This is a genomic window from Streptomyces sp. NPDC051020 (assembly GCF_040683105.1).
Classification (GTDB): Bacteria; Actinomycetota; Actinomycetes; order Streptomycetales; family Streptomycetaceae; genus Streptomyces.
Genome location: NZ_JBFBCG010000001.1, coordinates 1 through 115,343, shown reverse-complemented (window position 1 = coordinate 115,343; position 115,343 = coordinate 1). Strand labels below are relative to the sequence as shown.

Sequence of the window (115,343 nt, the reverse complement as noted above, 5' to 3'; positions counted from 1 at the left end):
CGCCATCCTGGAGGGCTGGAGCTACCACTCCCTGCTGATGGAACTCCTCGGACATTACCGGCGGTTCCGCGACGGTGGCACACCGGAACCGTACGACCCGCCCGCGGTCCGATACGCCGACTACGTCGCCGCCGAACAAGCCGCGCTGGACTCGCCGGACGACGCGGAGCACTGGCGGCGGACCGTCACCGAGGGCACAAAGTTCGAACTGCCCGCGGGCTGGGGCGACCTGGACGCGCCGCGGCAGCCGTACCGGATTCCCGTGCCCTTCCACGACCTGGAGCCACGCCTGCGGGCACTGGCCTCGGAGGCCGGCGTTCCGTTCAAGAGTGTGCTGCACGCCGCACACCTCAAGGTGCTCAGCATGGTCTCCGGCGAGCGGGAGTTCTTCACAGGTCTGGTCTGCGACACTCGTCCCGAACGGCTTGGCGCCGACCGGGTGTACGGCATGTACCTGAACACGGTCCCGTTCGCATTCCGGCTCGCCGCGGGCACCTGGCGGGAGCTGGTAAGGGACGTTTTCGCTCAGGAGGTCGCACTCTGGCCGCACCGGCGCTTCCCGCTCTCCGCGATGCAGGCCCGGTTCGCCGAAGGGCGCCGGCTCGTCGACGTCTTCTTCAACTACCTCGACTTCCACATGGTCGACCTGGAGCTCGTCGACTACGCGATGAGCGTCGACGACAGCCCCAACGAGTTCCCGCTCTCCGTCGCCACCCAACTCGGCCACGTGGTGCTGACCACCGACACGTCCACCCTCACCCGCGCGAACGGCGAGCGGCTCGGTGCCATGTACCGTGCCGTTCTCGAATCCATGGCCGAGGGTCCCGGCGAGGACGCCCGGGCAGCGCTACTGCCACCCGGCGAGTACGACCGGTTGATCAAGGACTGGAACGACACCGCGACCCCGCGCCGGATCGCCTGCGTGCACGAGCTGTTCGAGGAGCGGGCCGCTGCGGACCCCGACGCGATCGCCGTCACCCACGGGGACACCGCCTGGACGTACGCCGAACTCGACGCCCGCGCCAACCGCTACGCCCACGTCCTGCGGGCCCACGGAGTCGGACCCGAACGGCTGGTCGGGGTGCTTCTGGACCGAGGTCCGGAGCTCGTTGCCGTGCTGCTGGGAGTGTGGAAGGCGGGCGGTGCCTACATGCCGCTCGACCCCACCTATCCTGGCGACCGGCTTGCGTACATGCTCAGCGACGCCGGCGCCACGGTGGTCGTCACCGAGAACCGGTATGCGCAACTGCTCGCCTCGGTCCACCCGGTCCGGCAACTGTCGACCGACAGCGACCGGGCGAGTGTCGACGCCGCCCCGGCGACCCGGCCCGAGCCTGCCGCGGACGTCGACCAACTCGCCTACATCATCTACACGTCCGGTTCCACCGGCAGGCCCAAGGGTGTGCTCGTTCCGCATCGCGGGCTGGTCAACTACCTGTGGTGGTGCGTGGAGGGGTACGCGGCAGAGGGCAGCGGCGGCGCACCGCTGTTCTCCTCGATCGCCTTCGACATGGTCGTACCCAACCTGTACACCCCGCTGATGATGGGTGAGCGGGTCCATCTGCTGCCCGAGAACGCCGGCGCCGGGGAGATCGGCAAGCTCCTCGCCGAAGGCGCGCCATACCGCTTCATCAAGATGACGCCCGGCCACCTGGACCTGCTGGCCGAGCATCTGACGCCCGAACAGGCCCAGTCGCTGGCCCCGCTGCTCGCGGTCGGCGCCGACGCCTTCCCGAGCCGGACCCTGGCCCGCTGGCAGGAGATCGGTGGCAGCACCCGCCTCCTCAACGAGTACGGGCCGACCGAGATATCCGTCGCCAACTGCACGTACCCGATCGAGGGCGTCCACAACAGCGAACTTGTTCCGATCGGCCGCCCCATCCCGAACACCACCATGTACGTGCTCGACGAGGATCTCCGGCCGGCACCGGTCGGCGTGCTGGGCGAGCTGTACATCGGCGGCGCGGGAGTGGCCCGCGGCTACGCCAACCTCCCGGACAAGACCGCCGAGCGGTTCGTCCCCGACCCCTACGGGGCACCGGGCGCCAGGCTCTATCGCACCGGAGACCTGTGCCGGGTGCTCGATGACGGGAACGTCGACTTCGTCGACCGGGCCGACCATCAGGTGAAGATCCGTGGCTACCGGGTGGAGCCGGGAGAGATCCAGACGGTCCTCACCCGCCACGACGGGGTACGGGACGCGCTCGTGGTGCCGCACAAGCTGCCCGGCGGAGACAAGCAGCTCATCGCGTACTGCGTGCCGGACGGGGACACCCTGCCGGACCGCGGGGAACTCTCCGCGCACTGCCGCACGGAGCTGCCGGACTACATGATTCCGGCCCTGTTCGTCGCACTGGACCGGATTCCGCTCAACCAGAACGGCAAGGTCAACCGGAGGGCACTGCCCGACCCCGACCTGGGCTCGCTCGCCGGGGAACAGCCGTACACCGCACCGCGGACCCCGCTCGAAGAGGCCCTGTGCCAAGTCTGGAGCGAGGTCCTGGGCATCGAACAGATCGGCGTCCACCACGACTTCTTCCGGCTCGGCGGCTACTCCCTGCTGCTGCTGAGGGCCGTCTCCCGGGCCCGCTCACAGGGCATCACCGTCACCACCGGTGACCTGCTGGAGTGCCGTACGGTCGGAGAGCTGGCCGCCCGTATCGAAGGAGCCCTGTACGCCGGAGAAGGCACCGGTAGATCCTTGGTGTGGCTGAGCCCCGACGACGGGCGGGACGCGCTGTTCTGCGTCCACCCGGTGGGCGGCAGCGCCCATTGGTACCTGCCGCTGGCCGAGCACCTGGCGGGCCGGACCCAGGTCGCCGCGTTCGAGGCGGCAGCCGGGGACGCCACCGTGCCGGAGCTCGCCGCCCGCTACACGGCCGAGCTGTTGCGGGACCGGCCGAACGGGCCGCACCGGATTCTTGCCTGGTCCTCCGGCGCGGCCATCGCCTGCGAGATGGCACGCCACCTCGTCGCCGAGGGCCATCCGGCCCCGGTGCTCACCCTGATCGATCCGGCGGCGGAAGGCGCCGGGAGCCTTGAGGACGACTATCTGGCAAGGGCGCGGCAGCTGCTGGCGGACCGGACCCCCGAGGCGATGGCGGAGCTCGGTGTCCTGCTGCACGCAGCCGGTATCGGAACGGGTTCGCCGGAACCGGGCGGCATCTCCGGCGAGACCCTCACCGAAGACCTGGCCGAGGCCCTCACCGAACGGCTGGCCGTCTGGCAGGCCGTCCATACGGCCACCTCCGCCCACCACTACGCCGAACTACCGGGCCCCATCGCACTGGTGGTCACCGACGAGGCCGCATCCGGTGGTCACAGCGTGACCTCGGGCCTCTCCTATCAGGACTACCTCGACCAGTGGCGCACTCTCGCACCCGCCGGAGTGCACGTCGACCGGATCGCAGGCAACCACCATGCGGTCCTCGAAGCGCAGCACATCGATGTGCTGGCCGCTCTGCTCGTGAAGGGATCGAGATGAACACCATGGATCTCGCGGTCTGCGGACCCCGACTCCTGCACGATCTCGCCGAACTGGCCACCTTCGGCGGCCGCGAGGACGGCGGTGTCGACCGGACAGCGGGTTCTGCCGCCGACCTGGCGGCCCGGACCTGGTTCGCGGGCCGGATTGCGCAGGCGGGCCTCGAGGCCCGTACCGACCACATCGGCAACGTCTTCGGCCGCCGGGCCTCCGGCAGCGGGCCCTGGCTGCTGGTCGGATCACACACCGACACGGTGCCCGCCGCCGGACGGCTCGACGGGGCGTACGGAGTGCTCGCCGCCCTCGAAGTGCTCCGTACCCTGCACGAGGCGGACCACCCGGCCGCGGACCACATGGAGATCGTCAGCTTCTGGGACGAGGAGGGCGCCTCACCCGCCTCCGAGGGCGGACTCACCGGTTCGACGGCCCTGTGCGCCGACCCGCACATCGACGAGATCGCCGGATTTCTGGAACTGCACATCGAGCAGGGCCCGCGGATGGAGGCCCAGGGGCTTCAACTGGCCGCGGTCGACGGCATCGTGGGTGTCGAGCGGTACACCGTCATCGTGCACGGGGTCGCCAACCATGGCGGTACCACCCCGATGGACGCTCGGGCCGACGCCGGACGGGCCGTCACCCGCACCGCTTCCCGGGTGGTGGAGCTCGCCGCGGCGACCGACCCGTCGATGATCACCAATGTGGGGTGCATCGAGTTCCTGCCGGGCGCCCCGAACGTGGTGCCCGGCGAGGCCCGCCTCGTCGTCGAGTTCCGGGCCGGCATGGAGGAGTCGCTGCGTACCGCCGCCCGCCGACTGGCCGACCTCGCCGCGCTCAACGCGGCGGACGAGGGCTGCACCGCACAGGTCAGCCGGATCTCCCGCAAGCCCGTGACCCGGTTCGACCCGGCGCTGTGCGACCTCGTTGCCGAGGCACTGCACACCGTGCACCCCGCCACCGGCCGGATGTTCAGCTACGCCGGACACGACGCCAGCGCGATGAGCACGCGGGTACCGACCGCGATGCTGTTCGTCCCCAGCACCGACGGCATCAGCCACTCGCCGGCCGAACACACCCCCGACCTCCAACTGGTTCAGGGCGCCCAGGCGCTCCTGCGGACCGTGACCGCCGCACACACCCGCCGCCCCGCCTTCACCGCCGCCCTCTGACCTCCGAAGCCTAGGACGCCCCTGCCATGGAACACACCGTGCGAAGCCTGATATCCATCGACGACCTGACCGACGACGACCTGCGCCATCTGGTCGCCCGCTCGGCGGAGTTCTCCGCGCGCGGCCGCGGTAACCGCGAACGCCCGCTCACCGGGGACATAGTCGGCATCTGGTTCAACAAGACGTCCACCCGCACCAGGACCGCCTTCTCCGCGGGCGCGCAGCGGCTGGGCGCCGACATCGTCACCTACGGCCCCGGCGATCTCCAGCTCAACACGGGCGAGACCATCGCCGACACCGGACGGGTGATGTCGCGGATGATCGATGTGCTGGTCGCCCGCACCGCCGCCGACCCGGCGGAACTGCGCGAACTCGCCGCTCCCGGCACCATGGCCGTCATCAACGCCATGACCAGCGACGAACACCCCACCCAGGCGCTGACCGACCTCACCACCCTGCGGCGGCACTTGGGCCGGACCGAACTGTTCAGCCTGCTGTACGTCGGTGAGGGCAACAACACCGCGGCCTCGCTCGCCCTGGCCCTGGCCCGGTTCCCGGGTGTCGCACTGGAACTGCGCACCCCGCCCGGATACGGCCTCGACGACGACATCCTGGCGCGCGCGAAGGCACATGCGGCACGCAGTGGCTCGTCCGTCGTCGAGCACCATCACATGGACGCTCTGCCCGGCGACTTCGACGCCGTCTACACCACCCGCTGGCAGACCACCGGAACCAGCAAGCCCGATGCCGACTGGCGGCGGATATTCGCCCCGTTCCAGGTCACGTCCGCCCTGTGGGAGCACAGCCCCAAGGCGCTGTTCCTGCACGATCTGCCCGCTCACCGGGGCGAGGAGGTTACGGCCGAGGTCCTGGACGGACCGGCGAGCGTCGCCTTCGACCAGGCGGAGAACAAGATGCACAGCGCCATGGCCGTACTGGAATGGTGCCGGTCGGGTGCGACGGCGGTCTCGCGCGGATGAGCCTGCTGGAGAAGTCCTCCCCGCCCCCCGGCCAGCCGGTGCCGCCACTGCGCCGCAACCGCGACTTCCTGCTGCTGTGGGCGGGCGCGGGCGCGTCCTTCCTCGGCTCCCGCGTCAGCCTGATCGCGTACCCGTTGCTGGTGGTCTGGCTGACCGGGTCCGCGAAGGACGCCGGGCTGGTGGCGTTCGCCGCCAACCTGCCCTACCTGGTCGCACAGTTGCCCGCCGGGGCACTGGTGGATCGGTGGGACCGGCGCAAGCTGATGATCATCTGCGATGCCGGTCGTATCGTGGCGATCGGAACCGTGGCCCTGGCCGTCTTCTCCGACCAGGTCCACATCGTCCATCTCGGTGTCGTCGCGTTCGTGGAGAGCACCTTCACGATCGCGTACCGGCTGGCCGAACGCGGAGCCGTACGGCATGTCGTCGATGCTGGCCAACTCGCCCCGGCCCTGGCCCAGAACGAGGCCAGGGAGCGGGCCGCCGGCCTCCTCGGCCAGCCGGTGGGCGCCCTGCTGTTCAGCGCGGTGCGATGGTCGCCGTTCCTCTTCACGGCCGCCTCCCATCTGCTGTCGCTGATCATGCTGCTGATGGTACGCAAGCCGTTCCAGGGCGCCAGGACCGCCGTTGGAGGCAACCTCTACAAGGAGGTCAAGGAAGGGCTCATCTTCGTCTGGCGGCAGCGCTTCATGCGGGCCGCAGCCGGGCTGATCGCCGGCAGCAACATGCTGTTCCAGGCCCTGAGCCTGGCCCTGATCGTCATTGTGAAGGAGCAGGGCGGCTCCGGTGCCACGGTTGCCGTGATCCTGATCGTCTCCGGACTCGGCGGCGGAGCGGGCGCGTTGAGCGCCTCCTGGCTGCTGCGCCGGCTCAGTCTCCCGGCGATCGTCATCGGATCCAATGTGGCCTGGGCGCTGCTGATGCCCGCCGTCGCCTTCGTGCACGGCCCGGTCGCGCTCGGTGTGCTCTTCGCGGCGATGGGCTTCGCCGGAGCGCTGTGGAACGTGGCGGCATCCGTCTACCAGATGGAGATCACGCCCGAGAACATGATCGGCCGGGTCACGAGCGTCGCCACCCTGGTGGCCTTCGGCACCTTGCCGCTCGGCTCGCTCGCGGCGGGGTTCCTCCTCGACTGGCTGGGCACCCGCGGCACCGTGCTGACGCTGTCGGGCGCGATGGGGCTGCTGGCGGTCGCTTCTGTGATCAGCCCGGCGATCCGCCGCACGAGACGACCGCAGGAGCCGGAGCAGGCCCGGACCATGCCGGACGAGGGGCTCGCTGCAGGGACGGCGGTGGCCGACTGAACCGACGGACGGGCCTGCTGTACGGCGCGTCCGGGAGCGGGGGTGACTTTCCCCGGACCGCACCGGTGCGCGCGGTCCGGCCGCACACGGATTCAGGACGTGTGCCCCCCCGCACCGGCATCGTGGATGCGCCGTCGTCGCCGCACCCGTGGACCGATGGGCGCGGCGACGCGTCGGATCACCGCCGCGTCCCGTGCCGGGGCCCCTCGTGGCGGCCATACCGCGTTCGGAGTACGGCGGGGAGTTCCGTACGCCCGGAGTAGGCTCGATCCTCCTGGCGGCGCTCCTGGCGCGGGAGCGGGGCGCTTAGGGTCGATGCATGCAGACCCCTACTCCATGGTGGCGACGCCACCTGCCCCGCCGCCGCGGCCGGTGGGCTGCGGGCCTCGCCGCGCTCGCCTTGCTGGCCGGTGCGGGTGCCTGGACCGCCGCGGCCGACGACAGCGGGCCCACCGTGCACCGCCAGGACCGGACGATGCGGATTGACGGGGTGTCCCTCGACACCTCGTACTTCGCCACCGGGGGCGCGGAACGCAGGCCCGCCGTGCTGATCGGGCACGGCTTCGGCGGTTCCAAGGACGATGTGCGGGCGCAGGCGGAGGAGCTGGCCGGTGCCGGGTACGCCGTCATGACCTGGTCGGCCCGCGGATTCGGGAAGTCCGGCGGGGAGATCTCGCTCAACGCGCCCGACCGCGAGGTCAAGGACGTGTCCGGGCTGATCGACTGGCTGGCCCGGCGCCCCGAAGTGCAGCTGGACGCGAAGGGCGACCCGCGGGTCGGCGTCACGGGCGCCTCGTACGGTGGCGCGGTCTCGCTCCTCGCCGCCGGGTACGACCGGCGTGTCGATGCCATCGCGCCGGTGATCACCTACTGGAACCTCGCCGACGCACTCTTCCCCGACGGGGTTTTCAAGAAGCTCTGGGCCGGGATCTTCGTCACCTCGGGCGGCGGTTGCGAGAAGTTCGAGAAGCAGCTCTGTGCCATGTACGAACGGGTCGCCGTCTCCGGGAAGCCGGACGCCGCCGCGCGTGCGCTGCTCGGTGAACGGTCGCCCAGCGCCGTCGGCGACCGCATCAAGGTGCCCGCGCTCATCGTGCAGGGGCAGACCGACTCCCTCTTCCCGCTCGGCCAGGCCGATGCCATGGCGCGGACCATCAGCGGGAACGGCGCACCCGTCGCCGTCGACTGGATCGCGGGCGGGCACGACGGCGGGGACATGGAGAGCGGGCGGGTCGAGAACCGGATCGGGGCCTGGTTCGACCGCTATCTGAAGGAGGACAAGGGCGCCGACACCGGACCCGCCTTCCGCGTCACCCGTACCGGAGGCATCGACTCCACGGACGGGGCGGCGCTCCAGCGCGGGGCGAGCAGCGACACGTATCCCGGGCTGTCCAGCGGCGACCGGGAGATCGCGCTGACCGCGACGAGCGGCGGGCCGGGCATCGTGGGCACAGGCACAGGCACAGGCACAGGCACAGGCGCAGGCGCAGGCGCAGGCGCAGGCGCAGGCACAGGCGCAGGCACAGGCGCAGGTACGCCGGCGAGTGGCGGATCCGCGGACCGCCGGACGCAGACGTTCCGCAACCCCGCCGGTGCCAACCCGCCCGCCATCTCCGCCGTCCCGGGCGTCGGCGGCGGCATCGCCCAGCTCTCGTCCCTCGGCGTCGGTCTGTCGATCGACTTCCCCGGCCAGCACGCCCGCTTCGACTCCGCACCGCTCGATACGTCGATGCGCATCACCGGGTCGCCCACCGTCCGCGTGAAGGTGACGGCCGGGCAGGGCGACGCGGTCCTGTTCGGCAAGGTGTACGACGTCGCGCCGGACGGGAAGCAGCAGGTGCTGCCCGCCCAGCTCGTCGCCCCCTACCGGATCACACCGGAGCAGCAGAACAAGACGGTCGAGCTGACCCTGCCCGCCGTCGACCACGCAGTCGCCGCCGGACACCGGCTCCGGCTCGTCCTCTCCGCCACGGACCTCGGCTACGCGTCACCGGCCGAGCCGACCACCTACAGCGTCTCCCTCGACGGCCCGCTGACCGTCCCCACCGGCCCCGCGGTGAAGACGGCATCGGCCGCCCTGCCGTGGTGGACCTGGGGGCTCCCGGCGGCGGCCGCCGTCATCGCTCTCGTACTGCTGCTCACCGCACGGCGGCGTACCGCGACCCCCGCCCCCGACCCGGTGCTCGCCGAGGTCCCCCTCCAGATCACCGGGCTCTCGAAGAAGTACGCCAAGTCCGCCGACCGGTACGCCGTGCAGGACCTCTCCTTCCGCGTGGAGAAGGGCCAGGTCCTCGGACTCCTCGGGCCCAACGGCGCGGGCAAGACCACCACGCTCCGCATGCTGATGGGGCTCATCACGCCCGACGACGGCGAGATCCGCGTCTTCGGAAATGCCATCCGGCCGGGCGCGCCCGTGCTGTCCCGGGTCGGCTCGTTCGTCGAGGGCGCCGGATTCCTGCCGCACCTGTCCGGGCGCGCCAACCTCGAGCTGTACTGGCAGGCCACCGGACGCCCCGCCGGGGACTCGCACATCGAGGAGGCCCTGGAGATCGCCGGGCTCGGTGACGCGCTGGCCCGCGCCGTGCGCACGTACTCCCAGGGCATGCGGCAGCGGCTCGCGATCGCCCAGGCCATGCTCGGCATGCCGGACCTCCTCATCCTCGACGAGCCGACCAACGGGCTCGACCCGCCCCAGATCCGCGAGATGCGGGACGTGATGATCCGTTACGCGGCCGGGGGCCGGACCGTCATCGTCTCCAGCCATCTCCTCTCCGAGGTCGAGCAGTCCTGCACCCACCTGGTGGTCATGGACCGGGGCCGGCTCGTCCAGGCCGGACCGGTCGCCGAGATCACCGGCTCGGGCGACATGCTGCTCGTCACCGTCGCCGAGGAGATCGCCGAACCGCTGGTGGAGAAGATCGCCGCACTCCCCGGGATCGGCTCGGCCGTCCGTACGGACGACGGGCTGGGCCTGCTCGTCCGGCTCGACGGCGCGAACTCCTCCCGGCTGATCGCCGAACTGGTCCGGCTGGACGTGCCGTTGACGGGGGTCGGGCCGCACCGTCGCCTGGAGGACGCGTTCCTCACTCTGATCTCCGGAGGCTCCGCATGAGTGCCGCAGTCGATGTCACCCACGCCGCCGAGGCGCCCGGCTACCTGGCCCGGCGCACCCTGCCGCTGCGTGTCGAGGCGGTTCGGCAGCTGCGCAGGCGGCGTACCCTGCTGATGGGCGGGGTGCTGGCGGCGCTGCCGTTCATCCTGATCACCGCCTTCGCGATCGGCGGCACCCCGTCCTCGCGGGGCGGCGGCGACCGGCTCACACTGATGGACACCGCGACCGCGTCCGCCGCGAACTTCGCCGCGACCTGCCTGTTCGTCTCGGCCGGATTCCTGCTGGTGGTGCCGGTGGCACTGTTCTGCGGGGACACCGTCGCCTCGGAGGCCGGCTGGTCCTCGCTGCGCTACCTGCTCGCCGCGCCCGTGCCCCGGGCCAGGCTGCTGTGGAGCAAACTCGTCGTGGCACTCGGCTTCAGCCTGGCCGCGATGGTGCTGCTGCCGCTCGTCGCACTGGCCGCGGGAGCGGCGGCATATGGCTGGGGGCCGCTCGAACTCCCCACCGGTGGTGCGCTCGCGGCCGGCGACACCGTGCCGCGGCTCGCCCTCGTCGTCGCCTTCATCTTCGTTTCCCAACTGGTCACCGCCGGGCTGGCGTTCTGGCTGTCGACGAAGACCGACGCCCCGCTGGGCGCGGTCGGTGGCGCGGTCGGGCTGACCATCGTCGGCAATGTGCTGGACGCCGTCACCGCGCTCGGCTCCTGGCGCGACTTCCTGCCCGCACACTGGCAGTTCGCCTGGGCGGACGCGCTCCAGCCGGACCTGGAGTGGGGTGGCATGGCGAAGGGGGCGGCGATCTCGGTGACGTACGCCCTGATCCTTTTCGCTTGCGCATTCCGCGGGTTCAGTCGTAAGGACATCGTGTCCTGACGTTGATGTTCCGCGGCGCCTCGCGCCGTTTCCGCCCGCCGTTGCCGCATCGAGACTGTTCCGCAACGTCTTCGTCTGCTCCCTGGCGCCGCCCCGAACGTCACATTCACAAGTGCTGACGCGATGGTTGGGGGTACGGGATGAAAAACCGGACGCATGGCCGGACTTATCGAAGGACGCTCGGACTGGTGCTGGCGGGCGGGATGCTGGCGGGCGGGGCGCTGCTCACCGGCTGCGGGGCGGGGGGAAGCGGGGACCACTCGTCCGCCAAACGTGCCGACGGTCCACAGGGGACGAGCGGGGGCGGCCAGGTCGTCCCCGCGCCCGGCACCGAGAAAGACGGTGCGCAGAAGGCGGAGGACCGGCCGGAGAAGCCCGTGGCGCCGGACTATCTGTCCACGTTCGCGCTGGACGTGGACACCGCCAGTTACGGGTACGCGCGCCGCACGCTCGGCGACGGCGAGCTGCCGGGGGCGGAGACCGTACGGCCCGAGGAGTTCGTCAACAGCTTCCGCCAGGGCTACCGACGGCCGACCGGCAACGGATTCTCGGTGACGGTCGACGGGGCACGTACGGGCGAAGGCTCCGAGGCCGGTGGCTGGTCGCTCGTGCGGGTCGGTCTGGCCACCCGTGTCGCGGACGAAGGCGGCGAACGCCCTCCCGCCGCGTTGACCTTCGTCGTCGACATCTCCGGCTCGATGGCCGGGACCGGCCGCCTCGACCTGGTGAAGAAGTCCCTCTCGATCCTCACCGACGAACTCCGCGACGACGACTCCGTCTCCCTGGTCACCTTCAGCGACAAGGCGAAGACCCTGGTGCCGATGACCCGGCTGCGGGACCACCGCGGAAAGATCCGCGACGCCGTCGACTCCATGGAACCCACCGACTCCACCAATGTGGAAGCGGGGGTACGGCGCGGTTACGAAGAGGCGGTCGCCGGTCACCGCACCGGCGCGAACAACCGGGTCGTCCTGCTCTCCGACGCCCTCGCCAACACCGGCGAGACCGATGCCGACGCCATCCTCGAACGGATCGACGACGCCCGCCGCGAGTACGGCATCACCCTCTTCGGCGTCGGCGTCGGCAGCGACTACGGGGACGCGCTGATGGAACGCCTCACCGACAGGGGCGACGGCCACACCACCTACATCGGCGACGAGACCCAGGCCCGCAAGGTCTTTGTCGACCAGCTTCCCGCCCACATCGAACTGCGGGCCCGCGACGCCAAGGCGCAGGTCGCCTTCGACCCGAAGAACGTCAAGCAGTTCAAGCTCATCGGATACGAGAACCGCAAGGTGGCCGACGACGACTTCCGCGACGACAGCGTGGACGGTGGCGAGGTCGGCCCCGGGCACACGGTGACCGCGCTCTATGCCGTACGGCTCCGGGACGGCGCCGCCGGACATGTGGCGACCGCGACGGTGCGCTGGCTGGACCCGAAGACCCGGGCGCCGCACGAGCGGTCGGGCACGGTCGAGACCGGCGCGATCGACGGCGGTCTGTGGGGCGATGACGGCAACAAGCGGCTCCAGGTGGCTGCGGTGGCCGCGTACTTCGCGGAGGACCTGCGCGGCGGCGCGCTGCCGGATCAGCCGGGGCTCGGCGAACTCTCAACCCGGGCGGCGGCCTTGGCGGCCGGCACGGAGGACAGCTCGGTACGGAAGCTGGCGACGGCGATCGCGCAGGCCGACCGGCTCCGGGGCGACGACAGGGGCCCCGGCGGCGGGGGCGAGCAGGAGGGAGAGATGGGCTGACCCGGCCGGGGGCACCGGATTCGGTCAAGGAACTCTCAGAGTTGGCTCAGGTTTGGGCAAGGGAACCGTTCACACGGTCGATCTTCGAACTCCGTATGAGAAAGTTTGCTGCTTCCGAGCCGCCTGTCTGACGCAGCGTCCAGCCGGCTCCGCCTTGTTCCCCGCTGCCCCGTACTCATCGTTGAGGTCTCTGTGTCGAATCACCGCATGTCGAAGAAGCGGCGCCGGATCGGAATGGCGCTGGCCGGGGTGGGCGTGCTGACCGGTGCGGCGTTCGCCGCCGAGGCGGCCACCGCGACCACCGTCACCCGGCCCGCGCCGACCGTCTTCACCGGCCACGCCTTCGACACCTGCACCGCACCGACACTCACCACCATGCAGAAGTGGCGAGCCACCTCGGTCTACCGGGCTGCCGCGGTGTACATCGGCGGGAAGAACCGCGGGTGCGCCCAGCCCCAGCTCACCCCGTCCTGGGTGAAGTCCGTGAGTGCCGGGGGCTGGAAGCTGATACCGCTGTACGTCGGCGCTCAGCCGCCGTGCCAGACCAGCAACAACCCCGAGAAGATGACCGCCGCCAACGCCACCGCGCTGGGCGCCACCGACGGCGCCGACGCGGTGGCCAAGGCGTCCGCGCTGGGCATGAAGACCGGCAGCCCGGTCTACCTGGACATGGAGTACTTCGACCCCGCCAACACGTCCTGCGTGAACACCGTCCTCGCCTACATCCGCTCCTGGGACAAGACGGTCCACGCCAAGGGGTACTGGACCGGCTTCTACGGCTTCAGCAACTCCAGCGCGGCTGTTGTCGCCAAGGCCACGACGCGCACCGACCTGCCGGAGATCCTCTGGTACGCGCGGTACGACGACATCTACTCCACGACCACCGGGTTCCCGTACGACAAGACTCTGTGGACCGGACACCGCCGCGGCCACCAGTACGCAGTCAACAAGAAGGTGACCCATGACGGGGCCACTCTCACCATCGATCGCGACGCGTGGGACGCGCCGGTGGCCGTCGTCGCCAAGTAGCGCCCGGCGTAGCGGCCCGACCCCCGACAGGGGGCGGGCTCCGGACGCCCTGCGACTCCCTCCTCCGCCTTGGACGGCGACGGAAGCGGGCCGGGCAGCGGCGCCTTGGTGAAATGGTGCCGCACAGCCCGCCCCGCCGCGCCATGATGTGCGCCATGGCCTCTCTGCTGCTCGCGCTCGCCGCCGTCACCACTGGTCTCTACGCCGGCTTCCTGGTGTGCTTCACCACCGGGATCATGCCCGGCCTGAAGCTATTGCCGGACGACCAGTTCACCGCCGCGATGCGCCGCTTCAACGAGACGGTGCCGAGACCGGTGTTCCTCGTCCTCTTCCTCGGGGTGATCGCCTTCCCGGTCGCCGCGCTCGTCGTCCCCGTCGACGGCCGGACCTCCGCCGAGCGGGCACTCGTCGCAGGCGGGCTGGTCTGCGCGGCGCTCAGCCACCTCGTCACCGTGAGCGGTAACATCCCGCTCAACTCGGCGCTCGCGGCCGCCGAGGGCGGCGACGACAGCGCGGCCCGCCAGGCATTCGAGTCCCGCTGGACCGCCCTCCACCGGATCCGCACCGTGCTCTCGGCCGCGGCCTTCGCGCTGCTGGTCGCTGCCACGGTGTAGCCCGCGCGGACGGTCCGAGTGTGCGCTGCGGGTCGTCCCGACCCGCCCCCTGGTCCCACGTCCACGGGATCGTTCACCTTCGGCCACGGCACGCCGGGCGCGGTCGCGAAGAGTTGCGGGGGTAGGCCCAGCCCTACCCCGGGACTCCGGCAGCACCGATGGTTCCGGTGCGGCAGGGTCTTCTACGGTGGGGCCATGCGCCCTCGCCTCCACCCCACCTATGCGCGCGGCCTCCAACTCCACGCCCCGTGGCCGTTATGCGTCGCCGCTGTGAGTGTGGGGCGTCAACTTTCCCGTGCAGTCGTCGATGTGTCTCCATGGTGCAGGGCGTACAGCTCCCGTATACATCCGTGACAGTCCACTACCGGATGCTGTGTCCGTCCCGAGCGAAGACCGCTGGGACAGTCGCGTTCCCTCACGGAGGAGCTCCCCATGCGCCGACGTATCACCGTCCCTCTGGCCACTGCGGCCCTCGCCCTGTCCGCCGCACTTCTCCCCGCCGCCGACGCCGCCGCCGCGCCCGCCGACAAGCCCCAGGTCCTCAGCAGCTGGACGCAGACGAGCGCCAGCAGCTACAACGCGTTCTTCGCGGCCAGAGGCAACCGGAGCGCATGGAGTGCGTACGGGTTCGACTGGTCGACCGACTACTGCACCACCTCGCCGGACAACCCCTTCGGCTTCCCCTTCGCCAACTCCTGTGTCCGCCACGACTTCGGCTACCGGAACTACAAGGCGGCCGGCACGTTCAGCGCCGACAAGGCCCGTATCGACAGCGCTTTTTACGCCGACCTGAAGCGGGTCTGTGCGGCATATTCGGGCGTCAAGAAGGCTTCCTGCGACGCGACGGCCTGGACCTACTACCAGGCGGTCGACAAGCTCGGCTACACGGCGGTGGTGGACGCCGCGTAGCGCGTCCCGCGGCCCGTCGCCTGCACATTCGCTGGTCCGCACCCGTACGTACACTTAAGAGGGCAAAGTCACTCATTCCGGGTGCCCGGTGTCCTACGCGGGTTCGCGGAAGGGAGCGAGCGATGGCTGAGCGGCTCCTGACGGACAAGGCCGGTGCGGCACGGCTTCGGATGATCATCGAAGCGGGGGTTGGGCTGGGAGGAGTCGATCTGCTCGGTTTCACCCTGGACCATGCGGTGACGGAGGCCGACGGACTGGGCGGAATGGTCCACGTGAGGGGCCCCGGGGGCCGGCTGTTGCTGATGGCGGCCAGCGGGATCGTCCGCACGGTGGCCCAGGACTGGGAAGAGATCGCGGTGGACGGCGACTCCGCGCCGGCGCGCGCGGTGGCCGCTGGCGCCTCGGTATGGATGTCCGCTCCGGGAGGGCGTACGGACGGCGGCGCGCGGCACGGCCGCCGGGGCCCCGACAGCCCCCTCGGCCACCACCCCCACGCCGGCCCCTGGTCGCCGCCCTCCGAGCTGCCCGCAGGCAGCGGGCTGCTGGCCGTTCCGCTCCTCACGCCGGACGGGGTCGCCGGCGCGCTGTCCGTGCTCACCGTCGGCGAGGGGCGGCCCACGCCGCAGCAGCGGTCCGCCGTCGAGACGCTCGCCGCCTGGGCCGCCCTGCGGCTGCGGGAGCCCTCGATGGGCTGGGCCAGGACCGACCCCGGGCGGCTGGGGAAGGAGCCACCCGTCACCAGGCTCCGGCAGGCGCTGGAAGCGATCAAGGTCGGTTCCTGGGAATGGGACCTGGCCACCGGGGAGCAGCTGTGGGACGAGTCGACGCTCGCCATCCTCGGCATGGCCGGGCAGTCCCCGAACCAGCGCTTCGACACCTGGAGCGGGCTGGTCCACCCCGATGACCTGCCGTGGCTCCTGGTCGAGACCGAGCAGGCGATTCGTAACCACGGGGTGTCCGCCGTGGAGTACCGGATCCGCCGCCCGGACGGGACAACGCGCTGGGTCAGCTCGCGGGGCAGGGTCTTGCCGGGGGAGGACGGCCGGCCCGGGCGCATGGTCGGCACCATGTGGGACACCACCGAGAGCCGGATCGCCCGGGACTCGGTCAGCCGCGCGCTGCGGCACATGAGCGATGCGTTCTTCGCGGTCGACAGCGAGTGGCGGATCACCTTCCTCAACATGGAGGCGGAGCGGCTCCTGGGCGCCTCACAGGAACTGCTCGGCCAGAACCTGTGGGACGTCTTCGCCGAAACCGGCATCGACGCCGTGGGACTCGGCCTGCATGCGTCGTACCGGCGGGCCGTCGACCGCGGTACCCCGGTCGGCTTCACAGTGCGGTGGCCCACCAACCGGCGTCAGTACCAGATGCGGCTGGTCCCGGTACCGGACGGCCTGACGGTGTACGCCACCGATGTCACCGAGACGCGGTCGCGTGAGGCCCGGTCCGCCGCCGCGGAACGTGTCACGGCCGACCGCAACGCCCGCATCACCGCACTGGCCGGCGCACTCGCCGAGGCCCTCACGGTGCAGGACGTCGTGAACGCCGCCGCCGAGCGGATCATGGCGCCGTTCGGCGCATCCGGTCTCGTCGTCCATCTCCTCGAAGGAGAGACGCTGCCCGTCGCCGGGCAGGTCGGATACCCGGAGACGTTCTTCCGTGACATCGACGGAATGCAGGTCGGCGACATGTCCCCGCTCGACGAGGTGTACCGCACGAGAACGGCCACCTTCATCGACTCGGTGGAGGAGTACGTCGAACGCTACCCCCGGATGGCCGACCGCCCGGCCGAGTCCCGGAAGGCATCCTGGGCGTTCCTGCCGCTGATCGCCTCCGGCCGCCCCGTCGGCTGCTGCGTCGTCTCCTTCACCGAGCCGCGGCATCTCGGCGGAGAGGAAAGGGCTCTGCTCATCACACTCAGCGGGCTGATGGCGCAGGCCATCGAGCGCGCCCGGCTGTTCGACGCCGAGCACATGAGGGCCCAGGAACTCCAGCGGGGACTGCTGCCGAGCGAGCTTCCGACGCTGTGCGCGGTCAGTACCGCCGCCCGCTATGTGCCTGCCAACGAGGGCATCGAGGTCGGTGGCGACTGGTACGACGTGATTCCGCTGTCCGGCGCCCGGGTGGCGCTGGTCGTCGGCGATGTGATGGGGCACGGCCTGGCCGAGGCGGCCACCATGGGGCGGCTGCGGACGGCCGTGCACACGCTCGCCGATCTGGAGTTCCCGCCCTCCGAACTCCTCACCCGCCTCAACCAGGTGGTGAACGACCTCGGCGACGACTTCTACGCCACCTGCCTGTATGCGGTGTACGACCCCGTCACCCGCAGGTGCAGGTTCGGCTCCGCCGGGCACCCGCCGCCGGCGGTCGTGTACCCGGACGGCAACACCGAGTTCATCGCCCACCGGCCGGATCCGCCGCTGGGCACCGCACGCCCGCCGTTCGAGACCACTGAGGTCGTCCTCCCCCAGGGCAGCTTGCTGGTGCTCTACACGGACGGACTGATCGAATCCGTCACCCGCGACATCGACCGGGGCATGCTCCACCTGACGAAGGCGCTCTCGATTGCGGCGGCCGCCGCACGGGAGGACGACGCGGCGGGCAGCGCGCTCGGGCTGGAGCGGCTGTGCGACGACGTCCTGGCCGAGCTGCTGCCGGGCACCCAGCTCATGGACGACGCCGCACTGCTCGTCGCCCGCACCTCTGCGATACCGGCCGACTCCATTGCCAGCTGGACACTTCCCGACGGCCCGATCGCCGCGAGCGAGGCACGTCATCATGTCCGGGACCAGCTGGAGGGCTGGGAGCTCGATGACCTCGCCATGACCGCCGAGCTCCTGGTCAGCGAGCTGGTCGGGAACGCCGTCCGGTACGGCAAAAGCCCCATCGCCCTCCGCCTGCTCCGCGCCGAGGGGCTGATCTGCGAGGTCTCCGACGGCAGCCTGTCCACACCCCGCATCCGTAATGCGGCGGAGACCGACGAGGGCGGCCGCGGTCTGCAACTGGTCGCCGCCCTCGCCCACCGCTGGGGCGCTCGCTACACGGCCACCGGCAAGTGCATCTGGACCGAACAACCGGTGACCTGACCGCCGTGCGGCGGGTCCGCGCGAACGGGCGGACGGTGCGGCCGGATCAACGGTGGTCCGTGACCGTGGCCAGCAGCTGTTCGGCTCGGGTCTCGGTGATCTCCAGCACGGCGAGCACGGCCGGCAGTGCGATGCTCGGCAGTACGTAGCGCAGCAGCATCGAGATCCGTTGCTCCACGTCCTTGCGTTCACACAGGACGTGGGACATCGCCTGGATGCCGGAGAAGGCGCCGGCCAGGAGCTGGGCGGCCTCCGCGGAGTTGACGTGGGGCAGGACCTCGCCCTGCTGCTTCGCCTCGATCAGGAGGGTTTCGAGCCGGGCAATCCAGGAGTGGAACGGCAGGCCGCGGTCCAGTTCGCCGCCGCCCTGCTCCATCGCCAGCCCGACGCTCGCGCGCACCAGCGGCTCGTGGCGGAGCCGATGGGCCAGCACCAGACCCTGGTCGACCAGCTCCTGGAGCTTCGTCAACTGCGTCGGCAGCGAACCGACGTCCAGCTGCGCCTCCATCACTCCGAGGGCCAGCTCCTCCTTCGAGGCGAAGTGGAAGTAGAGGGCCCCTTTGGTCACGCCGGCCCGTGTGAGAATTTCGCTGATGGTGGCGCTTCCATAGCCGCGCTCGTCGAAGACGGTGGCGGCGGCCAGCAGGATCGACTGCCGGGTCTGGATCGCTCGAGCTTGTTGGGCCATCAGCTGTGCGTTCCTGCCTCTCGTGGCGACGGGATCCCGCCTACGCCAGCCGGACTGTGGAAGAACCAGGGCCGTCGGTATCTTACCGTGGGGGAGCGAGGCCCTCCCCCACGGATGAGTTGGGGGTATTTCCATGGTTCACGTCGATGTGCCCGACACTGTCACCCTCACCGAGACCGAACCATCCGGTCTCCACGGGCCGGTGATCCCGCCGCAGAGAGGCTGGAGAACTGATGTCTCGCATGAACTCGTTCACCGGTCCGACCCCAGGGACATCTTTCCCACCGCCTGGTGCAGGCTGAGCGATACGGAGTTCTCCGTATCGGCCCAATGGCCGCGCCCGCACCACTTCTTCGCCGCCGCATCGGGTCACCACCAGGATCCCCTGCTGATAGCCGAGACCATGCGGCAGGCGACGATGATGCTGGCCCACGCGGAGATGGGAGTTCCGGTCGACGACCAGTTCGTGATGTGGGACCTGGCGTACGACACCGTCGTTCCGGGTTTTGCCCTGGAGATCGCGTCCGGAAAGGTCCTGATCGATCTGACCTGCTCGGATGTGCGGAAGCGGGGCAAGAGTATCGCCGGTATGCGGGTCGACCTGCGTTTCCGCCGCGGCGGCACCGTACTGGCGACCAGCTCGGGACGGATCAGCTGCACATCGGCGCGGGCCTACCGCCGCCTCCGCCAGGACAGTCTGGACAAGATGGGCCGTCCCGTACAGCTGTCGCCCGGTGCGGATCCGTACGAGGTGGGCCGGACGGCGGAGTCGGACGTCGTACTGACGCCGACACCTCAGCCGAACCGCTGGCGGTTGCGGCTGGACACCACCCACCCGACCCTGTTCAGGCGCCCGAACGACCATGTTCCGGGCATCGTGCTGCTGGAGGCGGCTCGCCAGGCAGCCGTCGCCGTCGCTCCGGGGCACGCGTTTCTCCCGACCTCGGTGGAGATCGCCTTCCATAAATATGCCGAACTCGACAGCCCGTGCTGGGTGGAGGCCGAGTTGATGCCCTCCGACGACAGTGACCGCACCGTGGTGCGGGTACGCGGACAACAGGACGGCGAGCCGGTATTCACCAGCGCACTCACTCACACACATGGGGGCGACCGGTTGTGACCACGCACATCCTCATCACCGGGGCGAGCGGTTTCGTCGGCAGGCACGTGGTGGCGGCCGCGGATGCCGTCCCCGGCGTCCGGCTGCGTCTGATGGAACACAGGGCGCCCGTGGACGTCCCCGCGTCCGGCGCAGGCTCCGGCATCGAAACCGTGCCCGGGGACCTCGCCGCCACCACGTCGTTGCGCGGCGTCTGCGACGGGGTCGACGCGGTGATTCACTGCGCCTCGCAGATCAACGGGGACGAACGAACGATCCGGTCCGTGAACGACCTCGGGACCCGGGCACTGGTGGAAGAGGCGGAACGCGCAGGCGTCGCGCGCATCGTCTATCTGAGCACGGCAGCCGTGTACGGACGCGGGCCGTTCACGAATGTGGCACCCGGCCGTGCACCGCTCGCCCCGGTCTCGCCCACCAGCGTCACGCGTGCCGCCGCGGAGAGCCATGTGCTGGCCGCGGGCGGGACCGTGCTGCGCCCCCACCTCGTCCACGGCGAGGGGGACCGCTGGGTGATCCCCGGTCTGGCCGCGCTGGTCCGGGAACTGTCGTCCGGTCTGGCCGGGTGCGCCGCCCGGCACTCCATGATCGATGTGCGGGTGCTGGGCCGGGCTCTGCTGGCCGCGGCGCTCTCGCCCCGGGAGACCGCCGGTGTCCACCACGTCAACCACCCTGACCCGGTGGTCTGTTCCGATCTCGTCGCGACGGTCTCCGCCGCGCTCGGACTGGAGTGGGCCGCCGCGGACATCGCGCTGGACGAGGCCCGGGCGCGGCTCGCCGCGTCACCGCGTCTCCTGCATGCCCTCCACTTGCTCACCGTGGACCACTGGTTCTCCGATGACCGGGTCTGGGAGCTCCTCGACTGCGATCCCGGTGGCGGCTTCAAGGCGGACTTCCCGCTCCATGCCGACTGGTACAGAAGCGTTCTGATGCCCGGCGGGCAGGCATGACGTGCCGGACCCGTCGATGATGTGCGGCGCGTCCGACGGTGTCGTTCCCGGGGCGCCTTGAGGAACAACCCTTCGCACGGTCCGACTCTTTGTAACCTACACAGATCAACCACCATAAGTACGCGCACTGTTCACGCTTTCATCATGTGTGAACGTCGGTGTTGACATGATCCAGCCATTGAATCTCCCCGAACCCACGCCTGCCACGGGCGTGATCGAGGGAGGGCCGCATGTCGACCGCAGAGGCGGGTCTGGAACCGGCCAGACCGGAGCCGGAGAGCGCCCCGCCACGCCCGAAGGACGCGGCCCGCGGCGCCGGTGACCGGATCTTCCGGCTCCAACTCACGGGCGCCGGCACGATCGTGCTCGCCATCATGGCCGCAGTCGGCATCTTCCTGCTGCTGAGAGCCGGATCGGCGCTCAAGGTGACCGGCCTGTCCTTCCTCACCACCGCCCAATGGCAGCCCGACGTCCACAACTTCGGCATCGCCGCGGTCCTCATCGGCAACCTGCTCATCGCCGCCGTCGCCGTCACCTTCTCACTGCCGCTCGCGCTCGGGACCGCGCTCTTCATCTCCGACATCGCGCCGCGCAGGCTGCGCCGCACCCTGATCGCGATGGTCGACCTGATGGCCGCCGTCCCGTCCGTGGTCTACGGCCTGTGGGGCCTGTTCTTCCTGCAGGGACACGTCGTCGGAGTGTCGCGCTGGCTGTCCGACTGGCTCGGCTGGATCCCGTTCCTGCACGTGGACGGCGCGCAGCCGGGCGATCCGCTTGCCTCCAGCAGCGTCTACACCGCCTCCTCCTTCATCGCCGGGCTCGTGGTCGCGTTGATGGTGGCACCGATCCAGTGCTCCGTGATGCGCGAGGTCTTCTCCCAGGCCCCCGTGGGCGAGCGGGAGGGTGCGTACGCGCTCGGGGCGACCCGCTGGGGCGTGATCCGGACCGTCGTCCTGCCGTACGGACGCGGCGGCGTGATCGGCGGCACGATGCTGGGGCTCGGCCGGGCGCTGGGCGAGACCATCGCGGTCTACCTGATCATCTCGCCGGTCTTCACGATCCAGCCGCACATCCTGCAGACCGGCGCCAACTCGGTCTCCGCGCTGATCGCCCTGCACTACGGCGACGCCTCCGAGTTCGGCATGTCGGCGCTGATGGCGGCGGGCCTGGCGCTGTTCCTGCTCACGCTGGTGGTCAACTTCACCGCCTCATCCATCGTGGCCCGCTCCCGTTCCGGCTCGCAGAGCGAGGCATGACATGACCGTCGTCGAAGAGACCCCCGCGCACGTCGTCGAGGACGTCGTCCCCGACACCCCGGGCACCGCTGACGTGCCCGAGCCGCCCGACCGGCCTCGCCGGATCGGCGGTGTCACCCGGGGCGGCGTTCTCGCCGTCACCGGCGCCGCCGCCTCCGGGCTCTGTGTCGCGATCCTGCTGTTCGGTGAACTGGCGCCGCTCTCGGGCTCGCTGGGCTTCACCGTGACCGCGTACCTGTGCTTCCTGGCCTCCTACGCGATGCTGACCGGCCTGGAGGACGACGGACCGGCTGTCCGCGACCGGGTGATGACGGTCGTGCTGTGGTCGGCGGCCGCGGTCCTGTTCTCCGCGCTCGCCCTCGTCGTGGGCTTCACCCTGTGGCGCGGCCGGCAGGCTCTGCCGCACGGCAACTTCTTCACCCACGACATGCAGGCGGCGGGTCCCCTGGACCCGCTGACCGCAGGCGGCATCGCGCACGCCATGCTCGGCACCCTGATCATGATCAGCATCGCGCTGGCCATCACCGTCCCCCTCGGCCTGGCCTGCGCGGTCTACCTCAACCAGATCCCGGGGCGCTTCTCGCGCTTCGTCCGTACCATCGTCGAGGCCATGACGGCGCTCCCGTCGATCGTGGCCGGCCTGATGGTGTACGCGACCTGGATCCTCGGCCTCGGCATGGAGAAGTCGGGCCTCGCGGCGGGCTTCGCGATCAGCGTGATGATGCTGCCGATCGTGATCCGCGCGTCCGACGTCGTCCTGCGGCTGGTCCCCGGCACGCTGACCGAGGCCTCGGAGGCGCTCGGCGCGCCGCGCTGGCGCACCGTGTGGCACGTCATCCTGCCCACCGCCCGCTCGGGCCTGGCCACCGCCGTCATCCTCGGCACCGCCCGCGGCGTCGGCGAGACCTCGCCGGTGCTGCTCACGGCCGGCTTCACCGCGGCCCTCAACGCCGACCCGCTGCAGGGCCCGATGGTCTCCCTGCCGCTGGCCGTCTTCAACTTCGTCAAGTCCCCGGAACCCACCATGATCGCCCGCGGTTTCGGCGCCGCCGCCGTGCTGATGGCCCTGGTCCTGGTGCTCTTCACGATCGCCCGGCTGCTCGGCGGCCGCGGCCCGGGTCACCACACCAAGCGCCAGGCGCGCCGCGCCGAGCGGGCCTCCCGCCGCGACGTGGAGCGCTTTGCCGAACTGCACGCCCCCGCCCTGTCCGTGCTCGGCGGTGCCCCCGCCGCCGCCCCTGGAGACAACGACTGATGCGCATCCCCTTCACTCGACGGTATGCGGCCGTCCGGGCCCGATGGCGCGTCCTGAGCGCGCTGGCCGCGCTGCTGGGCGTGCTGTCCGGCGTGGTCCTGCCCGCCGCGCAGCCCGCCACCGCCGACTCCGGCTACACCCCGATCGCCGGCGCCGGCTCCACATGGGCCGAGAACGCGGTGGACGAGTGGCGCCGCGGCGTGACCCAGTACGGCATGCGGATCAGCTACTCCGGCACCGGAAGCTCCGACGGACGCCGGCAGTTCCTCAACGGCCAGGTCGACTTCGCCGTCTCCGACATCCCGTTCCAGACCCACCCCACCGACGGCTCCGCCGCCGAGCGACCGGGCGCCGGTACGTACGCGTACATGCCGATCGTCGCGGGCGGCACGGTCTTCATGTACCACCTCACGATCAACGGCAAGCGGGTCAACAACCTGCGGCTCTCCGGTGACGTCGTCACCAAGATCTTCACCCGTGCCATCAGCTACTGGGACGACAAGGCGATCGCCGCCGACAACCCCGGGATCCGGCTGCCGCACCGCAAAGTCATCCCCGTCGTGCGCTCCGACGGCTCCGGCTCCACCGCCCAGTTCACGTTGTGGATGGCCAACCAGCACAAGTCGCTGTGGCAGGCCTACTGCGGGCGGGTCGGCCGCTCCGGGGCGTGCGGCCAGACCTCGTACTTCCCGAGCGTCTCCGGCATGATCGCCCAGTCCGGCGACCTGGGCGTGGCGGGCTACGTCGCGCAGAACTACGGCGAGGGCGCGATCGGGTACGTCAACTACTCGTACGCCCTCAACGCCGGCTTCCCGGTGGCCAAGGTCCTCAACCACGCCGGTTACTACACCGAGCCGACCGCGCAGAACGTCGCCGTGTCGCTGCTCAAGGCGAGGATCAATACCGACAAGCAGTCCACCGACTACCTCACCCAGCAGCTCGACGGCGTCTACAACGACACCGACCGGCGCAACTACCCGCTGTCCAGCTACTCGTACATGATCCTGCCGCTCAAGGAGCAGGGCACCTTCACCGAGGCCAAGGGCAAGACCCTGGGCGCCTTCTCGTACTACTTCATGTGCCAGGGCCAGCGGCAGGCACCCGAGCTGGGCTACTCGCCGCTGCCGATCAACCTGGTGCGGGCGGGCTTCGACCAGATCCGCCGCATCCCGGGCGTGAAGACGCAGACCATCAACATCAAGGGCTGCAACAACCCCACCTTCAGTCAGGACGGCCGCAACCGCCTCGCCGAGACCGCCCCGTACCCCAAGGCCTGTGACAAGAAGGGCGCCCCACCCTGCACCACCGGCAGCGGCGGTGCGAAGGGCAACGGCGGCTCGTCCGGCGGCTCGTCCGGCGGCAGCGCCGCCACGGGGGGTGCGAACTCCGGCGGCACGACCGCGTCCGGTGGTACGTCCGGCAGTCCTTCCGTGGACCCCGACACCGGGCAGGCCGTCGCCCCGAAAGGCGGGACCTCGGCCGGTGCCGGTGCCTCCGGCGGTGCCACCGGCACCATCGCCCTCGCCCAGCCGGTCACCGTGGCCGCCGGGAGCGGCTGGGGCGGTGCCCAGACGCTGATGCTGCTGGCCGTGGTGACCCTGCTCGGGCTCGTGCTGCTGCCCGCCGCCGTCTCGCAGGCGCTGCGAAGGAGATCACGATGAGCACGCGGAGCCGTATCAAGCGCCTCCTTCTGCGCGTCGCCGCCGGATCGGCGATCGGCGCGCTCCTCGGCGGCGTCGTGGCCCAGGCCGCGCAGCCCGCGGCCGCGGCGGACCCGAAGAGCTCGGCCGTCACCGTCCCCGGACGCGGCGAGTTCCAGGACATGGAGTTCACGGTCAGCCAGACCGAGGACCTCACCAGTCAGGCCGTCACCGTGTCCTGGCGCGGCGGCAGCCCGACCACCTTTGCCGGCACCCAGTTCAACACCGACTTCGTCCAGATCATGCAGTGCTGGGGCGACGACGACGGCACCGTCCCCGGCAACCCCGGCCCGCCGCGCACCCAGTGCCAGTACGGTGCCTCGCCGACCACCGACCGCAGCAGCTGGCCGGGGAACAACAGCGACGACACCCGCGATGTCATCTACAGCGCCGACCCGTCCAACTACGGGCAGGACGACCGTTACGGTGCCGGTGGCGTCTTCGGTCAGGGCGAGGTGCCCTTCAAGTCGGTCGACGGGACGCTGATCACCAGCGGTCTGCAGAACAACGCCCTGTACAACCGCAACACCACCAACGAAGTCGACTTCGCCCGCACCAGTGCCGACGGCACCGGCAAGGAGTTCTTCGAGGTCCAGACCGCCTTTGAAGCCCCCCACTTGGGCTGCGGCACCCCCGTCACCAAGAACGGCCGCACCACGCCGCGCTCCTGCTGGCTGGTCATCGTGCCCCAGGGGCACCTCGACCTCGACGGCAAGCCGTACGCCGACCGCACCCAGGTCAATGCGGGCTCGCCGGTCTCCTCCACCAACTGGAAGAACCGCGTCGCCATCAAGCTCGGCTTCAACAAGGTCGGCGCCACCTGCCCGCTCGGCTCCGACGAGCGAGCCACCAGTGGCAGCGAACTGGCCGCCGACGCCATGACCAGCTGGCAGGCCGCGCTCTGCCCCAGCGGCACCGTCTACGGCTACACCCAGCTCGGCGAGCCCGACGCGCGCGCCCGCCTCGCCCGCGAGGGCAAGAGCGGTCTTGCCTTCACCACCCGCGCCCTGGACACCGCCAACGACGTGACGTACGCGCCCGTCGCGCTGTCCGGCGTGGTCATCGGCTTCACGATCGAACGCCGCGCCAGGGCAGGTGCCCCGGACTCGGTGCGCAACCTCTCCGGCACCAAGGTGGAGTCCATCGACCTCACCCCGCGGCTGGTCGCCAAGCTGCTCACCGAGTCCTACCGCAACTCCCCGTGGGCGGCGGTGGTCACCACGTTCTCCGACGGTACGTCCAGCCTCACCGCCGCCAAGCACTACGAGTGGGCGAAGAAGAACCCGGCGGGTCTGGTCACCGACCCCGAGTTCCTCGCGTACAACCCGGAGTTCGCCGAGCTGTCGGTCTCCGAGACCCCCGCCACCGATACCGACCTCATCACCGCGCTCGGTCACTCCGACTCCGCGCGTGCGGTGTGGAAGTGGGTCACCGCCGACAAGGACGCCCGGCGCTTCCTGGCCGGCATCCCCGACGACTGGGGCATGACGGTCAACCCGTACTACAGCACGAACGCCGACCTGAACACCGACGGCGCCTTCGATCCGGCGCGCGACGACTTCCCCAAGAGCGACCGCTGGTGCACGATCCCGCCGGGGACGGGCGCCACGCAGAAGCAGTGCATGACCGACTTCCACCCGTACGTGGAGGACATGCACGCCGGAGCCCTGCACACCCGCCGCGCGGACACGCTGTGGAAGTCCTCCTGGGACGCGCTCGCGAGCCCGCCGGCCTTCAAGAGCCCCGGCCCGCAGACCGTCGGGTCCCGCTTTGTGCTGACCATCACCGACGCCGCCTCCGCGGCCCGGTACGGACTGCAGACCGCGCGGCTGCTCAACGCCGCGGGAAAGTTCACCGCGCCGGCCGACAAGACCCTCGTCGCGGCCGCCGCGAGCGCGTCGGGCGATTCCGTCCAGGAGATCGACCCGGCCACGGCCAAGGCCAAGAACGCCTACCCGCTCGCCCAGCTGGTCCACGCCGCCGTACGCCCTGCCGCGCTCAAGGCCGACGCCCGCAAGGACTACGCGACGCTGCTGACATTCGCCGCCGGCTCCGGCCAGACCAGCGGCACCGGCCCCGGCGAACTGCCGCCCGGCTACGCCCCGTTGCCGTCCAACCTGCGCGCAGAGGCCGTCAAGGCCGCGGCCGAGCTGGCCTCCTGGAAGCCCCGCGCCTCCGGCCGCGACGACAAGGGGTCCGACGGCAGCGGCGGCTCCGGCCCTTCGGGCGGCACGGACGCCGGGCCGACCGGCGGCGCCGGCTCCGACGCGACGCCCACCGGGGCGAGTCCGGTGCCCAGCGGTTCCCCGTCCTACGACGGCGGCGACGCCGTCCGGGTCACGGCGAGCGGAACCACCCCCGCCGACCCGTCCAACGCGCTGCGTTACGCCGTCCCGATCGGCGCGGCGCTCGGCGCCGCCGCCGGTCTGGGCGCGCCCTTCGCGGGCGGCGCGAGGCTGCCGCTGCGCGTGCCGCTGCCCGGCGGCCGCACGCTGACGGTGCTGCCGGAGCCGGCAGTCCTGCGGGACCGGTTCGGCCGACTGCGACGCCGCGTCGGACTGTGACCCGCCCGGCGGCTCAGCCGCCCCCACAGACGGCCGTCCGCCCCGAAAGGCAGTCGGGGCGGACGGTTGGCACCACCTTGCCAGATCCCTTGCATCCACCGGTTTCACGTTCATGAGCAGGAGACCTTTCATGCGCTCTGTGCGCCTTACGGCCGTGGCCCTCGTGTCCGCCGTCATGGCCGGCGGTCTGGCTCTCGCGAGCCCGGCCCAGGCCGATCCCGATGCCCGAGCCTTCCGCAAGCTCGTCGGCGTCGGCTCCGACACCACCCAGGACGTGCTCAACGCGCTGGCGGGCGACACCGTCAACGCCAAGAGCTACGCCGACACGGCCGTGACCGCCGGCGGCGCCGGCCTCGCCTCGTACGACGCGATCGAGCCCGGCACCGGCTCCACCACGTCCAAGATCACCACCCGCTCGGGCGGGCCGTCCTTCCTGCGCCCCAACGGCTCCGGCAACGGCCGCATCGCGCTGAGCATGTCATTGACCGGCAGCAAGTTCCCGAACAGCGACGGCGTCGGCATCACCGGCCAGGTGGACTTCGCCCGTTCCTCGGGCGGCCCGAGCGCGAGCGGCAACGCCCTCACCTACATCCCGATGGCCCGCGACGCGGTCGGCGTGGCCGCCCGGGGCTCCGAACTGCAGAACCTGACCGTCGACCAGCTGCACGACATCTACAACGGCACGCTGAAGACGCTGAACGGCCTGACCGTCAAGCCGTACATCCCGCAGAACGGATCCGGCACCCGGAAGTTCTTCCTGTCCGCCATCGGGCTGAACGACAACGACGTCGCCTGGGTCTCCACCGTCCAGGAGAACCAGGCCGACGACGCCCTCACGGCCGAGGGCGCCCTGGTGCCCTTCTCCGTCGCGAGCTGGATCGCCCAGAACAACGGCGTCGCCCCGGACCACAGCTCCACCGCGGTCGCCGCCGGCGCATTCCTGGCCAACGTCCAGCTGCCCGGGGGCGCCGTGCCCACTTCCCCGGTGACGAAGGTCGACGGCAAGTTGGCCCCGGTCGGCGACTACTACGACGATGCGACCTTCGGCCGCGACGTCTACAACGTCGTGCCGTCCCGGGCGATCGACCCGAGCAGCGCCTTCTTCGACAAGGCGCTGTACGACATCTTCGTCACCAACGGCAGCCACGTCGCGGCGCTGGCCTCGGACACGGCCGAGGACGTCATCGACGACTTCGGCTTCATGAACGAGCCCTACAACGGCTCGATCAATCCGGCCAAGCACGCCAAGTTCGGCGGTCTCGAGGACGGCGGTGTCTCCAAGAACCTGCCCGGCACCCCGGTGCTCAAGGCCACCCCCGGCAGCGGGAGCCTGAAGCTCAGCTGGACCGCTCCGGCCAGCACCGGCCTGGCTGTCACCGACTACCGCGTGGTCATCACCGGTCCAGGCGGCTCGGTCGTGGCGAACAAGGACCTGGTCGCGGGCACCACCTCGTACACCGCGAGCGGCCTGACCGCCGGCAGCTACTCCGCCACGGTCACCGCCAACAACCTCAACGGTGCGGGCAAGGCGGCCTCCTGGACCGGTTCGGTCAAGTACGCCAGCAAGACCGCTGCCACGGTCGCCACCACCGCGTACGGCCGCACCCCGAAGCTCGCCGTCACCGTCACCGGCAGCAACTCGGTCACGCCGAGCGGCACGGTCACGGTGAAGGAAGGCAGCACCACCCGCGGCACGGGCACGCTCGACAGCCACGGCAAGGTCACCGTCCCGGTGTCCAACCACCTGTCGGTCGGCACGCACACCCTCACGGTGTCGTACGGCGGCAACAGCAAGCTCTCCTCCTCCTCCGTGACCGTCAAGCTGACGGTCACCAAGGCCACGGCCTCGGTGACCACCAGCGCGCCCACCTCGGTGAGCCACACCAAGCAGGCCAAGGTCACCGTGAAGGTCACCGCCACGGGCACCACCCCGGGCGGCAAGGTGCAGATCGTCGAGGGCACCAAGGTCCTCGCCACGGGCACCCTGAGCGGCGGCAAGGTGACCATCACCCTGCCGAAGCTGAAGACGGGCAAGCACACCCTGCACGCGCACTACCAGGGCTCCTCGAAGGTGAACACCAAGAACGGCGCGAACTTCACCATCAAGTCCACCTGATCCATCTGCCGGGGAGGCCGCACACCGCGGCCTCCCCGGCACCCCGACCCCATCCGTAGGAGGCAGGCCGCCGTGACGGTCGTCGCACCGAACCCGCCCCGTATCCGTGACCGGGGCGCCATCGTAACGCCGTCCCGCACCCGGATACCCACCGCTCAGCACCTTGCCCGGGGCGCCCTGCTCACGCTTGCCGCGGTACTGCTGGGACTGACCACGCAGCTGCTGGTCGTCAGCCATCTGCAGCACCGTGCAGCCCAGCAGGGAGCGTTCGACGAGCTGCGCGCGAATCTCGCGCTCGGCACCGCGCCCGTCGCCCAGACGGACCCGCAGGGCAGGCTGCTCGCCCCCGGCACTCCGGTCGCCCTCCTCAGCATCCCGTCCCTGCAGGTGCGCGAGGTCGTCATGGAGGGCACCGACTCCCATGTGCTCACCGACGGCCCCGGCCACCGCCGCGACACCCCGATGCCCGGCCAGGCCGGCACGAGCGTTCTGCTCGGCCGCGCCGCTGCCTACGGCGGTCCCTTCGGACGGCTGTCGGAGCTGAAGAGCGGCGCTGCCTTCACGGTCACCACCGGCCAGGGCAAGGTCTCCTACCGCGTCATGGACGTCCGCAGGGCCGGGGACCCGGCGCCCGCGCCCGTCGCCGCGGGCAAGGGCCGCCTCGTCCTGGTGACCGCCACCGGTCCGGCCTACCTCCCGGCCGGCATCCTGCGCGTCGACGCCGAGCAGGTGTCCGCCACCGCTGAGACCCCGGCCGCCACCATCCAGCCCGGCACCTTGCCCGAGTCCGAGCAGCCGATGGCCGCCGGCTCCGGCGTGCCCTGGCCGCTGGTGATGTGGCTTCAGGGCCTCGCGCTCGTCTCGATCGCCGCCGTGTGGGCCTGGTACCGCTGGGGCCGCCACCAGACCTGGGTCGTCTTCGTCCCCGTGATGGCCGTCCTGGGGCTCCAGGTCGCCGCCCAGGTCACCCAGCTGCTCCCCAACCTGCTCTAGAGGAAACCGCCATGACCGATACCGTCGTACTTCCCGACCCCACCGCCGTCACCGGAGCGAACCCGGCCGCGCTGGAGGCCCGCGCCGTCTCCGCCTGGTTCGGCAGCCACAAGGTGCTGGAGCGGGTCTCACTGACGATGCCCGCCGGGGAGGTCACCGCCCTCATCGGCCCGTCCGGCTGCGGCAAGTCGACCTTCCTGCGCACCCTCAACCGGATGCATGAGCTGATCCCGGCCGCCGCCATGTCCGGCGAGGTGCTCTTCGAGGGCGAGGACGTCTACGCGCCCGGCCGTCGCCTCACCGACGCCCGCCGCCGGATCGGCATGGTCTTCCAGAAGCCGAATCCCTTCCCCGCGATGAGCATCTACGACAACGTCGTCGCCGGGCTGAAGCTCACCGGCGTCCGCGCCACGCGCCGTACGAAGGACGAGCTGGTCGAGGAGTGCCTGACCCGCGCGGGCCTGTGGAAGGAGGTCCGCGACCGGCTGCGCAAGCCCGGCGGCGCCCTGTCCGGAGGCCAGCAGCAGCGGCTGTGCATCGCCCGCTCGCTCGCGGTCCGGCCGCGCGTGCTGCTCATGGACGAGCCCTGCTCCGCCTTGGACCCCACCTCCACGCGGCGGGTCGAGGAGACGATCACGGAGCTGGCGGGCGAGGTGACCATCGTCATCGTCACGCACAACATGCAGCAGGCGGCCCGCGTCTCCGCGCAGTGCGCCTTCTTCCTCGCCGAGCAGGGCACGCCCGGCCGGATCGTCGAGCACGGCCCCACGGAGCAGATCTTCGGCAGTCCCACCGACCAGCGCACCGCCGACTACGTCGCGGGCCGCTTCGGGTGAGGTGCGGCCTTCGGCGGTCGATCATCTCCGGGGAGTCCAGCCTCTTCTCTCACCTGTCGCCAGAGGGCTGAGCCGCCGGGGAAGCGTCGACACGCGTTCGACAGGACTACCCGCAGAATCCCGGTGACAGCCGGACAGCGCCGGACCCTCCCCGCCGTGACCTGGGGAGGGTCCGGCGCTTACGCGTTCGCTACACGGCCCTCGCTACCGTGCCATGACCAGCAAGAAGGCCCTCCCGAGGGAGGGCCGGTGGGAGCTTGCAGCGGCGGTCACCCTCTCGGGTGACGATGAGCATGGTGACCCACTCGACCAGCGCACGGGGCAGGTCGAGTGCGCAGGACAGGAAACCAACGAGGCACCTGCGCTGACGAGTTGAGACTTCGAACATCTTCCTCAACGGCACGAGTGCCTCGGCGTTGCGCCCTCGCCGCCGTCACCCCATCGGTGGCCACCCTGAAAACGCTCACTCATCGCGCTGATGCATTTCCTGTCAGACAAGCAGGATCCGTACGGGCTCACTCGCAAGCTGGTCGAGGGATGCGTACGCGTGAGGAGGTCGAGCCCTTCTTTGAGGGCCTGGAGCTCGTCGAGCCGGGGTTGGTGACGGCGCCCGAGTGGTATCGGGAGGAACCCGCGCCGGTGTACGGGCGGAGCGGGTTCTACGTGGGTGTGGCGCGGGTCCCGTGACGCCGGCTGAGGAGAGGCAGTCGGGTGCGATCCGCTCGGAGGCGGCCCGTCACCGGTCACGGAGCAGGTTCGAGGTGCTCGTACACAGCCACTCGTCGGCCGCGGACCTGCTCGTCGGATACCAGGGTGAAGTACGTGCTCAGCACCTCGATCTTCGTGCGGTCCCGCTCCCCCTTCGTCAGCCTCGCCACCTGTGTCGCATCCGTGACCAGGAGTATCCGCCGCTGGGCGAGCATCGCCGTCCGGACCTGTGAGGGGCTCGCCTCCACCCCCTTCAGAGTTCCGGATTCTTCGGGTGTCTCGGCGAGGGCGATGTCCTGCAGGCCGGTGAAGGCATCGGGGGAGACCAGCATGGTGTCTCGTCGCGCCGCGGGTATGAACAGCACACCGTCTCCGTCCTGTTTCAGCCGCCGCGTCTGTTCGGCCGCTGCCAGGACGTCGTCGACCCTGCTTGCAGGGGACCTTTTGGCCAGCGACTGCGGAAGCAGCGAGATCACGGCGACGGCGATCATGACCGGAAGAACCCACCCCGAGGCCTTCCGCGAACGTCGCGCAACCTCGCGTACCACCGTGCCGATCAGCAGTGCCAGCCCGAGCAGGCTGAACAGGATGTAGCGGTCCACGAACAGCGGCTTGAAGAGGGAGAGTCCGATCAGGCCGATCTGCGGAACTGCCAACAGGGGCAGACCGACGGCGGCCACCGATAGTCGTCCCGCCCGCCGGTCCACCAGACTTCCGAGTCCGCCGATCGCCAGGAGTACCGCTGGCCCGATGAGCATGTGCCAGGTCAGCGGCGGCACCCAGGACACCTGGGCGGACTGGCCCATGCTGAACAGGATCAGGGGCAGGACGCCCGCCGTGGCGGCCGCCGAAGCCGCAGCCCAACGTACCCGGACCTGGCGCGGGGCTCGCGTCCACACCAGGGTCGTCAGGTGCGCGGGCAGGATCAGCAGCGCCAGCCAGTTCAGGTAGCCACAAATGAGGACGGTGCAGCCGTAGGCAATCCAGTACCTCCTCCGGTCGCGTCCTTGCAGCGCGGTCACGAGCAGCAGGGTCGAGATCCCAGCCCCGGCCGCCACCAGTGCGTAGGGGCGGCCTTCCTGGAGGTAGAACTGCACGGCCGGAAGCATCCCGAAGACCAGTCCGCCTCCGAGGCCGACGCATGTGCCCGCCAGTCGGTGACCGATCAGCGAGACGCAGGCGGCTCCCACCGCTACGGCCAGCACGGACGGCAAGCGTAAAACGGTGGTGGATGGCCCGAAGCATTCAAAGAGCGCGTGCATGAACAGGTAATAGAGGCTGTGCACGACGTCGACGTGCTCGAGCATGCGCGCGATGTCCTCGGTGGACCGCTGGGCGACCTGCCAGGTCGCAGCCTCGTCCCGCCAGACACTGTCCTGACGGGAGAGCCCCCACAAGCCGAAGGCAACGGTCCACACCACCGGAATCAGCCATATGAGGAAAGGTCTACGGAGAGCGACTGGAGCGGATTTCATGGACGTTTGCTCTGACCTCGAGTAATGGTGCTGCGGCGCGCCTTGCGATACAGGACGACGAAGAGTACGAAAACTCGCCAGCGGAAACTGGCCAGCCGGCTTCAAGTCGATCACCAGACTATTTTCAGCTATAGGTGGCGATGGTCGATATCGGGGCGCGATCGCTCCTTCCCGGAGCTCGTCGTCATAATTCGACACCCTACCTGCGTGGCCCATTCGGTGCCTCGCATCGGAGAAGATTCGCAGTGCGGCCCGGCTGGTTCCGACCCCCTGTGGCTGGATGGGAGCGATCCCTGGTTGGCGCGAGGCGCCTGTGTGGCCTGAAAAGTATGGCCAGAATTCACCTTTGGCTTGATCGGGTGTCCGAGATGACCCGAAGCGTGAGAGAAGTCGTATTCCTTAAATCGGAGTATACGATTCCGTACCCGCCAGGCCGAGTGGCTCGAGTGGCTTCTCTTCCACCTGAACGGGCGCGTAGACGAGCCCTGAGCTTGGGAATCACCGGGCAAACCGAAGAGAAGGAAGCTTTAACCTGTGGAAAGCGTTACTTAGCCAGTCGTCAGATGGCCTCTGCCGTGACCGCTAGTGACCGCGGCCCCCCGATTGTTCTGGCACGCGTCTGGCACGGGATCACTCCTCATCGCAGCGCTCCAGGACCAAGCTTGCCGATCCGTCTTCGAGTAGCTTCTGAATGTCTGATGTGTTCTTGCCGAGCGCATCGGACAGGGCGTCGATATTTCGATTCGCGGATGTGCTCAAGTGGTGCTCCAATCGCCACAGTTGGTGCTAGATTGCGCGGCATGAATTCAGAACCTGTGAAGGTAGTCTTGGCTTTGCCCGTGGAGCGGAAGTGGTACTTCGAGCCGCGGCGGAGGTCGTCCCTCGCTCACCAGGTGAAGAAATCGCTGGTGGTGGCCAAGCAGCTCGATGGTTGCGATGCTGTGACCGTGATCCTTTATGGGTGTGCGAGAACGGAGAATTCTGGTGGCGAGCCAGCAATCGTCCACGCGGAAGTGCGAAGGGCGGACCTGGAAGAGTGGGTGAACGACTGGGCCACGCTGCCGAGTGCGGAACGTCGCAGCGTTCTAGAAGATCCGGTTCCCGCGAATAAATTCGAGGAACGTTTCGGGATGGCGGGCCAGTTTCATGGCAGCAGCGATCCGATGAGTGTCGTGAATGAGATAATTCGGATCACTTCGCTATTCAAGGGTGACAAGTTCGTCATCCTGCGTCTCGATAATAGGAGAGGTATTACTGAGATGGTTCGAGCCCTGGCTCGAATGGAGCGTCCGGACATCTTCTGGCAAGTGTGCGGTGATGCGTCCGACATCGGCTACAGCGACTTCTGGGGGCTAAACGGTCTCAGCCGCGGCGGAGTGGTGCCCAATCTACGGGCGAGGCTATACAGTTCAGCCGGACAGCGCCGGACCCTCCCCACCGTGACCTGGGGAGGGTCCGGCGCTTACGCGTTCGCTACATGGCCCCCGCTACCGTGCCATGACCAGCAAAAAGGCCCTCCCGAGGGAGGGCCTGATGTCGTGCGGGCAAAGTGCCCCCGGCAGGACTCGAACCTGCGGCCAAGCGCTTAGAAGGCGCCTGCTCTATCCACTGAGCTACGGGGGCCGGATGGTGGCCTCGGTGGCCCGGAGCCCTGGGGCCGGGCCGGTCCGTGACCTTGCCGGGACAAGGATAGGGCTCCGATCGCCTTGACCCGGTTGCTTCACCTGCGTGGCACGATGTGTAGGTTCGGTGAAGCGAACCGATAATCGCAGGTAGGCGCGGCCCGCGCATCGCTTTTGACGCCTCGCGCCCCGGGTGTTGTGTACTCGTTATGCCTGCGTCCCACTCGCCCCCTCTGTCCCGACGGCGCCATCGGCGCGCAGAGGTGGCTATACGCTTCAAAATGGCGCCAAAATTGGGCATTCTTCGCATGTGGTGACCATGGACGTACGGCCTCAGCTCATCGACGCACTTTCCGCCCTGCGCGACCGTGTCGCCGCCGTGCGTCTCCCACTCCCGCTCCCCGGGGTGACACGTGCCCGGCAGACCAGGGTCGAGCTGCTCGCACAGCTCGACGACTACCTGCTTCCCCGGCTCAAGGATCCCGAAGCGCCCGTGCTCGCGGTCATCGGCGGATCCACCGGCGCCGGGAAGTCGACGCTCGTCAATTCGCTCGTGGGGCGGCGGGTCAGTGAGGCCGGGGTGCTGAGGCCGACCACCCGGATCCCCGTCCTTGTCTGCCATCCGGATGACCATCACTGGTTCGCCGGGGGCAGGGTGCTGCCGCAGCTGACCCGGGTCTGGCTGCCGCCGGGGGAGTCCATGGACCCCGGCCTCTGCGACGAGCTCGACGGGCTCGACGACGGTACGGAGGAGGACGGGACCACACTGCGGGTCGAGACCGCCGCGAGTCTGCCCCGTGGGCTCGCGCTGCTCGACGCCCCCGACATCGACTCGCTCGTCGTACGGAACCGGGTGCTGGCCGCCGAACTCATCTGTGCCGCCGACGTCTGGGTCATGGTGACCACCGCCTCCCGGTACGCCGACGCGGTGCCGTGGCATCTGCTGCGCACCGCGAAGGAGTACGACGCCTCGCTCGTCACCGTGCTCGACCGGGTACCGCACCAGGTGATCGGCGAGGTCTCGCGGCAGTACGGGGCGCTCCTCACCAAGGCGGGACTCGGTGAGGTGCCGCGGTTCACCATCCCGGAACTGCCCGAGTCGGCGGGCGGCGGCAGCGGGCTGCTGCCCACCACCGCGGTTGCCCCGCTGCGCGCCTGGCTCAGCCACCGCGTACACGATCCGGCGGCCCGTCAGCAGGCGGTGGGGCGTACGGCGGCCGGGGTCATCGATTCGATGGACGTGCGGATGCCGGAGCTGGCCGGCGCCGTCGCCGCACAGCACGCCGCGGCCGTGCGGCTCACCGGTGTGGTCGAGGACGCCTACCAGAAGGAGAGTGCACGGGTCCGGCGGCGGGTGGAGAACGGTGGCGTGCTCTCCGGGGACGCCCGTACCCGATGGCGCGGATACCCGCACTACAGCACGTCAGAGGAACTCCTCGAAGCGCTGGTGGACAGCCTCGCCGCGCTACTGCAGTGCGCTGTGGCTGCCGCAGACGAGCAGATCCGTACCGCCTGGCAGCGCGAACCCGCAGCCGGTGTGTTCGGGTTCGGGAACTCGGGCCGGGAAGCCGGGGGATGGGGGGCCGCCGAGGACGTCCGGGGCCGGATCGCCATGGCCGTACGGCGGTGGCGGCGGGTCCTGGAGGAGTTGGCCGACGAAGAGGTGCGCCGACTGGAACGCAGCGCCGCACCCGACGCCGAGACGGTGGCCGCGCTGCTGGCCGCCGCGCTGCTCGGCGGCCGTCGCGCCCGCAGCGCCGGGGAGCAGCTTGCCGAACGTATCGGAGCCCAGGGCGCGCTGCGGCTGCGCGACAAGGGCGGGGCCCTGCTGACCAACTGTCTCGACCGGGTGCTGGGCAGCGAGCGCGACCGGCGGCTGGCGCCGCTCGACGCGCTCGACGTGGCCCCGGAGCCGCAGGCCGAACTGATTGCCGCGCTGTCCGTACTGCAGAAGGAGAGGGGGCAGCATTGACTGCCGTTACTGACCAGGATCACGGCCAGGAACAGGGCGAGGCCGGTGGTGTCGTCGTATGCCAGGGCCGGCACGCCCCCGCGTCCGAGGGCCGGTGGGACGACGGGCTCATCGCCCGGCGCGCGGCGGCCCTCGCCATGGTCCCCGAGGATCCCGCGTCCGAGGCCGCCCCCGACGACGTACGTCCTCAGGTCGAGGCGTACGTACCCTCCGGCGGCCCGCTCCGGCCGCGGCTCGACGCGCTGCGCGAACTCGTCGGGCTGTCCCGGGCCCGCCTCGACGGGACCACGCTCGCCGAGGCGGGGCGCGTACTCGACGAGGCAGCCGCACGACAGCGGCTCTCCTCACGGCACACCGTCGTCGCCATCGCCGGGGCGTCCGGCAGCGGCAAATCGACGCTCTTCAACTCCCTGGCGGGCGCACAGATCTCCGAGACCGGGCTGTGTCGGCCGACCACCGCCGCGCCCCTCGCGTGCTCCTGGACCGACGGCGCCGCCGGACTGCTGGACCGGCTGGCCATCCCGGGACGCCTCAGGCGCAGGCCGCAGCAGGGCGGTACGGAGGCGGACGAGGCGCTCCAGGGGCTTGTCCTCGTCGATCTGCCCGACCACGACTCGGCAGCGGCCGGGCACCGCGAGCAGGTCGACCGGGTGCTGGCCCTGGTCGACGCGGTGATCTGGGTCGTCGATCCCGAGAAGTACGCGGACGCCGCCCTGCACGAGTGCTATCTGCGACCGCTGGCCGGCCACGCGGAGGTCACGTTCGTCGTCCTCAACCAGGTGGACCGGCTGTCCGGTGACTCCGCCGACCAGGTCCTCGACGACCTGCGCAGGCTCCTCGACGAGGACGGCATGGCGCTCGGCGAACACGGCGAACCGGGCGCCACCGTCCTGTCGCTGTCCGCGCTCACCGGCGAAGGCGTCGGTGAACTGCGCGAGCTGCTCGGCCGGTTCGTGCAGGAGCGCACGGCAGCGGCGCGCCGGCTCTCGGCCGATATGGACGCCGCGGCGGCGAAGCTGCGGCCGGTGTACGTCGCCGAGGGGCGGCCGGGACTCGGGGAACGGGCCCGCGAGGAGTTCGCCGACCGGCTGGGGGAGGCGGTGGGCGCGGCCGCGGCCGGTCAGGCCGCCGAACGTGAGTGGCGCAGGAACGCCGGACGCGCCTGCGGGACGCCGTGGCTGCGGCTGTGGCGGTGGTACGAGTCCACCCGGCGGCCGGGAAGTCCGGACCGGGCGGCGGCCATGCCGGCGCCCGCGGAGGAACAGCTGACCGCCCGGCAACGCGTCGAGCAGGCGGTACGGACGGTGGCGGACGCCGCCGCGGACGGGCTGCCGGGTCCCTGGGCGCAGGCGGTCCGCGAGGCCGCGGTGCAGGGGGCGACGGGGCTGCCGGAGGCGCTGGACGAGCTGGCCGGGAAGGCCGGAACGGTGGGGCACGGGCGGGCCAGGGGCGCGGGCGACGACGCGGGGCGCGGTACCGCGGCCGCCGTCGGCGGTGGGGGCGTGATGGCCACCGGTGTGGCCGGCGCATCGGGTGCGGCGCACAGCGGGCGGGTGGGTGGCAAGCCGCCGAGGCCCGCGTGGTGGCCCGCCGCCGTGCTGGCGCAGGCGTCCATGACGCTGTTGCAGATCTTCGGCGGGCTCTGGCTGGTCGGCCAGATCATCGGCGTGATCGAACCGGGACTGCTCACGCCCGCGCTGGTGATGCTGGCGGGCGTGATCGGCGGTCCACTGGTCGAGTGGTCGTGTGCGGCGGCAGCCCGGGGGCCCGCCCGGCGGTACGGGCAGGAGGCCGAGCGGTGCCTGCGCGAGGCGGCGGCGGCCGTCGGCCGGGCGAAGGTGCTCGATCCGGTGGCGGCCGAACTGGTGCGGTACCGGGAGGTGCGTGAGCGGTACGTGGCGGTGACGGAGTTTTCCACAACCGGCCGGTAGTCCACAGTCCTCAGCAGGATCCCCGCCTCCCCTTCAGCATGAGATCAGTGACCGCGCGGCAGCGGTCACGGAGCCGAAGGGGAGGCGGAGGCATGAACGAGACCGTGGTGACGCTGGTGGGAAATGCGGCGACCGGGGTGGAATTCCGGGAGACCGCGACCGGGGGAATGGCGCGATTCCGGTTCGCCGTGACGGCCCGCCGATGGGACCGGGAGAAACAGCTCTGGACGGACGGGCACACCAGCTTCTACACCGTGTGGGCGTGGCGCACACTGGCGGCGAATCTCGCGGGCTCGGTATCCGTCGGAGAACCGCTGCTCGTGCACGGCCGGTTGAAGGTGCGTGAGGAGGAACGGGACGGACAGCGCCGGACGTTCGTGGACATCGAGGCGGTGGCGGTCGGACACGATCTGACGCGGGGGACGTCGGCGTTCCGGCGGGTGCTGCGGGGTGACCCGACGCTGACGGCACGACCGGGCAGGAGGGACGGGCGGGACGGGGCGGGAGATGTGCGAGGAAGGGGGGAGGCTGCCGAGCAGGGGCGACGGCGGGCGGCAGTCGAATCGGGGGAGACGACGGGGACGCCGGCGCAGACGCCGGTGGGGATGATGATGCGTCAAGAGCCGATCCCTGAGCTGGCGTCGGCGCCGTGACGCCGTTCGGGGCGGGGGGATCGGGGGCGGCGGCGGGCGGTAAACAGGTCGGCGATAACGATTCTGATTCGGAATGGTTGTACGACGGTATGACGGGGGACTGTGCTTTGTCGCTTCCTTAGGATTCCCCAGTACTCACGGGGTACTTGAGTCGACTGGCGGGGCAATCCCCACACGCGCATCAGGCGCGGAAGGCCTCGCCCAGAGGGGACATCTGTGTTTTTTGCTTCTTCAGCGACCTTTTCATCGTCCAATGCGGGGGCGAATCCGCCACGGGGCCGGGGCATTGCCCGGCTGGCCGCATCGGTGGTGGCATCCGGACTCGTCATAGCCGGGGCCCTCGTCGGCGCGGGCACTGCGACCGCCGACGAGGCGCCGCAGCACCAGGGTGGAGCCAGCGCGGTGCTGGACGGGTTGAAGACCTACGACCGGGCCGTGCTCACCACGGACGGGAAGAAGCAGGAACTGCCCGCCGGGCTCTTCGAGATGACCGTCGACGGCGGCGGCAAGCTCAAGACGTACTGCATCGACATCCATAACCCCACCCAGGACCAGGCGAAGTACCTGGAGACTCCCTGGAACCAGACGTCGCTCGGCGCCAACAAGAACGCGGGCCGGATCCGCTGGATCCTGGAGCACTCCTACCCGCAGATCGATGACCTCGCGGCGCTCGCCGACAAGGCCGGCACCGGGCCGCTCACCGAGCGGACCGCGGCGGCGGGCACCCAGGTCGCCATCTGGCGCTACTCGGACGACGCCGATGTCGAGGCCGCCGACAAGCAGGCCGAGAAGCTCGCCGACTGGCTTGAGAAGCAGGCCCAGGACGTCGCCGAGCCGAAGGCGTCCCTCGCCCTGGACCCGGCCGCGGTCTCCGGCCGGTCCGGTGAGCGGCTCGGGCCGGTCACCGTCCGCACCAACGCCGGCCAGGTCTCGGTGACCCCGCCCGCCGACTCGGCCAGCGGCGTCAAGGTCACCGACAAGAGCGGCAAGCCCGTCACCGCCGCCGCCAACGGCGCCGAGCTCTACTTCGACGTCCCGGCGGGCGCCGCCGACGGCACCGCCTCGCTGACCGTCCAGGCCACCACCTCGGTGCCGGTCGGCCGGGCCTTCGCCGGAGTGACCAAGAGCCAGACGCAGATCCTGGCCGGCTCCAGCGAGTCCACGGTCTCCGCGACCGCCACCGCGACCTGGGCCAAGAAGGGCGCGATCCCCGCGGTCACCGCGAAGAAGAACTGCGCCAAGGGTGGTGTGGACGTCACCGCGAGCAACGAGGGCGACGAGGCATTCACCTTCGAGCTGGCCGGCATCAAGCACACCGTCGAGGCCGGCGCGTCGCAGACGGTGACCCTCCCGGTCGCCGAGGACCAGGCGTACGACTTCACGATCACCGGTCCCGGCGGGTTCACCGAGACGTTCAAGGGCGTCCTGGACTGCAAGACCAGCGGCAGCTCCACCGGCGGCCCCGACACCCAGACCCTCGCCCAGCCCTCCCCGGCCACGGCCGGCGGCAGCTCGGCCGGTACCGGGGGCGACCTCGCCGAGACCGGTGGCTCGAGCGCCACCCCGGTCATCGCGGGCATCGCCATCGCCCTGGTCGTCGTCGGCGGCGGCGCGGTCTTCCTCCTCCGCAAGCGGGAGACGCAGACCACCGCGGAGTAAACAAAGAGTGACGCATCGGGGCCACATCGTCACGATGCGCTGATGACAGCCCCGGTACGCCCACGTGTACCGGGGCTGTCGCGTACCGGAAGGCGCCGATGGGGCGTACCGTCGGCCGGACGGGTTTCCCCCGCAGGGTGGACGTCAGGCAAGATGGGGTGTATCTGCCCACACATCGATAGCCGGACGGTTTCTCTTGGCTGAGTACATCTACACCATGCGCAAGACGCGCAAAGCGCACGGCGACAAGGTGATCCTCGATGACGTCACCCTGAACTTCCTGCCCGGCGCGAAGATCGGTGTCGTGGGCCCCAACGGTGCCGGTAAGTCCACGGTGCTGAAGATCATGGCGGGCCTGGAGCAGCCGTCCAACGGTGACGCGTTCCTGTCGCCCGGGTTCAGCGTCGGCATCCTCATGCAGGAGCCACTGCTCGACGAGTCGAAGACCGTGCTGGAGAACGTCCAGGACGGCGCCGCCGAGATCATGGGCAAGCTCACGCGCTTCAACGAGGTCGCCGAGCTCATGGCGACGGACTACTCGGACGCGCTGATGGAGGAAATGGGCAAGCTCCAGGAGGACCTGGACCACGCCAACGCGTGGGACCTGGACGCCCAGCTGGAGCAGGCCATGGACGCCCTGGGCTGCCCGCCCGGCGACTGGCCGGTCGTCAACCTCTCCGGTGGCGAGAAGCGCCGCGTCGCGCTCTGCAAGCTGCTGATCGAGGCCCCGGACCTGCTCCTCCTCGACGAGCCCACCAACCACCTCGACGCCGAGTCGGTGAACTGGCTGGAGCAGCACCTCTCGAAGTACACGGGCGCCGTCGTCGCCGTCACGCACGACCGCTACTTCCTGAACAACGTCGCCGAGTGGATCCTCGAGCTGGACCGTGGCCGCGCGCTCCCGTACGAGGGCAACTACTCCACGTACCTCGACAAGAAGGCCACCCGCCTCAAGGTCGAGGGCCGCAAGGACGAGAAGCGCGCCAAGCGGCTCAAGGAAGAGCTGGAGTGGGTCCGCTCCAACGCCAAGGGCCGGCAGACCAAGTCCAAGGCGCGTCTCGCCCGGTACGAGGAGATGGCGGCCGAGGCGGACAAGATGCGGAAGCTGGACTTCGAGGAGATCCAGATTCCGCCGGGCCCGCGGCTCGGTTCCATCGTCGTCGAGGTCGAGAACCTCTCGAAGGCCTTCGGCGACAAGGTCCTCATCGACGACCTGTCGTTCACGCTGCCGCGCAACGGCATCGTCGGCGTCATCGGTCCGAACGGCGCGGGCAAGACCACGCTGTTCAAGATGCTCCAGGGCCTGGAGACGCCGGACTCCGGTGGCATCAAGGTCGGCGAGACCGTCAAGATCTCCTACGTCGACCAGAGCCGCGCCAACATCGACCCCAAGAAGACCCTCTGGGCGGTCGTGTCGGACGAGCTCGACTACATCAACGTCGGCCAGGTCGAGATGCCGTCGCGGGCGTACGTCTCCGCGTTCGGCTTCAAGGGCCCGGACCAGCAGAAGCCGGCCGGCGTGCTCTCCGGTGGTGAGCGCAACCGCCTCAACCTGGCGCTGACGCTCAAGGAGGGCGGCAACCTGCTGCTCCTCGACGAGCCCACCAACGACCTCGACGTCGAGACCCTGTCCTCGCTCGAGAACGCACTCCTGGAGTTCCCGGGTGCGGCCGTGGTCATCTCCCACGACCGCTGGTTCCTGGACCGCGTCGCCACGCACATCCTGGCGTACGAGGGCGACTCCAAGTGGTACTGGTTCGAGGGCAACTTCGAGTCGTACGAGAAGAACAAGGTCGACCGCCTCGGTGCGGACGCGGCCCGCCCGCACCGCGCCACGTACAAGAAGCTCACGCGAGGCTGATCGTCTTGGCTCGTCACATCTACAGCTGCCCGCTGCGCTGGTCGGACATGGATGCCTTCGGCCACGTCAACAACGTGGTCTTCCTCCGGTACCTGGAGGAGGCGCGCATCGACTTCATGTTCCGGCTGGCGCCGGGGGACGGCTCGCCGTCCTTCGCCGGCGGGTCCGTCGTGGCCCGGCACGAGATCGACTACGTGCGCCCGCTGGTCCACCGGCACGCGCCGGTGACCGTCGAGTCCTGGGTCACGAAAATAGGTGCCGCGTCCCTGACGATCTCGTACGAGATCAAGGACCCGGACCAGGTGTATGTACGGGCCTCGACCGTCGTCGTGCCGTACGACCTGGCAGAGGAGCGACCCCGGCGGATCTCCGCGGAGGAGAAGCTCTTCCTCCAGGAGTACCTGGCCGAGGAGCCCGCCGCCGTATGACGGTGTCCGTGCAGTCGCTGCACTTCGCGGACGCGAGGGAGGCGGCGGATCTCGCCGCCTTCCTCGGCCGCCTGTTGCACTACGACCGGGCGGCCGCCGTCCGGTTGCAGGCGGGCGGCGGCGCACTGGCCGTGTTCGGCAGGCCGCCGTCGTTCGAGGTCCTCGCGATCCGGACGGCGCGGCTGGCCGGCCCGATGGACTTCGACATCACCGTGTCCGCCGGTGAACTCCTCGAGTCGCTCGACGTCGAGACGGGTGATTCCCGTGGCGGGCTGCCCGCGCCCGTCACCGGGCCCCCGTGGACGGGGATGCTCCCGCCGCGCACCGGCTGGCAGGAACGGCCCGGACTGCCCGACCCCGTCTCCCTGCGCACCGCCGTCACCGCCGCGGTGGCGGAGTTCCGCTCCCGCGACGAGGCGCTGCCCGAGGGCCGGCGTACGAGGGCGGAGCGGGACCTGATCGGCCGCGAGATCTGGTCGCGCACGGTCGGCGGAACCCCGCTTCCACTGCGGGCCGTCCACGCCGCCCAGTCCCTCGGCTTCCTCCGCCCGGCGCCGGACTTCCCGGTCGCGCTGCTCGCGGCCGGGACCTGGCTGCGGCTGCGTACCCCGTTCGGCTCGATCGCCGTGCGCGGCGCGGGCAGCGGACTCGGCAACCTCGCGGTGACGGTGGGCGCGAGCTGAGCACCGGCGGGCCGATGCATCGGCCCAGTCGGCCGGTGCCGCACCGGGCCGAAGCCCCCTGGGGCCAGCACCAGTAACTCCGGTTACGGGTGCGGCTGGTCGTCCGGCCACACCCCGATGTGGTCCTGCTCCAGTTCCAGCATCACGCGGTGCTCCATCCCGAGCGTCTCGGTGTACTCGGCGGGCAGCTGCAGCCGCCCTGCGCGGTCGAGCATCGCGTACTCGCGGGCCACCTGGGATTCCTGCCCCGTTGCCGCGTCCACCTCCGTACGGCGCAGCACCTCGGACGACGTACGGCCGTCGCGGATGGCGACCGTACGGCGGACCTCGCTCGCCACCGCCTGGTCGTGGGTGACGATCACGATGGTGGTCCCCAGCTCCTCGTTGGCCCGGCGGAACGCGGCGAAAACCTGCTCGCCCGTCGCCGAGTCCAGCTCGCCGGTCGGTTCGTCGGCGAGCAGCACCGAGGGGTTGTTGGCGAGCGCGACCGCGATCGCCACCCGCTGCTGCTGGCCGCCGGACATCTGCGGGGGCCGCCGGTCGCGACAGTCCCCGACCTCCAGCATCTGCAGCAGCGACTCGGCGCGCGCCGCGCGTTCGCCCTTCGGGCCGCGGCCGCGCAGCTGCATGGGCAGCGTGACGTTCTGGACGGCGGTGAGGTACGGGAGCAGATTACGGCCGGTCTGCTGCCAGACGAACCCGACGACGTCCCGGCGGTAGCGGAGCCGTTCCTTCGGGCCCATCGACAGCAGATCGCAGCCCCCGACCTTCGCCGACCCGGCCGTCGGCACGTCGAGGCCCGCCAGAATGTTCATCAGGGTCGACTTGCCGCTGCCGGACGCCCCGACGAGTGCCATCAACTCGCTCTTGGTGACCAGCAGATCGAGCCCCTGGAGGGCCTGCACCTCCACCCCGTCCGCACTGAAGATGCGGACCAGCCGATCGCAGGCGATCAGCGCGTCGTGCCCGTATGAGGGCCGTTCGCGGCGTGCGGCGGCCCGCCGTTCGAGCTCCGTCAGCGTGCTCTCGGTCGTCGACGTCATCGGGTGTCTCCTGCCCTGAGTTCGGTGATCGATCCACGGCGCCCGGCCCACCAGGCCTGCACGGCTGCCACGGCGGCGGCGAGTGCGACCACGCCGAGCGCCGGGAGCGCCAGCGACCACGGGTCGGCGCGCAGCTGAGCGGTGTCGAGTGCGTCGGATCCGGGCCCGCTGGACAGCGCCAGCTGTACGAGGTCGACGCCGGGTGCCAGAAGGGCGATCGTCGCCCAGCCGACGAGAAGACCGCCGGCGGCGGCCAGCAGTGCCTGCGGCGTCGCCTCCAGGCCGAGGAGCCGTCGGCCCTGCCGACGGGTGAGGCCCATGGTCCGCAGCCGGGCCAGCAGCGCGGTGCGTTCCGGTGCGGCCTGCAGCAGCGACAGCAGCACGGCGAGCAGTGCGTAGCCCGCGCCGGCCGCGATTGCCGCCGCGTAGATCCGCTCGGCGCCCGACTGCATGGGGGTGTCGACGAACGCCGCGCGCTCCTCGGACCGTAGCTGCACGGAGAACTTCGAGCCCGCCCGGTGCGCGGCCGCGCGCAGCGCCTTCGCGTCCGGGGAGTCGCCGGTGACCAGCAGGGTGGTGGTCTGCCGGTTGGTGAGGGACGCGGCGTCGACGATCAGGAAGTCGGCGGTGTCGACGGCCGGCGTACGCGCCACGGTTCCGACGACCCGCACCTTGAAGTCCCCGGCCTGCGCGGTGACGGAGCGCGGCTGTGTGCCGAGCCGCTTGGCCACAGCCGGCGAGGCCAGGACGGGCAGCACCCGGTCCTTCGACGGCGGCGTGCCCTTCCCGGGCGCCGCTCCGGTGGCCTTCAGCCGGTCCGCGGGGAACGGTCCGAGACCGGTCGCGCGGGCCAGCCTGGCGTACGTCCCCGGATCGACGCCGACCAGCGCGGCCCTCGCGTCGATGCCGAGGTCGCTGGTCGTCAGCGCAACGCCGTACTCGATCTGGACCGGCGCCACTTCCCGTACGCCGCCCGCCTTCCGTACGTCCCGGACCAGCCGGTCCGGCAGCGGTACCGTATTGCCCTCGCCGCTGATCCGGGCGTCCGCACCGGTGGCCAGCACCGCCGCGTCGTCCCGGGCGTCGGCGACCGCAGCCAGCACCGAGCCGCCGAACGCCGTCGTCGTCAGCGCGACCAGCAGCGCCAGCAGGGCCGGTGCGCCGCTCGCCGATGCGCGCCCGGCACGGGCCAGTGAGAGGAAGCCGATCGCGCCGCGCAGCCGTGCGACGGAGCGGGAGGCGAGCCGCAGCGGCAGCGGGTACAGGCGGGCGAGGACCAGCGCCGCGATCAGCCCGACCAGCACGGGAGCGGCGCTGACCAGGAAGTCCGAACCACCGTCCGCCGCGGTACCGCGGCGGCGCAGCGCGGCGACCGCGCCGACGGCCAGGACCAGCAGGGTGAGTTCGCCAACCGTGCGCCGCCGAGATGGGCGGGCGGTCATCATGTCGTCGCGGGCGCCGTGCAGGAGCGGTCTGCGGTGACGGAGCGTCGTACTCAGTGGCAGGGCAACACAGACCAGGACGGCGACGGCTGCGGCCCCGATGACCGCGGGCCACAGCCGGGCCTGGCCGACGGCGGCAACGGCGAGCAGCAGACCGAGCGCCGCCGCGGGCACCGTCGTCACCGCGGTCTCGGCGAGCAGCCGTCCGCCGATGCCGCGCAGCGATCCGCCGCGCGAGCGCAGCAGAGCCAGTTCGCTGTGGCGGCGGGCGGCGAGCAGGCCGCCCGTCATCAGCAGGACGACGGCGGCGACGGCACCGATCCCGACGGCGGCGACCGTGACGACCTGGCTGATCGCCGAACGCATCGCGTCGTACTCGGTGAGGACCGTGTCCAGATCGGTCGTCAGTGTCGCCGGACCGGCCAGCGCACGCAGCTTCAGCAGCTCGGGGCCGCTCTCCAGAGAAGCCACCCGGGAACGCAGCCGGTCCACGTCGCCCGCGGTGAGCCGGTCGGCGTCCGGCGCGATCCGCCAGTACGGCGCGGGCACACCGGTCGTGGCGAGCAGCGCGGGCGCGGCGTCCGGCGGCAGCAGCAGGGCCGCTATCCAGTAGTGAGGGGGATCCGCGCCGGGCTTCGCGACCAGTGACGGGGTACGCAGCAGGCGCTCGAACGACCAGTAGGGGGCCTCCGGAAGCTTCGGGGCGACGATGCCGGTGATCCGTACGGTCAGCGGCCGCCCGTCCCGGGTCGGTACCGCGATCGTCGAACCCACCTTGAACCGCAGGGCCTTGGCGGTTGCTTCGGTGACCACGGCCTCGACCTCCGTGGCGGCCGTGGTGACCTCTCCGTGGACGGTGGGCCAGGCGCCGTCGCGCAGCGTGGCGTGGGCCGGCAGGGCCGACGGGGTCGCGTACGTCAGCTCGGGGTCGAGGCCGCTGGGCCGGGGCAGCCATTTCTCCCCGGCGGCGATCGGCTCCGTCGTGTGGATGCCGTACGAGGACTGGGAAGTGTCGGCGCGCACCGGTTCGGGCAGCCCGGCGAGGACCTTGCGGTGGATTGCGCCCAGCGCCTCCCCACGCACTGCGGCCTCGCGCTCCGCCTCCACCCCCGGGGCGGGCGGCGGAGCGGTCAGCTCCAGCACGCTGCGCCAGGGGTCCTCCACGGCCACCTCGTGGCGCAGCCCTTTGGTCTCATACACGTCGACGGCCCGCGGGAACGCGGCGGCGAGGAACGCGGTGAGCAGCACCAGCAACCCGAGCGCGCAGGCGGCCCCGGGCGCGGTACGCAGCCGGGTGCGGACCCACGGGGCACAGGCACCGGCCCGGGCGATGGCTGCGGAACGACCGCTGTCGGAACGCGGACTCATGTCAGTTGTCCCCCTGGTGGCGCACCGAAATCGCCGGGTCGGCGCGGCGCAGGGCGAGCGCTGCCACGATCAGCAGCGGCAGCGCGGCGACGCCCGCCAGCAGCGCGGCGACCTGCCCGGCCGGCAGCTGCACCAGCACGGGCGGCACCGGCTGGGCGGCCTGCCCGGTCAGCACGATGAGTGGCACGACGGCCCTGGTCAGTACGGTCCCGAGCGCGAACCCGACCAGCAGCGAGATGGCGATCAGCACGCCCTGCTCGGCGGCGAGCATCCGGGCCAGCCCGCGGCGCGGCGCACCCAGCGCCCGCAGCAGGGCGAATTCGGCGGACCGTTCGCGCTGCGATCCGACGGCGCTCACCGCGAAGCCGGCCGCTGCCAGCGCGGCGGCGACGACCGCCACCGCGAGCAGCGCGGACTGCGGCCCGAGGCCAAGCGGGTCGCCCAGCAGATCCTGGGCCACCTCGTCGCGGACCAGGACCTGCGCCGGGTCGGTGTCGGGCTGTTCACGGAGCGCGGCGGCGGCCTTCCCGGCCTGGCCGGGGTCGGTGCTCAGCCACCATTCGGTGGCGGTGAGGACCGCGTTCGGGCGGTCCGCGAGGACCTGGCCGAGGGCCTTGAGGTCGAGCAGCAGCGCGCCGCCGTCCCGGAGCCGGTACGCCTCGGCGGCAGCGGCGGTGGTGGTGGCGCCGGGCCCGGTGGTGGGCAGCTGACGGACCGACCGCACGATCTTCACCCGGACCGTTTCGCCGGCCAGCGTGACATCGACGTCCTGGCCCACCTTCGCCCCGGCCGCCTTCAGATAGGTGTCGGTGGCGACCGCGCGGAGTGCCGGGGCCTCGGCGCGGGCCGCGACGACCCGCACGGTGAGGAACGGCACCCCCCTGTACACCACCTCCTCGGCCGGAACGGACCCGGTGTCGTATCCGACCGTCAGCGGGTTCTGGTCGGACGCGGCCGCGTCGACGGAGCCACGCGGCTCCGTCTCGTTGAGGAAGCTGGCGCCCCGCCAGCCGAATCCGGCGGGGACGGGGACCGGCTGCTCGGTGCCGTCCGTGGTCACGGTCCGCAGCCGGCTCACGGCGACCCGGTGCGTCTCGTCCCGGTCTATGGGCTGGCTGTCGTTCAGCTGGAACCCGGTCACGGCGAACTCACCGGCGGCCGCCACCGCGAGTGACTGGGGGTGCGCCCGGCCGTCGGCCGGTACGGATCCGAGGAAAACCCGGTACGGAACGCCGTAACGGTCCTCCAGTTCCACGGTGACCTGCGGGGCCATGCCGGACGGCGACGCCCGGTGCGGCGCCGAGGCCACGGTGATCCGCAGGTCGAACCGGATCTCCCTGCTGCCCTTCGGCAGCAGCAGCCCGGCCCGCGCGCTCTTCGGCGGTGCGATCGAGCCGAACAGCCCGTCCGCCGGCCCGTCGGTGAGATCGCCGCGCATCAGCATTCGCTCGTCGGCGTGCGCGGTGTCCAGGGCGACCACGTCGGCCGTGCGGTCGCCGGACAGATCCACCGTCGTACGGAAGGCGGGCGCCGCCTCCCGTACCCCCGGCAGCTCTGCGTATGTGCCCGCCTTCGTCGGATCGCCGTTGACGCCGCCCATCATGCGTACCGACGCACCGGTCCTGAAGTCGGCCTGGTCGCCCTGCGAACGGTCCCAGGACGCGCTCTGCCCGATCGCCAGCATGCCCATCGCGGCAGAAAGGACCAGCAGCAGCACCGGTCCGGCACCGCGCAGTGGACGGCGGCTGAGCTGCCAGCCGGCCAGTGCGGTGGACAGCCCCCGGCCGCCCGCCGCACGACGTTCCGCCAGCCTGGCCACGGGCGGCAGCAGCCGCAGCGTCAGGACGGTGCCCGCGAGCAGCAGCAGCGCGGGCGCGGCGACGAGCAGCGGATCGAGTCCGAGACCGCCCTCCCGGTCACCATTGAGCGCACCGCTGCCGGTCTGCCGGTCGAGCTGCCAGTAGGCCACCGCCGCGATCAGCAGCAGCCCGATGTCGGCGCCCGCGCGCACCGGTCCGGGCAGCGCGGCGGCCCGGCTGCGGCTGCGCACCCCCGCGCTGGCGGCCAGCGCGGGCGCGACGACGGCCAGCGCACAGGCCAGCGCGACGGCGGCGGCCACCAGCCACACGGTGCCGGTCGCGCCGCCGTCGAGCCGCAGCCCGATCCGGGTCAGCTCACTGCGGTCCGCAAGGAGCCGGGTCAGCGGCCCGGCCAGCAGTGGGGCGATGACGGCGGCCGGCAGCGCGAGCAGGAGTGCCTCGATCGCGGCGAGCGAGGTGATCCGGCCGCGCGAACCACCGCGGGCCCGCAGCAGTTCCGTCTCCCCGCCGCGCTCACTGCTCAGCAGCCGGGCCACGAGCAGCAGCGCGTAACCGGCGAGCAGCACCAGTTGCACGGCGACGATCATCAGGGTCGAGCGGGAGACCAGGAGCGCCCGGTCGATCTGGTCGAGGACGGTGGGCAGCGAGGTCTGCGCGGTGGCCCCGCCCTTGAACGCAGGGGCTGCGAGGAGTGCCTTCGGACCCTTGGTCGCTGTGGTGCGCAGCGTGTCGATGCGGTCCGTGGTGACGGTTCGGAAGTCGGCTGAGGCCACCCATGACATCCCGCCGGGGCTGATCCGCCCGGAGGCGAGCACGGCGGGATCGGTGAGCAGCGGACCGTACGTGGTGAAGGAGACCTTGCGGACGCCGCGCCCGCCGAGTTCGTCCAACTGCCAGTACGGGTCGGCCTGGTCGGCCGCTTTGTAGAGGCCGGTGATCAGGACCGGCTGCCTGGTGCCGTCGGCGAGCCGACTGGTGAGCGTGAGTCGTGCGCCGGGCTTCAGCTTCAGGACATCGGCGACGGCGGAGGGCAGGGCCACCTCGACGGGGCCGCCGCTCTTCCCACTCCCGGCGCTGGGCATGCGGCCTGCGGTGAGACGGACGCGGCTGGGGTCGAGCGAGGCGAACCGGGTGAGATCGGGGTTGCCGCGCCGGGCTTCCGGAGCCTGCAGGCTGCGCGGCAGCGCGTACGCCCCCGAGGCCTCCAGCTTCCGTACGGTCACCGGCAGGCCGTCGAACGTCTCCCGGGCGGCCTTGCGCGCGGCCTGGTCGGCCGCTCCCTGCTGCTCGCGCGCCACCTGCGCGAAGACGACGAGCGACGCGGACGCGGCGGAGCGGTGGGTGAGCGTGTGGCGCAGGGCCGCGTCGCCGATGGAGCCGGAGAAGGCGGTGAGCGCCGCCAGTACCGATGTGGTGAGCAGGACGGCCAGGACGGCTGCGGTAAGAAGGAGCCGATGCGCCCTCACCCGCAGAAAGACGAACCCCGTCACCTGGCCCCCTCGACATGGTTACCCCGCACGCCCCCCGACGCTCCCCGGATGCTTTCAGAGCGCACCCCCTGCTGGAAACCGCTTACGCACACACCTTGATGGGATCGTGACCGTTATCCGACGGCGGAGCACCGCATTCCGCACAGTCCATGCGTGTGTGGGGGATAAGGGGACGGGGCTGCGCCGTCAGCCCTCGGTGTTCACCATCGAGGCGGCGGCGTACGTGAGGTAGTCCCAGAGCTGCCGCTCGTGCGCCGGGGACAGCCCGAGTTCGTCGAGAGCCTCCCGCATCCGGCCCAGCCAGGCATCGTGCGCGGCCCGGTCCACCCGGAACGGGACGTGCCGCATCCGCAGCCGGGGGTGACCGCGCTGCTCGCTGTACGTCCGGGGGCCACCCCAGTACTGGATCAGGAACAGGGCGAACCGCTCCTCGGCCGGCCCCAGGTCCTCCTCCGGATACATCGGCCGCAGCAACGGGTCCTCGGCTACCCCCTGGTAAAAGCGGTGTACCAGGCGCCGGAAGGTCTCCTCGCCGCCGACCTGCTCGTAGAAGGTCTGCTCCTGAAGCGTGTCGTGCGGATTCTCTGTCACCCGTCCATGGTCGCAGACGCACCGGCCGAGGACCCGGGTCCTAGGACCCGGACCCGGCAGACCCGGACGGCTCAGTCTCCCCGGGGGCACTCACCTGTGCCGGTACCGCCGGGAGAGCAGCCCGCCGGCGAACGCCGCCGCACCACCGCCCACCACGACCGCACAGGCCGTCGGCGCACCCGTTCCCCACCGGGCGAGCCGCACAGGGAACCGCAACCCCGAGGTCCGGCCCGCCGTCCGCCTCGTCGCTTCCGGGGGGCGCGAGCGGGAGAGTGGAGGTATGGGCCCACATCTGGATCAGTTCGCGGAGGCCGGCGCCGAGGCCCGGTGGGCGATGGCGCGGGGGATCGCCGAGGGCGGGGCGCTGGAGGACCCCGCCTGGCGTGCCGCGTTCGAGACGGTGCCCCGCCATCTGTTCGTGCCGTACTACTACGTGACCGGGACCAGCGGGCCCGAACGGCTCTGGTGCGAGGACCCCGACCCGGCCCGGCAGGCCCAGTGGCTGCACGGCGCGTACACCGACGGGGCGCTGGCCACCCGGATCAGGGACGGCGAACTCGTCTCGTCGAGCAGTCAGCCGTCGCTGATGGCCCGGATGCTGGAAGAGCTCGACATACGGGACGGCCACACCGTTCTGGAGATCGGCGCGGGCACCGGCTACAACGCCGCGCTGCTCGCCCACCGCCTCGGCGACGACGCGGTGACCACGATGGACCTCGACCCGGAGATCACGGAGTCGGCCCGCAACCATCTGTCGGCGGCGGGCTATCACCCGGCGGTGATCACCGGGGACGGGGCGCGGGGCTGCCCCGAGCGCGGCCCGTACGACCGGATCATCGTGACCTGCACCCTGCCGTCCGTACCGGAGGCATGGCTGGCGCAGTGCAGGCCTCAGGCGCGGATCCTGGCACCGTTCGCGACCGGTCTGATCCTGCTGCGGGTGCAAGCGTCATCGCACGGCCCGTATGCCGAGGGGCGGTTCCTGCACACCCCCGCGTACTTCGTGCCCCTGCGCGGGGTGGTGGTGCCGCCGGTGCGCCACCCGCACACCGGCGAAGTGCCGAGGCGGGTGGCGGAGAACGAGTTGTTCCGGTTCCTGCTGGCGCTGACCGGCACCACCCTCGACCCGCGTGAGGCCCTCTCCCTCTGGCAGCGCGAGAAGCGCCCCGAGCGGGAGAGGTTCGGCATCACCGTCCGCGACGGGCGGCAGTGGGCCTGGCTGGACGACCCCGAAGGGCCGTACGCCTGGCCACTGATCGCCGGCTGAGAAACCCGGTCAGTCGCGCTGGATGGTGATCGTCGTCCACGCCCCGACATGCACCTGGTCGCCGTCCTGGAGCGGTACGGGGACGTAGGGCTGGATCGGTTCCCCGGCGCCGTTCAGCGTGGTGCCGTTGGTGGAGTTCTGGTCGACCACGGCCCAGCTGCCGTCGGGCTGCTGCACCAGCACCGCGTGCTGGTGCGAGACGCCCGGATCCTCCGGCGGCACGGACAGATCGACGTCGGGGGACTCGCCGGTGCTGTGCCGGCGACGGCCGATGGTGACCTGGTTGCCGGTGAGCGGCAGGCGCTGCTCCGGGGAGTACGCGGGCAGGTTGAGCCCGGTCGCCTCGGGGCCGCTGCGCTGCATCATCGCCAGGAAGTACTCACGGTCCGGGGCGATGACCGCCGTCCAGCCCGCAGGCGCCTGGTTCTGGTCAGGCCCCTGATTCGGTCCTTGGCCGGGGCTCTGGCTCTGGAACGGCTGTTGTGTCGGCACCTGCTGCTGCGAGGGCGGTGGCAGCATCCAGTCGTCACCCGTGGCCTGCGGCTGCGGCGGCGCGGGCGGGGCAGGCTGTTCGAACGAGGGCGGCGCGCTCTGCTGCTGGAACGACGGCGGAGGCGGCGGGCCCTGCTGCTGGAAGGGCGGGGGCGGCGGGCCCTGCCGCTGGAACGGGTGCGGCGGCTGCTGCGGGCCCGGTGCCGGGGGCCCGGGGGTGAGCGGCTCGGCCGACCGGTTCACCTGCGAGGGCCGCGAGCTCTGGTACTCGTACGGATCGCGCTGCTGCGGCGGCGCGGGCGGCCCCTGCTGCGCCTGGAAGCCGGGCGGCAGGTTCAGACCGGGCACCGGACCGCCGGGGCGGGGCCCGCCAGGACCGCCGTGCTGCGGGGCCAGCGGGGTGTACGACGTCGCCGTGTTCGTGAGGAAGTTCCAGCGGCACTCCTCGCAGAACGGCGCCATCGCCTCACGCGGGGTGCGGCACTGCGGGCAGAGTTCTGCCTGCTGGGTGGCGCCGGAGCCGGGGCCCTGCGGGTGGCTGTATCCGGGCGCGGGCGGCGGTGGAGGCGGCGGGGGGACTGCACCCGCAGGCGCGCCGGCCCCGGCCATGCGATGGCCGCAGACCTCGCACCAGTCCTCGGAACCCGACTGGTGTCCGTTCGGGCAGGTCGGCATGTCGGCGCTTCCCCCTCTCCTCGTCCGGCCCCGGGGGCCGTCATGTCTCGTCGCTTCGCCACGCCGCTGAGCTGCGCGGCCCTCGTGTTATTTCTTCACGCGGACGGTCTTGGTGGAGCGCGTTTCGAGGGTCATCTCGTCGGCCTCCGCGACCTTCGCCTTCAGTCGCACAGTACCGGTCGCCGCATCGACGACGTCGACCACCTTCGAAAGCAGTTTCGCAGTGTCCTCGTTTCCGGACGCCGATGCCAGCTGCACCGCACGGCCGAGTTTCGCCGTCGCTCCGTCGAAGTCACCCGACTTGCGCGCATCGAGCCCCTGCTGGATGACTTGTGCCAGTTCCGCCTGGCCGGTGTAGTGCGCGACCTGCGGATTGATCGAGGTGGACGCCACCATGTCGTCCGTCCACACCGCCCGCACCAGCCCCTGCGAGAGGACCTGCGGGGCCGCCGCGCCCGACGGGTCGGGGAGGATCAGCGAGACGCGGGCCGCGAGCATCTCCTGCCCGATTCCGGCCTCCGGCACGCGTACACACACGTGGTAGTCGCGGGACTCGTCACCCCAGGAACCGGTCGGGTAGTCCCCGGCGCGCGGGCTCGCCTCGAGGCGGCGGTCGGTCAGTTCGGCGACCGTCGGCGCGACCTGCTTCACGAACGTGATCTCGACCCCGACGGGCGTCCACAGGCGCAGCGCCACGTCCGCGACCTCCTTGCCCATCGCGTTCTCCATCATCTGCGTGAAGTCCGCGGCGAGCCCCGCCGGGTCGGCGACGATGTCGGCCGTGCCGAGCAGCGCCGAGGCTATGCCTGTGACCTCTTTCACCTCCCAGTCGGTTCCGACACCGCGGGCGTCACAGGTGAAGCGGCCCGCACACGCGTCGAGCGCGGCCCGCAGATCCTCCGGCGACTCGTGCTCGTTGCGGCCGTCGGTGAGGAGGATGCCGTGCCGGATGTCCACGTCGGCGGCACCGAGCAGCCGGTCGGTGAGCCGCAGCCAGGTGCCGATCGCCGTACCGCCGCCCGCGCTGAGCCGGCGCAGCGCCTCCTTCGCCTGGGCGCGGGTCTGCGCGTCGGCCACGGCGAGGCGGCCGTTGCCCGGATAGACCTCCTTGGCGATGTGCGTACCGCCGACCACGGCGAACGAGGTGCCGTCGCGCAGGGTGTCGATGGCCGCTGCCGTCGCATCACGGGCGTTGCGCATCTTCGTCGGCGGATAGTCCATCGAACCGGAGCAGTCCACCATGATCACCACGGCGGCTTTCGGTCGCTGGCCCGGCACCTGCGCGGGCGAGAGAGTCGCACCGGTCAGCGGGACGCCACCGGTGGTGCCGCCGCCGGTCGAGGTGACCGTGACGATCGCGTTGACCTCGCGCCCGCCCTCCGGCAGATATTCGTTCTGATACACCTCGACGGAGAACTGCGGCACGTGGGACTTGGAGAAGTTGGCCATCTGATCGGCTCCTGGCAGAGGTGGCAGAGCTGGCAATGGTCGCGGCGGACACGGGAGCGGGCAGTACCGGACGTGGGGCCTTGTGCCGGTCGGTCTTACGCCGATCCTGCCCCTGGTGACGGCACGGCGAACGGCAGCAGAGCCACTGTTACGTTGTCGTGGCCCCCGCCGTCCAGCGCGTGACCCACCAGGACCTGGGCGCCGTGCAGCGGTCGTTCGTGAGCATCGGCGGGTACCGCGGCGGCCATCTCGTCCGCCGATTCCGCGTAGTTCCACAGCCCGTCCGTGCACACCACGACCAGACCCGGCCGGTCCGGTTTGAACGACGCGGTGTGCGGCTCCAGTTCGTACGCATCGGCGCCGAGCCAGCCCGTGATGGCGTGGGCGCGCTCGTCCGCGTACGCCTCCGCCTCGTTCATCAGGCCCGCCGCCACCATCTGCGCGGCCCAGGAGTCGTCCTCGGTCAGGCGTGCGGGCGGGCGAGTGCGGTCGTCCGGCACCCAGTAGACGCGGCTGTCGCCGACCCAGCCGACAACCAGCAGTCCACCGGCGCTGATCGCGCCGACGAGGGTGCACGCCGGGGCGTTCGTGTGGTGGTGCGGATCGTGCTCCCTGGCCCGGCCGTCGTCGTGGGCCAGTGAGTTGACCGCCTCGGCCGCCACGACGATCGCGTCGTGCATTGCCTGCTGCGGGTGGGCGCCGCGCGGCAGCGACTCCAGCAGCGCCTCGTTGGCCGCCGCCGCGGCGGCGGCCGAGGCCTCGTCGGGTCGGCTCGCCGAGGAGACGCCGTCGCAGACGATCGCGACGACGGCCGGGGAGCCGTCCGGCAGGGCGGTCGTCGACACCGCGAACGAGTCCTCGTTGCGGTGATGACGCAGACCGCGGTCGCTGACGGCTGCCACCGAACCGAGCTCCTGCTCCATGTGGTCGCGCTCGCGGGGCTGGGCATGGCCGCAGTGCTCGCAGTAGCCGTCGGTGTCGACACGACCGGCGCGGCAGGCCACGCACACTTTGATGCCCGCCGTGCGTTCCTGCTCCGGGGCGGAGCCGGTGGTACGGGGATCGGGAGCGACGGGTGCCGCGGGTGCGGCCAGTTCGAAGTCGCCCGACCCGCCCCGCCGGTCGAAACGGACTCCGGCGGGCGGACCGGCCGGGGCGGGCGGCTCGGACCGGTCGGCGGCGGAGGCGGCCGACCACTCCACCGAACCGGAGGCCGCCGCGGTGTGCCCGCCCGGACCGGCCACCGGCGCACCGGTCCCTTGCGCACCGGTCATGGGCGCACCGGTCACCGGCACGGTGATCGCGATGGTCGGGCGGTCCTCCGGCGGTGCGGGTACGACCGACAGGTCGTACCCGCACGCGCCGCAGAACAGGTCGCCCGATTCCAGCGGCTCCTCGCAGTTGGGACACCTCGACAAGGCCGTCTCCTGGTGCATCCGCGACATCTTCACACCCACGTCCGGGGGCGGAAACGGTTGGCCCGCTCCACCAGTTCGATCCTCTCGTCGCCGCGCTGTGCAAGCCGGGCGAGCATCCGGTACGAACGCTCCAGGCCGAAACGCAGGCCGCGTTCGTCCAACTCACTGCCGAGCAGCATTCTCGGCCCGGCAGGCCCCTGCGACTGCGACGGCGACTGCGGAGCCGGCGACTGGGCCGTGGGACTCCCGGAGAGTACCCAGTCCAGCGCCGTCCCCAGCACCTCCGTCGACAACTGCTCGCGGCGCACCGCGTCCAGCCCGAAACTCTGCAGCCCGGCCACCTGGTCGGCGGCCGCCGTGAGGTCGGCGATCAGCGGCTCGTGCGGGGCACGCTCGCGCAGCCGGGCCCGCACGGCGGCGACCCGGGCCGCCGTGTAGTGGATCGACGCCTCGGGCACGGACTCCAGCGTCCGCACGGCCCCGGCCCGGTCCCCGACGGCGATCTGCACCCGGGCCAGACCGAACGCGGCGCTGACGAAGCTCGGATCGGTCGTCCACACCAGGTGGTAGTACTCGGCGGCGTTGTCCAGCTGGCCGAGGACCTCCGCGCAGATGCCCAGCGCCAGCTTGGGCGCGGGTTCACCGGGGAACGCGTCGTAGACCGCGTCGAACGACAGCGCCGCAGTCGCGTTGTCCCCGGTCACCAGCGAGGTGATCCCGCGGTACCAGACGACCCGCCAGTCGTCCGCGTGCAGCGCCTCCAGACCCGTCAGCGTCTGGACGGCGGCACCGGGTTCGTTCAGCTCCAGGCGGGCGCGCAGCTCGCGCAGCCGGGTCTCCAGCGAGGCGGCGGGAACCGCCTGCAGTGCGGCGATCAGTTCGGAGGGTGCGGACGTCATCACACCGGCGAGGAATCCCGCGTTGGGGTCGCTCGCGTCAACCCGGGGGACGGGCAGCGCGAGCGAGGTGGCCCGTGCGTCGAGCCCGGCCAGCCGGGGGCCGGCCGGGGCGTACGCGTCCGGGGCGGCGGGCGCCGGCCGCGGCGGCGGAACGGCCGCCCGGGGCGGCTCGTACGGGAGAGCGGCCACGCTGCCGTTACCGCCCCGGACGTGCGTGGGAGGCGCCGACAGCAGGGCAGCCCCCGGAGCCCGCTGCCCCGGCACACCCGGCACCGCGTGCCCCACCGCCGGCGCAGCCGGAGCCCCGGCGGCCGGAGCCGCCGCGACAGGAACCCCGGATCCACCCGTCCTCTTCCCCTTCCGCCGCCCGGTCGGCTCCGCCCGTACCCCGAGCCGCGACACATCGCCCGTCAGCTCGGCGAACAACTGCGTGTCCGTGACCCGCAGTTCCGTACCGAACAGCGTCGACAGGGCCGGCCGCGGACGCCCCGTCTGCAACGCCACGACCTCCCGCAACACCCCCGTCAGCTGCTCCGCCATCTCCGAGGCCGAGGCGAACCGCCGCGCCGGATCCGGGTCCGTGGCCCGGACCAGGAGCCGGTAGAACGACTCGTACGTCCGGAAGACCTCGATGTTGCCCGGGTCCGGCAGCGAGTCCACGAAGACGTTCGTGTACCCCTGGAAGTCGAAGGTGAGCACCGCGAGCGTCCGCGCCACCGTGTACAGATCGGAGGCGACCGACGGTCCGACCTCCGCGACCTCCGGCGCCTGATACCCCACCGTGCCGTAGATGGCCGACTCCTCGTCGTCCATCCTGCGCACTGCGCCCATGTCGATCAGCTTCAGCTGGTCCTCGGTCTGGATCGCGTTGTCGACCTTGAAGTCGCAGTACAGCAGATTGCGGCTGTGCAGATGACCGAGCGCCTCCAGCGCCTCGATGCCGTACGCGCACGCCTGCTCGACGGGCAGCGGATCCCGCTTCCCGGCCGCGGTGCGGCGCTCGTTCGCGATCTCCTTGAGCGCCTTGCCGCCCACGTACTCCATGACGATGTAGCCGTCGAGCGAACCGGTCCGCTGGTCGAGGTGCTCGACGAAGTTGTAGATCCGGACGATGTTGGAGTGCTCGATCTCGGCGAGGAAGCGGCGCTCCGAGATCGCGGCCGCCATGGCGTCCTGGTCACCGGTGTCCAGCAGCCCCTTGAGGACCACCCAGCGGTCCGAGACCGCACGGTCCACCGCGAGATAGACCCACCCGAGCCCGCCGTGCGCCAGACAGCCCGCCACCTCGTACTGGCCGTGCACGATGTCGCCACCCCGCAGCTTCGGTACGAAGGAGTACGGGTGGCCGCACTTGGTGCAGAACCCCTCGGTCCGTCCCGGCTGTTCGCCGCGCGACCGTCCCACCGGGGCCCCGCAGTCGGAGCGCGAACAGAACCGCTTCCGCTCCGGCACCTCCGGGTTCTCCATCACCGCGGAACGCGGGTCGGGCCGCGGCACCTCCGGCACCTGAACCAGGCCGGCGCCCAGCCGGTTGCGCCCGGAAGCGCCCGACGACGCGCCGGAGGAACGCACCGACACCGAGCGGGCTGTGGAGGTCCCCGACAGGGACCGGGAGAGCCGCCCCGAGACCGAACGCCGCGAGGTCGACGAGCGGGACGAGGAGCGCGACGACGCCTGTGAACTGCTTCGCGCCGAACTGCTGTTGCCCCCCTTGCCGACCGCGATACCGGTGGGCGGCGAGCTCACCATCCCCACTGGCGAGACGACCGGGGCCAGACCGCAGGTGTCGCAGTACAGCTCACCGCCGCCCATGTCCTCGTAGGTGCCTTCGCACGCGGGACGCTGGCACTGCGTACTCATGATCGGTCCCCCTGTTCGCCCCGCCACCGCAGCGGCCCGTTCACCTTGCGCGCTCATCGCCGGTCCTCCGGTGCGGACGACCGGCGGACGTCCAGCAGTTCCGCCACCGCCTCCTGATAGCGCAGCACCGTCTGCCCCGCGACCCGCAGATCGCACGGGGCGCTCCACAGCATCCGGCGCGCCGCGTCGTACCGCTCGATCAGCACCGGGTCCTCCGCCAGTCCGTGCCGGGCGACCTTCGCCTTGTACGCGTCCAGTCGGCCACGCAGCTCCGCCCGGACCGCCAGTGGCGCGGTGACCGCCGACAGTGACTCGCGGGCCCGTAGCAGTTCGTCCTCCGCCTCCCGTTCCAGCGACTCCAGCAGCGGGGAGAGCCGGTGCCACTGGGCGTGCCTGCGGTACTCCGACGCGGCGGCCAGCCGCTCCTGCAGCGCGGTCGGCGGACCGCTGACCGCGGGCACCTCGGACGCGGCAATCTTCGCCAGCACCTCGCCGCGCGCCGACCGGGCCTCGGCCAGCGTGCGGTCCGCGCGGGAGAGCACGTCGCGCAGGTGGACCAGGCGCTGCTCGGCGTCCTGGCGGACCGCGATCACCGCCTCGATCTCCCGCCGCACGTCGTCCAGCGCGCGGGCCGCCCGGTCGTAGCGCGTCGTGTCCGGACGTCCGCCGCCGGGCGCCGCGCTGCCGGGACCCGGCAGCCAGAACGCCAGCGGGTCGGAGATCACCTGGACCCGCAGCGTGGCCAGCTCCCGGGCGATCGACTCCAGGTCGTCGCCCGCCGGGTGCTCACCGGGACGCACGCCGACGGAGTGTGCCAGCGAACGCGTCCGGTGCAGCTCGGCGGCGAGCAGATCTATCCGGGCGGGCAGCGCGGACCATACCGAGTCGGAGGCGACGACCATGTCCAGCGAGCGTGCGTACAGCTCGTTCATCCGGGCGACCAGCTCCTCCAGCGTGAACCGCTCGGAGAGTCTGGCCGGACCGGTGATCGACGGATCGGGCCGGGTGGCGGTGGACGCCACCGTGACGCCCTGGCCGCGCAGAAGTTCGGTCAGCGCCAGCAGGTCGTCACGGTTGGGGAAACGACGCCTGGCCCGTATCTCACGTGCCGCGTCGATCGCCCCGGCGTAGGCGTCGAAATACCCCCACAGCAGCGTGATCGACTGCTCGGTGGCGGCCCAGCGCTCCTTGGTGACACCGGTCAGATCGGCGCCCTCCAGGAGCCGGCGGCCCGCATGGTCCTGCAGGGCGAGGAGCGAGGTCTCGATCGCCTCGTGCTCCGCGCCGAGCCGGGCCAGCGCACGGTCCGCCTCGTCCCGGTCCATGACCGGGCCGGGGGGCCTCCCCGCATAGCCGGGGAAGGGGCCCGCGACGCCCATCGATCACCTCTTCGCTCTCCCCGCCGGGCGGACCCGGCGGGATCAAGGACTAATTGCTCCGGTACTTGGGTGCAGGCGGCGCCGTTATGCCGGGCAGTCCGGTCGCCAGCCACTTCCGGTACGAGACCATCCAGGGGCTGTCCGCACCACCCCTGCGGTAGTCGACCAGCACGTGGTTGACCCGGGCCACCAGGTCGTTCGCGCCGTGTTTCGTGGCCACGCCGTAGTACTCGGTGGTGAACGGCTTGTCGCCCTTGAGGGCGATGGCCGGATCCTGGGCGGCCTGGCCCGCAGCCAGCGCGTTGTCCGTGACCACCGCGTCGACCTCGCCCAGCTGCAGCCGGACCAGGCAGTCCAGCTGGTTGGGGACGGTGAGCCGGTCCTCGTCCGCCTCCGTGCCGTCGTGCTCGTCCTTGAAGACCGCGCCGAAGGACTGTTTCTCCAGCGCCTCGTACGCCGTGGAGCCCTCCGCGGTGCAGACCCGCCTGCCGGCCAGGGACTTGTCGTATCCCGTGATCGGCGAGTCCTTCGGTGCGAGGACCTGCTGCCCGGCCTGGAAGTAGGCGGTGGAGAAGGAAACCTGTTTGAGCCGGCCGCAGTTGATCGTCATCGTTCGCACGACGACGTCGACCTTGTCGTTCTCCAGGGCGGCGATGCGCTGGTTGGTGGGGATCGCCCGGAAGATCACCTTGTCGGGGTCGCCCAGGATGTCCTGCGCGATGGCCCGCACCAGATCGATGTCGAAGCCTTCGAGCCTGCCCGTCTCCGGATTGCGGTAGCCCCAACGGAAGCTGTTCTGGTCGACCCCGGCGATCAGCTTCCCGCGTGCCTTGATCTTCGCGATGCTCGGCCCGTCGGCGCTCGACGGCTGCAGGCTCGCCTCCGGGTCCTTGCAGTCGCCGGCCCGGGCGGGCACCGCCGTCGCCGTGCCCGGCCCGGAGTAACCGACGCCGAAGGAGCCGGCGCCGCCGTGCGAGAGCGGCAGCAGGGTGAGCGAGGCCGTCACCGCGCAGGCCACGGCCATCCCCGCCACCCCGCCCCAGCCGCGCAGTCCGGCCCGGGCGGAACCAGTCCTGGTCATCGTTCCCCCTCTCACCGGTACTCCGACAGCCTGCGGTTGACCCCGATGATCGCGGCGACCGCGGCCAGCGCGGCGAGAGCCACCGCCCCGACCGGCAGCCCGCCGAGCGCCCCGCGCCCGTTCTTCGCGGCCCGGGTGAACTCGCCCTGCTCATGGGCGAGTGCCTGCTCCAGCGCGTCGTCCACCTGGTTGAAGGACTCCCCGGTGGAGTCCTTCGCCCCGATGATCTGCTTCAACGCGCCCTCGTAGTCGCCGTTGTCGTCGGTCTTGCGGGCGGTCCGGTGGCGGGTCTGCCACTCGGAGACACCGCTGATGGCGTGCGCCACCGGCCCGCTCCCCTGGGAGTCGTCGGCGAGCTTCCTGGCCGTCCCCAGCTCATCGCCGAGGGCCTTCATGCCCGTGGTGTAGTCGGTCTCGTACTTGTCGTTCTTGCCGTCGGCGGTGAGCACCGCGCCGCGGGCGACCACGGTCAGGAGCTCATTGGCGCGTGCCTTCAGCGAGTTGATCCGTGCCTGGTTGAGCACATCGAGCGACTGCTGCCCGTGTACATCGGCGTCCCGCAGTTCGGTGCGTGCGACTGTGTGTCCCACGGCCAGCCACAGCACCAGCACCGTGGACGCGGCGGTCGCGGCGAGCAGCCCGTGATTGAAGACCCGGTTCGTCCTGCGGTAGTTGCGCCGCTGCGCCCAGAACAGCCCGCCCAGCGCGACGGCACCGAGACCCAGCGAGAAGAACGGCCAAGCCCGTGCGGAATCGTAGTCCTGGTCGAGCCGTCCGGTCTCCGCGGTGTAGAGCCGCTCGGCGGCGGGGAGGAGCTCCTTGGACATCTTCTGGTTCGCGTACCGGAGGTAGGCGCCGCCGAGCGGCAGCCCCTGCCGGTTGTTGGCGCGGGCCCGCTCGATCAGGCCGGTGTACCGGGGGAGTTCCTGGTTGAGCGTGGCGATCTCCTGGCCGGACGGCGACGCGGCGTCCGTGGTGGACGCCGCCTTCACCAGCAGCCGGGACGCGTCCTTGATGTCCTTGTCGTACCGCTCGCGGACATCGCGCGGTTCCTGCGCCCCCGCCAGGAATCCACTGGCCGCCGCGGTGTCCGCATCGGCCAGGGAGCGGTAGATGTTCGCCGCCTCGGCGCTCAGCGGCTGACTGCGGCTCACCACGTCGTCTGCGGCGGCCGCCCGGTCGGAGACTTCGATCGCCGTCACGGCCCCGAACGCGACGACGAGCGCCGCCAGTACGGCCCCGATGATCTGGAGCCTGCCCGGTTCGGTCGTCGCCGCGGCGCGCAGCCGCGCCGACGGCTCGGACCAGGCGCCGCGGCGCGGCGCGGGCACGGAAGCGGGCGGCTGGGCCGGCACGTGGTCCGGCGCCGTGCGCACATTCGGCGGGTATGTCACGTGACCTCCCCCTCGGTCGCTGACGGTGGTCATTCCCCCGGCCGATCAGGGGACTGGCACCCGGCCAGAAGTATGGCCGCAGGGACCGACATCCACACCAGGAACGCCTGGATCGCGCATCGATCCACGGATGCACCACGCATTCGATCAAGGCAGGCGCCGCCGATCAAGGCGAATCGGCGGAGCAACCCCCGAAGCGGACCGATCTCCCCACTCATGAACACGTTCGGGACAACTGATCGGTTCCCTTACGCAAGGGGCGTCCTGCGGCGTGATCGACCGCAGGACGCCCCTCACGGCCTGCCCCACGACAGGGAGTGGGCTCCCGACGCCCTGCGACTCCGCTCGCGGCGTTGTCGTCAGTCACCGAGTCCCCCGTGGCCTCAAGGGCATGGGAGGGGCCCCCTTCGCGTCGACTCCTTCCTCCGCCTTGCCATCGAAGCCGCACGACGCCGCTCGCTGATCCACTCCCTGTCGTGGGGCAGGCTGTCAGCCCCCGTCTGCCGAGGTGTCAGCCGTACTGCGCACGCAGCCTGCTGTGCACCTCCGGCGCAGCCCCCGTGTGGTCCAGCCCCAGGAGTCCGGCACCCAGCACCGGCGGCTCCTGCACCACCCGGACCACCGCCTTCGGGGCCCGTGCCGCGAGGAGTTCGGCGATCCGGTCGTCCAGCTGCGGGTGGCGCGCCGCCAGCACGCTGCCGCCCAGGACCACCGGGGCCTCCTCGTCCAGCAGCCCGAGGCGGGTCAGCGCGACTGACGCCATCGCGACGACCTCCTCCGCCAGCCGGTGCACGAGACCGCGCGCCACCGGGTCCCCGGCCGCACCGGTCGCGAACAGCACCGGTGTCAGCTCGTGCCGCCGCTCGAACTCGATGTGCCCCAGGTGCAGCGCCTCGATCAGCGCGTACATCGAGTCGAGCCCGAAGTGGGCAGGCAGGGTGCGCGCCAGTTCGGTCGGTTCGCCGCGCCCGTCCTCGGCCCGCGAGGCGAACCACATGGCCTCCTCGGCGAGCCCCGAACCGCCGCCCCAGTCACCGGAGATCCGACCGATGGCGGGGAAGCGCGCGGTCCGCCCGTCCGGCACCATGCCGACACAGTTGATCCCCGCGCCGCAGACGACGGCCACGCCCCGGGGCTCGTCGACCCCGGCACGCAGTATCGCGAACGTGTCGTTGCGGACCTCCACCGTGCGACCCCAGTCACGGGCCCGCAGCGCCGCGGCGAGCGCCTGCTCCTCGACCGGGAGATCGGCATTGGCCAGACACGCCGACACATGCGCGACGGATTCCACCGGCTCGCCGTACGCCCGCGCTTTCGCCAGCGCCTCGCCGATCGCCGAGGCCAGGACGTCCACGGCCACATCGACGCCGACGGTCGGCGGCTGGAAGCCGCCTCCGCGCACCGAGCTCAGCAGCGTTCCGTCCGGTCCGATCAGGGCCACATCGGTCTTGCTGTTCCCCGCGTCGATGGCGAGGACCGCAGCGTTCACGCCCACGCGAGGTGCTCCCGGTTGTGCGCGATCAGCTTGTCGGTGAGCGCCTCGGCGTACTCGAACTGGCCGATCAGGGGGTGGGCGAGCAGCGCCTTGAAGACTGCGTCTCTCCCACCCGCCCGCCCGGTGGCTCGGCCGCCGCGCAGCGCCGCTTCCAGGGCGAGGTCCTCGTACGCCGTCACGTTGGCGATCAGCCCCGCGTACAGCGGGTCCAGCTCCGGAACGGCGAGCGGCGTCGCCCCCGTGCTGTCGACCCGGGCCTGCACCTCGATCACCGCGTCGTCCGGCAGGAACGGCAGCGTCCCCTTGTTGTACGTGTTGACGACCTGCACCGCCGAGCCGCCCGAGCCCAGCAGCGAGGACGCCAGGTCCACGGCCGCCTCCGAGTAGAACGCGCCGCCGCGCTTGGCGAGCAGCGCGGGCTTCTCGTCCAGCGCCGGGTCGCCGTACATGGCGAGGAGTTCCTTCTCCATCGCGGCGACCTCCGCCGCCCGGGACGGTTTGGTGCCGAGCTCCCGCACGACCTCGTCGTGGGCGTAGAAGTACCGCAGATAGTACGAGGGCACGACGCCGAGCCGGTCGACGATCGCCCGGGGCATGCGCAGATCGTCGGCGATCGCGGCGCCGTGCTCGGCGAGCAGCTTCGGCAGGACGTTCTCGCCGTCGGGGCCGCCGAGCCGCACTCCGAGCTCCCACGTCAGGTGGTTGAGCCCGACATGGTCGAGGTGCACCTCACCGGGGGTGACGTCGAGCAGCCTGGCGAATTTCCGCTGGAGGCCGATGGCCACGTTGCACAGGCCGACGGCCTTGTGACCGGCCTGGAGCAGCGCCCGGGTCACGATCCCGACCGGATTGGTGAAGTCGATGATCCACGCGTCGGGGTTGGTGCGACGGACCCGCTCGGCGATGTCGAGGACGACCGGGACGGTGCGCAGTGCCTTGGCGAGACCGCCGGCCCCGGTGGTCTCCTGGCCGATGCAGCCGCACTCCAGCGGCCATGTCTCGTCCTGGTTGCGGGCGGCCTGGCCGCCCACGCGCAGCTGCAGCAGGACCGCGTCGGCGTCGGCGACGCCCGCGTCGATGTCCGAGGTGGTGACGATCCGCCCCGGGTGGCCCTGCTTGGCGAAGATCCGCCGGGCGAGACCGCCGACGAGGTCGAGACGGTCGGCCGCCGGGTCGATGAGCACGAGCTCCTCGATGGGCAGCGTGTCCCGCAGCCGGGCGAAGCCGTCGATCAGTTCAGGGGTGTAGGTGGACCCGCCACCAACTACTGCGAGCTTCATGGTCAGCCTTTTACTCCGGTCAGTGTGACGCCTTCGACAAATGCCTTTTGAGCGAAGAAGAACACGAGGATCACGGGGGCCATGACCAGTACGGTCGCGGCCATGGTCAGGTTCCAGTCGGTGTGGTGTGCGCCCTTGAAGGACTCCAGGCCGTAACTGAGTGTCCAGGCGGCCGGGTTCTCGGAGGCGTAGATCTGCGGCCCGAAGTAGTCGTTCCAGGCGTAGAAGAACTGGAACAGCGCGACGGCCGCGATGCCTGGTCTGGCCATCGGCAGCACCACCTTGAGCAGGGTGCGCAGTTCGCCGCAGCCGTCGACCTTCGCCGCGTCGAGGTACTCGTTCGGGATGGTCAGCAGGAACTGCCGCAGCAGGAAGATGGAGAACGCGTCACCGAAGGCCATCGGGATGATCAGCGGCCAGAGCGTGCCGGACATGTCCAGCTGCTTCGCCCAGAACAGATACATCGGGATGACGACGACCTGCGGCGGCAGCATCATCATCGAGATGACGAGCATCAGCGACAGCCGGCGGCCACGGAAACGGAACTTGGCGAGCGCGTACGCCACGGGCAGTGACGACACGACCGTGAGGACGGTGCCGAGTCCCGCGTACAGCAGGGTGTTCTTCCACCAGGTCAGGAAGCCCGGGGTGTCGAACACCTTGCGGTAGTTGCTCCACTCGAAGGGGTGCGGCCACAGATCCCTGGTCAGCGCCTGCTGGTCGCTCATCAGAGAGGTCAGGAACAGGAAGACGAACGGCAGCACGAAGAAGAGTGCGGCCGCGACGCCGAGCGCGTGCACGGCGATCCAGTTCAGCAGCGCCTTGCGGCGTGCGACGCGCTCGGCCGGGGTGACCGGTCCGGCCGACGGGCCGGCGGCCTTGAGGGTGTCGAGAGCCTGCGCCACGTCACTCACCTGCCTGGATCAGCCCGCTGCGGCGCCGCATCAGCAGTGCGGTGAACGCCATGGCGAGTACGAAGAGAACGAGCGCGACCACGCAGGCGGAGCCGTAGTCGAAACGCTGGAAGCCGAGGTTGTAGACGAGTTGCGGAAGCGTCAGTGTCGACTTGTCGGGATAGCCCGGTTCGAACTGCTGTCCGGAGCCGCCCATCACCCCCGAGGCGACCTTCCCGGCCACGAGCGGCTGGGTGTAGTACTGCATCGTCTGGATGATCCCGGTGACCACGGCGAACATCACGATCGGCGAGATGTTCGGCAGCGTGACGAAGCGGAACCGCTGGAAAGCGGTTGCCCCGTCCAGCTCCGCCGCCTCGTACTGCTCCTTGGGTACGTCGAGCAGCGCGGCCATGAAGATCACCATCAGGTCGCCCACCCCCCAGACCGCGAGCGCGGTCAGGGCCGGCTTGGACCAGGTGGCGTCGGTGAACCAGCCCGGCGTGGGCAGCCCCAGTTCGCCGAGGAGTGAATTGACCGGCCCCGTCCCCGGGTTGAGCAGGAAGACGAAGCCCAGGGTCGCCGCGACCGGCGGCGCCAGGTACGGCAGGTAGAACAGGGTCCGGAAGACGCCCGTCCCCGTCTTGATCCTGGTGATCAGCAGACCGATGCCGAGACCGAAGACGACCCGGCAGCTGACCATGACCACGACCAGCCACAGCGTGTTCCGCAGGGCGGGCCAGAACAACGGGTACTCGTTGAAGACGTACGACCAGTTCTTCAGCCCGTCGAACGTCGGGGGTGCGAAGCCGTCGTACTGGGTGAAGGAGAAATAGACCGTGGAGATCAGCGGATAGGCGAAGAAGACGCAGAACCCGATCAGCCACGGCGACATGAAGGCCGCCGTCCGCAGCGCCGCGCGGCGGCGCTTCGAGCGGAGTGTGTACGTGCTCATCGCGGTTCTACTTCGCCTGTGCGATCGCCGCGTCGATTTCCTCGGCGGTCTTCTCCAGACCCGCCTTGATGTCCGTCTGCTTGCCCTTCTCGATGTCGAATCCGAGGTTCTGCAGGGACACCAGATACGCCCCGCCGTTCACCGAGGGCGGGGTGGTGGTGCTCTGCGGGTTCGCGGCGATGTCCAGGAACGTCTTGAACCGCGGGTCGTACTTCAGCTTCGGCGACTTCAGCGCCGCCAGCGTGGACGGAACGTTGTGAATGGCGTTGGCGAAGTCGACCACCGCGTCGGTGTCGGTGGTCATGAATTTCACCAGCTCCCACGCCGCGTTCTGCTTCTGCGAAGTGGCGGCGATACCGGCGATGGTGCCGGTCAGATAGCCCTTGCCGTAGGTGTCGGCCTCGTTGTCGGCGACGGGCATCGGGGCCACGCCGATCTCGAACTTCGGCTTGGTGTCCTCGGCCATGCCGAGCCGCCACTCGCCGTCCAGCTGCATGGCCACCTGGCCGGTGTGGAACGGGTGCTTGGCGCCCCACTCGTCGCCGAACGTGGTGCGGAACTTCTCCAGTTTCGCGTAGCCGCCCAGGTCGTCGACCAGCTTCTTCTGCGTGGTCAGCATCGACGCGAACGCCGGGTCCTTGGCGATGTTCGATTTGCCGTCGCCGTCGAAGTACGTCGGGTTCCAGCCGCCGAGGTAGTGCTCGATCGTCGTCTCGTAACCGTGGTAGTTCGGCATGAAGCCGAGCTGCTCGTACGAGTCGCCCTTGGTCTTCGTCAGTTTCTTCGCGTCCGCGGCAAGTTCCGACCAGGTCTTCGGTGGGGAGGCGATACCCGCGGCCTTGAAGGCGTCCTTGTTGTAGTACAGCCCGTACGCGTCCCCGAGCAGCGGCAGCGTGCAACGGACCCCGTTGAACTGGGTGTACTCGTTCATCGCCTTCGGGAACGTCCTGTCCGCGTCGATCCCGTCCTTCTTCAGGAAGGAATTCAGGTCGACGAACGCCTTGGACGAGCAGAACTTGCCCACATTGTTCGTGGTGAACGAGGAGACCACATCCGGGGCCTTGGAACCGCCCGCCCGCAGCGCCTGGTTGATCTTGTCGTCGGTCATGTTGCCGACGACCTTCACATGGATGTTGGGGTGCGCCTTCTCGAAGGCGTCGACGTTGGCCTGAATGCCCTTGACCTCGTTCGGGGCACTCCAGCCGTGCCAGAAGGTGATGGTCGTCTCCTTGGACGCGTCATCGTGGGCACCGGAGCTGCTCTGACCGGTACAGGCGGAGGCGAGAAGGGATATCGCGGCGGTCGCGGCGAGCGCGGCGGCCGTCTTCCGGCGGTTTCCGGACATGGCGGTGTCTCCCGATGAAGGGTTGGGGCAGGGAAGGGACGGACGTGCGGCGGGCGGGTCAGCGCGACGTGTCGAAGACTTCGTCGCGGGTGGTGGCGAGGGCGCTCTCCAGTGCCCCGCGCAGTACGGGCCGATGCGTGACGCCACCGATGATCAGCCGGGGCCTGGAGGCAGCCAGTTCGGCGAGCTCCCCTTGCACCCGGGCGCGCAGCGGTTCCCTGCCGGAGGCGATCAACTCGCCGGAGAGAACCACGAGTTCGGGGTCGAGTACGGCGACCATGGAGGCCAGACCGGTTGCGAGGCCGGTGGCGAACAGGTCGAGGAGCCGGGTATACGGGCCGTCCTCGCCTTGCTCCGCGGCCTCGGCGGCCCGGGCGATCAGGCCGGCCGCGACCTCGTGATGGGTGCCGGTGGCGCGGGTCAGCTCGTCGTCGATGCCGAGCTCTCGGGCCAGCCGGGACAGCACCTGGGCGCCCGCCAGCTCCTGGAAGCCGCCCGCGTTCGCCTTGGCGACCTGACGGACCAGCGGGACACCGGGCACCGGCAGGAAACCGACCTCACCGGCGCCGCCGGTGAAGCCGCGGTGCAGCCGTCCGCCGATGACGAGGGCGGCGCCGAGCCCCTCCTCGTTCCACAGCAGGACGAAGTCGTCGTGGCCGCGGGCTGCGCCGAGCCGCTGCTCGGCCATCGCGACGAGGTTCACGTCGTTCTCGTACTCGACCGGCATCGGCAGGAAGGCGGCCAGTTCGTCGAGCAGGGTGGGGGAGTGCCAGCCGGGCAGGTGGGAGGCGTACCGCAGCCGCCCGGTACCGGGGTCGAAGGCGCCCGGTGTACCGATGACGACCCGGTGCACATCGGAGCGGGTGAGCCCGGCGTCCTTGATGGCCCCGTCCAGCGCGTCCGCCACCTGCCGCACCACACCGTCGGCGCGCCGTCCCGGGGTGCGCAGCTCGAACTCGCCGACCGTCTCGCCGGTCACATCGGCAACGGCGGCGACGATCCGGTGGGCGTTCACATCGAGACCGGCGACATAGGCGGCACGGGCGTTCACCGCGTACAGCTGGGCATTGGGCCCCGGCCGCCCGGCCACGGTCCCGGTGGCGACGACCAGACCGGCCGCCTCCAGGCGGGCCAGCAGCTGTGACGCGGTGGGCTTGGAGAGTCCGGTCAGCTTCCCGATCTTCGTACGCGAGAGGGGTCCGTGCTCCAGCAGCAGATCGAGGGCGGCCCGGTCGTTCATGGCCCGCAGGACGCGGGGGGTTCCCGGTGTCGTTCCGGCCATGCGTGCTGCACCTGCCCTCTGTTAGGAAAGTTTCCTATTCGGTGAGAGGACGGTATGGCGCTGTTGTCGGGGAGTCAATGGCCTGCGTCGCCGTGGCAACCAAAGCGTTACTTGCGGCGCTGCGCTCCAGTCGGCTCCCGAGGCTCGCGGCGCCGGATGGGCGTGCTCCGGGAGTGTGACGTGTGTCACATGGGTAATGCGGCCGGTGGTCGACCTGCGCGGATGCAATGCGGAATGCCGCGCCGAGTTCCTGCTCCTGCACATCAAGAACATGCCGGTCACGAGCGGTTCCGACTCGGGATTCAGCCTCTTCGGCTCGATCAACGACCAACTGTCCGCAGGAAAGAGAGGGTTCGACGGACTCGTCAAAAGGGTCATGGACCCGAAGGTTCAGGCCGACGAGCTCGGTGACCTGTACGCGGTCGTCGCGAAGACCGCAGGCGCGTCGTGCAAGGACAAGGGCGGCATCACACTGTGCACGACGAACGCACCTCTCTTCGGCCGTGGGGGAACCACCATCGGGGACACCTACGTCACAGCGCCGGGCGACCCGGATCTGGTGGATGCGCCGAAACTCAGGCATGAGCGCAAACACGTGAAGCAGTGGGAGAAGCGCGGCATCAAGTTCGCGTTCGACTACTACAAGGAAGGGTTGTTGGACCCGTGCCAAAACGCATACGAGAAGGCGGCAGGGTTCGCCGACGGCGACTACTGGCAATGCGTCCCGTGACCGGGGGCGCGTTCCGCTCCGTCCTGGCCACGACGATCCTGGTGACCGCCGCCATGGCGACCCTGTCTTCCTGCCAGCTCGGAGAGGCACCCACGCCCATGCATTTCGGCTTCCGGATGGAGGGGGACGACATAGTCGTCGCCAATCCGATCTGCCCCTCGGAGTCGGTGTCCGCGGCCAAGATCGTGGTCAGCGTGGACGGCGGGGGAGACGGAGACGGCTTCGAGACGCTGTGGAACGCGGACGGGCCCCGGTCGGAGGCGGTCCGGCGGGGTGTGTTCGTCGTAGGGAGTGCGCGGAGCTTCGGTACGGAGAAGAAGCCGCTCACCAAGCGGCTGCCCAAGGGGTTCTACGTCGGGGCGACGGTGCTGGATCAGGAGGGGCACGAGAAGTTCGAGGACGACGACTGGATCGACGTCCCTGCTACACGTGCCGCGAAGCTGGCCGACGATCAGTACAGAACGCACGGCGGAAAAATCATGACCCGCGACCAGATCAACGCCCAGCGGAGGTGCAATCAGCGGAAGGGCTGACCTCCGGCCCGGAACAGTAGTGAGGGGCGCCCCGCAGGCTCTGCGGGGCGCCCCTCACTCGTACGGCCTCACACGCGCGGCCGAACTCGTACGGCCGGGTCCTACTTCGAGATGTTCGGCGGTGGCGTGATCGGTGTCGCGGCCAAGGACTGCGGCGAGGTCGTGGACGCGTACGCCGAGGGGGCAGCCATGGAGGCCGTCGGGTCCGCCGCCGACGGCTCGTCCGGCTGGGCCGGCACGCCGCCGACCATCCGGATGCCCGCCTCGTCGAAGGCCAGCTTGATCCGCCAGCGCAGCTCGCGCTCCACGCCCAGCGCCTTGCCCGGCATCGTCTTCGCCGTCACCCGGACCGTCATCGAGTCCAGGAGCACCGAGTCCAGTCCGAGGATCTCCACCGGACCCCACAGGCGTTCGGTCCACGGGTCCTCCTTGGCCATCAGCCCGGCGGCCTCGGTGATCACCGTACGTACCCGGCCGAGGTCCTCCGTGGGGCGTACCTGCACATCCACCCCGGCGGTCGACCAGCCCTGGCTGAGGTTGCCGATCCGCTTCACCTCGCCGTTGCGGACGTACCAGATCTCACCGTTGTCACCGCGCAGCTTGGTGACCCGCAGACCGACCTCGATGACCTCACCGGAGGCGACGCCCGCGTCGATGGTGTCCCCGACGCCGTACTGGTCCTCAAGGATCATGAAGACACCGGAGAGGAAGTCGGTGACGAGGTTGCGCGCACCGAAACCGAGCGCCACACCCGCGACACCGGCGGAGGCGAGCAGCGGCGCCAGATCGATCTGGAAGGCGCCCAGGATCATCAGGGCGGCCGTACCGAGGATCAGGAACGAAGCGACCGAACGGAGTACGGACCCGATGGCCTCGGAGCGCTGACGGCGGCGTTCCGCATTGACCAGCAGGCCGCCGAGGGCGGTGCCCTCGACGGCTTGGGCGCTGCGGTTCATCCGCTCGATGAGCTTGGTGAGAGCACGGCGGATCGCGGTGCGCAACATGACCGCGATGACCGCGATGAGGAGGATGCGCAGACCGGTGTTCAGCCAGGTGGACCAGTTCTCCTCCACCCAGCCCGCGGCGTGGCCGGCCTGCTTGGCGGCTTCGTCCAGCGAGCCGCCGGGCTCGGGTGACGGGGCTGCGGCCAACAGGGCGGACAGGGACACGGCGGAACCTCCGGATGGACGTGGGCTGACCAACCACACTAACGGGGCATCGGGAGTGCTCCATTGCCGTGACGGAGGGGAGAGGCACGCCTCACCCGGGGATATGGCAAGGGCAGCCGGTTCCGGGAGCGGGGTGCGAGGCCAGGTGTGGCCGATCGCACATCGATCCCGGGACCGCTCCGGCAATGGCCTGTTGAGCACCTGTTCCAGCCCTTCCGGGCCGTGCGGACGGCAGGGACCCGGGAAAATCCTTCCGGCCCGTTACCCGCACGTGGTGGCGGATTGACCAGGCATGAGGAGAGACTGAGATCGGATCGTCCCGGCGCGAGCCACGCGCCGCCGGCGTACAAGGAGGCATCCACCGTGCCGCATGTCCTGGTTCTCAACGCGTCGTACGAGCCGCTCGGCGTCGTACCGCTCCGCCGCGCGCTCGTCCTCGTCCTGGAGAACAAGGCCATCTGCCTTGAGGAGTCAGGCGCCCTCATGCACAGCGCCACCCGCGCCATCCCAGCCCCGAGCGTCGTCCGCCTGAAGCGGTTCGTACGGGTTCCCTACCGGGGGCCCGTTCCACTGACCCGCCGGGCGCTCTTCGCCAGGGACGGCGGGCGCTGCATGTACTGCGGTGCCGCCGCGACCAGCGTCGACCATGTCATCCCCCGCAGCCGAGGCGGACAGCACGCCTGGGACAACGTGGTGGCGGCCTGCCGCCGCTGCAACCACTTCAAGGCCGACCGTCATCTGCCGGAGATCGGCTGGCGGCTGCACCAGCAGCCCGCCCCGCCGACGGGACTCGCCTGGCGGATCATCGGGACGGGACACCGGGACCCGCGCTGGCTGCCGTACCTGCAACCCTTCGGCGCGGACGACGCGATGGCCCGGATCGACGGCATCTCAGCCTGAGGACCCGGGCCTTTGTCGTCCCCGGGGGTGGCGAGGGGTCGCCGTCCGGTCCGTGGGACGGCCGGTGCGCGGCTACTGCGCGACGGCGTACGCCTCCACCGACCAGAGCGAGTAGCCGAACTCGGTGCCGCGGGCGTCGCCCTGGACCCTGAGGAAGCGGGTGTCCTTCGCGTCCATGCGGACGGACTCGCGCCCGCCCCTGCCGTCCCGGACGGTCGCCGCCGTGCGCCAGTTGCGGCCGTCCGCGGAGACCTGTATGCGGTAGCGGGAGGCGTACGCGTCCTGCCACCGCAGTACCACCTGCCCGATCCTGGCGGGCTCCGCCAGTTCCGCCTGCCACCAGGCGCCGTCCTCGGCCGGGGACGACCAGCGGGTGGCCGGATCGCCGTCCGACGCGGCGGCCGCCGGGAAGTCCGGGGTCTCGTCGCCGGACGAGGAGGCGGTGGCCGTACGCGCCAGATCGGGCCCGGCGGTCCGCGGGTAGGCCCGCACGGTGAGGGTGCTCTCCTCGCTGCCGAAGCTGATCGGCACCTCGTACTCACCGGCAGGGGTGTCCGCCGGGACGGTGATCTCCACGGGGACGTCGGTACGTGACCCGCGCGGCACCGTCGTCTGCTTCGGGATGCTCACCTCGATGCCCCGGGGCGCCTTCACGGTGAGCGCGCCGCGCACCTCGGCGGGGCGGCGGGCGGCGAGCCGCGCGGCGACCCGCTGCGGCCGGCCACCGATCTCGGCGTCCGTCTCGCCCCGTGCGAGATCGAGCCCGGCCGCGGGCTCGTCACCGAACCACGGCACGAGGGCGCGTACCTGCGGGGCTTCGGGGACGGTTCCGGAGACCGTCGGCGGCAGCGTGCCCGCGCTCACGCCGGGGGCGGTCACGGCGGCACCCGTCGCCCAGCTGATCCGGATCGCGTCGGCCCGCACGCCCTTGGCCGCCGTCTGGGTCCAGCCGGTCGTCGACAGCCGGCCGAGGCGGCGCCAGCCCTCGCCCGGCACATGGGCCTCGAGCCGCGCGTCCGCCGTGGCTCCGCTGCCGGGTACGGTCATCGCGGTCACCGCCTCCACCGGGCGGGCCCGGTTCAGTCGGACCGTATGGCTGCCCGGGGCCTCGGTCACCGTGCCGGCGTCCCGGTCCGCGCCGGTCCACGCGTCGGCCTCCTTGCGCACCCGGTCCAGGAAGGGGTCGAGCACCCCCTTGCCGACCGTCGCCCCGCTCGCCCTGACCGCCGCGCGCAGCGGCTCCAGGGCCAGCGACGCCTTCCACGCGGCCGCACCGTCGCCGCGCGTCTGGGCCTGCAGCAGATCGACGGCGAGCTCGCCCGCCCGCCCGTACCGGGCCAACTGCTCCGTCCAGGGCCGCACTTCGTCGTCGAGCCGCCCGTCCGCCGGGCCCTTCAGCCGCTGCGGGGTCTCCCGCATCACGGTGAAAGCGGCCCGTAGCTCGCGTGCCGCGTCGGCCTGCGCCGTGGCGTCCGCCGTCGTACGGGAGTTCCAGAACGCGGCGAGCAACGGCCGCAGATACGCCGACTCGTCGCCGCCCAGCACGGACGTCGCGCTGTTCCCGGCCAGCACCCGCAGCGCGTCCCGGGTGCGGGCGTCGCCGCCCGCCAGATCGTCGATGGCCGCCTGCCAGGACTCCTGCGCCCGGTAGCCCTTCGGGTTCCAGGCGAAGTCGGCGGCGGTGAACAGCGGGATGCGGGACGCGGACGGCTGCTCCATCGCGTTGGCGAGCAGCGCCGCCGAGCCGATCGCGACCGCCGGGTCCCGGCCGGTGTACGGGCCGAGGAAGATGCGGTCCTGTGCGTAGTCGTTGACCGGGTAGTTGTCCATCGTGACGAGCGGATGCCGGAACGTGGCGCGCGCACCGGCCAGTTCCCCGCCGGTGATGGTCCTCGGCACGACCCCGACGCCGGTCCAGGCGATCTGCACGCGGTCGTCCAGCTCCTTCGCGAGAGCCGCGCGGTAGTGGGTGACCCCGTCCTGGTAGAACTCCGTCGGCATCACCGACAGCGGCTCCGCATCCGGGTACCGGTCCGCGAGATGCTGCGCCACCTTGCTCGCGACCCGCGCCTGGGCCCTGGCCGCCGCCTCGGGTCCGCTGCCGAAGGTGTCCCGGTCGTCGTCGCAGTGCCATTCGCTGTAGCTGACGTCCTGGAACTGCAGCTGGAAGACGCGCACGCCGAGTGCCCACATGGCGTCGATCTTCCGCGTCAGCGCCTTCACATCGCTGTCCGAGGACATGCACATGGCTTGGCCGGGCGAGACCGCCCAGCCGAGCGTCACATGCTGGGCGCGGGCCCGTTCGGCCAGTGCCCGGAAGTCGGCGCGCCGTTCGGCGGGGTACGGATCGCGCCAGCGGGCCTGCCGGTACGGGTCGTCGCCCGCCGCGTAGAGGTACCGGTTCTGCTTCGTCCGCCCCATGAAGTCGATCTGCGCGAGCCGCTCCGCACGCGTCCACGGATGCCCGTAGAAGCCCTCGGTCATGCCGCGTACGGCGGTGCCCGGCCAGTCCCGCACGGTGACCCCGGCGGCGCTTCCGTTCCGGATCAGCTGACGCAGCGTCTGCACGGCGTGGAAGAGGCCGTCGTCGCCGAGGCCGTCCAGGGCGACGGTGGGGCGGCCCGCGACCGTACCGACCGCGATCCGGTAGCCGCCGGACGGCAGATCGGCGCGCTCCGGGGCGCGCAGGGCCCGCAGGGCGTCCTGGGCGTCGTCGCCGCCGAGCCGGATGACCGGCCCGCGTCCCGGCAGCGCCTCGTGGACGGTCCGCACGCCCGCATCGCGCAGCACCTGCCGGGCTGCGTCGAGGGCGTACGGGTCGGTGCGCGCGCCGGCGAGGAGGGTCACCTCGGCGGAGAGTGGTACGGCGGCCCCGGACGCCTTGATGGTCTGCGGGCGCGGCCACACGGTGGGCAGCGCGCCGTCGTCCGTACGGTCGGACGCCGAAACGGCGGGAGAGCCGGGGGCCGAGGGCGCGGCGAAGGCGGCCGGGGAGCCCGTGGAGAGCAGTCCGCCGAGCACGGCGGCCGCGACGGCCGCCGCCTGCTTTCTGCGCCTGAGCTGCATGCCGTACTCCCTCGCTCCCATCGATGGGCTCCGAGCCCACCACCCGGGCGCGAGGGTGTCAATGCGTGTGACCGTTGTGCCGTATATGCCCGATGTGGCAGATGGGGTGACGTGCGGTCAGCGGTCGGCGGACCACAGCAGAGATGACGCCGAATGGCCGAAAACGGCGGATGGTTTACGGGTAACCGGCCTCTGAGGAACGGAATGTGACCCAGGGCACGTTGGAGTCGTTGTTGTAGCGCCTATGTCTGCGGTCGCGCCCGCTGGGTAGGCCTGCTGTGTCCACTTGTCCACGGCAAGGAGGCCGCCATGCCCGCTGCCGCGCAGCTTCTGCTCTCCGCCCTGACCGAACAGGTACCGGGTCCCGGCCCGCTCACCGGCGAACCCGCATACGCCGACGCCATACCTCTCACCAGCGAGCCGCCGCTCGCCGCAGCCATCCCTCTCACGAGTGAGCCGCCGCACGCCGCAGCCGTTCCTTTGACGAGCGAGCCGCCGCTCGCCGACGTCGCCCCACTGACCAGCGAGCCGACCGCCCCCGGCACCGCGGGGGGCACGGAGTCCCCAGGAGTCTGAATGGGCCTGTCCCGGCTCGCCGCTCTGCACGGCGTCGCCACCTCCTACTCCCCGTCCGCGGATGTCACGGTGACCGTCCCCGACGACACGGTGGTCACCGTGCTCGCCGCGCTGGGCGTGGACGCCGCCACACCCGAAGCGGTACGGGAATCACTCGCCGCCGCCGAGTCGGCGGCCGCCTCCCGGCTGCTCCCGCCGACGCTCGTGGTGTGGACCGGGGAGCCCCTGCCGCCCGCCCTGACCGCACTGAGCCCCGGCACCACACTGGACATCGAGCCCGAGGGAGCGGCCGGATCGCCCCGGCCGCCACGGATGAGGGTGCCGGGCGGACAGCCGGATCCGGCCGTTTCCGCGGCGAGCACCGCCACCCCCGCCTGGTGGGCCGAACCCCCGCTCGGTGTGCACCGGTTGACCGTGCGCACCCAGCACGGCCGGTCCGCCACCACCACTCTGATCGTCGCCCCGGCCCGGGTGCCCCAGCCGCCCCGGCGTACCCATGGCTTCCTCGTTCAGCTCTACTCCCTGCTCTCCGGGCGCTCCTGGGGCATGGGCGACCTCGGCGACCTCGCCGACCTCGCCGCCTGGTCGGGCCGGACCCTCGGCGCCGGGTTCGTCCAGGTCAATCCGTTGCACGCCGCTGTATTGGGCAGACCCACCGACCCGTCCCCGTACCGCCCCTCCTCGCGCCGCTTCCCCGACCCCGTCCATCTGCACATCGAGTCGATCCCGGAGTACGGGCACGTGCGGGACCGGGCCGCCCTCGACGATCTGCGGCACAGTGCCGAAGCCCTCAGCGAGGCGGTCCTGAACAAGGGTGCCCTGATCGACCGGGACGCCGTCTGGGAACTCAAGCGCCAGGCTCTCGAACTCGTATCGGAGGTCCCGCTGACCCCCGGCCGCCGCGCCGCCTACTGCGACTTCCTCGCCGAGCAGGGGCAGGCCCTGGAGGACCACGCCCTGTGGTGCGCCCTCGCCGAGGTGCACGGCTCCGACTGGCACGCCTGGCCACCCGGGCTGCGCGACCCCCGCTCCCCGCAGACCGCCCGCGCCCGCGGCGAACTCCTCGACCGGGTCGACTTCCACTGCCGGCTCGCCTGGCTGACCGACACCCAGCTCGGCGCCGCCCAGAGCGCCGCGCGGGATGCCGGGATGGCGGTCGGAATCGTCCACGACCTCGCCGTCGGCGTGCACCCCGGCGGCGCCGACGCCTGGGCGCAGCAGGACGCCTTCGCGCACGGCATGTCGGTCGGCGCACCCCCGGACGCGTTCAACGCGCGCGGCCAGGACTGGGGGCTGCCCCCGTGGCGCCCCGACGTCCTCGCCGCGTCCGGCTACGCCCCGTACCGCGGACTGCTCCGCGGCCTCCTCGCCCGCGCGGGCGCCCTCCGCATCGACCACGTCATGGGCCTGTTCCGGCTCTGGTGGGTTCCCGAGGGAAAGCCGCCGACCGAGGGCACATACGTCAGTCATGACGCCGAGGCGATGCTCGCCGTCCTCGCCCTGGAGGCGCGGCTGGCCGGCGCGGTCGTCATAGGGGAGGATCTCGGCACGGTCGAACCCGGCGTACGCGAAGCACTCGCACGGCGCGGAGTGCTCGGCACGTCCGTGCTCTGGTTCGAGCGCGACTGGGCGGGCACCGGCCGCCCGTTGCCCCCGCAGGCCTGGCGCAAGGGATGCCTGGCCACCGCCACCACCCACGACCTGCCGTCCACCGCCGCTCGGCTGACCGGCGACCACGTGACGCTCCGCCACCGCCTCGGCCTGCTCACCCGCACCCTGGAGCAGGAACAGACCGAGGACGCCGCCGACACCGCCGAGTGGCTCGCCCTGCTCGCCCGACTCGGGCTGTTCCCGGAGGGCGAGGGCGACGAGGAGGGCGCGGTCCGGGCCGTCCACCGCTTCCTGCTGCGCACCCCCGCCCGCATGGTCGGCATCTGGCTCCCGGACACGGTCGGCGACCGCCGCCCGCAGAACCTGCCGGGCACCTGGGACCAGTACCCCAACTGGCGGCTGCCCATCGCCGACGCGGAGGGCCACCCGGTCACCCTGGAGGAGCTCGCCGCATCCCCTCGTCTGCACCGCCTGATGGCGGTCCTCGACCCCGGGAACAGGGGTCCCCGTCCCCGTACGGCACCCCCGGGCGCGCGCCGCTCCTAGGCGTTCGCTACGTTTGCACCGTGGACAAGAAGAACGCAATGCGCACCGGCGCCGTGGCGGCCGGTACGACGCTGATGATGCTGCTCATGTCGTCCCCCGCGCTTGCGCTGACGCGTGACGCCGGCGACGACCCGGGCCCCGGCCTGAGCGCGATCGAAACGATCGGTCTGTACGTCGTGGCCCCCATCGCTCTGTTCGTGATCATCGCGGGCCTGGTCATGCTCCTGGACAAGTCCAAGAAGCAGGCCTGACCCTCCGGTTGCGCAGCGCCAGAACTGCGTAGCCCCACCGGCGCTGTCCCAGGGCGCCTCGTTGTGCGTTCCGGCGGAGCAGTTCAGCTACATGAACGGGCCGGGTCCGCGGCGGCGGATAATGTGCGGACATGACCGAGTGGGACATCAAGAAGCTCCGGATTCTGCGCACGCTGAGCGAGCGCGGGACCGTCACGGCGACGGCCGAGGCGCTGCTGATGACCCCCTCCGCGGTGTCCCAGCAGCTCTCCAACCTGGCCAAGCAGCTGGGCGTACCTCTGCTGGAAGCACAGGGGCGACGCGTCCGGCTCACCGATGCCGCGCACCTCGTACTCCGCCACGCCGAAGCGGTCTTCGCCCAGCTGGAACGCGCCGACGCCGAGTTGACCGGCTACCTGCGGGGCGAGGCGGGGGAGGTGCGGGTCGGCGCCTTCTCGACGGCGGTGCCCGCCCTCGTCGTACCGGCGGTCCGGCTCCTGCGCGCCGACGACCGGCCGGGACCGTCGGTGCGGGTACGGGAGGCGGAGGCCGCGGAGGCGTACGAACTCCTGTCGGCCGGCGACGTCGACCTCGCGCTCTCCCTCGCCGCGCACGCACCGACCGCCCACGACCCCCGCTTCACCCTCCTCCCCCTGCTGACCGACCCGCTCGACGTCGCCCTCCCCGCCGGTCACCGGCTCGCGGACGCCCCAGGGCTCCGGCTGGCCGACCTCGCCGCCGAACCGTGGATCTTCGGCGGTTCGGGCCCCTGGTCGGAGATCACCACGGCCGCGTGCGAGGCGGCCGGGTTCGTGCCGGAGCAGGCGCACAGCGCCTCCGGGTGGACCGCGATCCTCGCCATGGTCGAGGCGGGCATGGGGGTCGCCCTGATCCCGCGGATGGCATCGGCGGAACGCCGCACGGGTGTGGTGATGCGCGTTCTGGAGGCGGACCTGCCTAGGCGCCATGTGGTGGCGGCGGTACGACAGGGCGCGGAGGAGGGACCGGCGGTGGCCCGGGTCCTGGTCGCGCTCGAACAGGTCAGCGCGGCCCGCGCGCATACATTCAGCTGACCTGAAGGAATTGTGCGGAAACTTTCGATGGACCTGATGGTTCATCCGGCGTGACAGTTACCCACATGACCTTCGACGCGAACGAGACCACTGCCTCGGACAACGACCCCCACGCCAACGACGCGGCCCCGTATGGCGGAGGCGACCCCTACGCCGACTACCGCACCGGCGACTTCCCCTTCACCGAACTGGTGGACCTCGCCGACCGCCGCCTCGGTGCGGGCGTGATCGCCGCGAACGACGAGTTCTTCGCCGAGCGCGAGAACCTGCTGATCCGCGAGCGCGCCGTGTTCGACCCTGAGCGCTTCGGGCACAAGGGCAAGATCATGGACGGCTGGGAGACCCGCCGCCGACGCGGCACCGACGCCGCACACCCCTTCCCGGCGCCCGAGGACCACGACTGGGCCCTCGTCCGCCTCGGCGCCCCCGGCATCATCCGCGGCATCGTCGTCGACACCGCCCACTTCCGTGGCAACTACCCGCAGCGCGTCTCGATCCAGGCGACATCGGTCGAGGGCTCACCCAGCCCCTCCGAACTCCTCGCCGACGACGTGAAATGGGAGGAGATCGTCCCGCCGACCCCCGTACGGGGCCACGCCGCCAACGGGTTCGAGATCACCGGCGGCCGCCGCTACACCCACATCCGCCTCTGCCAGCACCCCGACGGGGGCATAGCCCGCCTCCGCGTCCATGGCGAGGTCCTCCCCGACCCCACATGGCTGGCGACCCTCGGCACGATCGACCTGATCGCGGTGGTCAACGGCGGTGCCTACGAGGACGCCTCGGACCGCTTCTACTCCTCACCGACCCAGATCATCCTGCCCGGCACCTCCCGCACGATGGACGACGGCTGGGAGAACCGCCGCCGCCGCGTACGCGACACGAACGACTGGGTCCGCTTCCGCCTGGTCGCCCAGGGCGCGGTCCGCGCGGTCGAGATCGACACGGCCTGCCTCAAGGGCAACGCGGCCGGCTGGATCGCCCTCCAGGGCCGCAACGGCGAGACGGGTGAATGGTTCGACATCATCCCCCGCACCGAGCTCCAGCCCGACACCCTCCACCGCTTCCCCCTGCGCGCGCAGGCCGTGGTCACTCACGTCCGCCTCGACGCGTTCCCGGACGGCGGCGTGGCCCGCATGCGCCTGCACGGCACGCTCACGGAATCGGGAGCGGCCGAACTGGCCACCCGCTACGAGGAGTCGGGCGTATAACAGGTGCGCAAAGGGGGCGCTCCCCGAAGGAAGCGCCCCCACTGCTCAGCTGCTGTTACCGCTACGCGGAAGCCGCCGCCGCGTCCGCCGCCTGGGCCTTCAGCGCACGCTCCACGCCTGCCCGCGACTCGGAGACCAGCCGGCGCAGTGCCGCGTTCGGCTCCGCCGAGTCCAGCCAGGCGTCCGTCGCGTCCAGGGTCTCCTGCGAGACCTGGAGGGACGGGTAGAGGCCGACGGCGATCTGCTGGGCCATCTCGTAGCTGCGCGAGTCCCAGACGTCCTTCACCGCTGCGAAGAACTTCTCGGAGTACGGGGCCAGCAGCTCGCGCTGGTCGGTCTGGACGAAGCCGCCGATGACCGCCTCCTGGACGGCGTTCGGAAGCTTGTCCGACTCGACGACCGAGGCCCATGCCTCCGCCTTCGCCTCGGCCGTGGGACGTGCCGCGCGGGCGGTCGCCGCGTGGCGTTCGCCGGCGGCCGTCTTGTCGCGCTCGTACTCGGCGGCGATCTCGTCCTCGTCCAACAGGCCGACCGCGGCAAGTCGCTCGACGAACGCCCAGCGCAGCTCGGTGTCGACGACGAGGCCCTCGACCGTCTCCGTGCCGTTGAGCAGTGCCTGGAGCAGGTCGAGCTGCTGCGGGTTGCGGGCCGTTGCCGCGAGTGCGTGGGCCCAGGCGAGCTGGTGGTCGCTGCCGGGCTCCGCGGCGCGCAGGTGGGCGAGGGTCGCCTCCGTCCAGTGCGCCAGTGCCGCCTCGCGGGACTCCGGCGCCGCGTACAGGTCCAGGGCCAGCTTCACCTGGCGGTGCAGCGACTGGACGACGCCGATGTCCGACTCCTTGCCGATGCCGGACAGGACGAGCGAAAGGTAGTCGCGCGTGGCCAGCTCTCCGTCACGGGTCATGTCCCAGGCGGAGGCCCAGCACAGGGCGCGCGGCAGCGACTCGGTGAAGTCGCCGAGGTGCTCGGTGACGACCCGCAGGGATTCCTCGTCGAGGCGGACCTTCGCGTACGACAGGTCGTCGTCGTTGAGGAGGATGACCGCCGGACGGGCGATGTTCGCCGGGAACGGGACGGTGGTGCGCTCGCCGTCGACGTCCAGCTCGATCCGGTTCGTACGGACCAGCTTGCCGGAGTCGTCGAGGTCGTAGCAGCCGATCGCGATCCGGTGCGGGCGCAGCGTCGACTCGCCCTTGGCGCCGGCGGGCAGCGCCGGGGCCTCCTGAAGAACGGTGAACGACGTGACGTGACCGTTCGCGTCGGTGGTGACCTCCGGGCGCAGGACGTTGATGCCCGCCGTCTCCAGCCATGCCTTCGACCAGGTCTTCAGGTCGCGGCCGGAGGTCTTCTCCAGCGCGCCCAGCAGGTCGGACAGGCGGGTGTTGCCGAACGCGTGCGCCTTGAAGTACGCCTGGACGCCCTTGAAGAACTCGTCCATGCCGACGTACGCCACCAGCTGCTTCAGGACCGAGGCGCCCTTGGCGTACGTGATCCCGTCGAAGTTGACCAGCACGTCGTCCAGGTCACGGATGTCCGCCATGATCGGGTGCGTGGACGGCAGCTGGTCCTGGCGGTAGGCCCAGGTCTTCTCGCTGTTGGCGAACGTGGTCCAGGCGTTCGGCCACTTCGAGCCCTCCGCGTACGCCTGGCAGGCGACCGAGGTGTACGTGGCGAACGACTCGTTCAGCCACAGGTCGTTCCACCACTCCATGGTGACGAGGTCGCCGAACCACATGTGCGCCAGCTCGTGCAGGATGGTCTCCGCGCGCCGCTCGTACGCCGCGTCCGTCACCTTCGAGCGGAACACGTACTGGTCGCGGATGGTGACCGCGCCCGCGTTCTCCATCGCGCCCGCGTTGAACTCCGGGACGAACAGCTGGTCGTACTTGGCGAACGGGTAGTCGTAGTCGAACTTCTCCTGGAACCAGTCGAAGCCCTGCCGTGTGACGTCGAAGATCGCGTCCGCGTCGAGGAACTCGGCGAGCGAGGGACGGCAGTAGATGCCGAGCGGAACGGACTGGCCGTCCTTCTCGTAGCTGCTGTGCACCGCGTGGTACGGACCGACGATCAGGGCCGTGATGTACGTCGAGATGCGCGGCGTCGGCTCGAAGACCCAGACGTCGTCCTTGGGCTCCGGGGTGCGGGAGTTCGAGATGACCGTCCAGCCCGCCGGCGCCTTCACGGTGAACTGGAAGGTCGCCTTCAGGTCGGGCTGCTCGAAGCTCGCGAACACCCGGCGGGCGTCCGGCACCTCGAACTGCGTGTACAGGTACGCCTGCTGGTCGACCGGGTCGACGAAGCGGTGCAGGCCCTCGCCGGTGTTGGTGTACGCGCAGTCCGCGACGACCCGCAGCTCGTTGGAGCCCGCCCGCAGGTGCGGCAGCGCGATCCGCGAGTCGCGGAAGACGGCCGCCACGTCCAGGGCCTTGCCGTTCAGCTCGACCTCGTGCACGGCCGGGGCGACCAGGTCGATGAAGGTCTCCGCACCGGCTTCGGCGGAGTCGAAGCGCACGGTGGTGACGGACCGGTAGGTGCCGCCCTCCTGTGCGCCGGAGAGGTCGAGATCGATCTCGTACGCGTCCACGGTCAGCAGGCGCGCCCGCTCCTGTGCCTCTTCGCGGGTCAGATTCGTGCCAGGCACCCGGTCATCTCCTTGATATGTGATGTTTCCGGCCATCCTTCCACGCGGAACGCGCGCAACGCTATGTCCGTTTTCCGCCGGACCCCGGCGGTGCCACGCGCGACGCTCGAACCATGACCGGTTACGAGGCACGTCCCATCGATCCTGCTGTCCTCAAGGAGCTCCGCGACACCGACGACGCGGGCCGTCCCTGCGCCCCCTACATCGAGCGGGAAGGCGGCAGCCCGCTGCGCTGCTGTCTGCGGGGCGTCGAGCCGGGGGAGCGGATCGCCCTCGTCTCGTACGCGCCGCTGCGCCGCTGGGCGGCCGCGACCTGGGCCAGGCCCGGGGCGTACGACGAGCAGGGCCCCGTCTACATCCACGCCGAGGAGTGCGAGGGCCTGGCGGCGGACGCGGACGGCTATCCGTTCGCCCGGGCCGGCGCGCTGCGCACGGTCCGCCGCTACAACGCGGACGGCCACATCGTCGGCGGCCGTCTGCTGGAGATCCCCGCCGACCCGTCGCGCGGCTTCGACGAGGCGTTCGCGGAGGCGTTCGCCGACCCGGAGGTGGCGCTGGTGCATGTCAGGGCCGTCGAGTACGGCTGCTTCCACTTCGAGGTCCGCAGGCCGCAGGGCTGACGGCGGAGGGAGAGAGGGCACGGACAGAGGTTTCGGCGGACATCCGGCAGGGTGCCCGCCGAAACCTCTGTCCGTGCGGCGCGTCAGCCGTTCAGCTCCGCCGCGACGAGCTCCGCGATCTGCACCGCGTTCAGCGCCGCGCCCTTGCGCAGGTTGTCGCCGGAGACGAAGAGCGCCAGCCCGTTCTCCACGGTCTCGTCGGCCCGGATACGGCCCACGTACGACACGTCCTGGCCGGCCGCCTGGAGCGGGGTCGGGATCTCCGAGAGCTCGACGCCCTCGGCGTTGTTCAGCAGCTCGTAGGCGCGCTCGACGCTGATCGGGCGGGCGAAGCGGGCGTTGATCTGGAGGGAGTGGCCGGAGAAGACCGGGACCCGGACGCAGGTGCCGGACACCTTGAGCTCCGGGATCTCCAGGATCTTGCGGGACTCGTTGCGGAGCTTCTGCTCCTCGTCGGTCTCGAACGAGCCGTCGTCGACGATAGCGCCGGCCAGCGGCAGCACGTTGAAGGCGATCGGCCGCTTGTAGACGGCCGGCTCGGGGAACTCGACGGCGCCGCCGTCGTGGGTGAGCTTGTCGGCGTCGGCGATCACCTTGGACGCCTGCCCGTGCAGCTCGGCGACGCCGGCCAGACCGGAGCCGGAGACCGCCTGGTAGCTGGTGACGACCAGTGCGTCGAGGCCGGCCTCGACGTGCAGCGGGCGCAGCACGGGCATCGCGGCCATCGTGGTGCAGTTCGGGTTCGCGATGATGCCCTTGGGGCGGTTCTTGATCGCGTGCGGGTTGACCTCGGAGACGACGAGCGGAACCTCGGGGTCCTTGCGCCACGCGGAGGAGTTGTCGATCACGACGGCGCCCTGGGAGGCGACCTTCTCGGCGAGCGCCTTGGACGTCGCGCCACCGGCGGAGAACAGCACGATGTCCAGACCCGTGTAGTCCGCGGTGGAGGCGTCCTCGACCGTGATCTCCTGGCCTTCCCACTCGATCGTGGAACCGGCGGAGCGCGCGGAGGCGAAGAGCCGCAGCTCGTCGGTCGGGAACTTCCGCTCGGCCAGGATCCTGCGCATGACTGTGCCGACCTGACCGGTGGCGCCGACGATTCCGACCTTCACAGGGACTCCTTCAAACGTACGAGCTGGCGCGGTTGCCGTTCCATGATGCGTGTGGTTACGGCTTCCTTGTCCAATCCATTGTCCGGCAGACGGACAGTGGGCGCGGATCGAACGTTTCGCGGCGCCCCGGCGGCAGGGGGGAACACGCTCCCGGAACGGGAAAGGGCGGGCGCCCCTGCGGGCGCCCGCCCCTCTCGGTATCACTGCACAGCAACCGCTACGGCGTGACCTTCTCGATCACGACGCTGCCGGTGCCCGCCGCGGTGCCGCGGCTGTTCACCAGCTGGACCTCGCCGAAGAACTGGCGTCCCTCGGGAGCCGCACCGGCGACCACGACCTCGGCGCCGACCTGTGCCGAGGCGCCGTTGGCCAGGTTCACGGCCTTCGACTCGTCGACCTTGAGCGTGCCGAGCGACGGCGTGTAGTACACGTCGCGGTAGGTGTACGTGGTGGTCCCGGCCGGGACCGAGTAGCCGTCGACGACGATCGTGTACGTACCCGCGGCGGGCTTCGCCAGGCTGACCGCCTCTTCCGAGCCCGCGGTCGTGGAGGAGCCGACCTGCTTGCCGTCCTTGTCGAGGACGTACAGGTCCAGGTCGGCGTTGGCGTCCGAGGTGCCGCCGATGGCGACGTCCAGCTTCTCGACGCCCGAACCGATGGTGACCGTGGTGACCTGCTCGTCCTTCGTCTTGATCGACGGGGTGGCGACCTTGGCCGAGCCCAGCGAGCCGCCCTTGAGCTTGCCCTCCAGGTCGCCCGCACCGTTGGTGACGGTCCAGTTCACCGCGGTCGGCGTGCCGATCTTCGCCTCGGGCAGCGTCCGCACGGCCGGGTCGAAGGACGCGCCGAGCAGGGAGACATCGAGCTTGAACGGGTTGTCCAGCAGCGGCGACGTACGCCGTGCCTCGACCTCGATCTCCCAGACACCGGCCTGCGGGTCGGCGTACGAGCGCACGTCGGGGCGGCAGGTGTTGTTCGGGTTGTCGTAGTTCGGGTAGCAGAACGGCGTTCCGCTGTTCTCCATCTGCACCCCGTACGGGTGGATGGAGATGAACCGGGTCTGGCTGCCCGAGCGCAGGCCGCTCATCGCGACCTCAAGGGTCTTGGCGCCCTCCGGCACGTTCACGAAGTACGACGTGGTGCCGTTGCGCTGCACCGAGCCGGACGCCGTGAACGCGTAGGCGGGCTTCACCAGGTCCTTGGCGACGACGACCGTGGCGAGGATCTGCTGGTCCACACCGGAGGTCTTCGCGTCATCGACCTGCAGGATCGCGCTGTGCACGCCCGCGCTGCCCGGCTTCGCCTGGACCTTGACGGTCACCGGCTTGCCCAGCGGCAGCGAGACGGTGCTGCTGCCGGTGAGCGTGAAGGTGCCGTCGTTGTTCTTCCAGGACAGCTTGTGCGCGACGTCGTTGTCCGGGCCCGTGGTGCGGGTGATCGTGACGTCGTACGACTTCGTCTGGCCGACCTTCAGGCCGCCTTCGCGGTCGTACAGGCCGGTACCGAAGCCGGGGGTCTGCAGCGCGAAGTCGATCGCCGTGTCGACCGGGGCCTTCACGGAGTACTCGTGCGCCGGGGCGCCCTGCTTCTCGATCAGCTTCCAGGCGTCGATGATGTTGATCAGGCCGGCACCCTGGGCGTGCGCGGGCACTCCCTCGATGTGCGTGGCGCTGCTGGTCAGTGCGGTGCGCAGGTCGGCCGGGGGCAGCTCGATGTGCTTCTGCTTCGCGGCGGACAGCAGCAGCGCGGTCGCACCGGCGGCCTGCGGCGAGGCCATCGAGGTGCCCTGCAGCATGGAGTAACCGGCCGGGAGCGAGTAGCCCGCCTCCTTGACCGGGCCACCGGGCAGCCAGGTCTGGGTGGAGTTGATGGAGGCGCCGGGCGCGCTCAGGGTCGGCGTGAAGCCGCCGTCCTCACGCGGACCACGGGACGAGAACGGCATCATGTCGTACTTCTTGGTGACGTTCGAGCCGTAGTTGGCGGCCCAGGTCTCCTTGGAGATGGACGCGCCGACGGAGATGACGTGGTCGGCGAGGCCGGGGTCACCGATGGTGTTCACACCCGGGCCGTCGTTGCCGGCCGAGATGACCAGCTGGACGCCGTAGGTGTCGATGAGCCGCTTGTACAGCCTCGCGCGGGCGTTGTTGCCGTCGTTGAGCGGCGGCAGGCCACCGATCGACATGTTGACGACATCGACACCGCGGTTCACGACGAGGTCGGTCATGCCCTCCATGAGCGCGATGTTGGTGCAGCCGCCGGTCCAGGTGCAGGCGCGCGAGGAGACGATCTTCGCGCCGGGCGCGGCGCCGTTCATCTTGCCGCCGAACAGCCCGTTGGCGGCGGTGATGCCGGCGACGTGGGTGCCGTGCTCGCTCTCGATGACACCGATGTTGACGTAGTCGGACGTGTCGCCGGCCGCGTTGTAGACCACGTTCTTGCGGGTCTCGACGACGAACGGGATGCGCTCGACGACATCGGTCCGCGGGTCGTCCGTGCCGAAGTAGGAGACCTGATGCTTCTCCTTGTACGGCTTCAGGACGGTGTCGTTCGAGAAGTCGGCGTCGTTGTTCAGGTCGACGCGGACGGTGCCGGTGACCGGGTCGTAGAGAACGGCCCAGGTGTCGGTGGTGTCACCGTCACGGTTGAGGTCGCCCGCCATGTCGCCGCCGCGGGTGGCGGACTCGGCGAACACCTGGATCTTGTACGAGCCCTCGGGCGCCGAGTACGTACGGCCCTTGTAGGTGAACGTCGGACCGGACACGGAGTCCGTCATCTGCAGCCAGGTGCCGTCTTTGTCCCTGACCGGGTCGGTGGCCGTCACCCAGTCGACGATCTTGCGCTCGCCGGTGCTGGTCTTCTGGAGAGCCGGGTGACCGAGGTCGACACCCGAGTCCAGGATGCCGATGGTCACGCCGCGGCCGTCGGCCTTCGGGTGCTCCTTCACGAAGTCGACCGCACCCGTCTCGAAGGACGGGTTGTACGGGTTCTTCGCCGGCGTTTTGCTGTTGGGCGCCGGGTAGGTGCCCGTGGACGTCGTCCTCCCCCCGGCGGCCCGGTCGCCCGAGGGCGTCGGGTCGTCGAGCATGATCTCCTGCTTGAGATCGATGCCTTGGACGGATGTCAGCTTCGAGGCAGCCTTGATGGTCGCCTCGGCGGTTGCGGTCGGTACGGTCGCGCGGACGTAGCCGAGCTTGTCGTACGTACGTTCCACCACGGACCCCTTGACGGCGTCCAACTGCTCGGTGACCTGCTCGGTCGCACCGGGCGCGGTGGCGATCATCATGGTGATGTTCTTCTCGCCCTTGGCTTCCGCCTTGGCCAGAAGATCGGCATCGACCGCACCGAGCTTGTCGCTGTCCGCGCCTGCCTTGACGGGGGCGGGGGCCGGGTCGTCGGCGGCGAAGACCGGGGCGGCACCGGAGGCGGCCAGTGCGGCCACCAGACCGGCAGCGGCCGCGACTCGGGCCACGCGTCTCGCCCCGGATATGGAACTGGGGGATTCGGAGGTCATCAGCATCCCTGTAAGTGAAAGAGAAAGTCCGGAATTCGGTACCGGATGACCGCTCAGCCTTTCGCAAAGGGCAGGGGTTTGTGGAGGGTTGGTGTGTCCGAATTGCTGCTGTGGCGTACTTCCGCCAAGGGGGCTGATGCGCCACGAGGGATGAACTCGGTGATAACTCCCGTATCAGCGGGGCAGGATGACCGCATACTCTGCGGGGGCACGGTCGGCGGCCGCCATCAGCGCGGTACGCACCACGGTCGCCTGCTGTTCCGGTGCTTCCTGGAGCCTCTTCGGCGTGAGGTGGACCACGGTGATGCCGAGCCCTTCCAGGTGCTCCCGCTCGGTGGCGTACCCGGACCACCGGGCGTCGAGGCCGGCCCGACGCCGGTCGTCGTCGCGCGGGCTGTGCCGGGGCGCCCCGGTGTCGAGTTCGACGGCGACCGCCTCGTCCGGCCAATAGGCGTCCACCCCGCCCAGATGCGGCCCGCCCGGCAGTCGGAGGCTCACATTCCACAACGGCTCCGGCAGGTCGTACGTCCGCACCATCTCGTACAACCGGCACTCCACCAGCGCCCGCCCCTCGGCGATCAACGAGTCCACGGCGTGCACGACATGGAGACGGCCCAGAAGCTTGGCGCGGCTCAACTTCCGTACCACCGCGGCCGGCTCGCACAGTCCTCCGCGGACCGCCTCGGTGAGCAGCCGCCGCGCGGCGGAGGCGTCCCCGATCCCGGCGACCGCGTCCGCAAGCGCCCGCGCCACGGGGGCCACCGGCAGCCCGGCGAGCCGGACCGGGCTGGGCAGCTCAGCCGTCCGCACCACGTGCGCGTACCGGGCGGACCGCAGCCGCCGGGTACGGGGCACCAGAACGTCGATCCGGTCGAGCGAGTCCAGCGGCGGCGCGGCGGAGAACCCGTGCAGGGTGAGCGCGGCGAGCCCGGTGATCATGCCTTCGCCGTACCCGGTCTCCGCCGCGCCGCACCGCCGTCCGGCGTACAGCAGGGCGGACCGCAGCCGCTCCTCACCGGTGGGCGGCCCCGGGTGCAGCACATACACACCGGGCAGCGGCTGCTGCCACGGGCCGCCGTCCCGGCACTGCGCGGCGGCGCGGGCGGAGGACACCCCGTGAGCCTTCAACTCCTCGACGGAGAGCACACGTTGCTCTAGGTGGGAGGGGAGGCGGACGGGGCGGGCGGAGAGTGGGGTGTTCTGGGTCATGTTCCGGGGTATGCCGCACGCCGTCGTGCGGCTAACCGCTGTTACACGCCCGTCGACGATTCAGGACAAGCCCGCCTCCGTCCGGCCCCGCGCACGCTCAGAACCGGCCGCCGGCCCCCGCGTCACACGCCTGTGCCCGCAACGCCCGAGCCAGATCGTCCCGGGCCTCCAGCACCAGCCGCCGCAGCGCGGGCGCCGCGTCCGCGTGCGCCTCCAGCCACGCATCCGTGGCCGCCAGCGTCGGCTCGTCGTCCTGCAGTGCCGGGAACAGCCCCCTCACCACAGCCATCCCGATCTGGATCGACCGCTCGGCCCACACCCGCTCGATCGCCTCGAAGTACCGAGCCGTGTAGGGCGCCAGCAACTCCCGCTGCGACGGCTGCTCGAACCCTGTGATCGTCGCCTCCACCAGCGCGTTGGACAGCGTGTCCGACTCCACCACCGCCGCCCACGCCTGTGCCTTGACCGCCGCCGACGGCCGGGAGGCCAGGCACCGCACGTGGTGCCGCTTGCCGGACGCCGTGTCGTCCCGGGCCAGTTCGGCATCGATCACCGACTCGTCGGCGACCCCGTGCGCAGCCAGCGGGGACAGGAACGCCCACCGCAGCTCCTGGTCGACCTCAAGCCCGTCGATCCGCGCGGACTCCCCCAGCAGCGAGGACAGCAGCTGGAAGTCCGCGTCCGAGTCCGCGACCGCCGCGAAGAACCGCGCCCAGGCCAGCTGGTGCTCGCTCCCCGCCGCGGCGATCCGCAGCTCCCGCAGCGCGCCCTCGGCCAGCGCCCGGCCGCCCTCCTCGCGCCACTCGGGGGCGGCATAGTGGACGAGCGCGGTCTGGGTCCAGGCGTGCAGCATCTGCAGGACGCCGATGTCGGACTCCTGGCCGGAGAAGTCCAGCACGAGCGAGATGAAGTCGCGGGCCGGCATCAGCCCGTCCCGCGTCAGGTTCCACAGCGCGGACCAGCACAGCGCCCGCGCCAGCGGGTCGGTGATGGCACCGAGGTGTGCGCGCAGCGTGTCGAGGGACGCCTCGTCGAAGCGGACCTTGCAGTACGTGAGGTCGTCGTCGTTGACGAGGATCAGCTCAGGCCGCTCGGCCCCGGCCAGCGCCCCGACCACCGTGCGTGCCCCCGCCACGTCCACCTCGGCGCGCGCGTACCGCACCAGGTCGCCGTTCGACCTGCGCCGGTACAGGCCGACCGCGACCCGGTGCGGCCGCAGCTCCGGGTGCGACTCGACCGCCTCCTGGAGCACGGCCAGCTCCGTGATCCGGTCCGCCGCGTCGTACGTCACCACCGGCGTCAGCGAGTTCACGCCCGCCGTCTGCAGCCACGACCGCGACCAGGTGACCATGTCCCGCCCGGACGTCTCGGCCAGCACCGACAGCAGGTCGCCCAGCTGCGTGTTCCCGTACGCGTGCTTCTTGAAGTAGCGCCGGGCGCCCTCCAGGAACGCGTCCCGCCCGGCGTACGCCACCAGCTGCTTCAGCACCGAGGCGCCCTTGGCGTACGTGATGCCGTCGAAGTTCAGCTTGGCGTCCTCCAGGTCACGGATGTCCGCCGTGATCGGGTGCGTGGACGGCAGCTGGTCGGCGCGGTACGCCCAGGACTTGCGGTTGTTGGCGAAGGTGATCCAGCCGTCCTCGAAGCGGGTCGACTCGACCATGGCGAAGACGCCCATGAAGTCGGCGAAGGACTCCTTCAGCCACAGGTCGTCCCACCACTGCATGGTGACGAGGTCGCCGAACCACATGTGCGCCATCTCGTGCAGGATGACGTTGGCCCGGCTCTCGTACGACGCCTGCGTCACCTTGCCGCGGAAGATGTACTCCTCGCGGAACGTGACACAGCCCGGGTTCTCCATCGCGCCGAGGTTGTACTCGGGCACGAACGCCTGGTCGTACTTGCCGAACGGATACGGGTAGTCGAAGTTGTCGTGGAAGAAGTCCAGGCCCTGCTTGGTGACGAGGAAGATGTCGTCCGCGTCGAAGTGCCGGGCGAGCCCCTTGCGGCAGAGGGCGCCGAGCGGGATGTCCAGCGTCGTGCCGTCGCCGAACGTCCGGCTGTAGGAGTCCGTCACATAGTGGTACGGGCCGGCGACGACCGCCGTGATGTACGTGGAGATCGACTTCGTCTCGGCGAACCGCCATACCCCGCCGTCCCGGGACTCCTCCGCCCCGTTGCTCCAGACCGTCCAGGCCTCGGGCGCCGTCACCTCGAAGCGGAAGGGTGCCTTCAGGTCGGGCTGCTCGAAGTTCGCGAAGACGCGCCGCGCGTCGGCCGGCTCGTACTGCGTGTAGAGGTAGACCTCGCCGTCCTCCGGGTCGACGAACCGGTGCATGCCTTCGCCGGTCCGGCTGTACGCGCACTGCGCGTCGACCACCAGGACGTTCTCGCCCTCCGGCAGATCGTTCAGCGCCACCCGCGTTCCGTCGAAGACGACGGCGGGGTCGAGCGCCTGCCCGTTCAGGGTCACCGACGTCACGCTCGGCGCCAGCAGGTCGGCGAAGGTCGACGCCCCCGCCCGCGCGGTGCGGAACCGGATCGTGGTCACCGAGCGGAAGGTCCGCGGATCGGCCGGCTGCTCCCCGCCGCCGGGCTCGTCGATCGCGGAACGCACGTCGAGCACGACGTCGTATCCGTCGACGGTCAGCAGTTCGGCCCGCTCGTGGGCCTCGTCGCGGGACAGGTTCTGACCGGGCACAGGTGCACTCCTTTGTGTCACGTTCGAATGCTTTGATCCTCCCACGCGCGTTCCGGCCCCGGTGGCCGGGAATGAGGGGGACGTTCTGCGGTGTTCTCGCGCACAGGTGCGATTGCCTCTTGAGGAGAGACATGTCTGAGAACAGCCCGGTGAATGGCAGGACCCCCGCCGATTTCTGGTTCGACCCGCTCTGCCCCTGGGCCTGGATGACCTCCCGCTGGATGCTGGAGGTGGAGAAGGTCCGCGACGTCGAGGTCCGCTGGCACGTGATGAGCCTTGCCGTCCTCAACGAGGACAAGCTCGACGAGCTGCCGGAGGAGTACCGCGATCTGCTGGAGACGAAGGCGTGGGGCCCGGTCCGCGTCGTCATCGCCGCCCAGCAGAAGCACGGCGACGACATCGTCGGTCCCCTTTACACCGCGCTCGGCACCCGCTTCCACAACCAGGGCGAGGGCCCCACCCGCGAGGCGATCGTCGGAGCGCTCGGGGACGTCGGCCTGCCGGCCGAGCTGGCGGACTTCGCGGACTCGGACGCGTACGACGCCGAGCTGCGCGCCTCCCACAAGGAGGGCATCGACAAGGTCGGCCAGGACGTCGGCACGCCGGTCATCGCCGTGCCCGGCTCCGACGGCGAGCAGATCGCCTTCTTCGGCCCGGTCGTCACCCCCGCCCCGAAGGGCGAGGAGGCGGCGAAGCTGTGGGACGGCACGCTGATGGTGGCGTCGATCCCCGGCTTCTACGAGATCAAGCGGACGCGGACTGCCGGGCCTAACTTCGAGTAGCCCCGCACGAGCGGGGAGCCGAGTATCCCCGCGTCGTCGGGGAGCAGTAGATCATCCGGACGCGGACTCAGAGTCCGATCGGGCCATCCCCGCATCTGCGGGGAAAGTGCTTCCGGCGCAACGAGTGCGGGCCCCGCGAGTTACGGGCCGCCGGGGCCCGCACCCCGCCTCACGCGCACAACGCGTCCAGCTTCGGCAGCCGCAGCGCCACCCGCTCCGCGTCGTCGAAGCTGAAATTCCACTCCGGGTCCAGGTCGGGGTACTCGATCGTGAACGAGCCGTCGGGCATGGCCTCACCCGCCGCTGCCCGATGCGCGTCCCAGGCGATCCCGAGCGTCCGCTCGCACTCCATCTCCAGGCCCTCGGGTGCCGCGGCCCTGATCACCGGCAACTCGGCCAGCGTGTCCGGATCCGCGACGACCCGCTCGAACACCTCACGCCCCTGCGCTATCAGCCATCCCCGGAAGTACTCGAAACCGTCATCGGAACAGCCGCCGTTGATCGTGTACGCCGCAGCCCAGAGCGGCGCCCGGTAGGAAGCGGCCATGAGATCCCAGAACAGCTGCTGCGCGACGACGATCTCGCGCGGGGGCCGGGCGGCCAGCAGCGCGGAGGCCCGCTCGACGACGGCCTCGGCGTCCGCCGGATCGGCGACCTGGGCGGGCGTCGTCGATCAGATTCCAGAAGTCCGTGGTGTCCATGCGGTGCAGCATGCCGGAGCGGTCTGACAGTCGAGCGCGCGTGAAGACGTCCCCCTGAGTCGTGTGGCGCGCGTCACAACTCGATGGTGAACCGGTCGGCCCGCCCCGGACGACGAAGGGGTGTGAACAGAGAGCCGCTGGACGCGGACACCGAAGCGGACCTCGTGGCGGCGGTCGCCGACGGGGACCGCGCCGCCTTCGAGCTGCTCTACCGTCACTACGCCCCCTGGCTCACCGCCAGGCTGCGCCATCGCTGTGCCGACGAAGCGCTGCTCGACGACATCGTCCAGGAGACGTTCCTGGGCCTCTGGCGCAGCTGCTCCTCGCCCGGCCGGCCGCCGCCGCGGATCGACGACATGGCGGGCTGGCTGTGGCGCGTCGCCTCCAGGCGGCTCGTGGATCAGGCCCGTGCGGGTGGTGCCCGCGCAAGGCTGTGGCAGGCGCTGCGCCGGGTGCGCCCGCGTGTCGAGCAGTCCGCCGAGGAGCGGGTGATCGACAGTGCCGAACACGGCGATCTGGCCGACGCGCTGGGCCGGCTGCCGGCCGAGCTGCGGCAGGTCATGCAGACCCTGGTCGTCGACGGCCTGACCGTACGGCAGACGGCGAGCCTGCTGGAACTGCCGCCCGGCACGGTGAAAACCCGCGCCATGCGCGCCCGCACGTTGCTGAAGCGAGAACTCGGGGGCCTGGAACCAGGACCCGAACCGGAACCAGGACCGGGCCCGGTGCCCGGGCGCGCGAGGAGGCGACGATGACGTACCGGAGCTCCGGACCGCACCCGCCCGACCACCTGCTCCACAGCTACGCACGCGGCGATACGGCGACTGCCGCCCTGCGCACCGTCGAACCACACCTCGACGGCTGTCGGCTCTGCCGCGCGAGACTCGCCGACCACCTTGGCCCGGACACCGTGGACCGTGGCTGGGAGCGGCTCGACGCGGCGATCGACGAACCCGTGCCGGGCCCCGGGGAGCGGCTGCTGCTGCGCACCGGGGTGCCGGACCACCTGGCCAGGCTGCTGGCCGCGACCCCGGCGCTGCGCGCGTCCTGGGTCGGCGGGGCGGCCCTCACCCTGCTGCTGGCCGCCCTGGTCGCACGGCTCGCGGAACCGTCCGGCACCCCCCTGGCCTTCCTCGGCCTCGCCCCGCTGCTGCCGGTCGCCGGTGTGGCCGTCTCGTACGGGAGGCGCTGGGATCCCGCGCACGAGATGGGTCTGGTGGCCCCCGTTCGGGCCCTCCGGCTCGTCCTGCTGCGCACCGCGGTGGTACTCGCCACCTGCGTCGCACTCACCGCCGCCCTGAGCATGGTGCTGCCCGGACCCGCGTTTGTCACCCTCGGCTGGCTGCTACCGGGATGTGCGCTCACCGCGGTGAGTCTCGCGCTCGCCGCCTGGATGGAATCCACGACCGCGGCGGGAGTGGCCGGGGCGGGCTGGCTGGCCCTCCTGGCCGTCACCCGCGACTCGCACGCCGTTTTCACCGCCCAGGGGCAGCTCGCCTCGGCCGCCGTGCTCGCCGCGGCCGCGGCGGTCGTCCTGCTCTCCCGTACCGCATTCGACCGGCCCGCCCACTGTTGGAGGACTGCCCGATGACGAACGAATACACCGTGGAGGTACGGGAGGTGGGCGTGCGATATCGCCGCCGCACGGCGCTCGACTCGGTGACCCTCTCGCTGCGGGCCGGAGTCACCGGCCTGCTCGGGCCCAACGGCGCGGGCAAGACCACCCTGCTGCGCGCCATGGCCACCGCACTCGTGCCCGACACCGGGGAGATCAGCGTGCTCGGCCGCGACCCCCGCGACCCCCGCGAACGGACCGAGATCCGGCGGCGGCTCGGATTCCTGCCACAGGACCCCGGCTTCCACCCGCACTTCACCGCCTTCGAGTTCGTGGACTACGTGGCGATCCTCAAGGAGATGACCCACCGGGCACACAGACACGACGAGGTCCGCCGGGTGCTCGACGCCGTGGGGATGGGCGAGCACAGGGGCCGGCGGATGAAAGCCCTCTCCGGCGGGATGCGGCAGCGGGTGGCGCTGGCCGCCGCACTCGCGGGCGCGCCCGAGCTCCTCGTCCTCGACGAGCCGACCGTCGGACTCGACCCCGAACAACGCCTGAGATTCCGTGAGTTGATCGCCGAAGTTGGCGAGGGCCGTACGGTCCTGCTCTCCACCCACCAGACGGACGACGTCTCCGCGCTCTGCAACCGTGTCGTGGTGCTCGACCACGGCGCCGTGAAGTTCGACGGTGACCCGGCGGGGCTGAGCGCCGTCGCCGAGGGCCGGGTGTGGAGCAGCGCTGAACGCGACCCTCGCGCACTCGCGGGCTGGCGCACGGGTGCGGGGACGTTCCGCAACATCGGCAGCCCCCCGCCGGGTGCCGAGACCGCGGCCCCGGCGCTGGAGGACGGCTATCTGCTGCTCCTCGACGCCACGGCCCGAACGACGCAGGAGGCCTCGGCATGACTGCCACGACGAGTACCGAGGCCCCCGAACGACCCGGTGGCCGTACGGACTTCGGCGCGCGATCCGGTGCGCGGTCCGCCTCATGGTCCGCCACGCGTGCTCTGGCCCGGACGGAAGCGGTGCGGTTGCTGCGGCACTCCGCCGTACTCGTCGCGTTCGCGCTGTACGCGGCACAGTGGGCGTACAGCGCGTACTCGGGGAACGACCGCTATCCCGTGCTGCAGGACGAGGACCGCTTCACCCAACTGCCGCTCCTGATCCCCGCGGCGGGAACGCTCCTCGCGGCAAACCTCGCCGCACTGCGCCCCCACCGGCACGGCACCGACGCGATGCTCGACCTCCTGGTGCTCCCGCCCTGGCGGCGCACCTGCGCCCAACTGCTCTCCCTGCTGCCGCTCACCGCCCTGTCAGCGGTCCTCGTGGGGGCCCGTATCGGTTACGCGGCCGTTCAGGAGGCGGCGGTCGGCAGCCCCTCCGGGGCCGAACTCGCCACCGGGCCGCTCGTCGTCCTGCTGGCCGGTGCGATCGGCGTCCTCGCCGCCCGCTTCGTGCGGTCCGTGGCCGCCGGCCCGCTCACGCTGGCCGGGCTCGGCATCGTGACGGTGGCCGGCGCCCTCCCATCGCGTTCCGACTGGCGGTGGTGGGGCCTCGTCGCCGTGGAGGACGAGAACCGGGCGCCGCTGCCCAGCTCCCTCATGCACCGTCCGGCGGGCTGGCATCTGCTCTATTTGGCCGCGCTGCTGGCCCTGGTGGCTGCGGCGGCCCTGCTGCGCTCCGGCCGCCGCGTCACCACTGGCCTCGCGGTGGCGACCGGGCTGGTGCCGGCCCTCGCGGTCCTTGCAGGATCCGTGCAGCTGCTCGGTGTCGCGGACGAGGTGTCCCGGGCCCGTGCGGTGGCCGAGCGGGCCCCGTCACCGCAACAGGTGTGCGGCTCCCGCGGGCCTGTCGACTACTGCGCGTTCCCCGAGTTCGCGGACCGCTCCGAGCAATGGGCGCAGGTTGCCGAAGGGATACTGCGGTGGGCGCCGCAGGTTGCGCGGGAGAGACGGTACGTCGTACGTCAGCACATCGTTCCGGCCACGTCCGTCAGTGGTCTGGTATCCCCACTGCCCCTGGAGAGCTGGGCGGCCGACGACCGTGCGGCCGGGACGCCGGGCGCCCTGCCGGTCGGCACCGACTGGGGCACGCACAGTGATGTGGTGGGCGACCGGATGCTCGCCTTTGCCGGGAGCCTCGCCCACCGGGCGGTGGTCGGGGAATCCTCACCCGTCCCCGAGCACGGCGTGGTCTGCCGGTCCCGAGGAGTGCTCACGCTCTGGCTCGCTGTCCGGTCGACGGCCGATACCCGGGACGCCTACGACTCCCTGTCCGGGCGGTCCTGGGGCGGCATTACGCTCAACAGCTTCGACGCGGCCACCGGCCTCGGCTTCAACCGGCGCGAACAGGACGTCGTGGACGCGCTGTTGAAGCGGAGTGTTACCGAGACCGGGGCCAGGGTGAAGAAGTTCTGGGCCGAACTCACGGCACCGGACACCACCACCGACCGGGCGGCCGCACTCCTCGGCGTGCGGGTGCCCCCTCCTGCGACCAGGGACGACGAGGGGGTGTGCGCCGCATGAGCGTCGCCCCCTCCGGCGCGGTGCTCCGCGCCCTTCTGCGGCCCGACCTGCGTGCGGCCCGTACCCGCCCGCTGCTGGTGGCCGCAACGGCAGGGCTGGTTGTCGCGGGCGGCCCCGTCGCGTTCTCCACCCACGTCGAACCGGTCTCGGCAGCGCTGCTGGTGCGGATCGCCACCGCGCTCGGCGCCCTCGGACTCGCCTTCCTGCTCGACGACCCCGCCGCCCGTACGACCGTGGTGCTCCCGGTGACGCAGGCGCTGCGCAGGGGACTGCGGATGGCCCTGGGACTGCTGGCCTTCGGTCTCTTCTGGAGTGCCTCGGCGGTCCTTGCCCGGCTCGGAGTGGCCGCCGGGGCGCGGGAGGCATTCCCCGTAGGCGCCCTGGCGATGGAGGGCGCCGCGCTTGCCTCGCTCACCCTGTCCCTGGCCCTGCTGGGGCTGCGGCACTCGGCGGGCGGATCGGGCAGTGTGCTGGCGGCCCCGGCACTGATCCTGCTGCTCGTGACGGCGCTCCTTCTGCCGGACCGGTCCGCCCTGTTCCCCGCACCGGGCGCTCCGAACGGGGGCGCCGCCATCCTCCGCTGGGGGACTCTGCTCGTCCTCGCGCTGTGCTTCAGTGGGTGGGAGCTGCGCGAGCGGCGAACCGTACACCGAGGGAAGGGAGTCCGGCGGACATGAAGGTACGACCGGCACGCAGGTCCGAGGCCGGGGCGCTGACCGAGCTGGCCCTGGCATCGAAGGGTCACTGGGGTTACGACGACGCGTTCCTCGCCTCCTGCCGCGACGAACTGACCATGTACCCGGCCGACATCGAATGCCGCCGCACGACGGTCGCCGAGGAGGACGGCCGCGTCCTGGGCTTCACCACCCTGGACGGCGCCCCTCCCGAAGGCGCCCTCGGCATGATGTTCGTCGCCCCGGACGCCCTGGGCCGGGGCATCGGCCGACTCCTGTTCGAGCACACCGTGGCGGAGGCCCGCCGCCTCGGCTTCGTACGCCTGACCATCGACGCCGACCCGAACGCGGAGCCGTTCTACCTCGCGATGGGTGCGGTACGGATCGGGGCGACCCTGTCCGGGTCCATCCCCGGCCGCGAGTTGCCGCTGCTGGAATACGACGTCACGTCGCGCTGACCTCCCGCCGGGGGACGGGGCCTCCTTCGACCGGCTCGGGGGCCCGGCGCCCGGCCGCGGTTAGGGCCAGGGTGACCGCGAGAGAGGCCGCCGCCATCAGGGTCATGGCCGTCGCCGGTGACGTCCACTGCGCGACGGCGCCCGCGAGCGAGGCCGCGACGCCCTGCATGGTGAGCATGCCGGAGGAGTGCAGACCGAGGGCCTGACCGGTGATCTCGTTCGGGGTCAGGGCCATCAGGCGTTCCTGCAGCAGCAGGCTCGCCGAGAACCCGACCGAGGCGAGCGCGGCCAGAGCGAATGCGAGCGGCAGCGCCGGACGCGCGGCGAAGAACAGATACGGGACCGCCAGGAGCAGCAGCATCGGCATGGCCAGCCGTCCCCGCCAGCGCTGTGCGACGAACCGGCCCGCCACGGTGTCCCCGATGAGCATCCCCAGCGCGGCGAAGGCGAAGAGCAGCCCCGCGTGCTCGGGGGCGTACGGGACGAACAGCGACTCGCAGCCGACGATCAGCCCGTTCGGCACCCAGAGCGCGAGGTAGACCCGGCGCCGGGGTCCTGACGACCACAGAACGGCGTTGGTCCGCCACGTCTCGGCGGCCGACGGCCGCCCGGCGGCGCGCGGCGGACGGCGGGCCAGCCCGAACCGGGCGACGGCCGCACCGGTCAGATACAGGCCGGCCGCAACCAGCAGCGTGCCGCGCGCGGACAGCGTCGTCACCAGCAGGCCGCCGAGCGCGAACCCGCCGATCTGCATCAGGCCGACGCACATGTTGAGTACGGAACGCCCCAGCAGATAACCGTCCTTGGGCAGTACCTCATTGAGCAGCCCGTACCGCACCCCGCCGCCGACGGCGGCGATCACACCCTCGGTCAGGATGATCGCGAAGACGGCCGGCAGCGGAAGCCCGGGGGCGGCGAGTACGGCGGTGGCCAGCCCGAAGGCGAGCGCCATGCCGGTCATCGCGGCCCGTGGCGGCAGCCGGTCCGCCGCCGACATCAGCACGGTCGCTCCGATCACCTGGGCGAGCGAGGAGCCGAACATGGACAGGGCGGCGAGCAGCGGTGAGTCGGTCGCGGCGTAGACGAGGGTGCCGAGGGCCAGCCCGCTCATCGTCGACCCCGCGACCTGTACGGCACTGGTCGCGAAGAGCGGTCCGAACTGCGGGGCGCGGAAGAGTTCCCGGTAGGTGCGCATGCGGGGAGTCTCGGACGTCGCCCGCGGCGACCGTTAATGTTTCGCGGGGAGGCGAAACGTCATGGGCTGGTGGCAGATCAACACGGACACGCTCGCGGGGAGCCGGTTCGTCGTCTCGCCGCTCGCCGAGGCCATCTCCGCCCTGAACGCCCTGGAAAGGGGACGGGCCGAGCATCCTGGCGAACGGGCCTGGCTCGACGTTCATCTGCCCGCCTACCGGGCCCGGCAGGCCGCTGACCAGGTCGCCGCCCGCCTCATACCCGCGGCGCTCGGCGGGAGCTGGAACGCGGACTTCATCACCCCCACACCGACGGGCGAGGGCGCACCGTCCTTCGAGGACGAGCTGGCACCCGTCCGGGCGACCACGTCCGAGCGCGCCCGAGCGGATCTGGAGGTGTCCCTCGGCGGCGCTCCGCTGCCGGCCCTCCTGGACCGCGACGACCTGGCGCAGCGCGCCGCCGACGTACTGCACTGGGTCTGGCACCGGACCGTACTGCCGGACTGGCCGCGCCGCCGCCGGATCATCGAGGCGGACATCGTCGCGAGGACCGGACAGCTGAGCCAGGGCGGCTGGGCCGCCGCCCTGAGCGGGCTGCGCCCGGGAATGCGGTGGCTCGGCGGGAGCCGGCTCCAGATCAACGCGCACGACTACCCGCCGAAGCAACTGTCCGGTGTGCGGCTGCTGTTCGTGCCAGTCACCCAGCGCACAGGCTGGGTCTCCTGGGACGATGACGCCGAGCGGTACGCGGTCGTCTACCCGTGTTCGGGCGCCCTGGCCGATACGGGGAGGGCGCGGGTGCCCGACAGCCTGGGCCGCCTGCTCGGCCCCGCGCGGGCGGCGGTCCTCGTCCTCCTCTCCAGCCCGAAGAGCACCACCCAGCTGGTGGCCCTGACCGGCCAGGGACTGGGATCGGTCGGCCGCCACCTCAAGGTCCTGCTGGACAGCGGCCTGGCGGGCCGCCGAAGGGCCGGGCGGTCGGTGCTGTACTTCCGTACGGACGTGGGTGATGTGCTGGTGGAGGCCCAGCGGGAGAGGGAGAGGGGGTGTGAACTTCCCATCGCCCGGGGCGGGCATAGGCTGCGGGGCGAAATATCGGAGCCATGCGGTGAAGAGCGGCTGTGACCGTGCCGAACTCACCTGGAACGGCATTCATGTGACGGCACATCAGGGGACAGGTCGTGGTGGATCAGGACAACGGGGGCGGCGCGCGGCGGGCGGTGGACCCGGCCGACCTGGGGCCTGTCATCGCCCGCTACCGGGAGCGCCCGACGATGGGAAAGCTCGCCCTGGCCGTCGTCTCGCGGTGACGGAGCCGGAGCCGGAGCAGGTGGGCAAGGTCCGCACGGGGCGCGCGCTGGGCAGCAGGACTGCGTCGAGGTCGCCCACACCGCCGACGGTGGCCGCGTCGTCCGGGACAGCAAGAACCGTGACGGCGGGCTCCAGTTCTACGCCCCCGCCGGATGGGCCGCGTTCATCGACGGGGTGAAGGCCGGGGCCTTCACCGGCTGAGCCACTCCGCGACCTCGACCGTGTCCCCGACGGTCACCACGCCCTCGCAGACCACCGCGTTCTTCGCGCCGAAGCTCACCTTGTTCTTGTACTCCGGCTCGCGCCGGTACGTCGCGAGGGTCCGGACCGGTTCCGGGCCCGCGCGGCGGCCGGTGCGCTGGTCGACGAGCGGGACGTTGCACCGCATCGCCCGTACCGAATAGGCGAGTTCCACGGAACCGAGGATCATCCGGCGAACCCGGTCCTCGAAGTGCGGTTCGTCGTTGCCGGTCAGGACGATGTTGGGGCGGAAGCGGTCCATCGGCACTGGCGCGGCGTCGCCCCGGGTGGCGATGCGGGCGTTGAGGCCGTCCAGGGAGGCCGTCGAGGCGACCAGCACCGCGTGCGCGTCCGCGAAGTTGACCTTGCCGGGGGTCTCACCCCAGCCGTCCCGGTCGAAGCCGGGCGCCACCCGTACCAGGCGGGACTTGGCTCCGAGCGCGTCGGAGAACCATTCCGCGACCTCGTCCCCCTGGTCGGCGGCCGCGCCGAGCGGGCGGTCGAACATGCTCACCTCGCGGCGCGGGCCGTCCCGGTCGACCTTCAGGCGGAGTGGTTCGACGCCCTCGGCGGACAGGGCCAACGCCGCCCCGGCTTCCAGGACTTCGACCCTGATCGCGGCCATCGAAGGATGCGTGCGCTGGCTGCGGAACGCACCGTCCGCCGCGTCCACCACCATGAACGTCCGGTCGTGTTCGAGGCCGGTCCCGAGGACCTGTGCGGAATCGACCGTGGTACCGGCGCAGCCCTTGACCGGGTAGTAGGTGAGCTCTCGAACGGTGATCGTCACGATGTCCCCTCCGGGGCAGCCGCTTCGAGGTCGTCGACGCTGCCGGACATGATGGTGCGGATGTGTCGGGTGAGGTGCTCGGTGGGCCAGTCCTACCAGGCGATGGCGAGAAGCCGGGCAATGGTCTTGTCGTCGTACCGGGTACGGATCAGCTTGGCCGGATTGCCGCCGACGATGCCGTAGTCGGGGACGTCACCGGTGACGACCGCGCCGGCGCCGATGATCGCGCCGTGCCCGATCCGTACGCCGGGCATCACCATGGAGTTGTAGCCGAACCAGACGTCGTTGCCGATGACCGTGTCGCCCCGGCCCGGCAGCCCGGTCAGCAGGTCGAAGTGCTCGGCCCAGGAGCCGCCCATGGTGGGGAAGGGGAAGGTGGACGGGCCGTCCATCCGGTGGTTGGCGCCGTTCATGAGGAACCGCACTCCGGTCCCCAGCGCGCAGAACTTCCCGATGACGAGCTTCTCCGGGCCGTAGTGGTACAGCACGTTGCGGGTCTCGAAAGCGGTCGCGTCGTCGGGGTCGTCGTAGTACGAGTAGTCCCCCACCTCGATCAGCTCGGACTTCACCAGGGGTTTCAGCTGAACGACCCGGGGCTGGCCCGGCATCGGGTGCAGGACGGTGGGGTCGGCCGGGGCGAGACTCATGGCGCCCATCATCGCATTCGTCTCGCACGAGGTAAGTTTCTTTTGGGAACTCACTTGCATTCGAGCCGGGAAGGCGTCGTAACGCCGGCGCGGTGGACCGAGGTCGACGACATCGAGCAGACCGCCCGCACCCCACCTCCTGCCGCGCACCATGACAGAAGGACCCTCGCCTGTCACGTCCAGGTGAGGGCCCCCCTTCGTCCGCCTGCCCGGTGAAGGTTGAGAAGACGATCACGAGGCAGGACGTTCATGCGCCTCCCCGTCAGGGGGCGAGCAGCAGCACGTCGGCGCGTTCCTTTGCGGCTGCGTAACGCTTCGCCACGTCCTGCCAGTTGACGACACGCCACATGGCTTCGATGAAATCGACCTTCTGGTTCTTGTACTGGAGGTAGAAGGCGTGCTCCCAGGCGTCGAAGACCAGGACCGGGACGGAGCCCTGGCCGACATTGCCCTGGTGGTCGTAGACCTGCTCGACGATCAGCTTTCCGCTGACCGGCTCGTACGCGAGGACGCCCCAGCCGGAGCCCTGCGTGGTGGCCGAAGCCTTCGTCAGCTGGGACTTGAAGCCGGCGAACGAGCCGAACGACTCCGTGATCGCGTCCGCGAGGTCGCCGACGCCGTCCGCCGCGAGGGGCTCGCCGCCGCCGTCACCGCTCATGTTGTGCCAGTAGATCGAGTGCAGGATGTGGCCGGAGAGGTGGAACGCGAGGTTCTTCTGAAGCCCGTTGATCGCTCCCCAGGCCTCCTTGGCGCGCGCCTCCTCCAACTGCTCCAGGGTGTCGTTGGCGCCCTTGACGTAGGCGGCGTGGTGCTTGTCGTGGTGGAGCTCGATGATCTGCGGGTTGATGACCGGTTCGAGCGCCGCGTAGTCGTACGGGAGTTCCGGGAGCGTGTACGTGGCCATAGGGCAAACCCTCCAGCTGCTTTCCTATTGTTATTGCAACCTATATGCAAGTGCAGGCTAGCAGGAGGAAAGGGTCCTGTGGTGCAGGGATGCCGGCGCCGGTGCCGGACGCGGGTGGTGCTCACCTCGTCGGTGCACGCCCTCGCCCGCGACCCGCGGGCCACTTGGCCGGAATCCGGCAGATCCTGCGCCCCGGCCCCGCGCGCACCGCCCGCCACACGGAGCCGTACCTCAAGCTGGTGGACGAACCGGAACGGCGGGGCCGGCTGTCCGGAGTGCTCGCCATCCACGCCCGGTCGCGAACGGAGAGTCGATGACCACCAGCCCGACCGCCTTGTTCCTCGCCCGGCATGGACAGACCGTGTGGCACGCCGAGAACCGCTACGCCGGGGTCAGTGACGTAGCCCTCACCGACGAGGGGCGCCGCCAGGCCGAACAGTTGGCGCAGTGGGCGTTGCGACACCGGGTCGACGCGATCTGGACGTCGACCGCCACCCGCGCCATCGAGACCGCCCAACCCGCTTGCTGGGCGCTCGACCTCGTACCCGGACGCGAACCCGATCTGCGGGAGTGCGACTTCGGGACGGTGGAGGGGCGCACCCTCGCCGAGTTCGCCGCCGAGGACCCGGAACGGGCGGAGGCGTTCCGGGCCGACCCGGTGATCAACGCCTTCCCCGGGGCCGAGGACCCGCGCGTGGCGGCGGCCCGGGGAACGATGGCGCTGCGCCGGATCGCGGCCGGCCATCCGGGGCAGCGGGTCCTCGTCGTCGCGCACAACACGCTGCTGCGGCTGGTGCTGTGCGAACTGCTGTCGATCCCGCTCGGCGCCTACCGCCGCGTCTTTCCGCAGCTGCGGAACGCGGCGGTGAGCGAGGTGCGGCTGGGGGAGGAGGGCGGCGCGCTGCTCTCCCTCAATGTGCCGTGTGCACCCGACGTCAGCGCCTGACGGCCGCGGCCCGCCGCTGTCGTACGACACCGATCACGATGAGTACGGCGGTCAGCAGACCGGTCGCCAGCAGCTGGTCACGCGTTTCGGGCCGGCCCAGCATCAGCAGGAAGATGCCGGCCATGGCCAGCAGCGCCAGCACCGTCCCCACCGGGAACAGCCACATCCGTACCACCAGCTTCTCGGGCGCCTCGCGCTCCAGCCGGGTACGCAGCACCAGCTGCGAGGCCGCGATGAAGATCCAGACGACCAGGATCACCGCGCCGATCATGTTGAGCAGCCAGGGGAAGACATCGTCCGGCCGCCAGTAGCTGAGCAGCACGCAGAGGAAACCGAAGACGGACGAGACGAGAACCGCGTTGCGGGGCACCCCGGAGGTGACCCTGCCGAGCCGCTGCGGGCCCTGGCCGCGGGCGACCAGTGAGCAGGCCATGCGCGAGGCGCCGTAGATGTTCGCGTTCATCGCGGAGAGCAGCGCGACCAGGATGACCACATTCATGATCTCCGCGGCGCCGCTGATGCCGAGGTGGTCGAGGGTCGCGTAGAACGGGCCGACCGTGGCGACCTTCGGGTCGTCCCACGGCACGAGCGTGACGATGACCGCCATCGAACCGACGTAGAACAGCGCGATCCGCCACATCGCCGTCCGCACCGCCTTCGCGACACCCCGTACCGGGTTCTCGGACTCGGCCGCGGCGATGGTGACCGTCTCCAGACCGCCGTACGCGAAGACCGAGGCCAGCAGCCCGATGATGAAGCCGTTGGAGCCGTTCGGCAGGAACCCGCCGTCGCTGGTGAGATTGGCAAGGCCGGGGGCGTCCGTGCCGGGCAGCACGCCGAGGATCGCCAGCACACCCAGCACCAGGAAGAGCGTGATCGCGGCGACCTTGAGCGCGGCGAACCAGAACTCGAACTCGCCGAAGTTCTTCACGGCGGCCAGGTTCGTGCCGAGGAAGACCGCCATGAACAGCGCGACCCAGGCCCACTCCGGGGTGCCGGGCAGCCAGCCGGTGACGATCTTCGCGGCGCCGATCCCCTCAAGGCCGACGGCGACACAGAGCAGCACCCAGAACGCCCACCCGGCGGTGAATCCCGCCCACGGTCCGATCGCCCGTTCCGCATGGACGGAGAACGAGCCGGATGCCGGATTGGCGGCGGACATCTCGCCGAGCATGCGCATCACGAACATGACCAGCAGTCCGGAGATGGCGTAGGCGAGGACGATCGAGGGCCCGGCGGAGGCAATACCGGCGCCGGAACCGACGAACAGCCCGGCACCGATGACACCGCCGAGGGCGATCATCGACAGATGGCGCTGCTTGAGTCCATGGGTGAGGGCGGAGTCGACCGGGGCTGCGGAGACATCGGAGCCGACGGTGGGGGGAGACGCGGAGGTCCGAGACATGGACGTGCTCTGTTCGGTAGGTGAGACGGTGGACGAGGCCAACAGTCTGTCCGCGCCCCCCGCTCACAGGGAATAGCTGTCCGCTATCCGGGCACTGGGCTCACACATGGTGCACGCGCGCGTACGCACCCGCGACAGCTCCGTCCCGTCAACCCCGGCGCCGGTCCCGCACCTCCCGCGCCAGAGCCACGAGCAGCATCAGGCCGGTCGCCCCCGCCGACCACAGCACCTGCGGCCGCGCCACCTCATCGGTCAGCATCAGCACGAGCACGGCCGCCAGCGCGACCAGGGTCAGCCAGGTCAGCCAGGGGAAGAACCACATCCGCAGCGTCAGGGCCTCGGGCGCCTCCCGTTCGATACGGCGGCGCAGCCGCAGTTGGGACGCGGCGATCAGCCCCCATACGAACAGCAGCACCGCGCCCACCGAGTTGAGCAGATACAGGAAGACGGAGTCGGGCCACTTCAGATTGAGGAGTACGGAGACGAAGCCGAAGGCGACCGAGGCGAGCACCGCGCGCCGTGGCACTCCGCCCTCGCCGCCCTGGCCGCCCGACACCTTGAGCAGCCCGCGCGGCCCCTCGCCGCGTTCGGCCAGCGAGAAGATCATCCGGGACGAGCCGTAGAGGTTGGCGTTCAGCGCGGAGAGCAACGCCACGAACACCACGATGTTCATGATCTGCCCGGCCGACGGCACCCCGATCGTGTCCAGGACCTTGACGTACGGGCTCAGCCCGGCCTGCTGCGCGGTCCACGGCAGCACCGTCACGATCACCAGCATCGACCCGACGTAGAAGAAGAGGATGCGCACGACCGCGCTGCGCACGGCGCGTCCCACCGCGCGCGCCGGATCGTCGGTCTCGGCCGCCGCGATCGTCACGACCTCCAGTCCGCCGAACGCGAAGGCGACGGTCAGGACACCGGACACGACCCCGGTCCAGCCGTTCGGCAGGAATCCGCCCTGGCCGGTCAGGTTGGTCAGTCCTACCGGATCCGTGTCCGGGAGCAGGCCGAAAATGGCCAGCAGTCCGAGCACGAGGAAGAGCACGATCGCGGCGACCTTGAGCGCGGCGAACCAGAACTCGAACTCGCCGAAGTTCTTCACCGCGGTCAGATTGGCGACGGTGAACACCACCATGAACACCAGCACCCAGGCCCACTGGGCCACGGCCGGCACCCAGCCATGGGCGATCGTCGCGGCAGCGGTCGCCTCCACGGCGAGGACGATCACCAGCAGGAACCAGTACAGCCAGCCCACACTGAACCCGGCCCACCGGCCGAGCGCCCGCTCCGCATGGACGGAGAACGAACCGGAGGCAGGCATCGCGGCCGACATCTCGCCGAGCATCCGCATCACCAGCATCGCGAGGCCGCCCGCGATCAGATACGACACGACGATGGCCGGGCCCGCGACGGCGATCCCGGCGCCCGAACCCACGAAGAGCCCGGCGCCGATCACCCCACCCAGTCCGAGCATCGTCAGATGGCGCTGTTTCAGCCCGTGCGCCAGCGGTTCCGGCTGCCTGGGCTCCGTGGGGGGAGGGGCGTCGTGCATGGGGGTGCGGATCACTCTCGGATCATTCAACGGGTCCGGTAGCTGGGGGGAGGGGACCCTCTTATGGAGAACCTACAGTCTCACGTTGCAAGGCCCAGCCTGCCGGATAGCCCCTTTAACGCCCTCACCTCAGTGACAAGCATCACGCCGTTGTGTCCTTGCTCACCGGCCTTTGTGCAAAACCCACCAAGCCGTCAAGCGCCGCTTTGTGGGCGGCTGATGGTGATCGAGCGTTAACCCGTGGGCTAACGTCAGCCTCAGTCTGTCCCCACCTGCCCTCACCACCGCGGAGTCCCGATGAGCACTGCTGCCGCCGCCCCCGTCCGTACCGGAGCGGTCCTCGCCGACCTGCTGCCCGCAGCCCGGCACCGCTACGCCGTCGACACGGCCCTGGTCGTCGGCGGCGCCGCGCTCACCGGCATCGCGGCCCAGATAGCCGTCCCGGTCCCCGGCTCCCCGGTCCCCGTCACCGGCCAGACCTTCGCCGCGCTCCTCGTCGGCACCGCCCTCGGCGCCCGCCGCGGCTTCCTCTCCCTGGCCGTGTACGCGCTCGTCGGCATGGCCGGCATGCCGTGGTTCGCGGGCGGCAGCTCCGGCGCGGGCGGTGCCTCGTTCGGTTACGTCCTCGGCATGCTGCTCGCCGCCACCGTGGTCGGCGGCCTCGCCCGCCGCGGCGGCGACCGCTCGGTGCTGCGCACGGCGGGCACGATGGTGCTCGGCTCCGCGATCATCTACGCGGTCGGTGTCCCGTACCTGGCGCTCTCCACGGGGATGTCGGCGAGCGCCGCGATCGCGGCGGGCCTGGTGCCGTTCCTGCTCGGTGACGCGCTGAAGGCGGCCCTGGCGATGGGCGCGCTGCCCGCCGCCTGGAAGCTCGTCGGCCGCCGCGGCTGATTGGGCGCTTTCGTCAACCTCTCCGAAGAGGCCCGCCGGGTCGTACTGCGACACCACACCGGCGGGCCTCTTCCGCGTCCGCTCGCCGTGGAATCCCCCGTACCCGCCGCCGGCATACCCGAACGTACGGCCCAGCACTCCGAGTCCGCCGCCCAGCGGGTACGAGACGGCGCCGACGCCGGGCGCGGAGCCGTTCAGCGGGGCGAGGCGGTGCGCGGCGGCGGCGTCGACGCGTACGTCGTCCATCCGGCGCGTGCCGATCGGCACCCCGCCTTCGGCGGCGCCGGCCAGACCGTGCCCGGTGGCCCGGACGGCGACAGGCAGTCCGCGGGCGGCGGCATACACGACGGCGGCCCGGACCTCGTCGGCATCGATGGTGCCGACGAGGTCCGGGCCGGAGCGTGCAGGGACGGGCTCGGTCAGGCGTCGGCGGTCGCGTCCGCCGTGACCGCTCCGCTCCTGCGCTGCCGGACCTCACGTACCAGCGCGATCGCCACCACGACCGCCGCGACGAGCAGCGAGAGCAGCACCTGCTCACGGCCGCTGTCGTCGGTCAGCATGTAGACCAGCACGAACGAGATCATCGCGATGGTCGCCCAGGTCAGATACGGGAAGAGCCACATCCGTACGACCAGCTTCTCCGGCGACTCGCGCAGGATGATGCCCCGCATGCGCAGCTGGGTGAAGCAGATGACCAGCCAGACGAACAGGGCGACGGCACCGGACGAGTTCAGCAGGAACTGGAAGACGGTGTCCGGCCACTGGTAGTTGAAGAACACGGCGACGAAGCCGAAGACGACGGAGGACAGGATGGCCGCCTGCGGCACGCCCCGCTTGTTCGTCCGGGCGAACGCCTTCGGCGCGTCACCGCGGCCGCCGAGCGAGAACGCCATCCGCGAGGCCGTGTAGAGGCCGGAGTTGAGGCAGGACAGCACGGCCGTCAGCACGATGACGTCCATCACCTGGCCGGCGTGCGGGATGCCGATCGAGTTCAGTGCGGCGACATAGCTGCCGTCCTTGAGGATCGACGGGTCGTTCCACGGCAGCAGCGTCAGCACGACGAAGATCGAGCCCAGGTAGAAGACGGCGATCCGCCAGATCACGCTGTTGGTGGCCTTCTGGACGGCGCGCTGCGGGTTCTCCGACTCGCCGGCCGCCAGCGTCACAATCTCGCTGCCCATGAATGAGAAGACGACCATCAGCACACCGGTGAGGATGGCGCCCGGCCCCTTGGGGAAGAACCCGCCGGTGTCCGTGAGATGCGCGAGGCCCGAGCCGGGGTTGTCCGAACCGGGCAGCAGCCCGAAGACGGCGAGCAGCCCGACGACGACGAACGCGCCGATCGCCACGACCTTGATCCCGGCGAACCAGAACTCGAACTCTCCGTACGAAGAGACCGAGACCAGGTTCGTCGCGGTGAGCACGACCATCACGATCAGCGCCCACGCCCACTGCGGGACGCCCGGCACCCAGCTCTCCAGGATCTTGGCACCCGCCGTGGCTTCGACGGCGAGCACCACGACCCAGAAGAACCAGTACAGCCAGCCGATCGAGAAGCCGGCCCAGCGGCCGAGGGCCTGGTCGGCGTATGCGGAGAAGGAGCCCGAGCTCGGACGGGCCGCGGCCATTTCGCCGAGCATCCGCATCACGAAGACGACCATGAGGCCGACCAGCGCGTACGACAGCAGGATGGCGGGTCCCGCGGCGGCGATACCTGCGCCGGAGCCCACGAAGAGGCCGGCGCCGATCACCCCGCCGATGGCGATCATCGAGAGGTGCCGGTTCTTGAGACCGGCCTGGAGCCCGTCGGAGGAGCCCGGCTTGTCCGCCTGGTCCGGCTCGCCGGGCTGGTGGCCCGGCCCTGCCAGAGTCGTCTGCGTCATGGATCGAATCCTTATGTTTTGGATCACTCAGTTCCGTGGTTGTGCCGCTGCACGGTGGTGCGGCGGCGGAGTCTCAGCATTGAAGCCTGCGAAACCCCGGAAGCGGAACCCCCTCTTCCGGATCGGTCCGAGTGGGATTTCCCACACACCCCGCACAAGGGTTCGGCAGCTCCGGCCGGCCCGGAGGGTCCCGACCCCGATGACGGCTACCCGGCGCCGCGCATGCCACACTCGGAACATGCGCGTGTACCTCGGCTCCGACCATGCCGGCTTCGAACTCAAGAACCACCTCGTCCAGTGGCTCACGGCCCAGGGCCACGAAGCAGTCGACTGTGGCCCCCACATCTACGACGCCCAGGACGACTACCCGCCGTTCTGCCTCCGCGCCGCCGAGAGGACGGCCGCGGACCCGGGCAGCCTCGGCATCGTGATCGGCGGCTCCGGCAACGGTGAGCAGATCGCCGCCAACAAGGTGAAGGGCGTACGCGCCGCACTCGCCTGGAGCGAGCAGACCGCCGCGCTCGGCCGCGAGCACAACAACGCCAACGTGGTGGCCATCGGTGGCCGGATGCACACGGTGGACGAGTCGACGAAGTTCGTCGAGATCTTCCTCGCCACGCCGTACTCCGGTGAGGAGCGTCACACCCGTCGTATTGAGATGCTGACGGCGTACGAGACGACGGGCGAGCTTCCCCCGATCCCCGCCCACCACCCGCAGCAGGGCTGACCGCCCCACATCCCCTGTGCCGCCGGCCCGCCCGGCGGCACAGCCATGTCCCGACCCGACCGAGGAGAGCCACCGCCGTGCCCGAGGGACACACGATCCACCGCCTGGCCGCGGACCATCGCGACCGGTTCGTGGGCGGGCCGGTGCGGGTGAGCAGCCCGCAGGGCAGATTCTCGGACAGTGCGGCGCTCCTCGACGGCCGTGCGTTCACCGGCGTCGATGCGCACGGCAAGCACCTGTTCCTCGGTTTCGAGGACTTCGGCTGGGTCCACATCCACCTGGGACTGTTCGGCAAGCTCCACTTCGGTACGGCACCGGTACCGCCGCCCACCGACACGGTCCGCCTGCGCCTGGCCAACGACGAACACCACGCGGATCTGCGCGGTCCGACCACCTGCGCCCTGATCACGGAACCCGAGAAGCGCGCGATACACGACCGGCTGGGCCCGGACCCGCTACGGACCGACGAGGACGGCGAACGCGCCTGGCAGCGGATCTCGCGCAGCCGCATCACCGTCGCCGCCCTGCTGATGGACCAGAAGGTCATCGCCGGCGTCGGCAACGTCTACCGCGCCGAGGTCCTCTTCCGCCACGGCATCGACCCGTACCGGCCGGGCAAGGACCTCACCCGCGCGGAGTGGGACGCGATGTGGGACGACCTGGTGATGCTGATGCGCGAGGGTGTGCGGAACAACCGCATCGACACGGTCCGCCCCGAGCACCTTCCCGAGGCGATGGGCCGCGCGCCGCGGGTGGACGATCACGGGGGCGAGGTGTACGTGTACCGCCGGACGCACCAGCCGTGCCACATCTGCGGCACGGAGGTCCGCACGGCGGACCTGGCAGCCCGCAACCTCTTCTGGTGCCCCGCCTGCCAGCCGCGCTAGGGCACTAGGCGTGTTTCGAAAGTCCCGCCTGCCGGGCGGCGTCTGGCACGCACGCTCGCTGCGTTGTCGGGCTCGCCCCGATACGCCCAGTATCGGGGCGAGCCTCCGCCCCCGACCGGACCAGGGCCCCCACCCG

85 protein-coding genes, 1 tRNA gene and 3 pseudogenes (1 of these 89 running past the window's edge) are annotated in these 115,343 nt (G+C 70.9%); 53 read left to right on the top strand and 36 right to left on the bottom strand.

What is annotated here, in order from left to right; translation table 11 throughout:
• From AB0N06_RS00445 to AB0N06_RS00395, 11 genes are all read left to right on the top strand, one after another.
• Positions 1–3,484 carry the final stretch of an amino acid adenylation domain-containing protein gene (locus tag AB0N06_RS00445; RefSeq protein ID WP_366132555.1) on the top strand. The gene continues 3,887 nt to the left of window position 1, outside the view, so only the last 3,484 of its 7,371 coding nucleotides appear in the window; its start codon lies beyond the left edge, outside the window; its stop codon occupies positions 3,482–3,484.
• Positions 3,481–4,650 (top strand): M20/M25/M40 family metallo-hydrolase, encoded by a 1,170-nt coding sequence (locus AB0N06_RS00440; RefSeq protein WP_366132554.1) that lies wholly within the window; start codon positions 3,481–3,483, stop codon positions 4,648–4,650. Before AB0N06_RS00445 ends, AB0N06_RS00440 begins: the two co-directional genes overlap by 4 nt.
• 38 nt (positions 4,651–4,688) lie before the next feature.
• Complete coding sequence (locus AB0N06_RS00435; protein ID WP_366132553.1) at positions 4,689–5,630, top strand: ornithine carbamoyltransferase; 942 nt, start codon at positions 4,689–4,691, stop codon at positions 5,628–5,630.
• A complete protein-coding gene (locus AB0N06_RS00430) occupies positions 5,591–6,934 on the top strand; it encodes an MFS transporter (RefSeq protein WP_366132552.1) in 1,344 nt (447 codons plus the stop codon). Before AB0N06_RS00435 ends, AB0N06_RS00430 begins: the two co-directional genes overlap by 40 nt.
• Positions 6,935–7,253: 319 nt before the next feature.
• Positions 7,254–10,046: an alpha/beta fold hydrolase gene (locus tag AB0N06_RS00425; RefSeq protein ID WP_366132550.1), complete on the top strand. Its 2,793-nt coding sequence runs from the start codon at positions 7,254–7,256 to the stop codon at positions 10,044–10,046.
• On the top strand, positions 10,043–10,918 hold the full coding sequence (locus tag AB0N06_RS00420; protein WP_366132549.1) for an ABC transporter permease: 876 nt from the start codon (positions 10,043–10,045) through the stop codon (positions 10,916–10,918). The genes AB0N06_RS00425 and AB0N06_RS00420 overlap by 4 nt, the downstream gene beginning before the upstream one ends.
• Positions 10,919–11,121: 203 nt before the next feature.
• The gene (locus tag AB0N06_RS00415) at positions 11,122–12,672 is read left to right on the top strand and encodes a von Willebrand factor type A domain-containing protein (RefSeq protein ID WP_366132686.1); all 1,551 of its coding nucleotides are present in this window, start codon (positions 11,122–11,124) and stop codon (positions 12,670–12,672) included.
• A gap of 207 nt (positions 12,673–12,879) precedes the next feature.
• Positions 12,880–13,701, top strand: coding sequence for a glycoside hydrolase domain-containing protein (locus tag AB0N06_RS00410; RefSeq protein ID WP_358858665.1), 822 nt, complete (start codon positions 12,880–12,882; stop codon positions 13,699–13,701).
• Positions 13,702–13,856: 155 nt separating this feature from the next.
• Positions 13,857–14,315 carry an anthrone oxygenase family protein gene (locus tag AB0N06_RS00405; protein ID WP_366132548.1) on the top strand — a complete coding sequence of 153 codons (459 nt, stop codon included), beginning with the start codon at positions 13,857–13,859 and terminating at the stop codon, positions 14,313–14,315.
• Between the two features lie 432 nt (positions 14,316–14,747).
• Positions 14,748–15,224, top strand: coding sequence for a phospholipase (locus tag AB0N06_RS00400; protein WP_366132547.1), 477 nt, complete (start codon positions 14,748–14,750; stop codon positions 15,222–15,224).
• A 122-nt stretch (positions 15,225–15,346) separates the two neighbouring features.
• Positions 15,347–18,310, top strand: coding sequence for a SpoIIE family protein phosphatase (locus AB0N06_RS00395; protein ID WP_366132546.1), 2,964 nt, complete (start codon positions 15,347–15,349; stop codon positions 18,308–18,310).
• Positions 18,311–18,356: 46 nt separating this feature from the next.
• Here the strand turns inward: AB0N06_RS00395 and AB0N06_RS00390 are convergent, their stop codons facing one another.
• Positions 18,357–18,998 (bottom strand): ScbR family autoregulator-binding transcription factor, encoded by a 642-nt coding sequence (locus tag AB0N06_RS00390; RefSeq protein WP_366132545.1) that lies wholly within the window; start codon positions 18,996–18,998, stop codon positions 18,357–18,359.
• Positions 18,999–19,131: 133 nt separating this feature from the next.
• On the opposite strand from AB0N06_RS00390, the gene AB0N06_RS00385 reads away from it, so the two are divergent.
• From AB0N06_RS00385 to AB0N06_RS00340, 10 genes are all read left to right on the top strand, one after another.
• Positions 19,132–20,118, top strand: a complete 987-nt coding sequence (locus AB0N06_RS00385; protein ID WP_366132544.1) for a ScbA/BarX family gamma-butyrolactone biosynthesis protein — start codon at positions 19,132–19,134, stop codon at positions 20,116–20,118.
• Positions 20,115–21,065 carry an NAD-dependent epimerase/dehydratase family protein gene (locus tag AB0N06_RS00380; RefSeq protein ID WP_366132543.1) on the top strand — a complete coding sequence of 317 codons (951 nt, stop codon included), beginning with the start codon at positions 20,115–20,117 and terminating at the stop codon, positions 21,063–21,065. The genes AB0N06_RS00385 and AB0N06_RS00380 overlap by 4 nt, the downstream gene beginning before the upstream one ends.
• A 230-nt stretch (positions 21,066–21,295) precedes the next feature.
• Positions 21,296–22,321 (top strand): phosphate ABC transporter permease subunit PstC, encoded by a 1,026-nt coding sequence (pstC, locus tag AB0N06_RS00375; protein ID WP_366132542.1) that lies wholly within the window; start codon positions 21,296–21,298, stop codon positions 22,319–22,321.
• 1 nt (position 22,322) lies between these two features.
• A complete protein-coding gene (gene pstA / locus AB0N06_RS00370) occupies positions 22,323–23,576 on the top strand; it encodes a phosphate ABC transporter permease PstA (RefSeq protein ID WP_366132541.1) in 1,254 nt (417 codons plus the stop codon).
• Positions 23,576–25,237 (top strand): phosphate ABC transporter substrate-binding protein PstS, encoded by a 1,662-nt coding sequence (locus AB0N06_RS00365; RefSeq protein WP_366132540.1) that lies wholly within the window; start codon positions 23,576–23,578, stop codon positions 25,235–25,237. Before pstA ends, AB0N06_RS00365 begins: the two co-directional genes overlap by 1 nt.
• Positions 25,234–27,840 carry a hypothetical protein gene (locus AB0N06_RS00360; RefSeq protein ID WP_366132539.1) on the top strand — a complete coding sequence of 869 codons (2,607 nt, stop codon included), beginning with the start codon at positions 25,234–25,236 and terminating at the stop codon, positions 27,838–27,840. The genes AB0N06_RS00365 and AB0N06_RS00360 overlap by 4 nt, the downstream gene beginning before the upstream one ends.
• Positions 27,841–27,970: 130 nt before the next feature.
• Complete coding sequence (locus AB0N06_RS00355; RefSeq protein WP_366132538.1) at positions 27,971–29,956, top strand: Ig-like domain repeat protein; 1,986 nt, start codon at positions 27,971–27,973, stop codon at positions 29,954–29,956.
• Between the two features lie 72 nt (positions 29,957–30,028).
• Positions 30,029–30,949: a sortase gene (locus tag AB0N06_RS00350; RefSeq protein ID WP_366132537.1), complete on the top strand. Its 921-nt coding sequence runs from the start codon at positions 30,029–30,031 to the stop codon at positions 30,947–30,949.
• Positions 30,950–30,960: 11 nt separating this feature from the next.
• Positions 30,961–31,785 carry a phosphate ABC transporter ATP-binding protein PstB gene (gene pstB, locus AB0N06_RS00345; protein WP_366132536.1) on the top strand — a complete coding sequence of 275 codons (825 nt, stop codon included), beginning with the start codon at positions 30,961–30,963 and terminating at the stop codon, positions 31,783–31,785.
• Between the two features lie 330 nt (positions 31,786–32,115).
• Positions 32,116–32,472, top strand: a complete 357-nt coding sequence (locus AB0N06_RS00340) for an SAM-dependent methyltransferase (protein ID WP_366132535.1) — start codon at positions 32,116–32,118, stop codon at positions 32,470–32,472.
• Between the two features lie 56 nt (positions 32,473–32,528).
• Here the strand turns inward: AB0N06_RS00340 and AB0N06_RS00335 are convergent, their stop codons facing one another.
• Positions 32,529–33,968, bottom strand: a complete 1,440-nt coding sequence (locus tag AB0N06_RS00335) for a glycosyltransferase family 39 protein (RefSeq protein ID WP_366132685.1) — start codon at positions 33,966–33,968, stop codon at positions 32,529–32,531.
• A 1,550-nt stretch (positions 33,969–35,518) separates the two neighbouring features.
• A tRNA-Arg gene (locus tag AB0N06_RS00330) sits at positions 35,519–35,591 on the bottom strand.
• Positions 35,592–35,909: 318 nt separating this feature from the next.
• Between AB0N06_RS00330 and AB0N06_RS00325 the strand changes: the two genes are divergently transcribed.
• The 7 genes from AB0N06_RS00325 (at position 35,910) to AB0N06_RS00295 (ending at position 44,777) form a co-directional block, all read left to right on the top strand.
• On the top strand, positions 35,910–37,562 hold the full coding sequence (locus tag AB0N06_RS00325; RefSeq protein ID WP_366132534.1) for a dynamin family protein: 1,653 nt from the start codon (positions 35,910–35,912) through the stop codon (positions 37,560–37,562).
• A complete protein-coding gene (locus AB0N06_RS00320) occupies positions 37,559–39,493 on the top strand; it encodes a GTPase (protein ID WP_366132533.1) in 1,935 nt (644 codons plus the stop codon). The genes AB0N06_RS00325 and AB0N06_RS00320 overlap by 4 nt, the downstream gene beginning before the upstream one ends.
• A gap of 92 nt (positions 39,494–39,585) precedes the next feature.
• The gene (locus AB0N06_RS00315) at positions 39,586–40,146 is read left to right on the top strand and encodes a single-stranded DNA-binding protein (protein WP_366132532.1); all 561 of its coding nucleotides are present in this window, start codon (positions 39,586–39,588) and stop codon (positions 40,144–40,146) included.
• 216 nt (positions 40,147–40,362) lie between these two features.
• Positions 40,363–41,805 carry an LAETG motif-containing sortase-dependent surface protein gene (locus AB0N06_RS00310; RefSeq protein ID WP_366132531.1) on the top strand — a complete coding sequence of 481 codons (1,443 nt, stop codon included), beginning with the start codon at positions 40,363–40,365 and terminating at the stop codon, positions 41,803–41,805.
• 196 nt (positions 41,806–42,001) lie between these two features.
• A complete protein-coding gene (gene ettA, locus AB0N06_RS00305) occupies positions 42,002–43,666 on the top strand; it encodes an energy-dependent translational throttle protein EttA (RefSeq protein WP_366132530.1) in 1,665 nt (554 codons plus the stop codon).
• Between the two features lie 5 nt (positions 43,667–43,671).
• Complete coding sequence (locus AB0N06_RS00300; protein ID WP_366132529.1) at positions 43,672–44,094, top strand: thioesterase family protein; 423 nt, start codon at positions 43,672–43,674, stop codon at positions 44,092–44,094.
• Positions 44,091–44,777 carry a hypothetical protein gene (locus AB0N06_RS00295; RefSeq protein ID WP_366132528.1) on the top strand — a complete coding sequence of 229 codons (687 nt, stop codon included), beginning with the start codon at positions 44,091–44,093 and terminating at the stop codon, positions 44,775–44,777. Before AB0N06_RS00300 ends, AB0N06_RS00295 begins: the two co-directional genes overlap by 4 nt.
• A gap of 83 nt (positions 44,778–44,860) precedes the next feature.
• On the opposite strand, the gene AB0N06_RS00290 is transcribed toward AB0N06_RS00295, so the two are convergent.
• The 4 genes from AB0N06_RS00290 to AB0N06_RS00275 all read right to left on the bottom strand — a co-directional run bounded on the left by AB0N06_RS00290 (position 44,861) and on the right by AB0N06_RS00275 (position 52,531).
• Positions 44,861–45,820, bottom strand: a complete 960-nt coding sequence (locus AB0N06_RS00290; RefSeq protein ID WP_366132527.1) for an ABC transporter ATP-binding protein — start codon at positions 45,818–45,820, stop codon at positions 44,861–44,863.
• Entirely contained in the window at positions 45,817–48,630 is a 2,814-nt protein-coding gene (locus tag AB0N06_RS00285) for an FtsX-like permease family protein (protein ID WP_366132526.1), read from the bottom strand. Before AB0N06_RS00285 ends, AB0N06_RS00290 begins: the two co-directional genes overlap by 4 nt.
• Before the next feature lies 1 nt (position 48,631).
• Complete coding sequence (locus tag AB0N06_RS00280) at positions 48,632–51,940, bottom strand: ABC transporter permease (protein ID WP_366132525.1); 3,309 nt, start codon at positions 51,938–51,940, stop codon at positions 48,632–48,634.
• A gap of 186 nt (positions 51,941–52,126) precedes the next feature.
• Entirely contained in the window at positions 52,127–52,531 is a 405-nt protein-coding gene (locus AB0N06_RS00275; RefSeq protein WP_366132524.1) for a globin, read from the bottom strand.
• Between the two features lie 280 nt (positions 52,532–52,811).
• Here AB0N06_RS00275 and AB0N06_RS00270 point away from each other — a divergent pair, with 280 nt between their 5' ends.
• Entirely contained in the window at positions 52,812–53,798 is a 987-nt protein-coding gene (locus AB0N06_RS00270) for a methyltransferase domain-containing protein (protein WP_366132523.1), read from the top strand.
• 9 nt (positions 53,799–53,807) lie between these two features.
• Here the strand turns inward: AB0N06_RS00270 and AB0N06_RS00265 are convergent, their stop codons facing one another.
• The 13 genes from AB0N06_RS00265 to AB0N06_RS00205 all read right to left on the bottom strand — a co-directional run bounded on the left by AB0N06_RS00265 (position 53,808) and on the right by AB0N06_RS00205 (position 71,695).
• Positions 53,808–54,965 (bottom strand): FHA domain-containing protein, encoded by a 1,158-nt coding sequence (locus AB0N06_RS00265; RefSeq protein WP_366132522.1) that lies wholly within the window; start codon positions 54,963–54,965, stop codon positions 53,808–53,810.
• Positions 54,966–55,052: 87 nt separating this feature from the next.
• Positions 55,053–56,414, bottom strand: coding sequence for a VWA domain-containing protein (locus tag AB0N06_RS00260; protein ID WP_366132521.1), 1,362 nt, complete (start codon positions 56,412–56,414; stop codon positions 55,053–55,055).
• Between the two features lie 95 nt (positions 56,415–56,509).
• Entirely contained in the window at positions 56,510–57,859 is a 1,350-nt protein-coding gene (locus tag AB0N06_RS00255) for a PP2C family serine/threonine-protein phosphatase (RefSeq protein WP_366132520.1), read from the bottom strand.
• A 2-nt stretch (positions 57,860–57,861) separates the two neighbouring features.
• Positions 57,862–60,591 (bottom strand): tetratricopeptide repeat protein, encoded by a 2,730-nt coding sequence (locus AB0N06_RS00250; protein ID WP_366132519.1) that lies wholly within the window; start codon positions 60,589–60,591, stop codon positions 57,862–57,864.
• A 53-nt stretch (positions 60,592–60,644) separates the two neighbouring features.
• Positions 60,645–61,970, bottom strand: a complete 1,326-nt coding sequence (locus AB0N06_RS00245) for a hypothetical protein (RefSeq protein ID WP_366132518.1) — start codon at positions 61,968–61,970, stop codon at positions 60,645–60,647.
• Between the two features lie 49 nt (positions 61,971–62,019).
• Positions 62,020–63,051, bottom strand: a complete 1,032-nt coding sequence (locus AB0N06_RS00240; protein WP_366132517.1) for a glutamate ABC transporter substrate-binding protein — start codon at positions 63,049–63,051, stop codon at positions 62,020–62,022.
• Positions 63,052–63,062: 11 nt separating this feature from the next.
• Positions 63,063–64,445: a hypothetical protein gene (locus tag AB0N06_RS00235; protein ID WP_366132516.1), complete on the bottom strand. Its 1,383-nt coding sequence runs from the start codon at positions 64,443–64,445 to the stop codon at positions 63,063–63,065.
• Between the two features lie 511 nt (positions 64,446–64,956).
• Complete coding sequence (locus AB0N06_RS00230) at positions 64,957–65,940, bottom strand: BadF/BadG/BcrA/BcrD ATPase family protein (RefSeq protein WP_366132515.1); 984 nt, start codon at positions 65,938–65,940, stop codon at positions 64,957–64,959.
• Entirely contained in the window at positions 65,931–67,220 is a 1,290-nt protein-coding gene (locus AB0N06_RS00225; protein WP_366132514.1) for a 6-phospho-beta-glucosidase, read from the bottom strand. The genes AB0N06_RS00230 and AB0N06_RS00225 overlap by 10 nt, the downstream gene beginning before the upstream one ends.
• A gap of 2 nt (positions 67,221–67,222) precedes the next feature.
• Positions 67,223–68,125, bottom strand: a complete 903-nt coding sequence (locus AB0N06_RS00220) for a carbohydrate ABC transporter permease (protein ID WP_366132513.1) — start codon at positions 68,123–68,125, stop codon at positions 67,223–67,225.
• Between the two features lies 1 nt (position 68,126).
• The gene (locus tag AB0N06_RS00215) at positions 68,127–69,068 is read right to left on the bottom strand and encodes a sugar ABC transporter permease (RefSeq protein WP_366132512.1); all 942 of its coding nucleotides are present in this window, start codon (positions 69,066–69,068) and stop codon (positions 68,127–68,129) included.
• 7 nt (positions 69,069–69,075) lie between these two features.
• Positions 69,076–70,413: an ABC transporter substrate-binding protein gene (locus AB0N06_RS00210; protein WP_366132511.1), complete on the bottom strand. Its 1,338-nt coding sequence runs from the start codon at positions 70,411–70,413 to the stop codon at positions 69,076–69,078.
• Positions 70,414–70,471: 58 nt separating this feature from the next.
• Positions 70,472–71,695: an ROK family transcriptional regulator gene (locus AB0N06_RS00205; protein ID WP_366132510.1), complete on the bottom strand. Its 1,224-nt coding sequence runs from the start codon at positions 71,693–71,695 to the stop codon at positions 70,472–70,474.
• A 205-nt stretch (positions 71,696–71,900) separates the two neighbouring features.
• Between AB0N06_RS00205 and AB0N06_RS00200 the strand changes: the two genes are divergently transcribed.
• Together AB0N06_RS00200 and AB0N06_RS00195 are read left to right on the top strand one after the other, a co-directional pair.
• Positions 71,901–72,425 carry a hypothetical protein gene (locus AB0N06_RS00200; RefSeq protein WP_366132509.1) on the top strand — a complete coding sequence of 175 codons (525 nt, stop codon included), beginning with the start codon at positions 71,901–71,903 and terminating at the stop codon, positions 72,423–72,425.
• A complete protein-coding gene (locus AB0N06_RS00195) occupies positions 72,422–72,958 on the top strand; it encodes a hypothetical protein (protein ID WP_366132508.1) in 537 nt (178 codons plus the stop codon). The genes AB0N06_RS00200 and AB0N06_RS00195 overlap by 4 nt, the downstream gene beginning before the upstream one ends.
• A 101-nt stretch (positions 72,959–73,059) precedes the next feature.
• Here AB0N06_RS00195 and AB0N06_RS00190 read toward each other — a convergent pair whose 3' ends face one another.
• Complete coding sequence (locus AB0N06_RS00190; RefSeq protein ID WP_366132507.1) at positions 73,060–74,127, bottom strand: mechanosensitive ion channel family protein; 1,068 nt, start codon at positions 74,125–74,127, stop codon at positions 73,060–73,062.
• Between the two features lie 363 nt (positions 74,128–74,490).
• Between AB0N06_RS00190 and AB0N06_RS00185 the strand changes: the two genes are divergently transcribed.
• Complete coding sequence (locus AB0N06_RS00185; protein ID WP_366132506.1) at positions 74,491–75,027, top strand: HNH endonuclease; 537 nt, start codon at positions 74,491–74,493, stop codon at positions 75,025–75,027.
• 72 nt (positions 75,028–75,099) lie between these two features.
• Here the strand turns inward: AB0N06_RS00185 and AB0N06_RS00180 are convergent, their stop codons facing one another.
• Positions 75,100–78,093 carry a beta-N-acetylglucosaminidase domain-containing protein gene (locus tag AB0N06_RS00180; protein ID WP_366132505.1) on the bottom strand — a complete coding sequence of 998 codons (2,994 nt, stop codon included), beginning with the start codon at positions 78,091–78,093 and terminating at the stop codon, positions 75,100–75,102.
• Between the two features lie 309 nt (positions 78,094–78,402).
• Between AB0N06_RS00180 and AB0N06_RS00175 the strand changes: the two genes are divergently transcribed.
• The 5 genes from AB0N06_RS00175 (at position 78,403) to alc (ending at position 83,340) form a co-directional block, all read left to right on the top strand.
• Positions 78,403–78,669, top strand: coding sequence for a hypothetical protein (locus AB0N06_RS00175; protein ID WP_366132504.1), 267 nt, complete (start codon positions 78,403–78,405; stop codon positions 78,667–78,669).
• The gene (malQ, locus tag AB0N06_RS00170) at positions 78,670–80,826 is read left to right on the top strand and encodes a 4-alpha-glucanotransferase (protein ID WP_366132503.1); all 2,157 of its coding nucleotides are present in this window, start codon (positions 78,670–78,672) and stop codon (positions 80,824–80,826) included.
• Positions 80,827–80,846: 20 nt separating this feature from the next.
• Positions 80,847–81,077 (top strand): hypothetical protein, encoded by a 231-nt coding sequence (locus tag AB0N06_RS00165; RefSeq protein WP_366132502.1) that lies wholly within the window; start codon positions 80,847–80,849, stop codon positions 81,075–81,077.
• 131 nt (positions 81,078–81,208) lie between these two features.
• Positions 81,209–82,129, top strand: coding sequence for a LysR substrate-binding domain-containing protein (locus tag AB0N06_RS00160; RefSeq protein WP_366132501.1), 921 nt, complete (start codon positions 81,209–81,211; stop codon positions 82,127–82,129).
• Between the two features lie 65 nt (positions 82,130–82,194).
• Positions 82,195–83,340, top strand: a complete 1,146-nt coding sequence (gene alc, locus AB0N06_RS00155; RefSeq protein WP_366132500.1) for an allantoicase — start codon at positions 82,195–82,197, stop codon at positions 83,338–83,340.
• A gap of 61 nt (positions 83,341–83,401) precedes the next feature.
• On the opposite strand, the gene pepN (AB0N06_RS00150) is transcribed toward alc, so the two are convergent.
• Positions 83,402–85,978 carry an aminopeptidase N gene (gene pepN / locus AB0N06_RS00150; protein ID WP_366132499.1) on the bottom strand — a complete coding sequence of 859 codons (2,577 nt, stop codon included), beginning with the start codon at positions 85,976–85,978 and terminating at the stop codon, positions 83,402–83,404.
• Positions 85,979–86,091: 113 nt separating this feature from the next.
• Here pepN (AB0N06_RS00150) and AB0N06_RS00145 point away from each other — a divergent pair, with 113 nt between their 5' ends.
• Positions 86,092–86,598, top strand: coding sequence for a DUF1203 domain-containing protein (locus AB0N06_RS00145; RefSeq protein ID WP_366132498.1), 507 nt, complete (start codon positions 86,092–86,094; stop codon positions 86,596–86,598).
• Between the two features lie 83 nt (positions 86,599–86,681).
• Here AB0N06_RS00145 and AB0N06_RS00140 read toward each other — a convergent pair whose 3' ends face one another.
• From AB0N06_RS00140 to pepN (AB0N06_RS00125), 4 genes are all read right to left on the bottom strand, one after another.
• On the bottom strand, positions 86,682–87,710 hold the full coding sequence (locus AB0N06_RS00140; RefSeq protein WP_366132497.1) for an aspartate-semialdehyde dehydrogenase: 1,029 nt from the start codon (positions 87,708–87,710) through the stop codon (positions 86,682–86,684).
• A 217-nt stretch (positions 87,711–87,927) separates the two neighbouring features.
• Entirely contained in the window at positions 87,928–91,227 is a 3,300-nt protein-coding gene (locus AB0N06_RS00135) for a S8 family serine peptidase (RefSeq protein ID WP_366132495.1), read from the bottom strand.
• Positions 91,228–91,395: 168 nt separating this feature from the next.
• Positions 91,396–92,430 carry a hypothetical protein gene (locus tag AB0N06_RS00130; protein ID WP_366132494.1) on the bottom strand — a complete coding sequence of 345 codons (1,035 nt, stop codon included), beginning with the start codon at positions 92,428–92,430 and terminating at the stop codon, positions 91,396–91,398.
• A 97-nt stretch (positions 92,431–92,527) separates the two neighbouring features.
• The gene (pepN, locus tag AB0N06_RS00125; RefSeq protein WP_366132493.1) at positions 92,528–95,131 is read right to left on the bottom strand and encodes an aminopeptidase N; all 2,604 of its coding nucleotides are present in this window, start codon (positions 95,129–95,131) and stop codon (positions 92,528–92,530) included.
• Positions 95,132–95,262: 131 nt separating this feature from the next.
• Here pepN (AB0N06_RS00125) and AB0N06_RS00120 point away from each other — a divergent pair, with 131 nt between their 5' ends.
• Positions 95,263–95,913 (top strand): DsbA family protein, encoded by a 651-nt coding sequence (locus AB0N06_RS00120; RefSeq protein ID WP_366132492.1) that lies wholly within the window; start codon positions 95,263–95,265, stop codon positions 95,911–95,913.
• Between the two features lie 169 nt (positions 95,914–96,082).
• On the opposite strand, the gene AB0N06_RS00115 is transcribed toward AB0N06_RS00120, so the two are convergent.
• Positions 96,083–96,517 (bottom strand): DUF4240 domain-containing protein, encoded by a 435-nt coding sequence (locus AB0N06_RS00115; RefSeq protein WP_366132684.1) that lies wholly within the window; start codon positions 96,515–96,517, stop codon positions 96,083–96,085.
• On the opposite strand from AB0N06_RS00115, the gene AB0N06_RS00110 reads away from it, so the two are divergent.
• The 7 genes from AB0N06_RS00110 (at position 96,459) to AB0N06_RS00080 (ending at position 101,828) form a co-directional block, all read left to right on the top strand.
• A complete protein-coding gene (locus tag AB0N06_RS00110; protein WP_366132491.1) occupies positions 96,459–96,641 on the top strand; it encodes a hypothetical protein in 183 nt (60 codons plus the stop codon). The genes AB0N06_RS00115 and AB0N06_RS00110 overlap by 59 nt on opposite strands.
• Before the next feature lie 95 nt (positions 96,642–96,736).
• Entirely contained in the window at positions 96,737–97,369 is a 633-nt protein-coding gene (locus tag AB0N06_RS00105; RefSeq protein ID WP_366132490.1) for an RNA polymerase sigma factor, read from the top strand.
• Entirely contained in the window at positions 97,366–98,205 is an 840-nt protein-coding gene (locus tag AB0N06_RS00100; protein ID WP_366132489.1) for a zf-HC2 domain-containing protein, read from the top strand. The genes AB0N06_RS00105 and AB0N06_RS00100 overlap by 4 nt, the downstream gene beginning before the upstream one ends.
• Complete coding sequence (locus AB0N06_RS00095) at positions 98,202–99,077, top strand: ATP-binding cassette domain-containing protein (RefSeq protein ID WP_366132488.1); 876 nt, start codon at positions 98,202–98,204, stop codon at positions 99,075–99,077. The genes AB0N06_RS00100 and AB0N06_RS00095 overlap by 4 nt, the downstream gene beginning before the upstream one ends.
• Entirely contained in the window at positions 99,074–100,696 is a 1,623-nt protein-coding gene (locus AB0N06_RS00090) for an ABC transporter permease (RefSeq protein WP_366132487.1), read from the top strand. Before AB0N06_RS00095 ends, AB0N06_RS00090 begins: the two co-directional genes overlap by 4 nt.
• The gene (locus AB0N06_RS00085; protein ID WP_366132486.1) at positions 100,693–101,373 is read left to right on the top strand and encodes a hypothetical protein; all 681 of its coding nucleotides are present in this window, start codon (positions 100,693–100,695) and stop codon (positions 101,371–101,373) included. The genes AB0N06_RS00090 and AB0N06_RS00085 overlap by 4 nt, the downstream gene beginning before the upstream one ends.
• Positions 101,370–101,828 carry a GNAT family N-acetyltransferase gene (locus tag AB0N06_RS00080; RefSeq protein ID WP_366132485.1) on the top strand — a complete coding sequence of 153 codons (459 nt, stop codon included), beginning with the start codon at positions 101,370–101,372 and terminating at the stop codon, positions 101,826–101,828. Before AB0N06_RS00085 ends, AB0N06_RS00080 begins: the two co-directional genes overlap by 4 nt.
• Here AB0N06_RS00080 and AB0N06_RS00075 read toward each other — a convergent pair.
• On the bottom strand, positions 101,815–103,023 hold the full coding sequence (locus AB0N06_RS00075) for an MFS transporter (RefSeq protein WP_366132484.1): 1,209 nt from the start codon (positions 103,021–103,023) through the stop codon (positions 101,815–101,817). The genes AB0N06_RS00080 and AB0N06_RS00075 overlap by 14 nt on opposite strands.
• 61 nt (positions 103,024–103,084) lie before the next feature.
• Between AB0N06_RS00075 and AB0N06_RS00070 the strand changes: the two genes are divergently transcribed.
• The 3 genes and pseudogenes from AB0N06_RS00070 to AB0N06_RS00060 all read left to right on the top strand — a co-directional run.
• Complete coding sequence (locus tag AB0N06_RS00070; protein WP_366132483.1) at positions 103,085–104,146, top strand: winged helix-turn-helix domain-containing protein; 1,062 nt, start codon at positions 103,085–103,087, stop codon at positions 104,144–104,146.
• A 56-nt stretch (positions 104,147–104,202) separates the two neighbouring features.
• Positions 104,203–104,331, top strand: coding sequence for a hypothetical protein (locus tag AB0N06_RS00065; RefSeq protein ID WP_366132482.1), 129 nt, complete (start codon positions 104,203–104,205; stop codon positions 104,329–104,331).
• 58 nt (positions 104,332–104,389) lie between these two features.
• Positions 104,390–104,533, top strand: a pseudogene (locus tag AB0N06_RS00060) (DUF397 domain-containing protein); the annotation flags it as partial.
• Here AB0N06_RS00060 and AB0N06_RS00055 read toward each other — a convergent pair.
• The 3 genes and pseudogenes from AB0N06_RS00055 to AB0N06_RS00045 all read right to left on the bottom strand — a co-directional run bounded on the left by AB0N06_RS00055 (position 104,523) and on the right by AB0N06_RS00045 (position 106,913).
• Positions 104,523–105,362 carry an MOSC N-terminal beta barrel domain-containing protein gene (locus AB0N06_RS00055; RefSeq protein ID WP_366132481.1) on the bottom strand — a complete coding sequence of 280 codons (840 nt, stop codon included), beginning with the start codon at positions 105,360–105,362 and terminating at the stop codon, positions 104,523–104,525. The pseudogene AB0N06_RS00060 and the gene AB0N06_RS00055 overlap by 11 nt on opposite strands.
• A pseudogene (locus tag AB0N06_RS00050) lies at positions 105,359–106,009 on the bottom strand (CatB-related O-acetyltransferase). Before AB0N06_RS00050 ends, AB0N06_RS00055 begins: the two are co-directional and overlap by 4 nt.
• A 262-nt stretch (positions 106,010–106,271) precedes the next feature.
• Complete coding sequence (locus AB0N06_RS00045) at positions 106,272–106,913, bottom strand: superoxide dismutase (protein WP_366132480.1); 642 nt, start codon at positions 106,911–106,913, stop codon at positions 106,272–106,274.
• Between the two features lie 313 nt (positions 106,914–107,226).
• Here AB0N06_RS00045 and AB0N06_RS00040 point away from each other — a divergent pair, with 313 nt between their 5' ends.
• Complete coding sequence (locus tag AB0N06_RS00040) at positions 107,227–107,859, top strand: histidine phosphatase family protein (protein WP_366132478.1); 633 nt, start codon at positions 107,227–107,229, stop codon at positions 107,857–107,859.
• Here the strand turns inward: AB0N06_RS00040 and AB0N06_RS00035 are convergent.
• Together AB0N06_RS00035 and AB0N06_RS00030 are read right to left on the bottom strand one after the other, a co-directional pair.
• Positions 107,849–109,264, bottom strand: a complete 1,416-nt coding sequence (locus tag AB0N06_RS00035) for an amino acid permease (protein ID WP_366132477.1) — start codon at positions 109,262–109,264, stop codon at positions 107,849–107,851. The genes AB0N06_RS00040 and AB0N06_RS00035 overlap by 11 nt on opposite strands.
• Positions 109,265–109,412: 148 nt before the next feature.
• Positions 109,413–110,816, bottom strand: coding sequence for an amino acid permease (locus tag AB0N06_RS00030; RefSeq protein WP_366132683.1), 1,404 nt, complete (start codon positions 110,814–110,816; stop codon positions 109,413–109,415).
• A gap of 297 nt (positions 110,817–111,113) precedes the next feature.
• On the opposite strand from AB0N06_RS00030, the gene AB0N06_RS00025 reads away from it, so the two are divergent.
• Entirely contained in the window at positions 111,114–111,710 is a 597-nt protein-coding gene (locus AB0N06_RS00025) for a biotin transporter BioY (RefSeq protein WP_366132476.1), read from the top strand.
• A 111-nt stretch (positions 111,711–111,821) separates the two neighbouring features.
• Here AB0N06_RS00025 and AB0N06_RS00020 read toward each other — a convergent pair.
• A pseudogene (locus AB0N06_RS00020) lies at positions 111,822–112,133 on the bottom strand (FAD-binding protein); the annotation flags it as partial.
• Entirely contained in the window at positions 112,130–113,593 is a 1,464-nt protein-coding gene (locus tag AB0N06_RS00015) for an amino acid permease (protein ID WP_366132475.1), read from the bottom strand. The pseudogene AB0N06_RS00020 and the gene AB0N06_RS00015, both read right to left, overlap by 4 nt.
• A 238-nt stretch (positions 113,594–113,831) precedes the next feature.
• On the opposite strand from AB0N06_RS00015, the gene AB0N06_RS00010 reads away from it, so the two are divergent.
• Together AB0N06_RS00010 and AB0N06_RS00005 are read left to right on the top strand one after the other, a co-directional pair.
• Positions 113,832–114,320 (top strand): ribose-5-phosphate isomerase, encoded by a 489-nt coding sequence (locus AB0N06_RS00010; protein ID WP_366132474.1) that lies wholly within the window; start codon positions 113,832–113,834, stop codon positions 114,318–114,320.
• Between the two features lie 77 nt (positions 114,321–114,397).
• The gene (locus AB0N06_RS00005; protein ID WP_366132472.1) at positions 114,398–115,207 is read left to right on the top strand and encodes a DNA-formamidopyrimidine glycosylase family protein; all 810 of its coding nucleotides are present in this window, start codon (positions 114,398–114,400) and stop codon (positions 115,205–115,207) included.
• Positions 115,208–115,343 lie beyond the last annotated feature (136 nt).

What these genes read in the sequence shown, in the direction of transcription:
- AB0N06_RS00440 (WP_366132554.1), top strand. Translation starts at nt 3,481, where the DNA reads ATGAACACCATGGATCTCGCGGTCTGCGGACCCCGACTCCTGCACGAT.
- AB0N06_RS00430 (WP_366132552.1), top strand. Translation starts at nt 5,591, where the DNA reads ATGGTGCCGGTCGGGTGCGACGGCGGTCTCGCGCGGATGAGCCTGCTG.
- AB0N06_RS00425 (WP_366132550.1), top strand. Translation starts at nt 7,254, where the DNA reads ATGCAGACCCCTACTCCATGGTGGCGACGCCACCTGCCCCGCCGCCGC.
- AB0N06_RS00420 (WP_366132549.1), top strand. Translation starts at nt 10,043, where the DNA reads ATGAGTGCCGCAGTCGATGTCACCCACGCCGCCGAGGCGCCCGGCTAC.
- AB0N06_RS00415 (WP_366132686.1), top strand. Translation starts at nt 11,122, where the DNA reads ATGCTGGCGGGCGGGGCGCTGCTCACCGGCTGCGGGGCGGGGGGAAGC.
- AB0N06_RS00410 (WP_358858665.1), top strand. Translation starts at nt 12,880, where the DNA reads ATGTCGAAGAAGCGGCGCCGGATCGGAATGGCGCTGGCCGGGGTGGGC.
- AB0N06_RS00405 (WP_366132548.1), top strand. Translation starts at nt 13,857, where the DNA reads ATGGCCTCTCTGCTGCTCGCGCTCGCCGCCGTCACCACTGGTCTCTAC.
- AB0N06_RS00400 (WP_366132547.1), top strand. Translation starts at nt 14,748, where the DNA reads ATGCGCCGACGTATCACCGTCCCTCTGGCCACTGCGGCCCTCGCCCTG.
- AB0N06_RS00395 (WP_366132546.1), top strand. Translation starts at nt 15,347, where the DNA reads ATGGCTGAGCGGCTCCTGACGGACAAGGCCGGTGCGGCACGGCTTCGG.
- AB0N06_RS00390 (WP_366132545.1), bottom strand. Translation starts at nt 18,998, where the DNA reads ATGGCCCAACAAGCTCGAGCGATCCAGACCCGGCAGTCGATCCTGCTG.
- AB0N06_RS00385 (WP_366132544.1), top strand. Translation starts at nt 19,132, where the DNA reads ATGGTTCACGTCGATGTGCCCGACACTGTCACCCTCACCGAGACCGAA.
- pstC (WP_366132542.1), top strand. Translation starts at nt 21,296, where the DNA reads ATGTCGACCGCAGAGGCGGGTCTGGAACCGGCCAGACCGGAGCCGGAG.
- pstA (WP_366132541.1), top strand. Translation starts at nt 22,323, where the DNA reads ATGACCGTCGTCGAAGAGACCCCCGCGCACGTCGTCGAGGACGTCGTC.
- AB0N06_RS00365 (WP_366132540.1), top strand. Translation starts at nt 23,576, where the DNA reads ATGCGCATCCCCTTCACTCGACGGTATGCGGCCGTCCGGGCCCGATGG.
- AB0N06_RS00360 (WP_366132539.1), top strand. Translation starts at nt 25,234, where the DNA reads ATGAGCACGCGGAGCCGTATCAAGCGCCTCCTTCTGCGCGTCGCCGCC.
- AB0N06_RS00355 (WP_366132538.1), top strand. Translation starts at nt 27,971, where the DNA reads ATGCGCTCTGTGCGCCTTACGGCCGTGGCCCTCGTGTCCGCCGTCATG.
- pstB (WP_366132536.1), top strand. Translation starts at nt 30,961, where the DNA reads ATGACCGATACCGTCGTACTTCCCGACCCCACCGCCGTCACCGGAGCG.
- AB0N06_RS00335 (WP_366132685.1), bottom strand. Translation starts at nt 33,968, where the DNA reads ATGAAATCCGCTCCAGTCGCTCTCCGTAGACCTTTCCTCATATGGCTG.
- AB0N06_RS00325 (WP_366132534.1), top strand. Translation starts at nt 35,910, where the DNA reads ATGGACGTACGGCCTCAGCTCATCGACGCACTTTCCGCCCTGCGCGAC.
- AB0N06_RS00315 (WP_366132532.1), top strand. Translation starts at nt 39,586, where the DNA reads ATGAACGAGACCGTGGTGACGCTGGTGGGAAATGCGGCGACCGGGGTG.
- AB0N06_RS00295 (WP_366132528.1), top strand. Translation starts at nt 44,091, where the DNA reads ATGACGGTGTCCGTGCAGTCGCTGCACTTCGCGGACGCGAGGGAGGCG.
- AB0N06_RS00290 (WP_366132527.1), bottom strand. Translation starts at nt 45,820, where the DNA reads ATGACGTCGACGACCGAGAGCACGCTGACGGAGCTCGAACGGCGGGCC.
- AB0N06_RS00285 (WP_366132526.1), bottom strand. Translation starts at nt 48,630, where the DNA reads ATGAGTCCGCGTTCCGACAGCGGTCGTTCCGCAGCCATCGCCCGGGCC.
- AB0N06_RS00270 (WP_366132523.1), top strand. Translation starts at nt 52,812, where the DNA reads ATGGGCCCACATCTGGATCAGTTCGCGGAGGCCGGCGCCGAGGCCCGG.
- AB0N06_RS00265 (WP_366132522.1), bottom strand. Translation starts at nt 54,965, where the DNA reads ATGCCGACCTGCCCGAACGGACACCAGTCGGGTTCCGAGGACTGGTGC.
- AB0N06_RS00260 (WP_366132521.1), bottom strand. Translation starts at nt 56,414, where the DNA reads ATGGCCAACTTCTCCAAGTCCCACGTGCCGCAGTTCTCCGTCGAGGTG.
- AB0N06_RS00255 (WP_366132520.1), bottom strand. Translation starts at nt 57,859, where the DNA reads ATGTCGCGGATGCACCAGGAGACGGCCTTGTCGAGGTGTCCCAACTGC.
- AB0N06_RS00250 (WP_366132519.1), bottom strand. Translation starts at nt 60,591, where the DNA reads ATGAGTACGCAGTGCCAGCGTCCCGCGTGCGAAGGCACCTACGAGGAC.
- AB0N06_RS00245 (WP_366132518.1), bottom strand. Translation starts at nt 61,970, where the DNA reads ATGGGCGTCGCGGGCCCCTTCCCCGGCTATGCGGGGAGGCCCCCCGGC.
- AB0N06_RS00240 (WP_366132517.1), bottom strand. Translation starts at nt 63,051, where the DNA reads ATGACCAGGACTGGTTCCGCCCGGGCCGGACTGCGCGGCTGGGGCGGG.
- AB0N06_RS00225 (WP_366132514.1), bottom strand. Translation starts at nt 67,220, where the DNA reads ATGAAGCTCGCAGTAGTTGGTGGCGGGTCCACCTACACCCCTGAACTG.
- AB0N06_RS00215 (WP_366132512.1), bottom strand. Translation starts at nt 69,068, where the DNA reads ATGAGCACGTACACACTCCGCTCGAAGCGCCGCCGCGCGGCGCTGCGG.
- AB0N06_RS00210 (WP_366132511.1), bottom strand. Translation starts at nt 70,413, where the DNA reads ATGTCCGGAAACCGCCGGAAGACGGCCGCCGCGCTCGCCGCGACCGCC.
- AB0N06_RS00205 (WP_366132510.1), bottom strand. Translation starts at nt 71,695, where the DNA reads ATGGCCGGAACGACACCGGGAACCCCCCGCGTCCTGCGGGCCATGAAC.
- AB0N06_RS00180 (WP_366132505.1), bottom strand. Translation starts at nt 78,093, where the DNA reads ATGCAGCTCAGGCGCAGAAAGCAGGCGGCGGCCGTCGCGGCCGCCGTG.
- AB0N06_RS00175 (WP_366132504.1), top strand. Translation starts at nt 78,403, where the DNA reads ATGCCCGCTGCCGCGCAGCTTCTGCTCTCCGCCCTGACCGAACAGGTA.
- malQ (WP_366132503.1), top strand. Translation starts at nt 78,670, where the DNA reads ATGGGCCTGTCCCGGCTCGCCGCTCTGCACGGCGTCGCCACCTCCTAC.
- AB0N06_RS00160 (WP_366132501.1), top strand. Translation starts at nt 81,209, where the DNA reads ATGACCGAGTGGGACATCAAGAAGCTCCGGATTCTGCGCACGCTGAGC.
- alc (WP_366132500.1), top strand. Translation starts at nt 82,195, where the DNA reads ATGACCTTCGACGCGAACGAGACCACTGCCTCGGACAACGACCCCCAC.
- AB0N06_RS00145 (WP_366132498.1), top strand. Translation starts at nt 86,092, where the DNA reads ATGACCGGTTACGAGGCACGTCCCATCGATCCTGCTGTCCTCAAGGAG.
- AB0N06_RS00135 (WP_366132495.1), bottom strand. Translation starts at nt 91,227, where the DNA reads ATGCTGATGACCTCCGAATCCCCCAGTTCCATATCCGGGGCGAGACGC.
- AB0N06_RS00130 (WP_366132494.1), bottom strand. Translation starts at nt 92,430, where the DNA reads ATGACCCAGAACACCCCACTCTCCGCCCGCCCCGTCCGCCTCCCCTCC.
- AB0N06_RS00120 (WP_366132492.1), top strand. Translation starts at nt 95,263, where the DNA reads ATGTCTGAGAACAGCCCGGTGAATGGCAGGACCCCCGCCGATTTCTGG.
- AB0N06_RS00110 (WP_366132491.1), top strand. Translation starts at nt 96,459, where the DNA reads ATGAGATCCCAGAACAGCTGCTGCGCGACGACGATCTCGCGCGGGGGC.
- AB0N06_RS00100 (WP_366132489.1), top strand. Translation starts at nt 97,366, where the DNA reads ATGACGTACCGGAGCTCCGGACCGCACCCGCCCGACCACCTGCTCCAC.
- AB0N06_RS00095 (WP_366132488.1), top strand. Translation starts at nt 98,202, where the DNA reads ATGACGAACGAATACACCGTGGAGGTACGGGAGGTGGGCGTGCGATAT.
- AB0N06_RS00090 (WP_366132487.1), top strand. Translation starts at nt 99,074, where the DNA reads ATGACTGCCACGACGAGTACCGAGGCCCCCGAACGACCCGGTGGCCGT.
- AB0N06_RS00085 (WP_366132486.1), top strand. Translation starts at nt 100,693, where the DNA reads ATGAGCGTCGCCCCCTCCGGCGCGGTGCTCCGCGCCCTTCTGCGGCCC.
- AB0N06_RS00080 (WP_366132485.1), top strand. Translation starts at nt 101,370, where the DNA reads ATGAAGGTACGACCGGCACGCAGGTCCGAGGCCGGGGCGCTGACCGAG.
- AB0N06_RS00075 (WP_366132484.1), bottom strand. Translation starts at nt 103,023, where the DNA reads ATGCGCACCTACCGGGAACTCTTCCGCGCCCCGCAGTTCGGACCGCTC.
- AB0N06_RS00070 (WP_366132483.1), top strand. Translation starts at nt 103,085, where the DNA reads ATGGGCTGGTGGCAGATCAACACGGACACGCTCGCGGGGAGCCGGTTC.
- AB0N06_RS00045 (WP_366132480.1), bottom strand. Translation starts at nt 106,913, where the DNA reads ATGGCCACGTACACGCTCCCGGAACTCCCGTACGACTACGCGGCGCTC.
- AB0N06_RS00040 (WP_366132478.1), top strand. Translation starts at nt 107,227, where the DNA reads ATGACCACCAGCCCGACCGCCTTGTTCCTCGCCCGGCATGGACAGACC.
- AB0N06_RS00035 (WP_366132477.1), bottom strand. Translation starts at nt 109,264, where the DNA reads ATGTCTCGGACCTCCGCGTCTCCCCCCACCGTCGGCTCCGATGTCTCC.
- AB0N06_RS00030 (WP_366132683.1), bottom strand. Translation starts at nt 110,816, where the DNA reads ATGCACGACGCCCCTCCCCCCACGGAGCCCAGGCAGCCGGAACCGCTG.
- AB0N06_RS00025 (WP_366132476.1), top strand. Translation starts at nt 111,114, where the DNA reads ATGAGCACTGCTGCCGCCGCCCCCGTCCGTACCGGAGCGGTCCTCGCC.
- AB0N06_RS00015 (WP_366132475.1), bottom strand. Translation starts at nt 113,593, where the DNA reads ATGACGCAGACGACTCTGGCAGGGCCGGGCCACCAGCCCGGCGAGCCG.
- AB0N06_RS00010 (WP_366132474.1), top strand. Translation starts at nt 113,832, where the DNA reads ATGCGCGTGTACCTCGGCTCCGACCATGCCGGCTTCGAACTCAAGAAC.